Origin of the sequence: Microbacterium hydrocarbonoxydans (genome assembly GCF_023715885.1) — a bacterium.
Lineage (GTDB): Bacteria > Actinomycetota > Actinomycetes > Actinomycetales > Microbacteriaceae > Microbacterium > Microbacterium hydrocarbonoxydans_C.
Window position 1 is genome coordinate 338,145 of record NZ_JAMBOY010000003.1, and the last position, 110,159, is coordinate 448,303.

The 110,159-nt window shown below is 69.0% G+C and carries 112 protein-coding genes and 5 tRNA genes (2 of these 117 cut by a window edge); 59 read left to right on the forward strand and 58 right to left on the reverse strand.

Translation table 11 applies throughout. The features are described from left to right. The 7 genes from topA to M3195_RS10010 all read left to right on the forward strand — a co-directional run. On the forward strand, positions 1–2,710 hold the 3' portion of the coding sequence (topA, locus tag M3195_RS09980) for a type I DNA topoisomerase (protein ID WP_251587037.1). Its footprint begins 149 nt before the window's first position; 2,710 of the gene's 2,859 nt are visible here — the last part of the coding sequence; its start codon lies beyond the left edge, outside the window; its stop codon occupies positions 2,708–2,710. A 28-nt stretch (positions 2,711–2,738) separates the two neighbouring features. Then, on the forward strand, positions 2,739–3,368 hold the full coding sequence (gene tmk / locus M3195_RS09985; protein ID WP_251587038.1) for a dTMP kinase: 630 nt from the start codon (positions 2,739–2,741) through the stop codon (positions 3,366–3,368). A gap of 52 nt (positions 3,369–3,420) precedes the next feature. Beyond that, positions 3,421–4,578, forward strand: a complete 1,158-nt coding sequence (locus M3195_RS09990; protein ID WP_251587040.1) for a DNA polymerase III subunit delta' — start codon at positions 3,421–3,423, stop codon at positions 4,576–4,578. Then, complete coding sequence (locus tag M3195_RS09995) at positions 4,575–6,131, forward strand: alpha/beta hydrolase (protein WP_251587042.1); 1,557 nt, start codon at positions 4,575–4,577, stop codon at positions 6,129–6,131. The genes M3195_RS09990 and M3195_RS09995 overlap by 4 nt, the downstream gene beginning before the upstream one ends. Positions 6,132–6,201: 70 nt before the next feature. Continuing rightward, positions 6,202–6,277, forward strand: a tRNA-Thr gene (locus M3195_RS10000). A 78-nt stretch (positions 6,278–6,355) separates the two neighbouring features. After that, positions 6,356–6,937, forward strand: coding sequence for an isochorismatase family protein (locus tag M3195_RS10005; protein ID WP_251587044.1), 582 nt, complete (start codon positions 6,356–6,358; stop codon positions 6,935–6,937). After that, positions 6,934–7,464 carry a DUF1697 domain-containing protein gene (locus M3195_RS10010; protein ID WP_251587046.1) on the forward strand — a complete coding sequence of 177 codons (531 nt, stop codon included), beginning with the start codon at positions 6,934–6,936 and terminating at the stop codon, positions 7,462–7,464. The genes M3195_RS10005 and M3195_RS10010 overlap by 4 nt, the downstream gene beginning before the upstream one ends. A gap of 14 nt (positions 7,465–7,478) precedes the next feature. On the opposite strand, the gene M3195_RS10015 is transcribed toward M3195_RS10010, so the two are convergent. Then, on the reverse strand, positions 7,479–7,682 hold the full coding sequence (locus M3195_RS10015) for a hypothetical protein (protein ID WP_251587048.1): 204 nt from the start codon (positions 7,680–7,682) through the stop codon (positions 7,479–7,481). 25 nt (positions 7,683–7,707) lie between these two features. Here M3195_RS10015 and M3195_RS10020 point away from each other — a divergent pair, with 25 nt between their 5' ends. Further along, complete coding sequence (locus M3195_RS10020; protein ID WP_251587050.1) at positions 7,708–8,229, forward strand: CGNR zinc finger domain-containing protein; 522 nt, start codon at positions 7,708–7,710, stop codon at positions 8,227–8,229. Positions 8,230–8,259: 30 nt separating this feature from the next. Here the strand turns inward: M3195_RS10020 and M3195_RS10025 are convergent, their stop codons facing one another. From M3195_RS10025 to M3195_RS10040, 4 genes are all read right to left on the reverse strand, one after another. Next, positions 8,260–8,808, reverse strand: coding sequence for a type 1 glutamine amidotransferase domain-containing protein (locus tag M3195_RS10025; RefSeq protein WP_251587052.1), 549 nt, complete (start codon positions 8,806–8,808; stop codon positions 8,260–8,262). A gap of 105 nt (positions 8,809–8,913) precedes the next feature. Then, positions 8,914–9,237, reverse strand: coding sequence for a type II toxin-antitoxin system prevent-host-death family antitoxin (locus M3195_RS10030; RefSeq protein ID WP_251587055.1), 324 nt, complete (start codon positions 9,235–9,237; stop codon positions 8,914–8,916). A 52-nt stretch (positions 9,238–9,289) separates the two neighbouring features. Continuing rightward, positions 9,290–9,362, reverse strand: a tRNA-Lys gene (locus M3195_RS10035). Between the two features lie 129 nt (positions 9,363–9,491). After that, the gene (locus M3195_RS10040; protein ID WP_251587057.1) at positions 9,492–10,148 is read right to left on the reverse strand and encodes a fasciclin domain-containing protein; all 657 of its coding nucleotides are present in this window, start codon (positions 10,146–10,148) and stop codon (positions 9,492–9,494) included. Positions 10,149–10,357: 209 nt separating this feature from the next. Here M3195_RS10040 and sigK point away from each other — a divergent pair, with 209 nt between their 5' ends. The 4 genes from sigK to M3195_RS10060 all read left to right on the forward strand — a co-directional run bounded on the left by sigK (position 10,358) and on the right by M3195_RS10060 (position 13,533). After that, positions 10,358–10,957 (forward strand): ECF RNA polymerase sigma factor SigK, encoded by a 600-nt coding sequence (gene sigK, locus M3195_RS10045; RefSeq protein WP_179297570.1) that lies wholly within the window; start codon positions 10,358–10,360, stop codon positions 10,955–10,957. After that, positions 10,954–11,778: an anti-sigma factor gene (locus M3195_RS10050; protein WP_251587059.1), complete on the forward strand. Its 825-nt coding sequence runs from the start codon at positions 10,954–10,956 to the stop codon at positions 11,776–11,778. The genes sigK and M3195_RS10050 overlap by 4 nt, the downstream gene beginning before the upstream one ends. Before the next feature lie 26 nt (positions 11,779–11,804). Continuing rightward, a complete protein-coding gene (locus M3195_RS10055) occupies positions 11,805–12,434 on the forward strand; it encodes a DNA-directed RNA polymerase subunit beta (RefSeq protein WP_251587061.1) in 630 nt (209 codons plus the stop codon). 214 nt (positions 12,435–12,648) lie between these two features. After that, on the forward strand, positions 12,649–13,533 hold the full coding sequence (locus tag M3195_RS10060) for an aminodeoxychorismate lyase (RefSeq protein ID WP_251587063.1): 885 nt from the start codon (positions 12,649–12,651) through the stop codon (positions 13,531–13,533). A 90-nt stretch (positions 13,534–13,623) separates the two neighbouring features. Here M3195_RS10060 and M3195_RS10065 read toward each other — a convergent pair whose 3' ends face one another. The 8 genes from M3195_RS10065 to M3195_RS10100 all read right to left on the reverse strand — a co-directional run bounded on the left by M3195_RS10065 (position 13,624) and on the right by M3195_RS10100 (position 22,855). Continuing rightward, the gene (locus M3195_RS10065) at positions 13,624–14,463 is read right to left on the reverse strand and encodes a type IV toxin-antitoxin system AbiEi family antitoxin domain-containing protein (RefSeq protein WP_251587065.1); all 840 of its coding nucleotides are present in this window, start codon (positions 14,461–14,463) and stop codon (positions 13,624–13,626) included. Positions 14,464–14,673: 210 nt separating this feature from the next. Continuing rightward, positions 14,674–15,453 (reverse strand): phosphate ABC transporter ATP-binding protein PstB, encoded by a 780-nt coding sequence (pstB, locus tag M3195_RS10070; RefSeq protein WP_251587067.1) that lies wholly within the window; start codon positions 15,451–15,453, stop codon positions 14,674–14,676. A gap of 35 nt (positions 15,454–15,488) precedes the next feature. After that, complete coding sequence (gene pstA, locus M3195_RS10075) at positions 15,489–16,586, reverse strand: phosphate ABC transporter permease PstA (protein ID WP_251587069.1); 1,098 nt, start codon at positions 16,584–16,586, stop codon at positions 15,489–15,491. Position 16,587: 1 nt separating this feature from the next. Then, on the reverse strand, positions 16,588–17,553 hold the full coding sequence (gene pstC, locus M3195_RS10080; RefSeq protein WP_096714881.1) for a phosphate ABC transporter permease subunit PstC: 966 nt from the start codon (positions 17,551–17,553) through the stop codon (positions 16,588–16,590). 135 nt (positions 17,554–17,688) lie between these two features. Continuing rightward, a complete protein-coding gene (gene pstS / locus M3195_RS10085) occupies positions 17,689–18,789 on the reverse strand; it encodes a phosphate ABC transporter substrate-binding protein PstS (RefSeq protein ID WP_251587071.1) in 1,101 nt (366 codons plus the stop codon). A gap of 190 nt (positions 18,790–18,979) precedes the next feature. Beyond that, positions 18,980–19,957: an NUDIX hydrolase gene (locus M3195_RS10090; RefSeq protein ID WP_251587073.1), complete on the reverse strand. Its 978-nt coding sequence runs from the start codon at positions 19,955–19,957 to the stop codon at positions 18,980–18,982. Next, positions 19,954–22,119: an RNA degradosome polyphosphate kinase gene (locus M3195_RS10095; RefSeq protein ID WP_251587075.1), complete on the reverse strand. Its 2,166-nt coding sequence runs from the start codon at positions 22,117–22,119 to the stop codon at positions 19,954–19,956. The genes M3195_RS10090 and M3195_RS10095 overlap by 4 nt, the downstream gene beginning before the upstream one ends. Before the next feature lie 52 nt (positions 22,120–22,171). After that, on the reverse strand, positions 22,172–22,855 hold the full coding sequence (locus tag M3195_RS10100; RefSeq protein ID WP_251587077.1) for a winged helix-turn-helix transcriptional regulator: 684 nt from the start codon (positions 22,853–22,855) through the stop codon (positions 22,172–22,174). A gap of 72 nt (positions 22,856–22,927) precedes the next feature. Here M3195_RS10100 and M3195_RS10105 point away from each other — a divergent pair, with 72 nt between their 5' ends. The 3 genes from M3195_RS10105 (at position 22,928) to ygfZ (ending at position 25,100) form a co-directional block, all read left to right on the forward strand. Then, positions 22,928–23,215 carry a hypothetical protein gene (locus M3195_RS10105; RefSeq protein WP_251587078.1) on the forward strand — a complete coding sequence of 96 codons (288 nt, stop codon included), beginning with the start codon at positions 22,928–22,930 and terminating at the stop codon, positions 23,213–23,215. Positions 23,216–23,374: 159 nt separating this feature from the next. Continuing rightward, the gene (locus M3195_RS10110) at positions 23,375–23,977 is read left to right on the forward strand and encodes an FABP family protein (protein WP_251587080.1); all 603 of its coding nucleotides are present in this window, start codon (positions 23,375–23,377) and stop codon (positions 23,975–23,977) included. 1 nt (position 23,978) lies between these two features. Further along, positions 23,979–25,100 (forward strand): CAF17-like 4Fe-4S cluster assembly/insertion protein YgfZ, encoded by a 1,122-nt coding sequence (gene ygfZ, locus M3195_RS10115; RefSeq protein ID WP_251587082.1) that lies wholly within the window; start codon positions 23,979–23,981, stop codon positions 25,098–25,100. 4 nt (positions 25,101–25,104) lie between these two features. Here ygfZ and M3195_RS10120 read toward each other — a convergent pair whose 3' ends face one another. Next, entirely contained in the window at positions 25,105–25,929 is an 825-nt protein-coding gene (locus M3195_RS10120; protein WP_251587084.1) for a class I SAM-dependent methyltransferase, read from the reverse strand. A gap of 78 nt (positions 25,930–26,007) precedes the next feature. On the opposite strand from M3195_RS10120, the gene M3195_RS10125 reads away from it, so the two are divergent. Then, positions 26,008–26,757, forward strand: coding sequence for a phosphoglyceromutase (locus M3195_RS10125; RefSeq protein ID WP_251587086.1), 750 nt, complete (start codon positions 26,008–26,010; stop codon positions 26,755–26,757). Between the two features lie 67 nt (positions 26,758–26,824). On the opposite strand, the gene phoU is transcribed toward M3195_RS10125, so the two are convergent. Further along, positions 26,825–27,523: a phosphate signaling complex protein PhoU gene (gene phoU / locus M3195_RS10130; RefSeq protein ID WP_251587088.1), complete on the reverse strand. Its 699-nt coding sequence runs from the start codon at positions 27,521–27,523 to the stop codon at positions 26,825–26,827. A gap of 218 nt (positions 27,524–27,741) precedes the next feature. On the opposite strand from phoU, the gene M3195_RS10135 reads away from it, so the two are divergent. Then, a complete protein-coding gene (locus M3195_RS10135; RefSeq protein ID WP_251587090.1) occupies positions 27,742–28,959 on the forward strand; it encodes a sensor histidine kinase in 1,218 nt (405 codons plus the stop codon). Further along, positions 28,956–29,639, forward strand: coding sequence for a response regulator transcription factor (locus tag M3195_RS10140; protein ID WP_096714925.1), 684 nt, complete (start codon positions 28,956–28,958; stop codon positions 29,637–29,639). The genes M3195_RS10135 and M3195_RS10140 overlap by 4 nt, the downstream gene beginning before the upstream one ends. A 64-nt stretch (positions 29,640–29,703) precedes the next feature. Here M3195_RS10140 and M3195_RS10145 read toward each other — a convergent pair whose 3' ends face one another. Continuing rightward, positions 29,704–30,240: a DNA modification methylase gene (locus tag M3195_RS10145; protein WP_251587092.1), complete on the reverse strand. Its 537-nt coding sequence runs from the start codon at positions 30,238–30,240 to the stop codon at positions 29,704–29,706. A gap of 135 nt (positions 30,241–30,375) precedes the next feature. Here M3195_RS10145 and M3195_RS10150 point away from each other — a divergent pair, with 135 nt between their 5' ends. The 6 genes from M3195_RS10150 to M3195_RS10175 all read left to right on the forward strand — a co-directional run bounded on the left by M3195_RS10150 (position 30,376) and on the right by M3195_RS10175 (position 35,942). Then, positions 30,376–30,858, forward strand: coding sequence for a CarD family transcriptional regulator (locus tag M3195_RS10150; protein WP_050722636.1), 483 nt, complete (start codon positions 30,376–30,378; stop codon positions 30,856–30,858). Between the two features lie 69 nt (positions 30,859–30,927). Next, entirely contained in the window at positions 30,928–32,163 is a 1,236-nt protein-coding gene (ispD, locus tag M3195_RS10155) for a 2-C-methyl-D-erythritol 4-phosphate cytidylyltransferase (protein ID WP_251587094.1), read from the forward strand. Further along, the gene (locus tag M3195_RS10160; protein WP_251587096.1) at positions 32,160–32,753 is read left to right on the forward strand and encodes a short chain dehydrogenase; all 594 of its coding nucleotides are present in this window, start codon (positions 32,160–32,162) and stop codon (positions 32,751–32,753) included. The genes ispD and M3195_RS10160 overlap by 4 nt, the downstream gene beginning before the upstream one ends. A 134-nt stretch (positions 32,754–32,887) precedes the next feature. Next, on the forward strand, positions 32,888–34,291 hold the full coding sequence (cysS, locus tag M3195_RS10165; RefSeq protein ID WP_251587098.1) for a cysteine--tRNA ligase: 1,404 nt from the start codon (positions 32,888–32,890) through the stop codon (positions 34,289–34,291). Beyond that, positions 34,284–35,288 carry a 23S rRNA (guanosine(2251)-2'-O)-methyltransferase RlmB gene (gene rlmB / locus M3195_RS10170; RefSeq protein ID WP_251587100.1) on the forward strand — a complete coding sequence of 335 codons (1,005 nt, stop codon included), beginning with the start codon at positions 34,284–34,286 and terminating at the stop codon, positions 35,286–35,288. Before cysS ends, rlmB begins: the two co-directional genes overlap by 8 nt. A gap of 12 nt (positions 35,289–35,300) precedes the next feature. Then, positions 35,301–35,942: an NAD(P)-dependent oxidoreductase gene (locus tag M3195_RS10175; protein ID WP_251587102.1), complete on the forward strand. Its 642-nt coding sequence runs from the start codon at positions 35,301–35,303 to the stop codon at positions 35,940–35,942. A 12-nt stretch (positions 35,943–35,954) separates the two neighbouring features. Here M3195_RS10175 and M3195_RS10180 read toward each other — a convergent pair whose 3' ends face one another. Then, on the reverse strand, positions 35,955–37,256 hold the full coding sequence (locus tag M3195_RS10180; protein WP_251587104.1) for a DUF4032 domain-containing protein: 1,302 nt from the start codon (positions 37,254–37,256) through the stop codon (positions 35,955–35,957). 86 nt (positions 37,257–37,342) lie between these two features. Then, on the reverse strand, positions 37,343–38,446 hold the full coding sequence (locus tag M3195_RS10185) for an ABC transporter ATP-binding protein (RefSeq protein WP_096714933.1): 1,104 nt from the start codon (positions 38,444–38,446) through the stop codon (positions 37,343–37,345). A 231-nt stretch (positions 38,447–38,677) separates the two neighbouring features. Between M3195_RS10185 and M3195_RS10190 the strand changes: the two genes are divergently transcribed. From M3195_RS10190 to M3195_RS10205, 4 genes are all read left to right on the forward strand, one after another. Next, positions 38,678–39,628, forward strand: coding sequence for a DsbA family protein (locus M3195_RS10190; RefSeq protein WP_251587106.1), 951 nt, complete (start codon positions 38,678–38,680; stop codon positions 39,626–39,628). A 42-nt stretch (positions 39,629–39,670) separates the two neighbouring features. Then, positions 39,671–39,743, forward strand: a tRNA-Thr gene (locus M3195_RS10195). 385 nt (positions 39,744–40,128) lie between these two features. Further along, positions 40,129–41,178, forward strand: a complete 1,050-nt coding sequence (locus tag M3195_RS10200; RefSeq protein WP_251587108.1) for an acyltransferase family protein — start codon at positions 40,129–40,131, stop codon at positions 41,176–41,178. Between the two features lie 157 nt (positions 41,179–41,335). Next, positions 41,336–42,289: an aldo/keto reductase gene (locus tag M3195_RS10205; RefSeq protein WP_251587110.1), complete on the forward strand. Its 954-nt coding sequence runs from the start codon at positions 41,336–41,338 to the stop codon at positions 42,287–42,289. A 29-nt stretch (positions 42,290–42,318) separates the two neighbouring features. On the opposite strand, the gene M3195_RS10210 is transcribed toward M3195_RS10205, so the two are convergent. The 5 genes from M3195_RS10210 to M3195_RS10230 all read right to left on the reverse strand — a co-directional run bounded on the left by M3195_RS10210 (position 42,319) and on the right by M3195_RS10230 (position 46,773). Next, the gene (locus M3195_RS10210) at positions 42,319–43,029 is read right to left on the reverse strand and encodes a response regulator transcription factor (protein WP_251587112.1); all 711 of its coding nucleotides are present in this window, start codon (positions 43,027–43,029) and stop codon (positions 42,319–42,321) included. After that, positions 43,026–44,291 carry a sensor histidine kinase gene (locus M3195_RS10215; protein WP_251587114.1) on the reverse strand — a complete coding sequence of 422 codons (1,266 nt, stop codon included), beginning with the start codon at positions 44,289–44,291 and terminating at the stop codon, positions 43,026–43,028. The genes M3195_RS10210 and M3195_RS10215 overlap by 4 nt, the downstream gene beginning before the upstream one ends. A gap of 25 nt (positions 44,292–44,316) precedes the next feature. Next, positions 44,317–45,126, reverse strand: a complete 810-nt coding sequence (locus M3195_RS10220; protein WP_251587116.1) for an ABC transporter permease — start codon at positions 45,124–45,126, stop codon at positions 44,317–44,319. Further along, on the reverse strand, positions 45,123–46,034 hold the full coding sequence (locus M3195_RS10225; RefSeq protein WP_251587118.1) for an ABC transporter ATP-binding protein: 912 nt from the start codon (positions 46,032–46,034) through the stop codon (positions 45,123–45,125). The genes M3195_RS10220 and M3195_RS10225 overlap by 4 nt, the downstream gene beginning before the upstream one ends. 112 nt (positions 46,035–46,146) lie before the next feature. Further along, the gene (locus tag M3195_RS10230) at positions 46,147–46,773 is read right to left on the reverse strand and encodes an SOS response-associated peptidase family protein (protein ID WP_251587120.1); all 627 of its coding nucleotides are present in this window, start codon (positions 46,771–46,773) and stop codon (positions 46,147–46,149) included. A gap of 69 nt (positions 46,774–46,842) precedes the next feature. Here M3195_RS10230 and M3195_RS10235 point away from each other — a divergent pair, with 69 nt between their 5' ends. After that, positions 46,843–47,781 (forward strand): DMT family transporter, encoded by a 939-nt coding sequence (locus M3195_RS10235; RefSeq protein WP_251587122.1) that lies wholly within the window; start codon positions 46,843–46,845, stop codon positions 47,779–47,781. Here the strand turns inward: M3195_RS10235 and M3195_RS10240 are convergent, their stop codons facing one another. Both M3195_RS10240 and msrB read right to left on the reverse strand, forming a co-directional pair. Next, the gene (locus M3195_RS10240) at positions 47,782–48,348 is read right to left on the reverse strand and encodes a nitroreductase family protein (RefSeq protein ID WP_251587124.1); all 567 of its coding nucleotides are present in this window, start codon (positions 48,346–48,348) and stop codon (positions 47,782–47,784) included. Beyond that, the gene (msrB, locus tag M3195_RS10245; protein WP_251587126.1) at positions 48,345–48,749 is read right to left on the reverse strand and encodes a peptide-methionine (R)-S-oxide reductase MsrB; all 405 of its coding nucleotides are present in this window, start codon (positions 48,747–48,749) and stop codon (positions 48,345–48,347) included. The genes M3195_RS10240 and msrB overlap by 4 nt, the downstream gene beginning before the upstream one ends. 66 nt (positions 48,750–48,815) lie before the next feature. Between msrB and M3195_RS10250 the strand changes: the two genes are divergently transcribed. The 4 genes from M3195_RS10250 (at position 48,816) to groL (ending at position 52,451) form a co-directional block, all read left to right on the forward strand. After that, positions 48,816–49,793 (forward strand): DUF2332 domain-containing protein, encoded by a 978-nt coding sequence (locus tag M3195_RS10250; protein ID WP_251587128.1) that lies wholly within the window; start codon positions 48,816–48,818, stop codon positions 49,791–49,793. Positions 49,794–49,817: 24 nt separating this feature from the next. Further along, on the forward strand, positions 49,818–50,075 hold the full coding sequence (locus M3195_RS10255; protein WP_251587130.1) for a DUF3263 domain-containing protein: 258 nt from the start codon (positions 49,818–49,820) through the stop codon (positions 50,073–50,075). Positions 50,076–50,144: 69 nt separating this feature from the next. Further along, entirely contained in the window at positions 50,145–50,720 is a 576-nt protein-coding gene (locus tag M3195_RS10260; protein ID WP_308211579.1) for a LytR C-terminal domain-containing protein, read from the forward strand. 111 nt (positions 50,721–50,831) lie between these two features. Continuing rightward, entirely contained in the window at positions 50,832–52,451 is a 1,620-nt protein-coding gene (gene groL / locus M3195_RS10265; protein ID WP_096714946.1) for a chaperonin GroEL, read from the forward strand. 63 nt (positions 52,452–52,514) lie between these two features. On the opposite strand, the gene M3195_RS10270 is transcribed toward groL, so the two are convergent. From M3195_RS10270 to M3195_RS10295, 6 genes are all read right to left on the reverse strand, one after another. Continuing rightward, on the reverse strand, positions 52,515–52,802 hold the full coding sequence (locus tag M3195_RS10270) for a WXG100 family type VII secretion target (protein WP_251587132.1): 288 nt from the start codon (positions 52,800–52,802) through the stop codon (positions 52,515–52,517). 121 nt (positions 52,803–52,923) lie between these two features. Continuing rightward, positions 52,924–54,627 (reverse strand): sensor histidine kinase, encoded by a 1,704-nt coding sequence (locus M3195_RS10275; protein ID WP_251587134.1) that lies wholly within the window; start codon positions 54,625–54,627, stop codon positions 52,924–52,926. Between the two features lie 51 nt (positions 54,628–54,678). Beyond that, positions 54,679–55,365, reverse strand: a complete 687-nt coding sequence (locus M3195_RS10280) for a response regulator transcription factor (RefSeq protein ID WP_096714949.1) — start codon at positions 55,363–55,365, stop codon at positions 54,679–54,681. Between the two features lie 56 nt (positions 55,366–55,421). Next, complete coding sequence (locus M3195_RS10285) at positions 55,422–57,062, reverse strand: DNA repair helicase XPB (protein ID WP_251587136.1); 1,641 nt, start codon at positions 57,060–57,062, stop codon at positions 55,422–55,424. 11 nt (positions 57,063–57,073) lie between these two features. Then, on the reverse strand, positions 57,074–58,783 hold the full coding sequence (locus tag M3195_RS10290; RefSeq protein WP_251587138.1) for a helicase-associated domain-containing protein: 1,710 nt from the start codon (positions 58,781–58,783) through the stop codon (positions 57,074–57,076). A gap of 10 nt (positions 58,784–58,793) precedes the next feature. Then, entirely contained in the window at positions 58,794–59,069 is a 276-nt protein-coding gene (locus M3195_RS10295) for a multidrug ABC transporter ATPase (protein ID WP_096714952.1), read from the reverse strand. A 156-nt stretch (positions 59,070–59,225) separates the two neighbouring features. On the opposite strand from M3195_RS10295, the gene M3195_RS10300 reads away from it, so the two are divergent. Continuing rightward, the gene (locus tag M3195_RS10300; RefSeq protein WP_251587140.1) at positions 59,226–59,606 is read left to right on the forward strand and encodes a cold-shock protein; all 381 of its coding nucleotides are present in this window, start codon (positions 59,226–59,228) and stop codon (positions 59,604–59,606) included. Next, complete coding sequence (locus tag M3195_RS10305) at positions 59,590–60,273, forward strand: DUF3027 domain-containing protein (RefSeq protein WP_251587142.1); 684 nt, start codon at positions 59,590–59,592, stop codon at positions 60,271–60,273. The genes M3195_RS10300 and M3195_RS10305 overlap by 17 nt, the downstream gene beginning before the upstream one ends. A gap of 66 nt (positions 60,274–60,339) precedes the next feature. Here M3195_RS10305 and serC read toward each other — a convergent pair whose 3' ends face one another. Continuing rightward, entirely contained in the window at positions 60,340–61,452 is a 1,113-nt protein-coding gene (gene serC / locus M3195_RS10310; RefSeq protein WP_251587144.1) for a phosphoserine transaminase, read from the reverse strand. A 99-nt stretch (positions 61,453–61,551) separates the two neighbouring features. Between serC and M3195_RS10315 the strand changes: the two genes are divergently transcribed. The 4 genes from M3195_RS10315 to M3195_RS10330 all read left to right on the forward strand — a co-directional run bounded on the left by M3195_RS10315 (position 61,552) and on the right by M3195_RS10330 (position 64,260). Next, on the forward strand, positions 61,552–62,253 hold the full coding sequence (locus M3195_RS10315; RefSeq protein WP_251587146.1) for a metal-dependent transcriptional regulator: 702 nt from the start codon (positions 61,552–61,554) through the stop codon (positions 62,251–62,253). Between the two features lie 205 nt (positions 62,254–62,458). Further along, positions 62,459–63,328: a M23 family metallopeptidase gene (locus tag M3195_RS10320; protein ID WP_251587148.1), complete on the forward strand. Its 870-nt coding sequence runs from the start codon at positions 62,459–62,461 to the stop codon at positions 63,326–63,328. A 325-nt stretch (positions 63,329–63,653) separates the two neighbouring features. Beyond that, positions 63,654–64,151 carry an HNH endonuclease gene (locus M3195_RS10325; RefSeq protein WP_251587150.1) on the forward strand — a complete coding sequence of 166 codons (498 nt, stop codon included), beginning with the start codon at positions 63,654–63,656 and terminating at the stop codon, positions 64,149–64,151. A gap of 35 nt (positions 64,152–64,186) precedes the next feature. After that, positions 64,187–64,260: transfer RNA gene (locus M3195_RS10330), tRNA-Arg, on the forward strand. Positions 64,261–64,273: 13 nt separating this feature from the next. Here M3195_RS10330 and M3195_RS10335 read toward each other — a convergent pair. From M3195_RS10335 to idi, 8 genes are read right to left on the reverse strand one after another with little or no spacing between them, the layout of a single operon-like run. Next, positions 64,274–66,484, reverse strand: coding sequence for an MMPL family transporter (locus M3195_RS10335; protein ID WP_251587152.1), 2,211 nt, complete (start codon positions 66,482–66,484; stop codon positions 64,274–64,276). A 43-nt stretch (positions 66,485–66,527) separates the two neighbouring features. Then, the gene (locus M3195_RS10340; RefSeq protein ID WP_251587154.1) at positions 66,528–67,406 is read right to left on the reverse strand and encodes a prenyltransferase; all 879 of its coding nucleotides are present in this window, start codon (positions 67,404–67,406) and stop codon (positions 66,528–66,530) included. Then, complete coding sequence (locus M3195_RS10345; protein ID WP_251587156.1) at positions 67,403–67,747, reverse strand: lycopene cyclase domain-containing protein; 345 nt, start codon at positions 67,745–67,747, stop codon at positions 67,403–67,405. Before M3195_RS10345 ends, M3195_RS10340 begins: the two co-directional genes overlap by 4 nt. After that, the gene (locus tag M3195_RS10350) at positions 67,744–68,088 is read right to left on the reverse strand and encodes a lycopene cyclase domain-containing protein (RefSeq protein ID WP_251587158.1); all 345 of its coding nucleotides are present in this window, start codon (positions 68,086–68,088) and stop codon (positions 67,744–67,746) included. The genes M3195_RS10345 and M3195_RS10350 overlap by 4 nt, the downstream gene beginning before the upstream one ends. Beyond that, positions 68,088–69,683 carry a phytoene desaturase family protein gene (crtI, locus tag M3195_RS10355; protein WP_251587160.1) on the reverse strand — a complete coding sequence of 532 codons (1,596 nt, stop codon included), beginning with the start codon at positions 69,681–69,683 and terminating at the stop codon, positions 68,088–68,090. The genes M3195_RS10350 and crtI overlap by 1 nt, the downstream gene beginning before the upstream one ends. Next, positions 69,680–70,585 carry a phytoene/squalene synthase family protein gene (locus M3195_RS10360; protein ID WP_251587162.1) on the reverse strand — a complete coding sequence of 302 codons (906 nt, stop codon included), beginning with the start codon at positions 70,583–70,585 and terminating at the stop codon, positions 69,680–69,682. Before M3195_RS10360 ends, crtI begins: the two co-directional genes overlap by 4 nt. Then, positions 70,582–71,667: a polyprenyl synthetase family protein gene (locus M3195_RS10365; protein WP_251587164.1), complete on the reverse strand. Its 1,086-nt coding sequence runs from the start codon at positions 71,665–71,667 to the stop codon at positions 70,582–70,584. The genes M3195_RS10360 and M3195_RS10365 overlap by 4 nt, the downstream gene beginning before the upstream one ends. Further along, positions 71,664–72,185 (reverse strand): isopentenyl-diphosphate Delta-isomerase, encoded by a 522-nt coding sequence (gene idi, locus M3195_RS10370; protein WP_251587195.1) that lies wholly within the window; start codon positions 72,183–72,185, stop codon positions 71,664–71,666. The genes M3195_RS10365 and idi overlap by 4 nt, the downstream gene beginning before the upstream one ends. A 77-nt stretch (positions 72,186–72,262) precedes the next feature. Here idi and M3195_RS10375 point away from each other — a divergent pair, with 77 nt between their 5' ends. Further along, positions 72,263–72,904, forward strand: a complete 642-nt coding sequence (locus M3195_RS10375) for a MarR family winged helix-turn-helix transcriptional regulator (protein ID WP_251587204.1) — start codon at positions 72,263–72,265, stop codon at positions 72,902–72,904. Between the two features lie 3 nt (positions 72,905–72,907). Here the strand turns inward: M3195_RS10375 and M3195_RS10380 are convergent, their stop codons facing one another. Both M3195_RS10380 and M3195_RS10385 read right to left on the reverse strand, forming a co-directional pair. After that, complete coding sequence (locus M3195_RS10380) at positions 72,908–73,255, reverse strand: histone-like nucleoid-structuring protein Lsr2 (protein ID WP_251587206.1); 348 nt, start codon at positions 73,253–73,255, stop codon at positions 72,908–72,910. 90 nt (positions 73,256–73,345) lie between these two features. Further along, positions 73,346–74,203 (reverse strand): LuxR C-terminal-related transcriptional regulator, encoded by an 858-nt coding sequence (locus tag M3195_RS10385; protein ID WP_251587208.1) that lies wholly within the window; start codon positions 74,201–74,203, stop codon positions 73,346–73,348. Positions 74,204–74,312: 109 nt separating this feature from the next. On the opposite strand from M3195_RS10385, the gene M3195_RS10390 reads away from it, so the two are divergent. Beyond that, positions 74,313–74,660, forward strand: coding sequence for a DUF485 domain-containing protein (locus tag M3195_RS10390; RefSeq protein ID WP_251587210.1), 348 nt, complete (start codon positions 74,313–74,315; stop codon positions 74,658–74,660). Next, a complete protein-coding gene (locus M3195_RS10395) occupies positions 74,657–76,294 on the forward strand; it encodes a solute symporter family protein (RefSeq protein WP_251587212.1) in 1,638 nt (545 codons plus the stop codon). Before M3195_RS10390 ends, M3195_RS10395 begins: the two co-directional genes overlap by 4 nt. A gap of 102 nt (positions 76,295–76,396) precedes the next feature. Here M3195_RS10395 and M3195_RS10400 read toward each other — a convergent pair whose 3' ends face one another. Beyond that, complete coding sequence (locus tag M3195_RS10400; RefSeq protein ID WP_251587214.1) at positions 76,397–76,912, reverse strand: methylated-DNA--[protein]-cysteine S-methyltransferase; 516 nt, start codon at positions 76,910–76,912, stop codon at positions 76,397–76,399. 219 nt (positions 76,913–77,131) lie between these two features. Here M3195_RS10400 and M3195_RS10405 point away from each other — a divergent pair, with 219 nt between their 5' ends. Then, positions 77,132–80,827 carry an AAA family ATPase gene (locus tag M3195_RS10405; protein ID WP_374209318.1) on the forward strand — a complete coding sequence of 1,232 codons (3,696 nt, stop codon included), beginning with the start codon at positions 77,132–77,134 and terminating at the stop codon, positions 80,825–80,827. After that, the gene (locus M3195_RS10410) at positions 80,820–81,032 is read left to right on the forward strand and encodes a hypothetical protein (protein WP_251587216.1); all 213 of its coding nucleotides are present in this window, start codon (positions 80,820–80,822) and stop codon (positions 81,030–81,032) included. The genes M3195_RS10405 and M3195_RS10410 overlap by 8 nt, the downstream gene beginning before the upstream one ends. Positions 81,033–81,057: 25 nt before the next feature. Here M3195_RS10410 and mscL read toward each other — a convergent pair whose 3' ends face one another. From mscL to M3195_RS10425, 3 genes are read right to left on the reverse strand one after another with little or no spacing between them, the layout of a single operon-like run. Continuing rightward, positions 81,058–81,483 carry a large conductance mechanosensitive channel protein MscL gene (gene mscL / locus M3195_RS10415; RefSeq protein WP_251587224.1) on the reverse strand — a complete coding sequence of 142 codons (426 nt, stop codon included), beginning with the start codon at positions 81,481–81,483 and terminating at the stop codon, positions 81,058–81,060. 24 nt (positions 81,484–81,507) lie between these two features. Beyond that, entirely contained in the window at positions 81,508–81,780 is a 273-nt protein-coding gene (locus tag M3195_RS10420; RefSeq protein ID WP_251587226.1) for an FmdB family zinc ribbon protein, read from the reverse strand. Between the two features lie 15 nt (positions 81,781–81,795). Beyond that, positions 81,796–82,392: a 5-formyltetrahydrofolate cyclo-ligase gene (locus tag M3195_RS10425; protein WP_251587235.1), complete on the reverse strand. Its 597-nt coding sequence runs from the start codon at positions 82,390–82,392 to the stop codon at positions 81,796–81,798. Between the two features lie 41 nt (positions 82,393–82,433). Here M3195_RS10425 and galU point away from each other — a divergent pair, with 41 nt between their 5' ends. From galU to M3195_RS10445, 4 genes are all read left to right on the forward strand, one after another. Beyond that, on the forward strand, positions 82,434–83,321 hold the full coding sequence (galU, locus tag M3195_RS10430) for a UTP--glucose-1-phosphate uridylyltransferase GalU (protein ID WP_251587236.1): 888 nt from the start codon (positions 82,434–82,436) through the stop codon (positions 83,319–83,321). A 46-nt stretch (positions 83,322–83,367) separates the two neighbouring features. After that, complete coding sequence (locus M3195_RS10435) at positions 83,368–83,979, forward strand: GNAT family N-acetyltransferase (RefSeq protein WP_251587582.1); 612 nt, start codon at positions 83,368–83,370, stop codon at positions 83,977–83,979. Positions 83,980–84,060: 81 nt separating this feature from the next. Next, positions 84,061–84,930 carry a hypothetical protein gene (locus tag M3195_RS10440; RefSeq protein ID WP_251587237.1) on the forward strand — a complete coding sequence of 290 codons (870 nt, stop codon included), beginning with the start codon at positions 84,061–84,063 and terminating at the stop codon, positions 84,928–84,930. Positions 84,931–84,982: 52 nt separating this feature from the next. After that, positions 84,983–85,055: transfer RNA gene (locus M3195_RS10445), tRNA-Ala, on the forward strand. A 61-nt stretch (positions 85,056–85,116) separates the two neighbouring features. Here M3195_RS10445 and M3195_RS10450 read toward each other — a convergent pair. Together M3195_RS10450 and M3195_RS10455 are read right to left on the reverse strand one after the other, a co-directional pair. Next, the gene (locus M3195_RS10450) at positions 85,117–86,031 is read right to left on the reverse strand and encodes an arginase family protein (RefSeq protein ID WP_251587238.1); all 915 of its coding nucleotides are present in this window, start codon (positions 86,029–86,031) and stop codon (positions 85,117–85,119) included. 11 nt (positions 86,032–86,042) lie between these two features. Then, positions 86,043–87,320, reverse strand: a complete 1,278-nt coding sequence (locus M3195_RS10455) for a DUF445 domain-containing protein (protein ID WP_251587239.1) — start codon at positions 87,318–87,320, stop codon at positions 86,043–86,045. A 91-nt stretch (positions 87,321–87,411) separates the two neighbouring features. Here M3195_RS10455 and M3195_RS10460 point away from each other — a divergent pair, with 91 nt between their 5' ends. Further along, the gene (locus tag M3195_RS10460) at positions 87,412–87,684 is read left to right on the forward strand and encodes a metal-sensitive transcriptional regulator (protein WP_096713861.1); all 273 of its coding nucleotides are present in this window, start codon (positions 87,412–87,414) and stop codon (positions 87,682–87,684) included. A 22-nt stretch (positions 87,685–87,706) separates the two neighbouring features. Here the strand turns inward: M3195_RS10460 and M3195_RS10465 are convergent, their stop codons facing one another. Then, positions 87,707–89,254, reverse strand: a complete 1,548-nt coding sequence (locus M3195_RS10465) for an amino acid permease (protein ID WP_251587241.1) — start codon at positions 89,252–89,254, stop codon at positions 87,707–87,709. Positions 89,255–89,410: 156 nt separating this feature from the next. On the opposite strand from M3195_RS10465, the gene M3195_RS10470 reads away from it, so the two are divergent. From M3195_RS10470 to M3195_RS10490, 5 genes are read left to right on the forward strand one after another with little or no spacing between them, the layout of a single operon-like run. Then, positions 89,411–90,766 (forward strand): glutamine synthetase family protein, encoded by a 1,356-nt coding sequence (locus M3195_RS10470; RefSeq protein ID WP_251587242.1) that lies wholly within the window; start codon positions 89,411–89,413, stop codon positions 90,764–90,766. After that, entirely contained in the window at positions 90,747–91,499 is a 753-nt protein-coding gene (locus tag M3195_RS10475; RefSeq protein ID WP_251587243.1) for a gamma-glutamyl-gamma-aminobutyrate hydrolase family protein, read from the forward strand. Before M3195_RS10470 ends, M3195_RS10475 begins: the two co-directional genes overlap by 20 nt. Further along, complete coding sequence (locus M3195_RS10480) at positions 91,496–92,854, forward strand: aldehyde dehydrogenase family protein (RefSeq protein ID WP_251587244.1); 1,359 nt, start codon at positions 91,496–91,498, stop codon at positions 92,852–92,854. Before M3195_RS10475 ends, M3195_RS10480 begins: the two co-directional genes overlap by 4 nt. 43 nt (positions 92,855–92,897) lie before the next feature. Then, positions 92,898–93,677, forward strand: a complete 780-nt coding sequence (locus tag M3195_RS10485) for a 3-oxoacyl-ACP reductase (RefSeq protein ID WP_251587245.1) — start codon at positions 92,898–92,900, stop codon at positions 93,675–93,677. 33 nt (positions 93,678–93,710) lie between these two features. Next, positions 93,711–94,439: a FadR/GntR family transcriptional regulator gene (locus M3195_RS10490; protein WP_251587246.1), complete on the forward strand. Its 729-nt coding sequence runs from the start codon at positions 93,711–93,713 to the stop codon at positions 94,437–94,439. On the opposite strand, the gene M3195_RS10495 is transcribed toward M3195_RS10490, so the two are convergent. Both M3195_RS10495 and M3195_RS10500 read right to left on the reverse strand, forming a co-directional pair. Next, the gene (locus M3195_RS10495; RefSeq protein ID WP_251587247.1) at positions 94,436–95,824 is read right to left on the reverse strand and encodes an aspartate aminotransferase family protein; all 1,389 of its coding nucleotides are present in this window, start codon (positions 95,822–95,824) and stop codon (positions 94,436–94,438) included. The genes M3195_RS10490 and M3195_RS10495 overlap by 4 nt on opposite strands. 20 nt (positions 95,825–95,844) lie before the next feature. Continuing rightward, positions 95,845–97,329, reverse strand: coding sequence for a CoA-acylating methylmalonate-semialdehyde dehydrogenase (locus M3195_RS10500; protein ID WP_251587249.1), 1,485 nt, complete (start codon positions 97,327–97,329; stop codon positions 95,845–95,847). Between the two features lie 166 nt (positions 97,330–97,495). Between M3195_RS10500 and M3195_RS10505 the strand changes: the two genes are divergently transcribed. After that, positions 97,496–98,968: a PucR family transcriptional regulator gene (locus M3195_RS10505; RefSeq protein ID WP_251587250.1), complete on the forward strand. Its 1,473-nt coding sequence runs from the start codon at positions 97,496–97,498 to the stop codon at positions 98,966–98,968. A 10-nt stretch (positions 98,969–98,978) separates the two neighbouring features. Here M3195_RS10505 and M3195_RS10510 read toward each other — a convergent pair whose 3' ends face one another. The 6 genes from M3195_RS10510 to M3195_RS10535 all read right to left on the reverse strand — a co-directional run bounded on the left by M3195_RS10510 (position 98,979) and on the right by M3195_RS10535 (position 105,029). Continuing rightward, positions 98,979–100,373 (reverse strand): aspartate aminotransferase family protein, encoded by a 1,395-nt coding sequence (locus M3195_RS10510; protein WP_251587251.1) that lies wholly within the window; start codon positions 100,371–100,373, stop codon positions 98,979–98,981. Then, the gene (locus M3195_RS10515; RefSeq protein WP_251587253.1) at positions 100,370–100,837 is read right to left on the reverse strand and encodes an Lrp/AsnC family transcriptional regulator; all 468 of its coding nucleotides are present in this window, start codon (positions 100,835–100,837) and stop codon (positions 100,370–100,372) included. The genes M3195_RS10510 and M3195_RS10515 overlap by 4 nt, the downstream gene beginning before the upstream one ends. A gap of 86 nt (positions 100,838–100,923) precedes the next feature. Next, positions 100,924–102,084, reverse strand: a complete 1,161-nt coding sequence (locus M3195_RS10520) for an acyl-CoA dehydrogenase family protein (RefSeq protein WP_251587254.1) — start codon at positions 102,082–102,084, stop codon at positions 100,924–100,926. Continuing rightward, the gene (locus M3195_RS10525; protein WP_251587255.1) at positions 102,081–102,839 is read right to left on the reverse strand and encodes an alpha/beta fold hydrolase; all 759 of its coding nucleotides are present in this window, start codon (positions 102,837–102,839) and stop codon (positions 102,081–102,083) included. Before M3195_RS10525 ends, M3195_RS10520 begins: the two co-directional genes overlap by 4 nt. A gap of 55 nt (positions 102,840–102,894) precedes the next feature. After that, complete coding sequence (locus tag M3195_RS10530; protein ID WP_251587256.1) at positions 102,895–103,824, reverse strand: sugar kinase; 930 nt, start codon at positions 103,822–103,824, stop codon at positions 102,895–102,897. Further along, on the reverse strand, positions 103,821–105,029 hold the full coding sequence (locus M3195_RS10535) for an MFS transporter (protein WP_251587258.1): 1,209 nt from the start codon (positions 105,027–105,029) through the stop codon (positions 103,821–103,823). The genes M3195_RS10530 and M3195_RS10535 overlap by 4 nt, the downstream gene beginning before the upstream one ends. Before the next feature lie 390 nt (positions 105,030–105,419). Between M3195_RS10535 and nrdH the strand changes: the two genes are divergently transcribed. From nrdH to nrdF, 4 genes are read left to right on the forward strand one after another with little or no spacing between them, the layout of a single operon-like run. Then, the gene (gene nrdH, locus M3195_RS10540) at positions 105,420–105,653 is read left to right on the forward strand and encodes a glutaredoxin-like protein NrdH (RefSeq protein WP_067118559.1); all 234 of its coding nucleotides are present in this window, start codon (positions 105,420–105,422) and stop codon (positions 105,651–105,653) included. Positions 105,654–105,659: 6 nt separating this feature from the next. Further along, positions 105,660–106,121, forward strand: a complete 462-nt coding sequence (gene nrdI, locus M3195_RS10545) for a class Ib ribonucleoside-diphosphate reductase assembly flavoprotein NrdI (RefSeq protein WP_251587260.1) — start codon at positions 105,660–105,662, stop codon at positions 106,119–106,121. Further along, entirely contained in the window at positions 106,118–108,262 is a 2,145-nt protein-coding gene (gene nrdE, locus M3195_RS10550) for a class 1b ribonucleoside-diphosphate reductase subunit alpha (protein ID WP_308211580.1), read from the forward strand. The genes nrdI and nrdE overlap by 4 nt, the downstream gene beginning before the upstream one ends. Before the next feature lie 33 nt (positions 108,263–108,295). Next, complete coding sequence (gene nrdF, locus M3195_RS10555; RefSeq protein WP_251587263.1) at positions 108,296–109,276, forward strand: class 1b ribonucleoside-diphosphate reductase subunit beta; 981 nt, start codon at positions 108,296–108,298, stop codon at positions 109,274–109,276. A gap of 59 nt (positions 109,277–109,335) precedes the next feature. Here the strand turns inward: nrdF and M3195_RS10560 are convergent, their stop codons facing one another. Then, a protein-coding gene (locus M3195_RS10560) for an NAD(P)/FAD-dependent oxidoreductase (protein ID WP_251587265.1) crosses the window boundary here: on the reverse strand, positions 109,336–110,159 show its 3' portion. 445 nt of this gene lie beyond the right edge of the window; only the last 824 of its 1,269 coding nucleotides appear in the window; the start codon falls outside the window, past its right edge; its stop codon occupies positions 109,336–109,338.

Consider the following 110,159-nt stretch of genomic DNA (forward strand, 5'->3'; position numbering starts at 1 on the left):
GCAGGCGTACGGGAAGTACTCGATCGACGTCGACAACGACTTCGACCCGTACTACGTCGTCTCCGACCGCAAGACCAAGACGGTAGCCGAGCTCAAGCGCGCGCTGAAGACCGCCGACGAGCTCCTGCTCGCCACTGATGAGGACCGCGAGGGCGAGGCCATCGCGTGGCACCTGCTCGAGACCCTCAAGCCCAAGGTGCCGGTCAAGCGCATGGTGTTCCACGAGATCACGAAGGATGCGATCCAGGCCGCCGTCGGCAACACCCGCGAACTCGACACCGACCTCGTCGATGCGCAGGAGACGCGCCGCATCCTCGACCGCCTGTACGGGTGGGACGTCTCTCCGGTGCTCTGGTACAAGGTCAAGACGGGGCTCTCCGCCGGCCGCGTGCAGTCCGCCGCCACCCGGATGATCGTCGAGCGCGAGCGCGAGCGTATGGCCTTCGTCTCCGCCGATTACTGGGATGTCGAGGCGCTCGCGTCGACGACCTCCGGGTTCCGAGTCCGACTCGTCCGCGTCGACGGCGGCCAGCTCGCCAGGGGCACCGACTTCGACGACGCCGGAAAGCTCAAGAAGGCCGTCGTCGTCCTCGACGAGAAGAGGGCGGCATCGCTCGCACTCGCGGTCGACGCCACGGGCGTCGGCACCGTCTCCAAGGTCGAGGCGAAGCCCGGTACCCGCAGCCCCTACGCGCCGTTCACCACCTCCACCATGCAGCAGGAGGCGGGGCGCAAGCTCTCGATGAGCGCGAAGCAGGCGATGAGCGTCGCCCAGCGTCTCTACGAGAAGGGGTACATCACCTATATGCGCACCGACTCCACGGCGCTGAGCACCCAGGCGGTGCAGGCGGCCAGGAGTCAGGCGGTCGCGCTCTACGGCGACAGTGCCGTGCCTCTCAAGCCGCGCGTGTACAAGTCGAAGAGCAAGAACGCTCAGGAGGCTCACGAGGCCATCCGCCCCTCCGGCGAGACCTTCCGCACGCCCTCGTCGGTGTCGTCGGAACTCGACCGCGAGGAGTTCCGCCTCTACGACCTCATCTGGAAGCGCACCGTCGCGAGCCAGATGGCGGACGCGAAGTACGAGACCACGACCGTCACGGTCGCGGTCGACACGTCGTCGACATCCGGGGCCGACGCGCAGAACATCGAGTTCACGGCATCGGGCACCGTGTACACCTTCAAGGGCTTCCTCGAGGCGTACGAAGAAGGTCGTGACGAGAAGCGGAACTCGCAGGATACGTCCGACGAGCAGTCGCTGCCCGTCGTCGCGGTCGGCGACGAGCTGCGGATGTCGGATGCGGAGGCCAAGGGACACCGCACGACGCCGAAGCCCCGCTACACCGAGGCCTCGCTCGTGAAGGCACTCGAGGAGCACGGCATCGGGCGTCCCTCGACGTTCGCGAGCATCATCGGCACTGTGATCGACCGAGGCTACGCGACGAAGCGCGGTCAAGCGCTCGTGCCGACCTGGCTCGCGTTCAGCGTCGTGCGACTGCTCGAAGAGCACTTCGCCGACCTCATCGACTACGACTTCACGGCGGCCCTGGAAGACGACCTCGACGCGATCGCGCGCGGCGAGCAGAAGCGCGTCGAGTGGCTGCGCTCCTTCTACTACGGCTCCGACCAGCAGGTCGGCCTGCGTCAGGTCGTCGACAACCTCGGGGAGATCGACGCCCGCGCACTCAACTCGACGCGCATCACCGACACGGCGACGCTCCGGTTCGGCAAGTACGGTCCCTACCTCGAGGTGGTCGACCCCGCCGCACCCGACGAGAAGCCGCGCATCGTCAACGTGCCGGAGGACCTCGCCCCTGACGAGCTCACGGCGGAGAAGGCGCAGGAGCTCATCGACGCCCCCGTCGCGGGCGACCGCGTACTCGGCGTCAACCCCGAGAACGGCAAGGTCATCGTCGTCAAGGACGGTCGATTCGGACCCTACGTGCAGGAGAACGACCCGGTGTCCGATGACGCGGATGTCGACGAGTCCACCGGCGAGGTCGTCGAGAAGCCGAAGCCCAAGCGGGGAACGAAGAAGGAAGCCGCGCCCAAGCCGCGCACCGGTTCGCTCTTCCGCTCGATGTCGGTCGATACGATCGACCTCGACACGGCGCTCCAGCTGCTGAGCCTGCCGCGTGTGGTCGGCACCGATCCCGAATCCGGCGATGAGATCACGGCGCAGAACGGCCGCTACGGTCCGTATCTCAAGAAGGGCACCGATTCGCGCTCGCTCGAGAGCGAATCGCAGATCTTCGACGTCACGCTCGACCAGGCGCTCGAGATCTACAAGCAGCCCAAGTACGGCGCCGGAGCCCGCCGAGCGTCGAGCGCACTGGCGGAGTTCGAGGCCGATCCCGTGAGCGGCAAGCCGATCCGTATCCGGGACGGCCGGTTCGGCGCGTACGTCACCGACGGCGAGACGAACGTCACCATCCCGCGTGGGCAGAAGCCCGAGGACATCACGTTCGAGATCGCGGTGCAGATGCTCGCCGACAAGCGAGCCAAGGGCCCGGCGCCGAAGCGCGGCGCACGCGGTGCCGCAGCGAAGAAGGCCCCGGCGGCGAAGAAGGCGCCCGCCAAGAAGCCTGCGGTGAAGAAGCCCGCGACCAAGAAACCGCAGACGGATGCCGAGAAGGCAGCCGCTCGCTCGGCGGCGGCCAAGAAGGCCGCGGCGACCCGTGCGGCGAACGCCGCGAAGAAGCGCTCCGAGTGAGCGGACCGATCGAAGTGAGGGTCGGTTCGTGACCTCGGAGCGCGGGGTCTGGATCACGCTCGAGGGCGGGGATGGCTCCGGCAAGACCACGCAGGCCAACCTGCTCGCCGAGTGGCTGACCGGTACGGGTCGCGCGGTCGTCCGCACCCGTGAGCCGGGAGGGTCCGAGGTCGGTCAGCTCATCCGCGACATCGTGCTGCACCACCGGGGCGACATCGCTCCGCGGGCCGAGGCCCTTCTCTATGCCGCAGATCGTGCGCATCATGTGTCGACGGTCGTCCGCCCTGCCCTGGCGCGCGGCGAGATCGTGCTCCAGGATCGCTATCTCGACTCGTCGGTCGCCTACCAGGGCGCGGGCCGCGTGCTCGACGCCACCGAGATCAGGGACCTCTCGCTGTGGGCGGCGGAGGGTGCGCTCCCCGACCTGACGATCCTCCTCGACCTCGACCCCGACGCGGCGCGGCGGAGGCTCGACTCCGCCGACAAGCCGTTCGATCGCCTCGAAGCGGAGAAGGGCGAGTTCCACCGCCGGGTGCGCGACGCGTTCCTCGCACTGGCGTCCGACGAACCCGACAGATTCCTCGTGCTCGACGCCGCCGAGGCCCCGGAACGGATCGCCGACCGCATCCGTGCCAGTGTGCAAGGGCTCCTGGACTGAAGACCAGGATCCGACGCCCTCGGACGTCGGTGCCGCCGATTAGGCTGAGTGCATGCCCCAGACCGTACCTCCGCCCTTTCCCTGGGCCGACGTCTGGGGGCAGGACGCGGCGGTCGAGACCCTCCGCGCCGCGGCATCCGATCCCGCTGCGCTCTCGCACGCCTGGCTGATCACGGGCCCGCCCGGCTCCGGCCGCTCCACGCTCGCTTACGCGTTCGCCGCCGCGCTGATTGCCGATCGGCCGGACGACGAGGCCACGATGCGGCAGGTCCTCGCCGGTACGCACCCCGACGTCACCGCGCTGCGTACCGACAAGGTCATCATCACCATCGCGGAGGCGAGGTCGCTCGTCGAGCGCTCGTACTTCGCGCCGTCAGCCGGCCGCTACCGCGTGATCGTCGTCGAGGATGCCGATCGCATGGTCGAGCGCACTTCCAACGTGCTGCTCAAAGCGCTCGAAGAGCCCCCGGAGCAGACGGTCTGGGTGCTCTGCGCGCCGAGCGAGGCCGACCTCTTGCCGACGATCCGATCGCGCGTCCGGTCGCTCCGCCTCCGCGAACCAGATGTCGCAGACGTGGCGCGCCTGATCACTCTTCGCACCGGCGTCGACGCGGCCGTCGCCGAGCAGGCTGCCCGCCACGCACAGCGGCACATCGGTATGGCTCAGCGACTCGCCACCGACGACGCGGCGCGTCGCCGTCGCGACGAGACGCTGCGCTCGGTGATCGGTGTCCGCGGCGTCAACGACGCGGTCGAGGTGGCCGGGCGCATCATCCAGGCGGCGACCGACGACGCGAAGGCGCTCACAGCCGAACGCGACGCCGCCGAGAGGGCAGCGCTCCTGCGCACCGTCGGCATCGCCGAGGGGCAGGCCGTGCCGCCTGCCCTGCGGTCGCAGATCTCGGCGCTGGAAGACGAGCAGAAGAAGCGCGCCACCCGCAGCCTGCGCGACGGGATCGACCGCGTGCTCACCGACCTGCAGTCGCTCTTCCGCGACGTCGTCATGCTGCAGTTCGGGCGCGACGACGAGCTGATCAACAGCGAACTCCGCGACGAGCTCGCCGCGCTCGCGTCCGCGTGGCCCGAGACACGTACCCTTGTCGTACTTGACCACCTTGCCGAGACCCGCCAGTCGCTGGAGCGCAACGTCGCACCGCTGCTCGCCCTGGAGAGCTTGCTCGTGACCGTCACGAGCGGGAGGACACCGTGACCGACCGACAGACTTCCCGCTTCCGCCGCGTCCTCGCGACCGTCGCCGGCCTCGCCGCGGCATCCGTCGCGCTCTCCGGCTGTCTCTATGCCATGATCCCCGAAGGGGCGGAACCCAAGCCCTCCGTCACCAACGAACCCGACACCGAGGGCGTCAGCGAAGACCTCATGCCGTTCTACGGGCAGACCCTCACGTGGACCGAGTGCGGCATCGGCTTCGATTGCACCGACGTCACTGCGCCGCTCGACTGGGAGAATCCCGCCGAGGGCGAGATCACGCTCTCGGTCGTCCGGCACCAGGCGACCGGAACCGCGAAGGGCTCGCTGCTCACGAACCCCGGCGGTCCGGGCGCCAGTGGCGTCGACCTCATCCGCGACAGCCTCGACTTCGCGGTCGGCGCCGATCTCATCGAGAACTTCGACGTGATCGGGTTCGACCCGCGAGGCGTCGGCCAGTCGACGGCCGTGACCTGCTTCGACGCCGCAGGCATGGACGAGTACCTGTACTCGATCCCCTCCGCTCCGCGCGGCAGCGCCGAGTGGGAGGCCGAGTTGCTGGCGGCGCACAAGGAGTTCGCCGACGCGTGCGAGGCGAACAGCGGCGGCATCCTCCCGTTCATCACCACGATCAACGCCGCGCGCGACATGGATCTGATCCGTGCGGTCCTGGGCGACAAGCAGCTGAACTACCTCGGGTTCTCCTATGGCACGTTCCTCGGCGCCACCTACGCGAACCTCTACCCCGAGAAGGCCGGCCGCCTCGTGCTCGACGGCGCGATCGATCCGTCGGTGTCCGGACTCGACGTCGGTGCCACGCAGGCTCTCGGCTTCGAATCAGCGCTGCGCGCGTACATGCAGGACTGCATCGATTCGGGCGAGTGCCCCTTCAACGGCTCTGTCGACGAGGCGATGGCCGACCTCGGCGCGCTGCTCGCGAGCGTCGACGCGGTACCGCTCGAGAACGGCGACGGGCGGATGCTGGGAGCCGATGCCCTCATGACCGCGATCATCGCCGCTCTGTATTCTCAGGACAGCTGGACGTATCTCACGCAGGCGTTCGACGAGGCGCTGCAGGGCGATCCTTCGACGGCCTTCCTGCTTGCGGACTTCTACAACGGTCGGGAGAACGGCAGCTACATCGACAACTCCTCGGAGGCGTTCCGCGCATACAACTGCATGGACTACCCCGTCGAGGACGACCCGGCCGCGGAGGCCGCGACGTCCGCCAAGATCGCCGAGGGCGCCCCGACCATCGCGCCGTACTGGGACGGCCCCGACTCGTGCCAGGTGTGGCCGTACCCGCCCACCGGGACTCGTGGAGAGATCACTGCGGACGGTGCAGGACCGATCCTCGTGATCGGCACGACGAATGACCCCGCCACGCCGTACGAGTGGTCGGAGTCGCTCGCCGACCAGCTGTCCGAGGGCGTCCTGATCACACGAGTGGGCGAGGGGCACACCGGATACAACAAGGGCAACGCGTGCGTCGACGGCGCTGTCGAGGCCTTCCTGCTCGACGACACCGTGCCCGAAGACGGTCTGCGCTGCGAGTGATCGCGATGGCGCGCGCGGATTCGATCTCGATTCGCGGTGCGCGTCCGGAACGGGTAATATCGATGATCGCGCCGCTTTAGCTCAGTCGGCAGAGCATTTCACTCGTAATGAAAAGGTCGTCAGTTCGATTCTGACAAGCGGCTCCACCAGGCCCCGTGATGCGAAGAACATCACGGGGCCTTCTGGTTCCCCCGTGCGGAGTCACTCGGGCGTACGCTCGGAGCATGGGTAGAGCGCTCCTCATCGTCGACGTGCAGAACGATTTCACCGAGGGCGGTGCGCTGGCCGTCGCAGGTGGGGATGCCGTGGCATCCGCCGTCTCCGGCTACCTCGACGCTCACGCCGGCGACTACGAGGTCATCATCGCGTCGCGGGACTGGCACGACGCAGAGGGCGACAACGGCGGGCACTTCCACCGCGAACCCGACTTCGTCGACTCCTGGCCCGTTCATTGCGTCGCCGGCACGGAGGGTGCCGCGTACGACCCCCTGCTCGATACGGACGCCGTCACCCATCACGTGCACAAGGGCCAGGGCATCCCCGCCTACTCGATGTTCGAGGGGCGCACCGAGAAGGGTGAGACCGTCGGCGCCATTCTGAAGGAAGCGGGCGTGATGGAAGCCGACGTCGTCGGAATCGCCACAGATCACTGCGTCCGCGCATCGGCGCTCGATGCGATCGCTCATGGCGTGCGGGTGCGGATCCTCACCGACCTCATCGCCGGTGTCGCCCCTGAGTCGAGCCGGTCCGCGCTGGACGAGCTGGCGCATGCGGGCGCCGTGCTCGCCGAAAGCGGCGACGCATGACCCGCAGCGTCCTGCTGCTGCGCGCCGTGAACGTCGGCGGCCGGGCCAAGGTGCCGATGGCTCGGCTTCGCGAGGTGCTGACGCCGGAACTGGGCGACGACGTCTCGACCTACATCGCTAGTGGCAACGTCATCTGCGAGACGCCGTCGGCCGCGGAAGCGGTGTGTGCACGCGTGCGCGCCATCATCGGCGAGGAGTTCGACGTCGACACCCCGGTGATCCACCGCACCCACCGCGAGCTCGCCGCGGCTGCGTCGACGCATCCGTTCCCGGACGCGTCGGAGAAGATGCTGCACGCGATGTTCCTCGAGGGCGACGCGAGCGACGGGGCCGAGGCGGCGTTGACGGAGCGGCTCGTGCCGGGGGAGCGCATCGCGCTCGTGGGGCGCGAACTGTGGATCGACTACGGCGAGGGCGGGGTGCAGAACACGCGTCTCACGAAGGCCGTGCTCGACCGGGGGCTGGGGGTCGCCGGCACGGCGCGGAACCTGCGCACGGTCCGCACGCTCGTGGAGCTGACCGCCTGATCTCGCGCGCTGCCTCAGCGCGCGTCGAGTTCGGCGCTCAGGGCTGCGGGGGGCATGGCCGGAAGAGCCTGGAGGTCGACGCGGCGGGTTCCGCAGTCACCGCATCGGACGTAGAGCACGACGCCTTCGCTGGTCGCGTGGCGCGACTCGATGAGCCATGCGTGCTCGTGTGCCGCAGAAGTGGGATGGGGTACCGGGAGGGTGTGCAGCGAGGTCATGCATCCAGCGTGATGTAATGGCCTTATGCATCTCAACCCTTACGGCGAGTACGCGGTGCTGCTGGCCGCCTCGCTCGCGAACGATTGGCCCGCTGATCGCGCAGCCATCGAGGTGCGGACGCTGTCGATGGGAATGACCATGGTCTTCCCGCCGGCGCCCGACGACCACGAGCGTGTGCGCGACGTGATCGACGACTGGCTGGAGGTCGTCGACCAGTCCGACCCGGGGGAGCGGGCCCGACTCCTGAACGACCAGATGGCCGAAGCCGCCGCCTATCCTCGCCTCACGAATCACAGCGGCGAGGGCTGGCACCTGCACTACCGCGACGACGTGCCGTCGCTGCCGTTCGTCCTCCGAGGCATCATCACCGTCGGCACGTCTCTGCACCTGGTGACCCGGGGGATGGATCGCCTCGGTCGATGCGAGGCCTCACCGTGCACCAACGTGGTCGTCGACATCACCCGCAACGGCCGGCAGCGGTTCTGCTCGGTCCGCTGCGCGAACAGAGCGGCGGTCCGGCGTCATCGCGCTCGATCGAGCGCGTGACCCCGGACCGCCGATTCGCAGAAGGGGAGATCAGGCCGTCTGGCCGGCGTGCTTGCCCTCGGCCACCTCTTCGACGAGCTTCGCGTTGAACGCGGGCAGGTCGTCGGGGGTGCGACTGGAGACGAGGCCGCTGTCCACCACGACCTCCTCGTCAACCCACGTCGCGCCGGCGTTGCGGAGATCGGTGGCCAGGCTCGGGTAGCTCGTGAGCGTGCGGCCGTCGACCACGCCGGCCTCGATGAGGATCCAGGCACCGTGGCAGATGACGGCGACGGGCTTGTGCTGCTCGAAGAACGAGCGCGCGAGGGCGATCGACGGCTTGTCGAGACGCAGGTGATCCGCGTTCACGACGCCGCCGGGCAGGACCAGTGCGTCGAACTCGTCGGCCTTCGCGGCATCCGCCGTCAGGTCCACGTGCTGCACGTGCCCGTTCTTGCCTGTGATCTGCTGGCCATCGGGAGCGATGAGGGTCGCGCTTGCACCCTCGGCCTGCACGGCCTCCCACGGGCTGGTCAGCTCGCTGTCCTCGAATCCATCGGTCGCGAGGAATGCCACGCGGCTGTCGGTCAGAGTCGCCATGATGCGTCCTTTCGTGGAGGTCTGGGTTCCCGGGTCGGGAACTCTTCGAGCCTCTCGCGAAGGGTGCGACACGAGGAAGGGGGTGGCCGGATGCCGGAGCGGGTGCTAACGCGGGTCTCGCGCGCCCGGCGAAAGCACGCGCAGACCGGCGCGGGTGGCGGCGTCGGCGAGTTCTCGGTCGTAGGTGATCATCTCCTGGACTCCCAGTCGGAGCGCGACTGCGGGGTGGATCGCGTCCTGAGAGCGCAGCGGCGCCAGCGTCCCCGCAGCCTCGGCGAGCAGTTCGTCGAGCACGGACGGCCGGATCGGCACCAACCGTGCCACGGGGCGCCCGTGATTCGTGACGGTCAGCTCTTCGCCGGCTTCGACGCGCCGCAGCACCTCTGAGCTGCTGTTGCGCATCTCGCGCTGACTGATGACCGCCGACATGTGGCACAGCGTAGCTCTCTGCCCTGCGGCACACAGCGTACCGATGTGAGGGTGGGCCCCGTGGGGCTCGAACCCACGACCCGCGGATTAAAAGTCCGATGCTCTGCCAACTGAGCTAGAGGCCCGTTCTCCCAGTCTAGGGGCGCGAAGAAGGGGCCGCCGACGATTCGCATCGTCGACGGCCCCTGGATCATCTCACCGCCCTCCCCCCGGTGGCGAGACGGTCACCGAGAGTGCTCCTCGGTATGACGGGATCACATCGGGGGCATCAGCACCGAGTCGATGAGGTACACCGTGGCGTTGGCGGTCTGGACGCCACCGCAGATGACCGCAGCGGAGTCGTTGACCATGATGTCGTCGCCGCTGCCGGTGACGGTGAGGTCAGCGCCCTGCACGGTGGTGTGCGTGCCATCGATGTCGGACGGCGCGATCTGACCGGGGACCACGTGGTACGTGAGGATCGAGCTCAGGGTCGCACTGTCGGTCTTGAGCGACTCGATCGTAGCCGGGTCGATCTTCGCGAACGCGTCGTCCACCGGAGCGAAGACGGTGAACTCGTCACCGTTCAGCGTGTCGACGAGGTTGACGTCAGGGTTGAGCTGACCGCTCACGGCCTGGACGAGGGTCTTCAGAAGGGGGTTGTTCGACGCAGCCGTCGCGACCGGGTCCTTCGACATGCCCTCGACGGAACCGGCGCCGTCCGGAACCTGCTCGGCGTAGGCGGCGCAACCCGGGCCGACGAGGTCCATCGCCGGGTCCATCGTCTCGGGCGCCGTGGTCTCCGACGACTCGGGCGCCGACGACTCCATGGGCTCCTCGGACGACGAGCCGCCCGCACAACCGGCGAGCACGAACGCGCTTGCCAGACCGAGGGTGATCGCTGCGGTGATCTTCTTCTTGGTGCTGAACATCTCGAGCTCCTTCAAGAACGGTGCCACGGCCTCTCCGTGGCGTTGACTGCTGTTCGGAACCCCTCGGAGATCGGATGGGAAAAAGTTCGGACGGATCTCGAGCATCGCTCTTCCAATCCGTTTCGCCCCGGGGTCACGAACCTGTCACGAGTGGTTCTTTTCCCTCACGTTCCGGTGACGGATGCGCGGGAAAGGCAGGAGGATGCGGCATGCTTGTACAGATGGTCATCGACGGGATGGACGTACCCGAGGACGGTACGGCGAGAGATGCCGTCGCCGACCTCCTCATACGCATCGGCGAGGGCGACGAGCGAGCTCTGGCGGAGCTGTACGACTCCCTCTCCTCTCGCGTGTTCGGTCTGATCCTCCGCGTGCTGGTGAACCGGTCGCAGAGCGAGGAGGTCCTCCAGGAGGTCTTCCTCGAGATCTGGCAATCCGCTACCCGGTTCGCTCCGAACAAGGGGCAGGGAAGAACCTGGGTCATGACGATCGCGCACCGCCGTGCGGTCGACCGGGTCCGAGCATCGCAGTCCAGCGCGGACCGGGATGTGAAGGCCGGATACAGGGATATCGGGGTCGCGCACGACAGCGTCGCGGAACGGGTCGAACTGGGCATCGAGGGCGAGAAGGTCAGGAACGCGCTCGCAGGTCTTCCCGAGGCGCAGCGCGAAGCGCTCGTCCTCGCCTACTTCGGCGGATACAGTCAGAACGAAGTCGCGGTGCTCCTCGGAGCCCCGCTGGGGACCATCAAGACACGGATGCGGGACGGGCTCAGCCGTCTGCGCACAGCCATGGGGGTGACAGCATGAACGAGAACGAATTCGCAGAGCTCGCGGCGGGCGCCGCGCTCGGCGCGCTGTCGCCCGACGACCAGCAGCGCTACCACGCGGCGCTGGTCGCGAATCCGGAATGGCAGAAGATCGCCGATGCGGATGCCGCGGTCGCGGCGTTGCTCGCGGAGGGCGTGGCTCCGGTCGCGCCGCCGGCCGACCTCCGCTCGTCGCTGCTCGCCCGGATCGCGACCACGCCCCAGAACGGCGAGGTGTTCGTCGAACCGGCGGCTGCCACCGGCTCCGCCCGCGAAGCCGACTCCGAGGAGGGCGATGATCCGGCGTCCACCGAGTCGAGCCACCGCCCCGCCCTCGGGGGTGAGACGGGTGTCAAGGCGCCGGCACGACGTCTGCGCGTCCTCTTCGCTCTCGCCGCCTGCCTCGCCCTGCTCGTCGGAGTCGGGGTCGGCACGGTCGCGCTCAACGACTACCTGAATCGCCCGGCGAGTGTCGTCGCGCTCCAGGAGATCCAGTCCGCCGACGACGCGCAGCAGGCCAGCGTCGAACTGGCCGACGGCGGAACGGCCACGGCGCATTGGTCGGCCTCGGTCGGCGAGGCCGTGCTCGTGGCGGACGGGATCGCCACCCTGCCCGACGACCAGGACTACGAGCTCTGGTTCGTTCGCGGGGACCAGCCGATCTCCGCGGGCGTGTTCGAGGCCGAGGACGGTGAGGCCACCGCCCTGCTGTCGGGTGAGATGCACGAGGGCGACGTGATCGCGGTCACGGTCGAGCAGGCGGGCGGCTCGCCGGATGGATCGCCGACGACCGACCCGGTCATCGCGATCCCGACCGCCTGACCCCGCGTCGCGCGTACCCTGGAGTGATGTCCGAGCAGCACTCCCGCCCCGTACGTCGTCCGAGCAGCGCCTTCGACAACATCATCGGTCGTCACGATCCCGCCGAGGAGACGCGGGCCGCGCACGCCACGGCATCCGCTCTCCTGACGCGGGTCCGCGCCGACGAGAGCGGAGTGAGCGCGGACCGCCTGGTGGCGTTCACCGACGAGCACGGCATCGACGAGATCGCCGAGCTGTGGTCGAAAGCCCCGTCGCGAACGCTCCCCGGCGCGCTGTGGCGTCTGTATCTGCTTCAGCTCGCGATCCACTCCGATCCGCAGACCGCTGCGCTGCTCTACGAGCGGGGGAGGGTGGAGCTGCCGTCGGCGGACGCCGTCATCGCCGGCGCTCCGGTACCGGCCAACCCCGACGAGCTCGTCGTGCTGATCGACACGATCCTGCGCGGGGCGTTCCGCGGCGACTTCGCCGTGGCCCTCGATCGCGCTGCCGCGTTCTGCCGCGTGCAGTCGTCCGGTGCGACTCACACCGCCGACGACTATGAGATGACCGAACCGGCCAGGGCGAGCGAGCTGACCACCCGGGCGCTCCGCCTCAGCAGCTACGCGCAGGATCTCTCCGCGTGCGCCGTGTTGTGGCGTCACGGGACACTCGCCTGATCGTCGGCGTCGCGTCGCCGTCGCGTCCGCGCCGTCACCGCGCGCGGAAAGCGCCGTCGTCGGGTCAGGACATGAGAAGACCGGGCCGCAAGAACGCCTCTCGGCGGAAGGCCGCTCGCAGCGGCGAAAATTGGAGCCCGGGGTTATGCGGCCCGGCCTGTACCAGTGTAACGCGATGCGGCGGCTGGTATTCCCAGGGTCGTAGGCTCTGAGCATGGCTCAGCGATTCGCTCTCATGATCGACCCGGCAGAGGTCGATGCCGACCGCACCGACTTCGCCGACACCTTCACGAAGGTCGACGCCGCCGCCCCCGCTCTGAGCGTGGGCGAGCTCAGCACTCAGCGGGGCGACGGGGTGTTCGAGTCGATCGGGGTCGTCGGCAGACACGCACAGGAGGTGATCCCGCATCTCGAGCGCCTGGCGCACTCAGCGCGCCTGTGTGACCTGCCGCTGCCCAACCAGGCGCAGTGGCGTCAGGCCATCGAGGTGGCCGCTGCCGGCTGCGGGGAGGGCGAGTACGTCATCAAGCTCATCCTCAGCCGCGGGGTCGAGCACGGTCCGACGCCCACCGCTTGGGTGACCGTCGCTCCGGCATCCGATTTCTCCGACGTCCGTGAGAACGGCGTGCGCGTCGTCACGCTCGACCGCGGCTACGACCTGGACGTCGCGCAGCGAGCGCCCTGGCTGCTGCTCGGCGCGAAGACGCTGTCGTACGCCGTGAACATGGCGGCGCTGCGCGAGGCCCGCCGCCGCGGCGCCGACGATGCGATCTTCCTCTCGCGGGACGGCTACGTGCTGGAGGCGCCGACAGCGTCGCTGATCCTGCGCCGCGGCGGCCGGTTCGTCACGCCCGCGCCGAACGGCGGCATCCTTCACGGCACGACTCAGCTGAGCGTGTACGAGCACCTCAACGCCCGCGGGTTCGCGCCCGAGTACGACCGCATCCCGGCATCCGATCTGACCTCCGTCGACGCGGCGTGGCTCGTGTCGAGTGTCCGGCTGGCCGCGCCCATCACGGCCATCGACGACGTCGAGATCCCGGTCGATCGCTCGCTCACGACCGAGCTGAACGAGTACCTGCTGTCACCCCGCGACTGACGCCACGTCGGAAAACGAAGACCCGCGACCTGTTGGGCGGCGTGTCGCCCGGTGGCACGCCGGCGGTGCTCCGGCGTCTCTCCGCTTCCCTCAGCGGAGGCCGTGCCGGATCATGGCACCGAGGATCGCTCGCTCCACCGTCGGCCAGTCGTGCACGACCATCGCGTAGGTGAATCGCAGGGTCTCGAAGCCGAGAGCGGATGCCGCGGCGTCACGCCGCAGGTCCTTGCTGCGTGCTGCAGGCTCGCCGTGGTTCTCGGCTCCGTCGGCCTCGATGATCAGTCGGCCGCCGATCACGAGATCGACCTCGCCGACGCCGTCGATGCGTACTTGCGTGCGCACGTCGATGCCTAGCCGGTGGAGGCGAAGCCGGATGAGCGATTCCAGGCCGCTGTCGGCGTCGCCTCTGGCGAAGGCCACGAGCCAGCGCATGTCCGCCGGTAACCGGCTGCACAGTCGTCCGATGTCCTTCGGTGAGAGCAGCGACCGACGCAGGGCCGATTCGAGCGCGGCGAAGAACGTGTCCTCGTCGGCGCAGGAAGCGATCTGCAGCAGGACGACCAGGACCGGTGGCGGCCTGCCTACGTCGACGTGACCGGCATCCCAGTGCATCCGGCATCCCTCGCAGCCTCCACGCGGTGTGCCCACAGTGCCCATCCACACGTGGTGCTCCGGAGGCGTTCGCAGAATCCACAGTCCCAGGAGGAGGCCCGCCTCGCAGCATCCGACGGTGCCGCCGTGCTCTGCCGAGTGCAGCAGTGCGTCCGGCGTATCGGGCAGCGCGTACACCCCTTGGCGCGGACGCAGTATCTCTCCCGCTCGCACCGCGCGTGTGAGCTCGGCCTCCGGCACTCCGCGGAGCCGCAGCTCGCGCGTCCGCGCCATCCGTCCGAGGGAGCGCAGCGCGGCATCGGCGCGGATGAATGACATGCGCGCATACTCGCGGAGCCGCGGGGTCCGGATCCGTCGTGCGCCGCAAATGCGCCATCCGATGTGCGGAACCGTCTTAGCCCTGCACCCGTTCAGGAGGGGAGAGGCGGGGAATCGCAGAGCGGATACGCCTCGGCCGGCGTGTCCGCGAGAGACACGCCGGCCGAGGGGTGAAACGCCTGGTTTTTCCCGGAGGTGGGAGACCGATGCTCAGCCGAAGCGGCCCGAGACGTAGTCCTCGGTGGCCTGCACCGACGGCGTCGTGAAGATCGTCGATGTGTCGTCGTACTCGATGAGCTTGCCGGGCTTGCCGGTGCCGGCGATGTTGAAGAACGCCGTCTTGTCGGAGACGCGGCTGGCCTGCTGCATGTTGTGCGTGACGATGACGACCGTGTACTCCTGCTTGATCTCGGCGATGAGCTCCTCGATCGCGAAGGTCGAGATCGGGTCGAGCGCCGAGCAGGGCTCGTCCATGAGGATCACGTCAGGGGAGACGGCGATCGCGCGAGCGATGCACAGACGCTGCTGCTGACCGCCCGAGAGACCGGAGCCCGGCTTGTCGAGACGATCCTTGACCTCGTTCCAGAGGTTCGCGCCCCGCAGCGACTTCTCGACGAGGGCATCCTGGTCGCTCTTCGCCATACGCGAGTTGTTCAGCTTCACGCCTGCGAGCACGTTCTCCTTGATGGACATCGTCGGGAACGGGTTCGGACGCTGGAAGACCATGCCGACCTGACGGCGCACGAGCACCGGGTCGACACTGGCGCCGTAGAGGTTCTTGCCGTCGATCAGCACCTCGCCCTCGACGCGCGCGCCGGGGATGACCTCGTGCATGCGGTTCAGAGTGCGCAGGAATGTGGACTTGCCGCAGCCGGACGGGCCGATGAAGGCCGTCACGGTGTTGGGCTTGATGTCGATGTTGACGCCCTCGACGGCGAGGAAGTCGCCGTAGTAGACGTTGAGGTCGTTGACTTCGATGCTCTTGGACACGAGTGATCCTTCTTGTTCAGTCGGGTGGGGGCGGCTCAGCGGCCGGCTGTCTTCGGGGCGAACACCTTGGCGATGATCCGCGCCAGCAGGTTCAGCACCATCACGATGAGGATGAGGGTCAGGGCGGAGGCCCACGCGCGCTCCAGGTACGCGTCGACGGGGATGCCGGGGTACTTCGCCTGCATGTACGAGAACACCGGCAGGGTGGCCATCTGCCCGCTGAACATGTTCGTGTTCATCCCCTGCACGATGCCGACCGTGAGCAGCAGCGGAGCGGTCTCGCCGATGACCCGGGAGATCGCGAGCATGATCGAGGTCGTGATTCCGGCGATCGCCGTCGGCAGCACGACCTTGAGGATCGTCAGCCACTTCGGCACGCCCAGCGCGTACGCCGCTTCGCGAAGCTCGTTCGGGACGATGCGCAGCAGCTCCTCGGAGCCTCGCACGACAACCGGGATCATGAGCACCGAGAGCGCGAGCGAACCCATGATGCCCATGCGGGTTCCCGGACCGACGAGGAGGGCGAAGACGGAGTAGATGAACAGACCGGCGACGATCGACGGGATTCCGGTCATGACGTCGACGAGGAACGTGATGCCTCGGGCGAGCTTGCGGCCTTCGCCGTACTCGACGAGGTAGATCGAGGTCATCAGCCCGATCGGCACCGAGATGATCGTGGCGCCGAGGGTGATGAGCAGGGTGCCCCAGATGGCGTGCACGGCGCCACCGCCCTCGCCGACGATGTTGCGCATCGAGAAGCTGAAGAACTCGCCGTCGAAGCGTGCGAGGCCGTTCACGACGACCGTGTAGAGCAGCGAGACCAGCGGCAGGAGCGCGACCACGAAGGCGCCGGAGACCAGAGCCGTCATGAGACGGTCGACGGCGTGACGACGGCTCTCGACCACGGACGAGACCACGAAGATCAGCACCATGTAGAGCAGCAGGCCGACGACGAGGGTCAGGGCGATGTTGAAGTCTGCGGGGTCGCCGCCGGCGTTCATGAACGCGAAGATCGTTCCCGACACGACGAAGGCCACGAGAAGCAGAGCCCACGGCATCCACTTGGCGAGGTGGCCGGCGGAGGTCGTGTGCGTGGTCGCCGCGACCGGGGTGGGGGTCATGGTGGCGGTCATGTCAGTTGGCTCCCGAGAACTCGGCGCGGCGCGAGACGATCCAGCGGGCGATGAAGTTGACGACGAAGGTGACGATGAACAGGATCAGGCCGGCCGCGATCAGGGTGTTGACGCCCTCGTCGTGCGCCTCGGGGAAGCGCAGGGCGATGATGGCGGGGATCGTCGTCGGGTTCTCCGGGTTGATCAGGTTGAAGGTGATGATGCCGAGCGGCGAGAGCACGAGCGTCACGGCCATCGTCTCGCCGAGGGCCCGGCCGAGGCCGAGCATGGCGCCCGAGACCATGCCGCTGCGGGCGAAGGGCAGCACGGCCATGCGAACCATCTCCCAGCGCGTCGCCCCGAGTGCCAGGGCGGCCTCCTCGTGGAGCTTCGGCGTCTGCAGGAAGACCTCGCGGCAGATCGCCGTCATGATCGGCAGGATCATGACCGCGAGGACCAGGGATGCCGTGAGGATCGTCTTGCCGGTGCCGGAGGGCGTGCCGCTGAAGAGCGGGATCCAGCCGAGGTTCTCGTTCAGCCACTTGTAGAAGGGCACGAGCATCGGCGCGAACGTCAGGGCGCCCCAGAGGCCGAAGACGACCGAGGGCACCGCGGCCAGCAGGTCGATGATGTAGCCCAGCACGCCCGCGAGACGGCGCGGCGCGTAGTGCGAGATGAACAGCGCGATGCCGATGGCGATCGGCGCGGCGATGATGAGCGCGATGAGGCTCGCCCAGAGTGTGCCGAAGACGAACGGCCATACCCAGGACAGGAAGGACTGTCCCTCGAGGATGTGGTTGTTCGAGGTGTCGGGCGACAGGGCCGGGATCGCCTGCACGATGAGGAAGATCGCGACGGCGGCGAGGGTGATGAGGATCACGATGCCTGCCCCGAGCGCGGTGCCGGAGAAGACGAGGTCGCCCCGTCGGCGCAGGGCGGTGCGCGACCCGGGTGAACGGGTCTCTTGGCCCGTTGTGGTGGTGGTCATCTGAGCGGCTCCACGGTGTGCTCTGAGGGGCTGTCGGGTGTTCTCATGCGGGTGCCCCCGGGTGTCGGTCGAGGTCCTGTCGACCGACACCCGGGGGCGCCGGGACCGGAGCTCAGCGCCTGGCTGAGCTCACGATCACTCGGTGACGATCGCGTCGATCGCGGTGTTGATCTGCTCGCGGAGGCTGTCCGAGATCGGCGCGCTGCCTGCGGCCTCGGCTGCGGCATCCTGACCCTCGGCCGAGGCGACGTACTCGAAGTACGCCTTGACGAGGCCGGCGGTCTCGGCGTCGTCGTACTCGACGCAGCCGATCAGGTACGAGACGAGCGCGATCGGGTACGAGCCGGCCGGAGCGGCTGCCGGGTCGACCGCGTACGCGAGGTCGTGGTCGGAGCGACCCTCCTCGAGCGGGGACGCCTCGACGAGGGCGGCGGCGGCCTCGGCGGAGTACGCGACGTACTCGCCCTCGACCTCGACGGCGACCTGGCCGAGCTCCGAGGTGCGCGAGGCGTCGGCGAAGCCGATGTAGCCCGAGCCGTTGGTGATCGCGTCGACGACGCCCGAGGTGCCGTCTCCGGCCTCACCGGTCGACAGCGGCCACTCGTCGCTGGCCTCGTAGGTCCAGACGTCCGGGGCGACGGCGCTGAGGTACTTGGTGAAGGTCTCCTGGGTGCCCGACGCGTCGGCGCGGTGGACCGGCACGATGGCCTGGTCGGGAAGCTCGACACCCTCGTTCTGGTCGGCGATGGCCGGGTCGTTCCACTTGGTGATGGTGCCCGCGAAGATGCCGGCGAGCGTCTTGCCGTCGAGGTTCAGCTCGTCGATGCCTTCGAGGTTGAAGGCGACGGCGACGGGCGAGATGTAGACGGGGATCTCGACGATCTCGTCGGAGGCGCAGGAGCCGAAGCCGCCCGCGGCGAGCTCGTCGGCGTTGAACGCGCGGTCCGAGCCGATGAAGTTCGAGGAGCCCGCGATGAAGTTCTCGCGACCGGTGCCCGAGCCCGTCGCGGTGTAGTTGACGGTCACGTCGGGGTTGGCCGTCTGGAAGGCGGCGACCCAGGACTGCTGCGCAGCCTCCTGCGAGGACGCGCCGGTGGCGTCGAGGCTGCCCGAGAGGGTGGAGTCGCTGGGGGCGTCGGACGACCCGCCGCTGGGCTCGTTCGCGGCACAGCCGGCGAGCGCGAGAGCGGCGACGGCGCCGATGGCGCCGATACGTGCGATTCGGGAGATCTTCACTGTGGATCCTTCGATCATGGATGGGTGGGGCCCGGTGCAGGGCACACAGTGACGCTAGGTGCGGCGGTTAACGAGACTCGACCGCGCAGGTGAACGGAAGGTGAACGACCGACGACTCTCTGGAGACGATCCCCGTGATCATGCGGAGAATCCGGGCGCCCGTTCTCCGCGGCCGGTCGGGCGATCGGCGTCAGACCTTCGGGCTGTGCGTCTCGATCGCGATGACCCCGGACCCGGGGTTCGACGACGACAGGTGCACGACCGAGAACGCTCCCGGCTCGAGGTCGGCGGCGCTGCTGACGTACGAGCCCTGGATGGTGCCGGTCGCCAAGGCGATCTCGGAGAGGATGCCCGGCAGTACCGGCCCATGACTGCACACGACCGCGGGCTTACCCGAGCGCACGCGTCGACCGACGACGGATCTCAGGTCGTCGGTGCCGTCCTCCCAGGCGTCCTGGCTGATCTTCGCGGTCTTCACGGACTTGCGATCGAGGGATTTCGCGAGGGGCCTCACGGTCTGCACGCAGCGCACCGCGTCGCTCGTCACGATGCGCCGCACCCCGAACGCTCGTAGCGGGCCGACGATCGAGTCGGCCTGGCGGCGCCCCCGCTCCGTGAGCGGGCGAGCCGCGTCCGCGCCATCCCATTCCGACCGGTGCAGCGCCTTGGCGTGCCGGAGCGCGATCACCGGGAAGGTCCGCAGGACACCGTCGTCCACGAGCTTCGCGAAGAAGTCGATGATCTCGTGATCGACCGGGTAGCTGAGCCGGGCGCGCGCCTTCTTCAGCGGCACCCACTCGAGCGCGGCGATCTCCTTGTTCGGCACGAACGTCGATTCGCGGATCGCGCGATCGGTGGCCTCGGCCGCCCAGTAATGCACGACCTTCTGCTTGCTCGACGGGAGGTGGTAGCGGCTCACCCCGACGGGCACGCCGAGCGAGACGCGGATCCCGGTCTCCTCGTGCACCTCGCGCACAGCGGTCTCGGCGAGCATCTCGCCAGGATCGACCTTGCCCTTGGGCAGGGTCACGTCGCGGTACTTCGTGCGGTGGATCAGCAGGATGTGCAGCTTGTCGTCGACGAGACGCCACACGACGGCGCCGGCCGCGTACACGGCCTTGTCCGTCCACTTCGAACGGGTCGCCTGCGCCGTGGGCTGCGGAGTCATCGCGCCGCCCGTGCGCGCCGGCGTCGCTGGATGGAACCCATCGTCTTATCCTGCAGGTCGACGAGCGGCTTGCCGTCGGCATCCTCGGCGTGGCGCGTCCACACCCCCTCCGGCCCGAGGTGCCACGACGATGTGCCGGGAGCCAGAGCGAGATCGAAGAACGCCAGCAGCTCCTTCATGTGATTCGCGTCGGTCACGCGCACGAGCGCCTCGACGCGTCGGTCGAGATTGCGGTGCATCATGTCGGCGCTGCCGATGTACACCTGCGGGTCGCCGTCGTTGTCGAACGCGAAGATGCGGGAGTGCTCCAGGTACCGACCCAGGATGCTGCGGACGGTGATGTTCTCGCTCACGCCCTCGAGGTCGGTGCGCAGGCTGCAGATGCCACGCACCCACACGTCGACCTTCACGCCGGCGGCGCTCGCACGGTAGAGGGCGTCGATGATCTCCTCGTCGACCATCGAGTTGACCTTGATCCGGATGTGCGCCGGCTTCCCCGCCTCGGCATGCTTGCGTTCCGCGTCGATCAGGCGGACGAGGCCCTTTCGCAGGTGAAGCGGCGCGACGAGCAGCCGTTTGAACTTCTTCTCGATCGCATAGCCGCTCAACTCGTTGAACAGACGCGTGAGGTCCTTGCCGACCTGGGCGTCGGCCGTGAAGAGTCCGAAGTCCTCGTAGATGCGACTGGTCTTCGGGTTGTAGTTGCCCGTGCCGATGTGGGAGTAGTGGCGCAGCACGCCGTCCTCCTCGCGGATCACGAGCGCGAGCTTGCAGTGGGTCTTCAGTCCGACGAGCCCGTACACGACGTGCACGCCCGCCTTCTCGAGCTTGCGAGCCCAGACGATGTTGTTCGCCTCATCGAACCGCGCCTTGACCTCGACGAGCGCGAGCACCTGCTTTCCGGCCTCCGCCGCGTCGATCAGCGCCTGGACGATCGGGCTGTCGCCCGACGTCCGATACAGGGTCTGCTTGATGGCGAGCACGTGCGGATCGCGTGCCGCCTGCTCGAGGAAGGCGACGACGCTGGTCGTGAAGGACTCGTAGGGGTGATGCACCAGTACGTCGGACTTGCGGATCGCTTTGAAGATGTCGGCTCGCGTCTCGTTTCCGCCCGGCTGGAACGCCACCGGTGTCGTCGGCAGGTGCGGCGGGTAGCGCAGGTCCGGACGGTCGATGCGCGACAGATCGAACAGCCCGCGCAGGTCGAGCGGTCCGGGGAGGCGATAGACCTCCTGGTCGGTGATGTCGAGCTCGCGGGCGAGCAGGTCCATCGTGACCTCGTCCATGTCATCCGTGATCTCGAGGCGGATGGGCGGGCCGAACCGTCGGCGCAGCAGCTCCGCTTCGAGCGCCTGGATGAGGTTCTCGCTCTCGTCCTCCTCGATCTCGACGTCTTCGTTGCGGGTCAGTCGGAACGCGTGGTGGTCGAGCACCTCCATGCCGGGGAACAGGTCTCCGAGATGATTCGCGATGAGCTCCTCCAGGCGCAGGAACCGCTTGATCTCGCCACTCCCGGGGACCTCCACGAAGCGCGGCAGCATCGGCGGCACCTTCAGACGCGCGAACTCCTGCCGGCCGGTGCGGGCGTTGCGGATGCGGATGGCGAGGTTCAGCGACAGTCCCGAGATATAGGGGAACGGGTGCGCCGGGTCGACCGCGAGCGGCATCAGCACCGGGAAGACCTGCGCGCCGAAGTACTCCGAGAGCGCCTCGCGCTCGGTGTCGGTCAGGTCGGACCACTCGGTGATCTCGATGCCGGCGTCAGCCAGAGCCGGGCGAACGAGGGAGGTCCAGGCGTCGGCATGGCGCAGCTGCAGGGCGTGGGCCTCGCGGGAGATGTCGGCGAGGGCATCGACGGGGGAGCGGCCGATGTTCGTCGGTACGGCGAGACCGGTGACGATGCGTCGCTTCAGCCCGGCGACGCGCACCATGAAGAACTCGTCGAGGTTGCTCGCGAAGATGGCGAGGAAGTTCGCGCGCTCGAGCTCCGGCAGACTCGGGTCCTCCGCGAGCTCCAGCACCCGCTGGTTGAACGCGAGCCAGCTCAGCTCACGGTCGAGGTACCGGTGGTCCGGCAGCTGGGAGTCGGGTGCCTCGATGGCATCGAAGTCGTCGTCTTCGGCATCTCCGAGGCCGGCATCGGCGAGGGCGGGATCGATCATGGGGTACATCTAAGCACCGCGAGGTGTCGCGCGTGTGAACGGGCCCGCGTGCTCAGCGGGTCGCGGGGACGGTCTCGTCGTCGTACACGTTGAAGCGGTAGCCCACGTTGCGCACCGTGCCGATGATCTGCTCCTGATCGCCGAGCTTGGCGCGGAGGCGCCGCACGTGCACGTCGACCGTTCGCGTGCCGCCGAAGTAGTCGTACCCCCACACCTCGCTGAGCAGCTGCTCACGGGTGAACACCCGCGACGGGTGCGTGGCGAGGAAGTGCAGGAGCTGGAACTCCTTGTAGGTGAGATCGAGGGGTCGGCCGTGCAGCTTGGCCGAATAGGACTGCTCATCGATCGAGACACCCGATGCCTGCACGCGGCTGGGTTCGGCGACCTCGTCTCGCCGAGCGAGCGCGAGGCGCACCCGCGCATCGGTCTCGGCCGGCCCGGCGGTGGCGAGCATCACGTCGTCGATGCCCCAGTCGCCGGACAGCGCGCTCATGCCGCCCTCGGTGACGACGAGCAGAAGAGGGGCGTCCTGTCCGGCGGCGCGCAGCAGGCGGCACAGGGACTTGGCACCGACGAGGTCCTGGCGGCCGTCGACGATCACGACGTCGTAGTCGGGAGCGCTCACGAGCTGCGCCGGCTCGGCTGCGATCTGCCGCACGCGGTGGCTGAGCAGTTCCAGGGCGGGAAGCACCTGCTCCGCAGTCGGAGCATTGGTCAACACCAGCACCTGGGCCACACGCACTCCTTCCAGACGGCGGGGTACGCCGTGGGGCCATGATACCGGGCGTGGATGGGTGAGAATGGAGTCATGACGGAACCTGCGCTCGCACCGAGGAACGCGTTCGTCGGCGTGCTCGTGGTCTGGGCGGTCGCCTTCGCAGCGTCGATCTCCATCGGCATCCTGGTCCCGGAGGAGTGGCGGGTACCGTGGCTCGTCGTCGCCTTCGGCGGCGTCGTGCTGCTGTCGTTCGCCGTCCAGCTCGGGTACGGACGCACGCAGGGGTACATCCTGCGGGTCGCCGGCGGGGTTCTCGGCGCGCTCCTCGTGATGGGCGTGATCTCGGTCGGGTTCGGCCTCGCAGCCCTCGTCTCCTGATCGCGCGACACCAGCGCGCGCGGAGGGTAGTGTGGAGGTCATGGACCTCATGGCTCTCGAACTCTTCTACATCGGCCTGCTGGGCCTTGCGAGCCTCGCGATCGTCTTCGTCTCGGTCGTCGTGCTGCGCAACCTCTTCCGCGGCCAGCGCTGAGCGCGATGCTCGAGCTGCCCGTCGACCTCCCCGCAGATCTCGCACCCCTCGCATGGCTGATCGGCGTCTGGGAGGGTACCGGGGTCATCGACTACCCGGTCGGTGACGAGCGGCTGCAGGGCGAGTTCACGCATCGCGTGAGCTTCAGCCACGACGGCGGACCCTTCCTCAATTACGCCGCGACCGCCACCTTCACCGGCGACGATCATGCGGCGTCGGTCCCGCTCGTCGCCGAGTCCGGATTCTGGCGGCTCAGCCGACCCGCGACCGACGCGGACGCGGGTCCAGGCCTGCTCCCGCCGCGCGACGACGCGGTGGCACGAGGCGTCGACGACGTGGAGGCGTTGCGCGCAGCCTCCGGTGGCTTCCCTCTCGAGGTCTCGATCGCGCACGCCGACGGGATGCTCGAGCTGTACCTGGGCGAGATCAACGGCCCGCGCATCGACATCGGCACGGATGCCGTCGTCCGCGCAGCGGGCGCCAAGGACTACGCCGGAGCGTCGCGCATGTACGGCCTCGTCGACGGTCACCTGCTCTGGGCGTGGGACATCGCGGCTCTCGGCACCCCGCTGCGTTCGCACGCCTCCGCGCGACTGGCGAGGGTCTGACGTGTCCGGATTCGCCGACATCGCAGGTTCCGTTGCGGGTGACGCGGGTATCGCGCACTTCGGCGACGCCTTCCGCGAGCAGCGCCGTCTCGCCGCCGGCGGTGCGATCGTGCCGCTCGACGATCGAACCGTCATCGAGGTCGGCGGCCCCGAGCGACTGAGCTGGCTCGACTCGATCACCTCTCAGGCGCTCAGACGGCTGTCGCCGGGGGAGAGCACCGAGCTTCTCGTCCTCGATCCGCAGGGTCGGGTCGAGCACGCTGCAGGGGTCGTCGACGACGGCGTCTCGACGTGGCTCATCGCCGATGCCGGAGACGCCGACGCGCTCGCGACCTGGCTGCAGCGCATGAAGTTCCGCGCCCAGGCGACCGTCGAGGTGCGGCAGGATCTCGCGCTGCTCGGAGTCGTCGACGGCGGAGCCGCCGCGCAGCGCGTGCTCTCCGTCGCATCCCGCCCGGCCGGCATCCCGCTGCTGTGGGTCGACCCGTGGCAGTCGGTGAGCACGGGCGGGCACCAGTACTCCGAGGTCCCCCGCCATCCGGGTGCGGATCTGGCCTGGCGCGTCGCGATCGTGACACGCGAGGACGCCGAGACGCTCGCCGCCACCCTGCAGCCCGACGAGGTCGCCGGACTCCTCGCAGCCGAGGCGCTGCGCGTCGCGGCGTGGCGACCGCGGTGGTCGGCGGAGGTCGACGAGCGCTCGCTGCCGCACGAATCCGATTGGATCCGCACCGCCGTCCACCTCAACAAGGGCTGCTACCGCGGTCAGGAGACCGTGGCGAAGGTGCACAACCTCGGCCACCCCCCGCGTCGACTCGCGGCCCTGCACCTCGACGGCAGCGACGCCGTGCTCCCCGCTGCGGGAGACCCGGTCTTCGTCGGGGACGACGAGGTCGGGCACATCACCTCCGTCGCCCGCCATCACGAGGACGGCCCGATCGCCCTCGCGATCCTCTCCCGCCGCGCACCGGTCGGCGACCTCGTCGTGCGCACCGCGGGCGGTGACATCGCGGCGGCGCAACAGGTCATCGTCCCTGCGGATGCCGGTGCGACCGCCGACATCCCGCGCTTGACCCGCCTGTCACGCCGGCCCAGCGCCCCGGATCCGCGCAACGCCGGCTGAGAGATCAGTCCTGCGGCGCGATCGCCGCCCACGGCACGGTCAGCTCGCCCAGCCGCCATCGCGACCTGCCGCCCTCGACCGGCCATCCGCGCGCGCGCAGCGCCGCCACCGCGGCGAGGAACCGCTGGGTCGCACCGAACGTCGAGAGGGCAGCCGCGCGGTCCCATTCCCCGTCCAGGTCGACGAGCAGCCGGTGCACCCGTTCACCGGGGACGTTCCGGTGGATGAGCGCCTTCGGCAGCCTTTCGGCCACGATGCCGGGGTGCTCGAGCTCCGACAGCCGGAGCGAGATCGTGAACCGGAGCGGCGTGCCGGTCGCATCCACGTCGACCCAGCTCGCGATGCGCCCGATCTCGTCACAGGTGCCCTCCACGAGCACGCCGGACGGAGCGAGGCGGGAGGCCATCGTGCTCCATGCATCCGGGACGTCGGACTCGTCGTACTGCCGCAGCACGTTCATGGCCCGGATGACGGATGCCGTGCGACCGCCGGGCAGCGGCACCTCGAACCCGCCGCGTCCGAACGACACCCGCAGGTCGGCGGGGAAGGGCGTGCGGCCCGCGCGTACCTCCGCGAGCTGCGCCTCGGCCGTCGTGACGCGCTCGGGGTCGAGCTCGAGGCCGCGCACCTCGGCGTCGGGCCTGACGTGTCGCAGGCGTGCGGCGAGCTCGAAAGCCGTGACGCCGCTCGCCCCGAAGCCGAGGTCCACCACCAGCGGATCGGCCGCCCGCCGGAGGGCCGCGCTCGCCGCGATCCAGCGGTCGATGCGCCGCAGTCGGTTGGTCCCCGTTGTGCCGCGCGTGGGCCGGCCGAGGGGAGAGGACGCCATATCCCCATCCTCCCAGTGCGGGCGAGGACGTTCGACTCCTGCCGTCATCGCGAGACCCCGCGCCGATAAACTGGCGGCATGACTGCGACGCGCACCCTGATCCTGCTCCGCCACGGCCGGAGCGAGTGGAACGAACTGAACCTCTTCACCGGCTGGGTGGACGTCCGCCTCAACGAGCAGGGCAGGAACGAGGCCCGTCGTGGCGGGGAGCTGCTCGCCGAGTCCGGCATCCTCCCCGACGTGCTGCACACCTCGCTGCTCAGCCGCGCGATCCAGACGGCGAACATCGCGCTCGACGCCGCCGACCGGCTGTGGATCCCCGTCGCCCGCTCCTGGCGTCTCAACGAGCGCCACTACGGAGCTCTGCAGGGCAAGGACAAGGCGCAGACGCTTGAGGAGTTCGGCCCCGAGCAGTTCCAGCTGTGGCGCCGTTCGTTCGACGTGCCGCCGCCCGTGCTCGACGACGAGAGCGAGTTCAGCCAGGTGAACGACCCGCGATACGCCGGTATCGACGGCGAGGTGCCCCGCACCGAGTCCCTCAAGCTCGTGATCGACCGTCTGCTGCCCTACTGGGAAGGAGCGATCGTCCCCGACCTCGAGGCGGGCAAGACGGTGCTCGTCACGGCCCACGGCAACTCGCTGCGCGGTCTCGTGAAGCACCTCGAGGGCATCAGCGACGCCGACATCGCCGAGCTCAACATCCCCACCGGCATCCCGCTGGTCTACGAGCTCGACGAGAACAACGTGCCCACCGGTCCCGGCCGGTACCTCGACCCCGAGGCCGCAGCCGCCGGCGCAGCCGCGGTCGCCGCGCAGGGCAAGAAGTAACCCCACACGCGGGAACGACGAAGGGGGCGGATGCTGTCACAGCATCCGCCCCCTTCGCCGTGCCTGGTCAGGCGTGCCCGAGCTGCTCCTGCTGCTCGACCGCGATCGCGATGTCCGCCTCCTGCACCTGCCAGTCGCCGGTCGCGAGGTACACGACCTTCTTGGCGACCGCGACGGCGTGGTCCGCGAAGCGCTCGTGGTAACGGCTGGCGAGGGTGGCGTCGACGGTCGCCGTCGCTTCGCCCTTCCAGTTGTCGCTGAGCACCTTTTCGAAGACGCTGGCGTGCAGCTCGTCGATGTCGTCGTCGGTGTTGCGGATCGTGTCGGCGAGACGGAGGTCCTGCGTGCGCAGCAGCTCGGTGAGCGTGCGGGAGATCTCGACGTCGAGCTCGCCCATCTTGGTGAACGTGCCCTTCAGACCGCGCGGGATCGCGCGCTCGGGGAAGCGGAGGCGAGCGAGCTGGGCGATGTGCTCGGACATGTCGCCCATGCGCTCGAGCGACGCGCTCACGCGCAGGGCGAAGACGACGATGCGCAGGTCGCGGGCGACCGGCTGCTGACGGGCGAGGATCTCGATGGCCTGCTCGTCGAGGGCGACGGCCAGCTCGTCGATCTTGGCGTCGTCGGCGATCACCTCCTCGGCGAGGGCGACGTCGCTCGTGGCGAAGGCACGCGTGGCCTTGTCGATCGAGACCGTGACGAGGTCGGCGATCTCCACGAGGCGGGACTGCAGGTCCTCGAGGGACTGGTGGAAGACTTCGCGCATGGGAGGCGCAACCTTTCATTCGGGTCTCGGCTGAGGTGCCAGCGCGAGACGGCTGGGTCGTTCGCGCATGAGAGGACCGCGCTCCCGCACAGGCCCGAGGCGATTGTCCGCCCCGAAGGTTAACGAACGGTGCCCAGCACGTGAATAGTAGTTCTCGTGACGGCTCAGGGGCGGGCGAACCCGCCGATCGGCAGGTGAACGCACTCTACGCTGGTGACATGACCCTGCCGCAGATCGCGCTGTTCGCGCTGTTCGTCGGTCTGGCGATGGGCGTCGGGCTCTCGCTGGTCGTCGCATGGGCGTACCGCACGAGGGCGCGCATCGAGAGCGAGACGTCACTCGTCGTTCCGGAGGGCGCCACCGCGGTGCTGGGCAGCATGGACGACGCCGCCTGCGTCGTCGACACCTCGGGGCTCGTGCTGGCCGCGTCGAAGCCGGCCGCGCGCTTCGGCATCGAGGTCGGGGCGCCCCTGGAGAATCCGGAGCTCCGCCAGCTCGTGCGCAGCGTGCGCGCGGACGGGGCGTCGGCCACCGAGTCGCTGAGGCTGACGCGCGGCGGTCTGAGCCTCGATCCGCGGCTCGTCTCCGCGCGAGCCAGCGCCATCAGCCCGCGTATGTCGCTGCTCGTGATCCGCGATGTCACCGAGCAGGAGCGCCTCGACCAGATGCGCCGCGACTTCGTCGCGAACACGAGCCATGAGCTGAAGACTCCGGTGGGCGCCGTCACCCTGCTCGCCGAGGCGATCGAGTCGGCATCGGACGATCCCGCGCAGGTGCGTCACTTCGCCAGTCGGATCTCGGCCGAGGCGGCGCGCCTCGGCCAGCTCACCGGGCGCATCATGAGCCTCTCCCGTCTCCAGGCCGACGACGCGCTCTCCGACGCGCGGCCGGTGTCGATCGACGAGGTGCTCGCATCGGCGATCGAGGCGCACGTCGTACAGGCCGATTCGGGCGGCGTCGAGATCGCCCGCGGCGGCGACCGAGGGGTGTGGGTGCGTGGCGACTCGCAGATCCTCATCGAGGCCTTCGGGAACCTCATCGCCAACGCGATCGCCTACTCGCCGCGCGGTTCACGTGTGGGCGTCGGCGTGAAGGCGGACGGCGAGGTCGTCGAGATCGCCGTCTCCGACCAGGGCATCGGCATCGCCGAGGCCGACCGTGAGCGGATCTTCGAGCGGTTCTACCGCGCCGATGAGGCGCGATCGCGCCGCACGGGCGGCACCGGCCTCGGGCTGTCGATCGTCAAGCACGCGACGCAGCGACACGGTGGCGAGGTGCTGCTGTGGTCGAGACCCGGCCGGGGATCGACCTTCACCATCAGGCTTCCCATGATCGATGCCCCTTCGGGACTGGATCAGGGCAGGAAGAGCAAGAAGAAGCGCGAGCGCAAGGCTGTCAAGGCCGCTGCCCGCGTCCGGAACGGAGAGAACGAATGACCCGCATCCTTCTCGTCGAAGACGAACCCGACCTCGCCGACCCGCTCGCGTACCTGCTGCGCCGCGAGGGCTACGAGGTGGAGATCGCCGAGGACGGACCAGGCGCCCTCACGGCCTTCCGCGAGCGCGGGGCCGATGTCGTGCTGCTCGACCTCATGCTGCCGGGGATGCCGGGCACCGAGGTGTGCCGTCAGATCCGCTCGACCTCTGCGGTGCCGATCATCATGCTCACGGCCAAGGACTCCGAGGTCGACATCGTGGTAGGTCTCGAGCTCGGCGCCGACGACTACATCACGAAGCCGTACTCGTCGAGGGAGCTGCTCGCCCGCATGCGCGCGGTGCTTCGTCGGGTCGTGCAGGCCGAGAGCGAGCTCGACGAGCGCGTGCTCGAGGGCGGCCGTGTCAGCCTCGACATCGACCGTCACACCGTCTCGGTCGCCGGACAGCAGATCAACATGCCGCTCAAGGAGTTCGAGCTGCTCGAGGTGCTCATGCGCAACTCCGGGCGTGTGCTGACTCGCGGGCAGTTGATCGACCGCGTCTGGGGGAGCGACTACTTCGGCGACACCAAGACGCTCGACGTCCACATCAAGCGCATCCGTTCGCGCATCGAGGAGAACCCGGGCGAGCCCGTCATGCTCGTCACCGTGCGCGGTCTCGGCTACCGTTTCGAAGGCTGAGCGGCGCAAAGCGAGAGGCCGGCACCCCGCGGGGTGCCGGCCTCTCGGACGTTCAGGGGACGACTCACTCCTCGGGAGCGGGTGCGGCCGTGTCGCTCGGGGTCGGAGTCGGTGACGGCGTGCTCGAGGCCGTCTCAGGCGCGAGGTCGGCGTAGTACGGGAGCGTGCCGTCGAGTACGGGCACCTCGGTCTTGGTGCCGGCGCCGTCGCCCGACTGGAAGTGCACCTCGACCGTCGCGCCGGGCTTGGCGTCGAGGCCGACGATGCGCAGCGGGTCCTCGTCCTTCGAGCCGAAGCTGATCGTCTTGCCCGCGGGCACGGTGACAGTGAAGGGATCGATGCCGGCGATCGTGATCGTCAGGGTCGCCTTGTCCGAGGTCGGGTTGACGACCGCGCCGACGAAGTTGCCCACGGTGCCCTCCTCGTTCGCCACGATGAACGCGTTGCGGACGTCGAGCGGGCCGTCCGAGTCGGAGACGTTCACGCCGTCGGAGGCGGAGTACTCGATCTTCGTCGACTGCGGCGTGATGAACGTGCAGCCGGTCGCGCCGAGCAGAACGAGGGCGCTGATGGCGGCAGACGCGACAAGGCGCGATTTCACGGGTCCTCCTGAGGTCCGGCGGGATATCCGCATCCATTCTATGCGTATGCGGAGAGGCCGCCGTGGACCAGGGAGCGCGAACCTTAGCGCATATCCCCTGTGGTATCCTTGAGGTTGCCGAAAGGACACGTTTTTATGCTTTTTGAGGTTGGCGAGACCGTCGTCTATCCGCACCATGGCGCTGCGACCATCATCGAGGTCAAGGAGCGCATCATCAAGGGCGAGACGAAGAAGTACCTGAAGCTCAACGTCACCCAGGGGGACCTCATCATCGAGGTGCCCGCTGAGAACGTCGATCTCGTGGGAGTTCGCGATGTGATCGGCAAGGAGGGCCTCGACCACGTGTTCGAGGTCCTGCGCGCGCCGTTCACGGAGGAGCCGACCAACTGGTCGCGCCGCTACAAGGCGAACCTCGAGAAGCTCGCTTCGGGTGATGTCATCAAGGTGAGCGAGGTCGTGCGCGACCTGTGGCGCCGCGATCAGGATCGCGGCCTGTCGGCCGGAGAGAAGCGGATGCTGGCCAAGGCCCGGCAGATCCTCATCTCCGAGCTCGCGCTGGCCGAGAAGATCGACGAGGACAAGGCGGGCGCATTGCTCGACGAGGTCCTCGCCTCCTGACGCACTTCGACGGAAGGCGGATGCTTCGGCATCCGCCTTCCGTCGTTTCGCGCCGGTAACGTGAAGGGCGTGACCCTGATACCTGTCCCGGACACCGCGATCATCGTCGTGGCCGCCGGCTCCGGCACCCGCCTCGACGGCGGTGCTCCCAAGGCGTTCGTCGGGATCGACGCGCACTCGATCCTGCGCCATGCGCTCGACGGAGTCTTCGCCTCGGCCCCCGCTCAGGTCGTGGTCGTCGCGCCTGCGGGATTCGAGGGCGACGCCGAGGCCGAACTGCGCGTAGCCGCGGGAGACCGCTCCGACCTCGGCCGCGTCGTCACGGGGGGCGGCACCCGCCAGCAGTCGGTCGCCGCCGGACTCGCGGCGCTGTGGGGCGACGTGCGGACCGTGCTCGTGCACGACGCGGCTCGCGCTCTGACTCCGCCCGAGGTCATCGACGCGGTGCGCGATGCCGTCGACGCCGAGACCGGCGTCCTGCCGACGCTCCCGGTCGTCGACACCCTCAAGCGCGTGGACGGAGATGCCGTGGTCGGGCCGATCGACCGCTCCGAGCTCGCCGCCGCGCAGACGCCGCAGGGCTTCCCGCGCGCGCTCCTCGAGAGCGCCTATGAGCGGGCGCTCGACGAGGGCGTCGAGTACACAGACGATGCCGCGCTCTTCGCGGCGGCCGGCCACCCGGTACGGCATATCACGGGGTCCCCGCGGGCGTTCAAGATCACCACCCCGGCCGACCTCGAGCGCACGCGGCATCTGCTCGCCGAGAGGACGGTGGCGACAGGTGCGACCACGGATTCCCCGCCCCCTCCGGTGTCGCGCGTCGGCATCGGCACCGACGTCCATGCGTTCGGCGGCGACGGGAGCCTCTGGCTCGCCGGACTCGAGTGGCCCGATGAGCAGCCGCTCTCCGGCCACAGCGACGGGGACGCCGTCGCGCACGCCATCGTCGATGCCCTCCTCGGAGCGGCCGGACTCGGCGACATCGGCGAGCACTTCGGCACGGCTCATCCGGAGTACGCCGGCGCCCACGCCGCCGTCTTCCTCGCGCGGACGCGCGAGCTGTTGGCCGACGCCGGCTTCGCGATCGGCAACGTCTCGGCGCAACTCCAGGGCAACCGCCCGCGTTTCAGTGCCCGCCGCATCGAGGCCGAAGGAGCTCTCTCTGCCGCTCTCGGCGGCGCTCCCGTGTCGATCACGGCCACGACCACCGACGGGCTCGGATTCACCGGACGCGGCGAAGGCATCTCGGTCACCGCGATCGCCATGATCCACAGCGACGGCCGTCAGGCCGAGAAGGAGTCATGATGAAGGTCCTCGTCATCGGAGCACACGGAGCGGTCGGCCGCACCGTCCTCGCCGCCCTCGACGGCCACGACATCGTCGAGGCGTCGCGCAGCGGCGACCGCCCGGTCGACGCGACAGACCCGGCATCCATCGAGCGCCTGTTCGCCGAGGTCGGCGACGTGGATGCGGTGGTCGTCGCGCTCGGGAGCGTTCCGTTCCGCCCGCTCGCCGAGCTGAGCAGGGACGACTACGAGTCGGCTTTCCGCAGCAAGGTGCTCGCCCAGCTCGACGTGGTTCGGATCGGCACGCCCTTCGTCCGCGACGGCGGGTCCTTCACCCTGACCTCCGGCATCCTCGCCAGGGAGCCCATCGCGACGGGCGCCGCCGCATCGCTCGTCAACGGCGCGCTCGAATCCTTCGTCCTCGCCGCCGCGACCGAGCTGCCGAGGGGGATCCGCATCAACGCGGTCAGCCCGTCGGTGCTCGAGGACGCCCCGTCGTACCACTCGTCGTTCCCCGGTTTCGTCCCCGTCTCGTCGTATCGGGTCGGGCAGGCCTTCGCGAAGAGCGTGCTCGGGGTGCAGACCGGACAGGTGCTCGCCGTCGATTGAACGCGCAGCCCGTTTGGCGGACCGCGTCCCGATCCGCGGACGGTTTGCCCCACTCCGTCAGCGAAACGGGACGCCGTCCGCGAATCGGGTCGAGCTCCCGGGTTCGCGATTCGCCCGCCCGGTAGGCTTGTCCGGTGACTCTGCGCCTCTACGACACCCGCGAACAGCGGCTGCGTGATTTCGTGCCTCTCGATCCCGAGAACATCACGATGTACGTGTGCGGACCCACCGTGCAGTCGGGACCCCACATCGGGCACGTCCGCGCTGCCCTCAGCTTCGACCTCCTGCGTCGCTGGCTCGAGCTCCGACACGGCCGCGTCACGTTCGTGCGCAATGTCACCGACATCGACGACAAGGTGCTCGCGAATGCGACGGGTGCCGAGCCCTGGTGGGCGCTGGCGTATCGGATGGAGCAGGAGTTCAGCCGGGCGTACGCCGCGATCGGCATCCTGTCGCCGACGTATGAGCCGCGGGCGACGGCCTCCGTGCCGCAGATGCAGGAGTTGATCGCCAGCCTCATCGAGCGCGGCCATGCCTACCCGGCTCCGGACGGATCCGGTGACGTCTACTTCGACGTGCGCTCGTGGCCGACCTACGGCGAGCTCACGAATCAGTCGGCCGACGCGATGGAGGCCGCGGAGGACGCGGACCCCAGAGGCAAGCGAGCGCCCCAGGACTTCGCGCTGTGGAAGGGCGCCAAGTTGGACGAGCCGGCGGATGCCGTCTGGCAGTCGCCCTGGGGCGCGGGCCGACCCGGCTGGCACATCGAGTGCTCGGCCATGTCGCGCCGCTACCTCGGAGACTCGTTCGACATCCACGGCGGGGGTCTGGACCTCCGATTCCCGCACCATGAGAACGAACTGGCGCAGTCGACCGCGGCCGGTCTCGGCTTCGCGAACTACTGGGTGCACAACGGACTCGTGACCGTCGGCGGCCAGAAGATGTCGAAGTCGCTCGGGAACTTCACCCTCGCCGCCGACGTGATGAAGGACCACGATCCGCTCGTCGTGCGATACGCGCTCGCCGCGGCCCACTACCGCTCGAGCCTCGACCTCACCGAGTCGTCGTGGAGCGAGGCGGAGGCCGCTCTCGGCCGGATCGGTGCCTTCGTGCAGCGGGTCGGCCGGATCGCGGGCGGCGGCATCGGGTACATGGTCGCGCAGAGCATCCCGGCGGCGTTCACCGAGGCGATGGATGACGACCTCGGCGTCCCGCAGGCGCTCGCGGTGCTGCACGAGACCGTGCGGGCCGGCAACTCCGCGCTCGACTCCGGAGACACGGATGCCGCACTCGGCGCCGCTCGCGAGGTGCTCGCGATGACCTCGGTGCTGGGGCTCGTGCCGTCGACGGCGTCGACGGCGTCCACCGCGCACGCGACAGCGCTCGACGCGCTCGTGCAGGAGATGATCACGCAGCGCGCGCAGGCCCGCGCTGACAAGGACTGGGCGGCGGCGGATCGCATCCGTGACGCGATCGCCGCCGCAGGAATCACGCTGGAGGACACTCCGGCCGGAACTCATTGGAGTATCGATGGCTAAGCCAGGCAACCCCTCAGCGGGCAAGGGCAAGAAGAAGGGCCCGACCAAGGGCTCCGGCGGTAAAGGCCGCAGCTCTCTCGAAGGACGCGGACCGACTCCGAAGGCGGAGGACCGCGCGTGGCACCCGGCAGGCAAGCGCAAGGCTGCGGCCGAGCGCTACGCCGCCGCCGGGGGACGAGGCAAGCCCGGCGGGCGCCAGGCCTCCGGCGGCAACCCCAACCGTTCGTCGCGCGTCAAGGACAACACGACCGACACCGAGACCGTCACCGGTCGCAACTCCGTGCTCGAGGCGCTGCGGGCGAAGATCCCGGCGACGGCGTTCTACATCGCTCAGCGTGTCGAGATGGACGACCGCGTCAAAGAGATGCTGTCGATCGCCACGAACCGCGGCATCCCGGTTCTCGAGGTCACGCGTCAGGAGCTCGACCGCATGGCCGGCTTCGACGGCGTGCACCAGGGCGTCGCTATCAAGGTCCCACCGTACGAGTACGCGCACCCCCAGGATCTCCTGGAGCAGGTCATCGACAAGGGCGAGGTTCCGCTCTTCGTGGCGCTCGACGGCATCACCGACCCGCGGAACCTGGGCGCGATCATCCGTTCGACCGGCGCTTTCGGCGGTCATGGCATCATCCTGCCGCAGCGCCGCTCGGCCGGCGTGAACTCTGCGGCGTGGAAGACGAGTGCCGGCGCGGCCGCGCGCGTGCCCGTGGCCCTCGCCTCGAACCTCACGACGCAACTCAAGGAGTTCAAGAAGCAGGGCGTGTTCGTGCTCGGCCTCGACGGAGACGGCGATGTGCTTCTACCCGACCTGCAGCTCGCCGACCGCCCGGTCGTGATCGTCACGGGGTCCGAGGGCAAGGGCCTGTCGCGCCTGGTCGCCGAGACCTGCGATCAGATCGTCTCGATCCCGATCTCGGCGGTGACCGAGTCGCTCAACGCCGGCATCGCGACCTCGGTCGCGCTCTACCAGGTCTCCACCATCCGCAACGCCCAGTAGGGGAGAAGCACCATGGCCCGCATCGTCGTCCTCGGAGGAACCGGCTACGCCGGCACGCACATCGTGACGGAGGCGGTGAGCCGCGGGCATGACGTCATCGCGATCTCCCGCTCCGCGCCGTCCGACCCGGTCGACGGTGCGTCGTACGTGCAGGGGTCGGCGCTCGACGCCGCCTCGCTCGCCAACGCGTTCGACGGAGCGGATGCCGTCGTGTCGGCGCTCTCGCCGCGCGGCGACATGACCGACCGGGTGCTCGAGGCACTGCGCAACGTCATCGCCGAACTCGCCGACACGTCGACCCGCCTCGGGGTCGTCGGCGGCGCTGGTGGCAGCCTCGTCGCGCCGGGAGGGCCCCGTCTGTTCGACCTCGACTTCCCCGAGGAGTACAAGCACGAGGCTCAGGTCGGCATCGACTCGCTCGCGCTGCTGGAATCGTCGGATGCCGAGCTCGACTGGTTCTTCATCCACCCGGCCGAGGTCTTCGGGCCCTGGGCCGAGGGCGAGCGCACCGGTCGCTACCGTGACGGCGGAGACGTACTCGTGCGGGATGCCGAAGGGCAGTCGTTCATCTCGGGCGCCGACTTCGCGGTCGCGGTCGTCGACGAGATCGAGCAGGGCAACCACCACCGCGAGCGGTTCACGGTCGGCTACTGATCGGGGCGCGCCTCAGACCAGGTCGCGCCAGTCGATCTCGTCGTCGTCGGCGACGGCGGTCGACCCCGTTACGACCGGCAGGCTCATGGTCTCGGTCGGCGGGCCCATGATCGTCGCCTCGTCGCGGCGGTGGCGGAGCACGTCGTTGATGTAGCTCGTGAGCACCTCGGCGAGCGGCACCGAGCGGCCCTGTGCCTGCGACAGGTACCACCGATGCTCGAGCACCTGGTGGAAGACCTCGGCCGGCTCGAGCTTGGCGCGCAGCTCGTAGGGGATCGCGCGCACCACGGGCTCGAACACCCTGGTGAGCCATTCGTGGGCGTACATCTCCTCGTCCGACCACTGCTTCGTCGAGCGGGCGCGGAACTCGTCGAGGTCGTTCAGCAGCCGCCTCGCCTGGTTCTCCTCGACGTCGAGACCCGTGAGGCGGATCAGGCGGCGCTGGTGGTGTCCGGCATCCACGACCTTCGGCTGGATCTCCACGACGGTCCCGTCGGGGGTCGTCGACATCGACATCTCGTCGATGTCGAAGCCCAGCGCGTTGAGCCGCTCCACGCGTTCGGTGATCCGCCAGGTCTCGTCAGCGGAGAACGACTCCTGCGCGGTCAGCTCGGCCCACAGCGACCGGTACGACGACACGATGCCGTCCGCGATCGCGACGGCATCCACTCCTCGTTCGAGCCGTCCGCCCGCCGCGAGATCCATGATCTCGCCGGCGATGTTCGTGCGGGCGAGATCGAGATCGTAGGCCCGTTGCCCGTCGGTGAGCCCCTCCTCGTGCAGCTCGCCGGTCTCGGCGTCGACGAGGTAGGCGGCGAAGGCTCCGGCATCCCGCCGGAAGAGGGTGTTCGACAGCGACACGTCGCCCCAGTAGAAGCCGACGTTGTGCAGCCGCACGAGCAGCACGGCCAGGGCGTCGACGAGGCGGTTGGCCGTGTCGGGTCGGAGCACCCGGGTGAACAGGGCGCGGTAGGGCATCGAGAAGCGCAGATGAGAGGTCACGAGTGCCGCGGGGAGGGGGTCGCCCGAAACATCGCTGCGGCCCGCGATCGCGGCGACGCGGCTCACACAGGGCACATCGAGGCGGGCGAGGTTGCCGAGCATTTCGTACTCGCGGCGCGCCATCTCCTCGGTCGTCTCCTTGACCGCGACGACCTTGCCGGAGAGGTCGGCGAACCGCACGAGGTGACGCGAGAGCCCCTTCGGGAGCGAGACGATGTGCTCCGAGGGCCACGCGCCGAGGGGAGTCGACCACGGAAGCGCGAGGAGCCCCGGATCGACCGAGCTCGCGGTGATGCGCAGGGCCTGCGGCATGGCTCTCCTGTCGAAGCGGTGGAGGTGCGGGAAAAGGAAGCGGCGCGGGCGACCGAAGTCAGCCCGCGCCGCGTCAGCGGTTCCGATCAGGCGGAGACGACCGGCTTGTCGTTCAGGCGGTCGCCCGTCTCGAGGTCGAAGGCGTGCACGTGGCCGGGGTTGGCGGCCAGGGTCACGGTCTCGCCCGCGTTCGGGTGGTTGCGGCCGTCGACACGCGCGACGAGGTCGGTGCGCTTGCCGTTGATGTCGGTGTGGCCGTAGAGGTAGCCGTCGGCGCCGAGCTCCTCGACGAGGTCGACGACGACCGAGAGGCCCCTGCCGTCGGCCGGACCGACCGTGATGTCCTCGGGGCGCACACCCACGGTGACCTGCGAGCCCGTCGCGCGGCCGACCGTGTCGCGATCGAGCGGGACGACCTCGGTGCCGAACTGCACACCGCCGTCGGCCAGGTCGGCCGAGAACAGGTTCATGGCGGGCGAGCCGATGAAGCCGGCGACGAACACGTTGTTCGGCTTCTCGTACAGGTCGCGCGGCGAGCCGACCTGCTGGAGCAGGCCGTCCTTCAGCACGGCGATGCGGTCACCCATGGTCAGAGCCTCGGTCTGGTCGTGGGTGACGTAGACCGTGGTGACGCCGAGGCGGCGCTGCAGCGACGCGATCTGCGTACGCGTCTGCACGCGCAGCTTGGCGTCGAGGTTCGACAGCGGCTCGTCCATGAGGAACACCTGGGGCTGACGCACGATCGCGCGACCCATGGCGACACGCTGACGCTGACCACCCGAGAGGGCCTTGGGCTTGCGGGTCAGGTACTGCTCGAGGTCGAGGAGCTTCGCAGCCTCGAGCACGCGGGACGCCCGCTCCTCCTTGCCGACACCGGCGATCTTGAGCGCGAAGCCCATGTTCTCGGCGACGGTCATGTGCGGGTACAGCGCGTAGTTCTGGAACACCATCGCGATGTCGCGGTCCTTCGGCGGCACGTCGGTGACGTCGCGGTCACCGATGAGGATGCGTCCGGCGTTGACCTCTTCGAGGCCCGCGAGCATGCGGAGGGAGGTGGACTTACCGCAACCGGAGGGGCCGACCAGGACGAGGAACTCTCCGTCTCCGACCTCGAGGTTGAGCTTGTCGACGGCCGGGCGGGTGCCGCCCGGGTAGAGGCGCGTGGCCTCGTCGAAAGTCACAGATGCCATTGTGTTTCTCCTTCACCGGCAGGTACGTGCCGGACGATCCGTAGTGATAGAGCGGCGGTTCGACCCGCCGTGACCCCTCATCGGGTCGGGATCAGTATGTCAGAATCCGGGGCGTCTGGGTATTTCTCAGCCTGGCTGGTTAACATCAATCTCGGCTGCGCACCCGCGGCGATCGCCTCCCGAACGGCGATCGGGGCCACCCCGCCCCTCCCAGGACTGTCAAGAGGAACGATGTCGAGCGACGAGACGCCGAACGTCCCCACATCTCGCACTTCACGCGAGGCCGTGCGGGAGAAGGCACAGAAGGTGCACGCCCAGCAGTCGAGGGCGCGCATCATGCGACGGATCATCATCGGCGCCATCGCCGTGGTCGCCGTCGGAGCGATCGGCACCGCGGTGACCCTGGCCGTGTCGGCCCAGATCTCGAAGCCGCAGCTCTCCCCGGGCGGTATGGACAACGACGGCATCCTCGTCTCCGACGTCAGCGCGACCGCGGTGGCCGACGAAGTCCCCGCGACGCCCAGCCCGGATGCGACGGATGCCGGTGCCGCGGCGACACCCACACCTCAGCCCACGACGTCGAGCTCGGTCGACATCCACGTCTACGTCGACTACCTGTCGCCCGACGCGGGCGAGTTCGAGCGCGCCAACGCCCGTCAGCTCGTGAACTGGATCACCGAGGGTGCAGCGACGGTGACGTACCACCCGGTCGCGCTGCTGACGGCGAGCTCGAACGGCACCAAGTACTCGCTGCGCGCGGCGGGCGCTGCCGCCTGCGTCGCGACGCATTCGCCGGCGCAGTTCTACGCCTTCAACCACGATCTGCTCGAGGACCAGCCCGAGGTGAACACCGACGGCTACTCCGACTCGGAGCTCGCCGACATCGCCGGTGCCGTCGGCTCGGACAGCATCAAGTCGGTCCGTTCGTGCATCGAGGATCAGGACTACGTCACCTGGGCCAAGGAGGCCACCTCTCGGGCGCTCGAGGGTCCGCTCGTCGGATCCGACGACCTCGTGCTGTCGTCCGCGCCGATGATCGTCGTGAACGGCGAGGCCTACGTCGGCGCCCTCGACGATCCCGTCGAGTTCTCGCAGTTCGTGCTGACCGTGTCGAACGACGCCTCGCAGGAGGCCGCGACGTCGTCGCCGACTCCGACGCCCACCCCGACCGCGACCCCGTAGTTCGTTCGCAGACGCCGCCTCTCGCTAAGCTGAGTGGCGTCCGCCGACTTGGCGCAATTGGTAGCGCACCGTACTTGTAATACGGGGGTTACGGGTTCGAGTCCCGTAGTCGGCTCCGAACACGAAGGCCCGCATCCCCTTGAAACGACTAGGGATGCGGGCCTTCTGGCGTGCAAAGGGGAAGCCCTGCCCACGTCTGGCCTTGCTGGGTTCCTTCGCCCGGCTGCGAGCGGATCGGCGACGGTACCGGGGCTTTCGTCAACAGGGCGGCGCACACGATGGCCGGCGTCGTTCTCGGTATGGTCGTGATCCCGGATGCCGAGAGCCCTGCTGCGACGTTGCCTCGTCAACGGGGCCCGCCATGGGCGTGTGGTCGGACGTCGTCGTTCAGAGGACGGGTAGTCGCTGCGCCGCTCCGGCTACACCATCAGGGATATCCTGGCTTCGGTCGGGGCGCGGCCCTTTGCAATTAACGCCCCTCCACCTGGCAAGATGTCCGAGTGTCTTCCCTCGATGTCCGCTCGAACAGCTTCGGGCTCCTACGCCTGACGTTCGCGCTGCTCGTCATCGTCTCCCACACCTGGCCGCTCGGGGGCTTCGGCAACGACCCGGGCCGGCTCGACAACAATCTCGGCATCTTCGCCGTCGAGGGATTCTTCGCCCTCTCCGGTTTCCTGATCACCATGAGCGGGTCGCGCCTTTCCGTCGGGCGATTCCTCTGGCACCGCGTCCTGCGGATCTTCCCCGGCTACTGGGTATCCCTCGTCATCGTCGCGCTCGCGCTCGCCCCCATCGTCTGGCGCACGATGCGCGGGCTCACCGAGTATCCCTTCGCCTCGCCGCCTCCGAGCGGCTTCATCTTCTCCAACGCTCTGCTCTTTCAAAATCAGATCATCATCGGGGACACTCTTACCGGGATTCCCGCGGCGCTCATTTGGAACGGGCCGCTGTACACGCTGCCGATGGAGTTTGCGTGCTACCTGCTCATCGCGATCCTCATGGCCGGGCGTGTGCTCACCGCTCGGATGGTCGCAGCGCTCGCCGCGGCCGCTTGGGTATGGGTGCAGGTCGCTCAGATCGGCGCCCTCGGCGTCTACGATGATCGTCAGGCGAAGTTCACGCTCTGCTTCCTCGTCGGCTCCCTCATCTACTTCCTGCGCGATCGTCTTCTGGCGGGCACGCGCTGGCTCCCACCCGTCGCGCTCGTCGTACTGGTCGGCACGTACCTCACATGGGGATTTCACCAGCTTGGTCTCGTCGCCTGGGCATTCCTCGTGCTCTGGGTCGCATACCACTTGCCGTTCAAGCACGTGGGCCGCACACGCGATTTCTCCTATGGGATCTACATCTACGGGTGGCCTGTGCAGCAGATGGCTGCCTACTTCGGGGCCACCCAGCTTGGCATCCTGCCCTACATGCTCATCTGCATCTCTGGCACTCTTATCCTTGCCGTCGGCAGCTGGTACCTCATCGAGTCGCCGGCGCTGCGCTGGAAGGACCGCGACCCTCTCGGCTGGTTCCGACGGCAACCAGCCAACGTGACGTCGTGATCCCGCGGGAGTCGGCCATACAGGCCGACGGTTGCGCGACCAGCCGGTCGGTGCCGTTCTCGCCACACCGGGCCCGAGTGGTCTGGCGTGCCTGCGCGGCGCGACATCCCGCGTCACACGCGAAATACCCCGCGCACCGGTCTGGTTGTCTCGAAGTATGACTCGCATCGGAAACAGTGATCTGACCGTCTTCCCGCTCTCTCTCGGCGGCAACGTGTTCGGCTGGACCGCCGACCGCGACGCATCCTTCGCCGTTCTCGACGCCTTCGTCGACGGGGGAGGCGATTTCATCGACACCGCCGATTCCTACAGCGCCTGGGTGCCGGGAAACTCGGGCGGTGAGAGCGAGACGATCATCGGCGAGTGGCTCGCCTCCCGGAAGCCGGACGGCATGGTCGTCGCCACGAAGGTGAGCCAGCACCCGGACTTCACGGGTCTGGCGGGGCCGAACGTCCGCGCCGCGGCGGAGGCGTCGCTCCAGCGCCTCGGCGTCGACGCGCTCGACCTCTACTACGCGCACTTCGACGACGCCGACACTCCGCTCGAGGAGACTGTCGAGGCGTTCGGCCGCCTCGTGGCCGACGGTCTCGTGCGGAACATCGCGGTGTCGAATTACTCGGCCGAGCGCATCCGCGAGTGGATCGACATCTCCGACCGCCTCGGCGTCCCTCGTCCGGTCGCCGTGCAGCCGCACTACAACCTCGTGCATCGCAACGACGTCGAGGAGACGATCATCCCGGTGGCGGAGGAGTTCGGACTCGGCCTCGTGCCGTACTACTCGCTCGCCAGCGGCTTCCTCACGGGCAAGTACCGGTCGACGGATGCCGCCGGCCAGTCGTCGCCGCGCGCCGGCGGCGCCGCGAAGTACGCGACCGAAGCGGGACTGCGCATCATCGACGCGCTCGAGGAGATCGGGCACGCTCACGGGGCGTCGATCGCCGCGACCTCTCTGGCCTGGCTGCGCGCTCAGCCGACGGTCGCCGCACCGATCGCCAGCGCACGCACCGTCGAGCAGGTCCCTGACCTGCTCGACGGTGGCCGACTCGAACTCACCGACGACGAGATCGCCACGCTCAACCGTGTCTCGGAGTGGACGCCGTCGGCATCCTGAGCATGCTCGATCTCTGACGCGTCGGCGCCTCAGCGCGCCGACGCGTCAGTGGTCCCGGGCAGCGAATCGTCGCCGGCGAGACCCAGCCGGTGCGCGAGGATCACGGCGTGGATGCGATCCCGAGCCTCGAGCTTCGACAGCACGCGCCCGACATGGGTCTTCACCGTGGATTCACTCACGAACAGAGCGCGGGCGATCTCGGCGTTCGTGAGGCCCCGTGCCATCTGCAGGAACACGTCGCGCTCCCGTTCGGTCAGCGACGTCGTGGGGTCTTCGACGGGTGCAGGAGCGGCTGTCGGCACGGCGTCGAGCTGCGGACTCACGTGCTCGAGCAGTCTTCGCGTGACGCTCGGCGCCAGCGCGGCATCGCCGCGGTGCACGGCTCGTACGGCGGCGATCATCTCGTGGCGGTGGGCGTCTTTGAGGAGGAAGCCGCTCGCGCCCGCCCGGATCGCTCCGAAGGCGTACTCGTCGAGATCGAACGTCGTGAGCACCAGCACACGGCTCCCCGGGTGCTCGCGCACGATCGCCTCGGTCGCGGCGATCCCGTCGAGTCCCGGCATTCGGATGTCCATCAGCACGAGGTCCGGATGCAGGGCCGCGGTCTGAGCGATCGCGGCGCGACCGTCGCCGGCCTCGCCGACCACCACCATGTCGGCTTCCGCTTCCAGGACCATGCGGAAGCCGAGGCGGATGAGTTCCTGATCGTCGACGAGCAGGATCGAGATCGTGTCGGTCATGACGGCTCCTCCGGGGCGGGTTCGAGGGGATCGGGGGCGTGGTCGACGGGCAGTCTGGCGCGCAGCATCCAGCGTCCTCCCGCTGCGGGCTCGGAGACGAAGGTGCCTTTCACGTGCGCGGCGCGTTCGGCGAGGCCGCGGAGCCCGAAGCCGGCGGTGCCGACGGCTCCCGACGCCCCGTCGTTGACGATCTCGACGACGACGCTCCCCGGAGCGTGGATGATGCGCGCGGAGATCGAGCTCGCTGACGGCGCGTGACGCATGGCGTTCGTGACGCCCTCCTGCACGATTCGCCCGACGGCGTGCGCGACGGCGGGCGGCAGATCAGCGGTGCCCGACTCCGTCAGCGTGACGGGGAAGCCGGCGCGCTGCGCCACGGCGACCGTCTCGCGTGGATCGATCGGGGCGGCGGGCGCGAGGGGAGCGGTCGCCTCCGCGTCGCGGAGTACGCCCAGCATGGCGCGCATCTCGGTGAGGGCGGCGCGCGCCGTCGTCGCCGCGGCGGTGGATGCGGCCGCGGCCTGATTCCGGTCGGTCGTGGCCGCGGCGCCCTCGGAGAGGGCGACGATCACGGTGAGCGAATGGGACACGATGTCGTGCATCTCCCGTGCGATGCGCGCCCGCTCGGACGCAGCGGCGAGCTGCGCCTGCTGATCGCGTTCGACGAGGAGCTGCCGGGACCGGTCGATCACCGCGGCGATGTACCGTTTGCGACCACCGACGTTCACTCCGATGAGGGTGCCGATCAGACCGAAGATGAGGATGGTCAACCCGGTGTTGAGTCCGATCTGCATCTCGACGACCCCGGAGAGCACGAGCGGCAGGGCGACGGCGATGATCGCGGCGAGCGCGATGCCGAAGCCCGTCCACGCGACGCGCGACGACCGGTAGACCGCGAGCGAGTAGCACGCGACGAGCATCAGCGGTGTGCCGGCGGGTTGCTCTGCGAAGAGAAGGAGCGCCTCGACGGCGGCAGAGGCGACGAAAGGGACGAGAGGCGCGATCCGTCGCCACATCAGGGAGACGCACGCGGCGATGATCGCGATCGGCGCCACGACCGCGAAGGCGAGCGCGAGCGGGCCCTCAGCCGCGCGATCGAAAGGGGCGGCGGGCAGCAAAGAGAGGGCGAGGCAGACGAGGGTGATCAGAACATCGGCGACGACGGGGTGTCGCGCCCAGAATCGGCGGAGGACCCCCGGAGGACGCGGCAGCCGCAGCTCCTCCTCCTCGCGGAGGGAGCTGCGGCTGCGCGTGCTGGTCACCGGGGAACTCTACGCGGCCGTGCGATCACGCGTCGCGGGTGCGCAGCACGACCCACGCGGCGAGCAGGCCGGCGACGGTCCACGCCCCGAGCGTCAGGTAGGCGACGGGCTCGTCGAGTGCGGCGCCCTCGGGCAGGATCGCGCTCTGCGCCGCGGCGACCGGGAGGTACGCGGATGCATCGATGACCCATGCCCAGGCTTCGCCCGCCATGGTGAAGAAGGTCGCCACGATCGGGAGGACGAAGAGCAGCCCGACGGTCGCCGCGATCGCGCCGGCTCCGGAACGGAGCAGGAAGCCGAAGGCGACGCCGATGAGAGCGAACACGGCCATCGCCAGCGACGAGACGAGGATCGGCAGGATCGACAGGGACGGGTCGCTCCAGTCGATGCTCTGGTGGCGCGACGAGACGATCGCGGAGACGGCCAGGGCAGCGGCCGAGAAGACGACGACCGAGCTCACGAACAGGAACAGCGCGACGACGAGGGCCTTGGCGAGCAGAGCCGATCCGCGACGGGGGTTGGCCGTCAGGGTCGAGCGGATCATGCCTGTCGAGTACTCGCCGGTCACGGAGATGGCCCCCAGGATGCCGGCGAGCAGCATCGTGAACTGGATCGGCATGACGACGGCCTGGATCGGCTCGAAACCGGGTGCGTCGATCGCCTGAGCGATGAGGACGGCGATGCCCACCGTGAGAACAGCGGTGATCGCGATCGACCACCAGGTGGAGCGGAGTGTGGCGAGCTTGATCCACTCGCCGCGCACTTCCCGGAGGAACGACAGTCGGTGGCCCGTGTCGACGCGCTGTCGCGTGAGGGCGGGAGCCTGCGTGGTCATGAGATCTCCTTGGTCCGGTACTCGACCGCGTCGCCGGTCAGGGCGAGGTACGCGTCTTCAAGGGAGCCGGTGGTGGGCGTGAGTTCGTGGAGCGGGATGCCGCGGTCCGCGGCCAGGTCGCCGATGCGCGATGCGGGCAGGCCCACGATGTCGAGGAGGTCGGGCGCGGCGCTGACGATCTCGACGTCGGGTGCCGCCACGGCCGCGGCGAGGTCGGCGGCGCGCGGCGTGCGGACCCGGACGGTGTTGCGGGTCCAGGCGCGTACGAGCTCGTCGAGCGGAGCATCGGCGAGCACGTGGCCGCGACCCATCACGATCACGTGGTCGGCCGTCTGCGCCATCTCGCTCATGAGGTGACTGGAGAGCAGCACCGTGCGACCCTCCGAGGCGGCGTGCCGGACGAACTGGCGCACCCAGCGCACGCCCTCGGGGTCGAGTCCGTTGACCGGCTCGTCGAGGATCAGCGTGTGCGGGTCACCGAGCAGTGCCGAGGCGATTCCGAGGCGCTGGCCCATGCCGAGCGAGAACTTCCCGGCGCGCTTGCGGGCGACCGAGCCGATGCCGGCGAGGTCGATGACCTCATCCACCCGCGAGGCGGGGATGCCGTGGGTCGCCGCCATGGCCCGCAGGTGGTTGCGTGCGGTACGGCCCGTGTGCACGGCCTTGGCATCGAGCAGCACGCCGACCTCGGTGAGTGGCGCGCGCAGCTTGCGGTACTCCCGTCCTGCGACGGTCGCGGTGCCCGAGGTCGGACGGTCGAGTCCCACGATGAGTCGCATCGTGGTGGACTTGCCGGCGCCGTTGGGTCCGAGGAATCCGGTGACCGTGCCCGGCTTGACCGTGAATGACACGTCCTGGACGGCTGTCTTGTCTCCGAACCTCTTCGTGAGGCCCTCTGCTGTGATCATGCCTTCGACGCTACGGCCGAAGGGTGCTCCACCGCGTCCTCCTGTGGTACCGGAACGCGTCGCGCCGTCCTCCGGATCCGTAGCACCGGAGGACGATCCGGTCGAGGGGCGGTCAGCCGCGCGGACGAGCCGTCACCCGAGCGGATACTTCCTCCGATGCGGCGATCGCCTCATCGATGATCTCTCTCGTCGGCTCGGCGGTCAGCCAGTCATGGCTCAGTGATGCGGGGATCAGCAGCGGCATCCGGTCGTGGACGTCGGCGAGTCGGTCGGGAGCGGGGCGCATGACGATCGAGTAGCAGGTGAACCAGGTGCCGTCCGTGGTGCGACCGCGTTGCGTCACCGCAGCCATGCCGAACAGCGCGCCGTCGTCGACGAGGAACTCGTGCCATACGCGCTCGGGCTTCTTCATCTCGTACCAGCTCGTCGCCGGAACCAGAGCGCGGGTCTTCAACCCGCCGGGGCGATCCTGGAGGCGTTCGGACCGCGTGTTGATCGACGGGAACTTCGAGGGCTCCCCTCCGACGAGAAAGCCCCACCACGCGGGCTCGAGGGTCGGTGCCGTGTCGGGCTGCACCACGATCGGGTTGAGGTTGCGGAGGTTCTTGCCCGTGGGGCGCACCGTCTCGTTCGCGTTCTCCTGCGCCCACCCGCGGAGGCCGTCGAGCACTGCCTCGTCGGCGGCCTCGAGGAGCTCCGCATCGGTGAACCGGGGGTCAAGTCCGTAGCTCGCGCACATGCCGCCAGCGTACGCCGAACCACCGACACCGGCGCGGGACGCGATCCGACGCTCGGGTAGGGTCGACGGGTGACACCCGACCGCCGCCTGCCCGCCCCTGTCGCGCTCGGCGGAGCAGTCGCCATCGGCGTCATGACCGCTGTGCAGGCGCGCATCAACGGCGTCCTCGGCGTCAAGGTCGACAACGGCATCGTCGCGGGACTCCTCTCGTTCTCGGTCGGCCTCGGGGCGCTCATCGTCGCGATCGTCTGCATCCCCTCCGCGCGTCGGGGCGTGGGGCGGCTGCGCGACGGCATCCGACACCGCACGATTCCGTTCTGGATGCTGCTGGGCGGCGCCTGCGGCGCCCTCACCGTCTCGACGCAGGGGGTGACGGCCGGGATCCTCGGCGTCTCGCTCTTCACGGTCGGCGTGGTGGCGGGGCAGACTCTCCACGGTCTCGTCCTCGACCGGATCGGCTTCGGACCGGCCGGCGTGGTCGCTGTCACACCGGGGCGCGTGCTCGGCGGAGCGCTGGCGCTCGCCGCGGTGGGCATCTCGCTCAGCGGAGACGTGCTCGCGACCGCACCGCTGTGGATGCTGCTGCTTCCCTTCGCCGCCGGCGTCGGCATCGCCTGGCAGGCGGCGACGAACGGACGCCTCGCGCAGCGGGTGGGGTCGCCGCTCATCGCGACGTTCATGAGCTTCGTCGCGGGCACGGTCGCCCTGCTCCTGGCGGCGGCCGTGAGCATCGCGATCCGCGGTCTTCCGGTCGCGCCGCCTGCCGAGCCCTGGCTGTACCTCGGCGGGTTGCTCGGCTTCGCCTACATCCTGCTCGGCGCCTTCATCGTCGCGCACACGGGCGTGCTGCTGATGGGTCTCGGGTCCGTGCTCGGTCAGCTCGCGGCGTCCGTCGTGATCGATCTCGTCTGGCCCGCAGCCGCCGGGCCTGCGCTGTGGCAGATCGTCGGGATGGTCGTCGTGGCGGTCGGGTCCGTGGTGGTCGCGCTGCCGCGCCGCCGCCGCTGATTACTTGTTCTCGTCGCGCTTCTTCGGTTTGGGCTTCGGCATGCGGGTGACGAGCTTGCGTGCCTCGACGGCTTTGCGCCGGCCCGGCTTCTTGCCCACCGGCTTGCCGCCGACGTACAGCCAGCCGAGCAGCTCCTCGTTCTTGTCGAGGCCGTGCGCCTTCGCGACGGCCTTGGTGCGGGTGTAGTGCCCGGTGCGCCAGATGACGCCCCAGCCCGCCTCGTCGAGCAGCAGGCTCAGCACGTGCGCGACCCCGGATGCGACGGCCTCCTGCTCCCAGCGCGGCACCTTGTCGCTCTTGCGATAGCTGGCGACCACGGCGATCAGCAGCGGCGCACGCAACGGCTTCGTCGACGGCGACGAGTCGCCCTGCGCCTTCGCGATCGCGGCACCCAGAGCCTCGCGGTCGTCTCCGCGCATCTCGATGAGACGCCACGGGCGCAGCGACGAGTGGTCGGCGACGCGACCGGCGGCAGCCACGAGGTGCAGCAGCTCCTCACGGGACGGCGCCTCGGCGGTGACCTTCGACCACGACTGACGCGAGCGGACGGCCTCGAGCGCGCTCACGACTCGTCGGGGGTGAAGTTCAGTGCGATCGAGTTCATGCAGTAGCGGTCGCCGGTCGGCGTGCCGAACCCGTCGGGGAACACGTGGCCGAGGTGCGAACCGCAGGTCGCACAGCGCACCTCGGTGCGGACCATGCCGAGGCTCGTGTCCTCGATCAGCTCGACCGCATCGGGGCGGACGGACTCGTAGAAGCTCGGCCAGCCGCATCCGGAGTCGAACTTCGTGCCGCTCTTGAACAGCTCGGCACCGCAGGCGCCGCAGGTGTACAGGCCGGAACGGCTCTCGTCGAGCAACTCGCCGGTCCAGGCGCGTTCGGTCGCGGCTTCACGCAGCACGGCGTACTGGTCGGCGCCCAGCTCTTCGCGCCACTCGTCTTCGGTCTTGTCCACGCTGTACGACATCGGTCCTCCTGAGGGTCTTACCCATTCTCTCGTGTCCGGTGGGAGTCGGCGCGGCAGAATGGTCATATGACGGATGCCGTGCAGCTGCGCTACGCGCGGTTCGCCGCAGAGGAGGCGCCGGGGCGCAGCGAGGTGTACGCCGAGTGGGCCGCGGGGGTGGCGGGCGACCCGCTGATCGCCGACATCATCTCCAGGATTCCGGAGACCCGACGGCAGCCGCCGCTCGTCTTCGCGGTCACCCGGATGCTCGGTGCAGGCACCGGCCCGTTCGACACGTGGCGCGCCTTCGTGTTGGCGCGCGCCGACGAGATCGTGGCGGAGTGCACGGGCCGGCGGCTGCAGACGAACGAGCCGCTGCGTCTCGCCGCGCTGCTTCCCGTGCTCTCCGAGATCGACGGCCCCGTCGCGCTGCTCGAGATCGGCGCATCCGCCGGGCTCTGTCTGTATCCCGACCGCTACTCGTACCGCTTCGTGGACGAGGCAGGTCGGGTGCGCGCTGCGCTCGACCCCGCAGACGGCCCGTCGACCGTCCTGCTGGAGAGCCGCGTCGACGGCGAGCTCCCCGAGCTCCGGCTGCCGCGCGTCGTGTGGCGCGGAGGGGTCGACCTCGCCCCGCTCGACGCCCGCGACGCCGGCGACCGGCGCTGGCTGCGCTCGCTCGTCTGGCCGGGGGAGGAGGGGCGGGAGGAGCGTGTCGAGGCCGCGCTCGACATCGCCTCCGCCGATCCGCCGGTGATGCTGCAGGGCGACGCCCTCGAACGCCTCGACGAGCTCGTGCGGGCCGCGCCCTCCGACGCGACGCTCGTGATCACGACTCCCGGAGTGCTGGTGCACATCCCGCGTGCGACGCGGACGGCGCTCGTCGACCGCATCCGCGCCCTGTCCGCTCGCTGGGTGACGATCGACCCGCCCACCCTGCTCGACGTGTGGGAGCCGCCCGTCGCGGGAGACGAATGGCGAGGCTTCGTCGTGGCCCTCGACGGCCGGGTGCGAGCAGCAGCCGATCCACTCGGACGATGGTGGGAGTGGCGCGCAGGTGAGTGAGGCGACCCGACGTAGTCTGAGCGCATGCGCGGAGAGCTCTCGGAACGGGATCGTCTGATCCTCGCTCTCGAGACCGCGTGGCCGCGGCACGGCGGGGCGAAGGAAGAGGTCATCCGCGCGCAGTTGGGCATGAGCGCGGCGCGGTACTACCAGCTCCTCGGCCGGCTGATCGATTCCGAGGAAGCACTGGAGTTCGACCCCCTGCTGGTCGGCCGACTGCGCCGCATCCGCGATCGTCGCGCCTTCCAGCGCTCCGCCCGCACACCCGGGTTCGTCGGCTGATCACGCCCGCGCCACGCGCTGAGCGGCCGCCGACGCGGATACACAGCGCGGTGCCGTTAGCATCGAGGGGTGTCTAAGCCGAACCGCGATCGATTCGACGACGTTCCCCGCACCTCCGGACGTGTGGGTGCGCATCGCGCCGAAGCGCCGGGGATGAACGGCTGGATCGTCCTCCTGTGGTCTTTCGTCGCCGCCCTCGTGCTCATCATCGGTGGCATCTTCGGCTCGCTCGTCGTGATGGGGCGCATCAGTCTCTTCCCCGATGCGGTGCCGACCGCGACGCCCACGCCCGAGGAGACCGGCGTCGTCGACACCACTTACTCGGTGCTCATCCTCAACGCGACGGCCGACGAGGGGTTGGACGATCAGATGCGCGACACGCTCATCAACAACGGATGGTCGGCCGACGTCGTGTTCGCGAGCGACAGCACCAGTCAGGACTTCTCCACGACGACCGTGTACTACGTGGCCGATGAGGACGAGCTGGCCGCGATCGGGCTCGCCGGAGTCATCGGCGGAGCCGATGTGCAGCAGAGCGACTTCTACGCGGACATGAACGACACGGACCAGAAGCAGCTCACGGTCGTGATCGGTCTCGACCGGTCCTCGAACCCGCCCGCGGCCACCGAGTCGCCGGCTCCTTAGTCCCTCCACGGCGGCTTGCACTCGATGGGGTCGAGTGCCAGAATGGCGTTAGCACTCTCTCACTCTGAGTGCTAAACCCAACGTCTACGTCCAGGAGGGACGACAAAACTCATGGCAAAGATCATCGCTTTCGATGAGGAGGCCCGCCGCGGCCTCGAGCGCGGCCTCAACATCCTCGCCGACGCCGTCAAGGTGACGCTCGGCCCGCGCGGTCGCAACGTCGTGCTCGAGAAGAAGTGGGGTGCCCCCACGATCACGAACGACGGTGTGTCGATCGCCAAGGAGATCGAGCTGGACGACCCGTACGAGAAGATCGGCGCGGAGCTCGTCAAGGAGGTCGCCAAGAAGACCGACGACGTCGCCGGTGACGGCACCACCACCGCGACCGTCCTCGCCCAGGCGCTCGTCCGCGAGGGTCTGCGCAACGTCGCGGCCGGTTCCGACCCCATCTCGCTCAAGCGCGGCATCGAGAAGGCCGTCACGGCCATCACCGAGGAGCTGCTCGCCAGCGCCAAGGAGATCGACTCCAAGGAGCAGATCGCGGCGACCGCATCGATCTCGGCCGCTGACCCCGCCATCGGCGAGCTCATCGCCGAGGCGATCGACAAGGTCGGCAAGGAAGGCGTCGTCACGGTCGAGGAGTCGCAGACCTTCGGCACCGAGCTCGAGCTCACCGAGGGCATGCGCTTCGACAAGGGCTACCTGAACCCGTACTTCGTCACGGACCCGGAGCGCCAGGAGGCTGTCTTCGAGGACCCGTACATCCTCATCGCGAACCAGAAGATCTCGAACATCAAGGACCTTCTGCCCATCGTCGACAAGGTGATCCAGGACGGCAAGGAGCTCGTCATCATCGCCGAGGACGTCGAGGGCGAGGCTCTCGCGACCCTCGTGCTCAACAAGCTCAAGGGCATCTTCAAGTCGGTCGCCGTCAAGGCCCCCGGCTTCGGCGACCGTCGCAAGGCGCAGCTGCAGGACATCGCGATCCTCACGGGCGGCCAGGTCATCACCGAAGAGGTGGGTCTGAAGCTCGAGAACGCCACGCTGGACCTGCTCGGCCGTGCGCGCAAGGTCATCGTCACCAAGGACGAGACCACGATCGTCGAGGGCGCCGGTGAGGCCGACCAGATCGAGGGTCGCGTCACGCAGATCCGTCGTGAGATCGAGAACACCGACAGCGACTACGACCGTGAGAAGCTGCAGGAGCGCCTCGCGAAGCTCGCCGGCGGCGTCGCCGTCATCAAGGCGGGTGCCGCGACCGAGGTCGAGCTCAAGGAGCGCAAGCACCGTATCGAGGACGCCGTCCGCAACGCGAAGGCGGCCGTCGAGGAGGGCATCGTCCCCGGTGGTGGCGTCGCGCTCATCCAGTCGGGCACCAAGGCCCTCGACGCCCTCACGCTCTCGGGCGACGAGGCGACCGGCGCGAACATCGTCCGCGTCGCGATCGAGGCTCCGCTCAAGCAGATCGCGCTGAACGCCGGTCTCGAGCCCGGTGTCGTCGCGAACAAGGTGTCCGAGCTCCCCGCGGGCCAGGGCCTGAACGCTGCGAGCGGTGAGTACGGCGACATGTTCGCACAGGGCATCATCGACCCGGCCAAGGTGACCCGCTCGGCTCTGCAGAACGCGGCGTCGATCGCCGGTCTGTTCCTGACGACCGAGGCCGTCGTGGCCGACAAGCCCGAGAAGGCGGCGGCTCCGGCCGGCGACCCGACGGGTGGCATGGACTTCTGATCCGGAAGCGCTGAAGAGAAGACGCCCCGACCTCACGGTCGGGGCGTCTTTTCGTGCGCCCGGTCAGCGGAACAGGCTCGCCGAGAACTGATCGGCCTCGGCGTACTGGGTGGCGGCGCTGCCCAGAGAATGGCCGATCGATTCGAGCGTCTGCTCGAGGTTCAGCTGACCCCCGCGCCACTGCTCCACGCAGGACTGGAAGGCGTTCGACGCATTCCCGACCCACGAGGACTGCAGCTGGGCGAGCTGGCTCATGAGTGTTGCGGCCTCGACGTGCAGGCGCTCCATGGTGGCGAGCGCGGCCGTGTGGGCCGCACCCACGGCCTCGGTGTCGACGGTGATGACGGACATGGAATCTCCTCTCGATGGGGTTCCGACGATAGGAGCGCGACGCGCGCGGCATCCGGTGTCACGGTCCGCTCGGACCCGTGCTGTGCACAACCCGCCGGTGCCCGCCGCGGTGGAGAAGCGGTCAGAGGGTGAGCGGGTCGATCGGCTGGGTGTCCTCGAGGAGATGGGCGGGGGTGGCCCGCGACGGCGCCAGGGGCAGCGTGATCGTGAAGGAGGCTCCTCCGCCCGGCGTCTCGGTGACGGCCACACTGCCGCGGAGCGCCTTCATGATGGACGCGACGATCGCGAGTCCGAGGCCGGATCCGCCGGTCTCGCGCGCACGCGAGGTGTCGGCTCGCCAGAAGCGCTCGAAGATCTGATCGCGGATCTGCGGCGGGATGCCCTCGCCGTGATCGACGATCGAGATGCTGCCCGTTCCGCGGACGCGATCGGCGTCGACGACGATCTCCAGCGGGCTGTCGGCAGGCGAGAACCGCCGCGCGTTGCCGAGGAGGTTCGTGACGACCTGGCGCACCTTGTTCTCCTCGCCCAGCACGATCGGCGGAGTGCGGACGGGCACGTCGGTGGCCTCCGTGAAGTCGATGCCCGTGACCTCGGGACCGGAAGGGGTGCGCGGCCGTCGACGCAGGCGTCCGAGTGTCGCACGAGAGAGCGCGCCGCGCGGCGTCGGAGGCTGCCGATCAGCGGGAACCGGCGTCGAGCGCGTGGTGACGTCGATGAGCGGGGCGTCGACCGTGCGATCGATGACCGTCACGGTTCGACCCGGGGCGGCGGCCCGGAGATCCAGAGCCGCATCGCGCGCGATGGGACGCAGATCGAGTGCCTCGATCTCGGGCTCGCGCTCCTCGTCGAGGCGGGCGAGTGCGAGGAGATCTTCGACCAGCACGCCCATGCGGATCGCCTCCTTCTCGATGCGCTCCATGGCGCGGGCTGTGTCCTCCTCGCCCTTGATCGCACCCATGCGGTAGAGCTCGGCGTAGCCCCGAACGCTCACCAGGGGAGTTCGCAGCTCGTGGCTGGCATCGCCGATGAAGCGCCGCATGTGCTGCACCGTGCGGTCGCGCTGGGCGAGAGACCCGTCGACGCGGTCGAGCATCGTGTTGATCGCCGTGTTGAGACGCCCGACCTCAGTGGTCGGCTCAAGGTCGGTCAGACGCTGGCTGAAGTCGCCCTTCGCGATGGACATGGCGGTCGACTCGACCTGGCCCAGGCGACGGAAGGTCAGCGTCACGAGTCCTCGCGTGAGGAGCGCCGCGATGAGGATCGTCACGAGCGCGACGGTGATGTAGATGCCGAAGAACTGGCTGATGATGCGGTCGGCGTAGTCGACGGGCATCGCCACCATCTGGATCCGCAGTGCGCCGTCGCCGTCACCCGGCAGCAGTGCCACTGCGGCGCGGAAGTCGTCGCCCTTCGTGCCGGCGAGGGGGAACACGCCGTCGCCGGCGTTCTGTGCATCCAGCAGCGTGTAGGTCGAGGGGAACAGCGGCTTCTCGCCGTTCGCGGAGTTGCCAGTCGAGGTCTGCAGCACCCCTGCACCGTCGTAGATCGCCACGAAGAAGTCCCTGGGCGATTCACGAGGGGTGTAGACGGTCTCACCGCCTTCGATCGACATGTCGAAGTAGCGCGGCGCGAGGTCCGCCGAGACCAAGGTGGGCAACTGCGAATCGATGTTGTTCACGAGCGAGTTGCGCAGGATGGGCACGGTCCCGATACCGGCGAGCAGGAGGCCGAGCGCGAGCACGGCGACGGTGACGCCCGTGACCTTCGCGCGCAGGCTGATGGCCCGCCACCAGCGGGTGACCGCGTCAGGCTTGTGCGCCATGCGGCCCTCCCTCCGGTCGTCGTGCGTGCGGCGTCAGCGCTCCGTCGACGACTACTTGCCGACCTTCAGCATGTAGCCGAAGCCGCGCTTGGTCTGGATGACCGACTCTTCGGTGTGGGGGTCGATCTTGCGGCGAAGGTAGGAGATGTAGCTCTCGACGATGCCGGCGTCGCCGTTGAAGTCGTACTCCCAGACGTGATCGAGGATCTGCGCCTTGGAGAGCACCCGGTTCGGGTTGAGCATGAGGTAGCGCAGCAGCTTGAACTCGGTCGGGGAGAGCTCGATCGGCTCCTTGCCGACGTGCACGTCGTGCGTGTCCTGATCCATCGAGAGTTCGCCGGCGCGGATGATCGACTCCTCGTCGGCCTGCATGGTGCGGCGCAGGATCGCCTGCGCACGGGCGACGATCTCGTCGAGGCTGAAGGGCTTGGTGACGTAGTCGTCGCCGCCGGCGTTGAGTCCCTCGATCTTGTCGTCGGTGCCGTCCTTCGCCGTGAGGAAGAGGATGGGTGCCGTGAAGCCGGCGCCGCGCAGCCGCTTGGTGACGCTGAAGCCGTTCATGTCGGGCAGCATGACGTCGAGGATGATGAGGTCCGGTTCCTCTTCGAGGACCGCCGAGATCGTGGCGGCGCCGTTGGCCACCGTCTTCACCTGGAAACCGGCGAAGCTCAGACCCGTGGAGAGCAGGTCGCGGATGTTCGGCTCGTCGTCGACGACCAGGATGCGCGCATCAGTCATGTCCCCATTATGGTGACTTCGGCCATGCGGATGCTGACTATCCGTCGGAGCGGCGGTCACGCCGCGATCGCGTCAGCATCCATGATCGTGTAGCTGTAGCCCTGCTCGGCGAGGAAGCGCTGGCGGTTCTGCGCGTAGTCCTGATCGATCGTGTCGCGGGCGACGAGCGTGTAGAAGCTCGCGGTGTGACCGGACTGCTTCGGGCGGAGCAGTCGGCCCAGTCGCTGCGCCTCCTCCTGTCGTGACCCGAAGGACCCGGAGACCTGGATCGCCACGGACGCCTCGGGGAGGTCGATCGAGAAGTTGGCGACCTTCGATACGACGAGCAGATGGATCTCTCCTTCGCGGAACTGGCGATACAGCTCCTCGCGCTCGTCGACGGGCGTGGCGCCCGTGATCTGTGGGGCGTTCAGCGCCTCGGACAGCGTGTCGAGCTGGTCGAGGTACTGGCCGATCACGAGGATCTGCTCGTCGGGGTGCTTGGCGATCAGCTCGCGCACGGCCTCGATCTTCGCGGGCGCGGATGCGGCGAGCCGATACCGCTCGTCATCGGTCGCGGCGGCGTACTCGAGCCGGTCGCTCGGCGGCAGGTCGACACGGACCTCGTAGCAGACGGCGGGGGAGATGAAGCCCTGCGCCTCGATCTGCTTCCACGGAGCGTCGAACCGCTTGGGGCCGATCAGGCTGAACACGTCGCCCTCGCGGCCGTCCTCGCGCACGAGGGTCGCGGTCAGGCCGATGCGGCGTCGCGCCTGCAGGTCCGCGGTGAGCTTGAACACCGGGGCGGGGAGCAGGTGCACCTCGTCGTACACGATGAGTCCCCAGTCGAGGGCGTCGAGCAGGGCGAGGTGAGCGTACTGGCCTTTCCGCTTGGCGGTGAGGATCTGGTACGTCGCGATCGTGACCGGCTTGACCTCCTTGGCCTGGCCGGAGTACTCGCCGATCTCCTCGGGGGTGAGGCTCGTGCGCTTGAGGAGCTCGTCGCGCCACTGGCGTGCCGACACCGTGTTGGTCACGAGGATCAGCGTGGTGGTCTTCGTCGCGGCCATGGCCCCGGCGCCGACGATGGTCTTCCCGGCGCCGCAGGGCAGCACGACCACGCCCGATCCGTCCTTCGAGAAGGCGTCGACGGCATCCTGCTGGTACGGCCGGATCTGCCAGGTGCCCTCATCCAGTTCGATCTCGTGCGGGGTGCCTGGCGTGTATCCGGCGAGGTCCTCGGCCGGCCAGCCGATCTTCAGCAGCTCCTGCTTGATCTGGCCGCGTGCCCACGCATCGACGACATAGGTGTCGGGGCTCGGGTGACCGATCAGCAGCGGCTGGACGCGCTTGTTGTTCGCGACCTGGGCGAGCACCGCGGGGTCGGTCGAGCGGAGGATCAGCGTGCCCTCGTCGTCGCGTTCGATCACGAGGCGGCCGTAGCGGTTCACGGTCTCGCGCAGGTCGACGGCGACGGACGGCGGGACCGGGAAGCGCGACCACCGGTCGAGAGTCCCGAGCATGTCTTCTGCGCTGTGTCCGGCGGCGCGCGCGTTCCAGAGTCCGAGACGGGTGATCCGGTAGGTGTGGATGTGCTCGGGAGCACGCTCGAGTTCGGCGAAGATCGCCAGCTCGTGGCGGGCGCTCTCGGCATCGGCGTGAGCGACCTCGAGGAGCACGGTGCGATCGCTCTGGACGATCAGGGGGCCATCAGACATAGCTGTCCAGTTTACTGGGCGATGACGGTCGCGGCGCGGATGCTCGACACCGGCAGCGTGCGCTCGACATCCGCCGCCTTGTCGCGTCCGCGCAGGCGTCCACCGCCGAGTCCGGTGGCCTCGAGCAGGAGCTCACGCGTGCTGCCGTCCGGCATCCCCACGGTCACCCGGAGCACGGCCTTCGCGCGCACGGCCGCCTCGAGCTCGCGGTCGAGCCAGGCGGCATCGGCATCCGGCCCCTGGTGCGAGCGGAGCGCCGCGATGAGCGACGTGTAGTCGTTCGAGCCCGCTTCCGGCGTCGTGACCGGTGCGTGCCGTTCACCGGTGAGCACGGTGCCGTCCTCGTCGACGAGGGTCGCGGGGTACCGCGCATCCGTGAGCGCCCAGTACACCGTGTCGCGGCCGACGCGCGTGGTGAGGGAGCCGACGTGCTTCGTGAGCGACAGGGGGCGGAGCGTCTGGTCGACCGCGATCGCATCGACGAGGTGGGGGTCGGCGCTCTCGATCCGGGTGCGGCCGGTCTCGGCATCCGTCGACACGCGAACGAGACCGTGACGCTGCGCCGTCTGCGCGATCAGGTAGCGCAGGGGCTGAGGGATGCCGGTGAGCGACACGGTCTCGAGGAAGCGGACGAGTGACTCCTCGCTCTCCCCGGCGACGAGGGCTCGCGCGACGGACTCCGGTGTGAAGCGGTACGTCGATGCCTGCGCGGCGGACTCGCGCGCTGCGACCGTGCGCAGCCGCACGTCGAGGGCGGGGGCCAACGGTCCGGGTGAGATCGCGCTGAGGTCGTTCTGGAGGAAGATCCGGTCGACCTCAGCGGGCAGCAGCGCAGTGAGGGAGGCCGGGTCGGGATCGCGACCGTCGCGCAGGGGAGCCGCCCAGGCGGGCTCGGTCCCGTCGTCGGCGACGAGACCGAGCAGTCGAGCCTGCTCGGTCAGTGCGGCGCTGCGCTCGGGCCAGGCGGAGTCCCACGGATGGGCCTGCGGCCAGTCGGCAAGTGGGATCCACCCACCCCGCCCAGACCGGATACCGCGGGGGAGCGCATCGCGGAAGCCACGGGCGAGCTCGCTCCATCGCTCGGACACCGAGGAACGCAGCCACTGGTCGGCGATGTCGGTGGCATGCAGGCGTCGGTCGCCGACCGCGACGAGCCCTGCGCTCGAGGCGATCGCCAGGAGGTGGTCCACAGACTCCGTCGCGACGCCGGAGTCGGCCAGGTGTCGCCTCTCGCCGGCGCTGAGGGTGCCGCCCGCGAGCAGCGCGAACGACCTGTCCTTCGCTGCGAGCAGCAGGTCGGCGATCGTGGCGACCGTGGTGAAGGCACGCTCGGCCGCGTGCGCTGCGGCGCGGTCGTCCGCCTGTCCCTGATGGTGTGACGACGACGGGGCGAGCGCGGGGCGGTCGGAGACCGCCGTCGCGACGGGAGGCGGCAGTTCTCCGTCGGGGCGCACCAGGGCGAGACGCTCGAGGGTGCGGCGGTCGTCGGAGTTGTCGGCGCGCTCCCCGGCCGCCATCCGTTGCAGTGTCCGGGCCTCGCCGAGCGTGAGACGGGGGAGGACTCGCGCGAGCGACGCCGGTTCGAGGAGCGCCTCGGCGGCGTCGAAGAAGTCCTGCCATCCGACGTCGGGGCGCACGTCGCGCTCGGAGAACAGCTCGCTCAGGTCGGCATCGCTCAGCGCGGCCAGATGTTCGGCCAACGGTCGGGCGTGCGTGCTCATGCCTGGTGCCTCAGGGTCGCGATCCCGCGCGACCCTTCCGGATGAAGCTCATCACCAGCAGCACGACGATCATGACGAACGCGGCCGGCAGGCCCCAGTAAGGGATCGCGGCGATCACAGGCCATGCGCCGGAGCCGAAGTCCTCCTGCCGCATGCCGACCGCGGTGCCGATGATGATCGCGAAGAAACAGACGATGGATGCCGCCGCGAGCCCCAGCGCGGTGAAGGCGAGGATGCGGTCGACTCGACGCACCGGCACGTCGGGTTCGGGACTCTGACTGCTCATCCCGCTCAGCCTAGTCGCTGAGCGGGGACACGGCCTCGCGTGTCGCCGTCGCATTCCGACGGTCTCCCCGCGCGTGAACCGACGCACCGGTAGGCTGGAGGCGGCCGCATCCTGCGCGGTCGTCCAGCTCCACACCGACTCAGCGAGGTTTCTCCCATGCCCACCGGCAAGGTCAGGTTCTACGACGAAGACAAGGGTTTCGGCTTCATCGCCACCGATGATGGCCAGGACGTCTTCCTGCACGCCTCCGCGATGCCCGCCGGCACGGTCGTCAAGGCCGGCGCGCGCGTCGAGTTCGGTGTCGCCGACGGGAAGCGCGGTCTGCAGGCGCTGTCGGTTCGCGTCCTCGAGGCCCCGCCCAGCCTCGCCAAGGCCAAGCGCAAGCCCGCAGACGACATGGCGATCATCATCGAAGATCTCGTGAAGCTCCTCGACGGCATCGGCGGCGATCTGCGTCGCGGCCGTTATCCGTCGTCCGGTCATGGCCGCAAGATCGCGGCGGTCCTCCGCAAGGTTGCCGATGACCTCGAAGCCTGACGCCGACGAGCGCCTGCTCGACGCGCACGACCTCGCGCTCGCCGCGCTGCGAGAGATCACGCCTGAGTCGACGATCGGACCAGCAGCCGGGTACCTCGTCGAGGATGACGGGTCGGTCTCGTTGCGCTTCGAGAACCGGCTGGCCGGATATCCCGGCTGGTACTGGACCGTGACCGTCGCACGCGTCGACGACGAGGAGCCGACGGTGCTCGAGACGGAGTTGCTGCCCGGTGACGGCGCGCTCCTGGCACCCGAGTGGGTGCCGTGGGCCGAGCGTCTGGCCGAGTACCGTGCCCACCAGGCCGAGCTCGCCGAGCAGGCCGCGGCTGCGGCCGCCGAGCAGAACGACGCCGACGCGAACGCCGAGGGCGATGCGGAGGACGATGACCTCGACGACGTTGACGAGGATGAGGACGAAGACCTCGAGGACGACTCCGAAGAGGACGACCTCGAGGATGACGAAGACGACGATCTCGATGACGACGAGCTGACCAGTGAGCCGCGGCCCGTGCATGGCGGCGACCTCGATGGCGTCGACATCGACGAGCTGGACGACTCGGAGGAGTCCGCGGACGACACCGAGGACGACTCCGACGACGATGCTCTCGACGAGGACGACTCCGACGACGATGCTCTCGACGAGGACGACTCCGACGACGAGGAATGATCCCCCGCTGTCATGACGAAGGGGACCGCGCGGATCGCGCGGTCCCCTTCGTCATGCGTGGCGTGCTCAGGCGCCCTGACGCTCGAGCACGTAGTCGAGTGCGCGGGTCAGCTGCCGCACGTCGTCCGGCTCGATCGACACGAAGGTCGCCACGCGGAGCTGGTTGCGGCCGAGCTTGCGGTACGGCTCGGTGTCGACGATGCCGTTGGCGCGCAGCGTCTTGGCGATAGCGGCCGCATCGATCGACTCGTCGAAGTCGATCGTGACGACGACCGGGGAACGGTCGGCCGCGGCCGTCACGAAGGGAGTCGCCACATCGGATGCCGCGGCCCAGTCGTACAGGATGCCGGACGACTCGGCCGTGCGCGCTCCGGCCCACGACAGACCGCCGTTGTCGAGGATCCATCCGAGCTGGCTGTCGAGCAGATGCAGTGTCGTCAGCGCCGGCGTGTTCAGCGTCTGGTTCAGGCGCGAGTTGTCGACGGCGTTCTTCAGGCTGAGGAACTCCGGGATGTAGCGGCCGGAGCCGGCGATCCGCTCGATCCGGTCGATGGCTGCGGGCGAGACCGCGGCGAACCACAGGCCGCCGTCCGAACCGAGGTTCTTCTGCGGGGCGAAGTAGTAGACGTCGGCCTGAGCGGCGTCGAAGTCGATCCCTCCTGCCGCGCTCGTGGCGTCGATGACGGTGAGAGCGCCGTCGGCGGCGACGCGGGTGATCGGGGCGGAGACGCCGGTCGAGGTCTCGTTGTGCGGCCACGCATAGACGTCGACGCCGTCGACGATCTCGGCGACCGTGCTGGATCCGGGCTCAGCCTTGCGCACGTCGGGTGCATCGAGCCAGGGAGCACCGGCTGCAGCGGCGAACTTGCCGCCGAACTCGCCGAACACGAGGTTCTGGCTGCGTCGCTCGATGAGGCCGAAGGCTGCGGCATCCCAGAATGCGGTGGATCCGCCGTTGCCGACAATGATCTCGTACCCCTCGGGCAGCCGGAAGAGCGCTGCGAGGCGCTCGCGCACGCTGCCGACGAGGTTCTTCACCGGTGCCTGCCGGTGGGAGGTGCCGAGCAGCGTGGGACCGGCGGCGAGGAGCGCGTCGAGCTGCTCGCTCCGCACCTTCGAGGGGCCGCATCCGAAGCGGCCGTCGGCGGGCAGGAGGTCACGGGGAATCTCGATCGGCATGCGTCGAGTCTAGAGCGTGGCCTCCCGTGCGACCTCCCGCGTGACGCCCCGATGTCGATGCGGGAATGTAGGCTTGCCTAAGAAGACCCGGAGGGCCACATGACCGACCTGATCGACACCACGGAGATGTATCTCCGCACCATCCTCGAGCTGGAGGAGGAGAACATCGTGCCGCTGCGCGCGCGCATCTCGGAGCGCCTCGGGCATTCGGGTCCGACGGTCTCGCAGACGGTCGGGCGCATGGAGCGCGACGGTCTCGTCGTCGTGTCGGAGGATCGCACCCTGGAGCTCACCGAGTCGGGGCGCCGGAAGGCGGTCGACGTCATGCGCAAGCACCGTCTGGCTGAGCGCCTGCTCTCGGACGTGATCGGCCTCGACTGGGCGTTCGTGCACGACGAGGCCTGCCGCTGGGAACACGTCATGAGCGAGCAGGTCGAGCGTCGCCTCGTCGAGCTCCTCGGACACCCCACCGAGTCGCCGTACGGCAACCCGATCCCCGGGCTCGACCAGCTCGGCGACGCCCCCGCACGGACGTTCGACGAGGGCGTCATCGGGCTGGTGCAGAAGCTCAACGCGGCCGGCGCCCCGATCGAGGGAACGGTCCGTCGTCTCGCCGAGCCGGCCCAGGTCGACCCGGAGTTGCTCGAGCAGCTCCGCGACGCGGGGGTCGTGCCCGGCGCGAAGGGCGACTACCGCTTCAACGAGGGCTATGTGCTGATTCAGATGGAGGGCAAGGACGAGGGGCTCGAGCTCCCCGTCGAGCTCGCCTCGCACATCTTCCTTGTCGGAGAGCCCGCCTGAATCGCTCCTGACCGGGACTTCTCCTGCTCCCCGACGATTGCCAGGTTGGCAGGGTGACAGGATCGTTATCTTCCGGTAACCTCGGTGAAGTCGTCGGCGAAGAAGCCCGCTGACGATACCCGAGAGGATTCGCCTTCCAGGCTCGTCGTCCTCCCGGTAGGAACGCACAAAGTACCCGAAGCTACATTCGTGCCACGAGAGCAGAGTGCCGACGAGCCAGCGCTACCCGAGCGTGCAGGCGCAGGAGGATTCCGTTTTGGTCAAAGACATCCAGTCCGCGAACACACCTGAAGATCGACCCCTCGCCCGTCGCACGACCGCACGGGTCAGCGCGCGGACCGTGGTGAAGCCGCTGCGATCCGTCGCCATCTTCGGAGCAGTGGGCGCCCTGGTCGCCGCTGTCGCGCTCCCCGCCTACGCGGCGTCGAAGCCGGCCGAGAGCGCCGCGACCGTGCAGCAGATGGCCGCCGTCGACGCGCAGTCGCTCGTCGTCGCGTCGCAGGCGACATCGGCGCCTCTTGACCGCGGTACGTTCACCGCCACCACTCCCGACGAGATCGAGAAGAAGAAGGCGGAGGAGGCCGCAGCGGCCCGCGCCGCCGCCGCCGCATCGACGGCCTCCGCCTCGACCGGCGGTCGCACGTTCGACATCGGCGCCTACGCGCTCGTCTCGCCCGGCTCGGGCGAGGTCCGCTACCCGCTCCCGCAGGGCTCGTACAGCGTCAGCCGCACGGTCGGCGGCGCACACAACGGCGCCGACATGCTCGCACCGCAGGGAACCCCGATCTACGCCGCCGCCGCTGGCGTCGTGCGCCAGTCGGCCGAGAGCATCGGCGGGTACGGCGTCGCCGTCATGATCGACAGCGTCGTGGGCGGTCAGCGCGTGCAGACGACCTACGGTCACATGACGTACGGATCCCGTCAGGTCCAGGCCGGCGAGAGCGTGGCCGCGGGTCAGCTCATCGGCTTCGTCGGAAGCACCGGACGCTCGACCGCCAACCACCTCCACTTCGAGGTGTGGGTCAACGGCGGTCTTCTCGAGCCCATCGCCTGGCTCGCCGCGAACGCGGGCTGAGGCGTCCCAGCTCATCGCATCACCGGACACGCCTCCGATCGTTCACCCGGAGTTGGGCCGCACCCCCTCGTCGATGGGTTAGCCTGAACCCGTTGTCGCACAGGCGGGAGAAGCTGATGGACCGAATACCGAGCATCCGCACCATGGATGCCCTCGGTCGTCATGTCCTCCAGCATCGGCCGCAGGGACGCCACGGTGCTGCCGTGCGCAGAAGGCGCTGTCACTAGACAGCGCCTTTTTTCGTCCCTGCGAACGCTCGCGTCGGCGCGACCTCGTGTGAGTCGAGAGTGCCGGGAAGCCGTCCCGGCGGATCGAGAGGATGCTGATGCGCACACTGGTACTGAACGCGGGATACGAGCCCCTGGCCATCGTGTCGTTCAAGAGAGCACTGGTCCTGGTCATGAACGACAAGGCCACCGTGATCGAGCACGTCGAGGACGATCCCGTCTGGGGCAGCCACGGCGTCTACGACCGACCGGCCGTCATCATCCTGTCGAGATACGTGCGGGTGCCGTCGAGTCGCCGGGTACCCGTGACCCGGCGCGGAGTGCTGCGGCGCGACAACCATCGTTGCGGGTACTGCGGCAAGGCAGCCTCGACGATCGATCATGTGCTGCCTCGCTCGCGGGGCGGAGCCGACTCCTGGGAGAACCTCGTCGCGTGCTGCCTGCGCTGTAACAACGTCAAGAGCGACCGCACGCCGCAGGAGATGCGCTGGGAGCTGCGGATCACTCCGCGTCCGCCGCACGGCACCGCGTGGACGGTGCGCGGGAGTGAGCGAAGCGACCCGCGCTGGGAGCCCTACCTGGCGCTGGCGGCGTGAGGGGCGCGAGGTCGTTCCCGTAGACTGGTGTCCACGCCTTCGTAGCTCAGCAGGATAGAGCAGCCCTCTCCTAAAGGGCAGGTCGCTGGTTCGAATCCAGTCGAGGGCACTCTCTCCTGTCGTCAGGGACGGTCGCGTCGCCAGAGCTTCGACGGCCACCAGATCACGCGTCCGAGATCGTAGGCGAGCGCCGGCACGAGCAGCGAGCGCACGACGAACGTGTCGAGCAGCACGCCGAACGCGACGATGAACGCCAGCTGCACGAGGAACAGGATCGGGATCACCGACAGCGCCGCGAAGGTCGCAGCGAGCACCAGTCCGGCGGACGTGATGACTCCGCCGGTTATCGACAGCCCGCGGAGCACGCCCTCGCGCGTGCCGTGCGCCAGCGACTCCTCCCGTACGCGCGTCATGAGGAAGATGTTGTAGTCGATGCCGAGCGCGACGAGGAACACGAAGCCGTACAGCGGCACGGCGGGATCGGCACCCGGGAAGTCGAAGAGCCCGTTGAACATCAGCGCCGAGACGCCCATCGCCGTTCCGAACGACAGCACAGTGGTGATGATCAGGAGCACCGGGGCGAGGATCGACCGCAGCAGCAGCATGAGGATCAGCATGATCACGATGAGGATCACCGGGATGATCAGGTTCCGGTCGTGGATGGACGCGTCGTTCGTGTCGACTGCGGTGGCGGTGACGCCTCCCACGAGCGCGTCGAGCTCGTGCAACGACGAGCGGAGGTCGCGCACGGTAGCGCCCGCGGCATCCGAGTCCGCGGCATCCGTCAGCGTCCCCTGCAGCAGCACCCTCCCGTCGACGACGGTCGGCGCCGGCGCAGGGGTACCCGGCGGTCCGACCGCCGCGATCCCGTCGGCGGTCACGGGCGCCGAGCCGCTGGGCGAATCGGCGGCAACGACAGAGACGCCGTCGATGCCGTCGTCGGCGAGCAGCACGTCGGCGGCGTCCTGGAGACGATCCTCGTCCACCACGACGGAGACCGGGCTGCCGGAGCCGCCCGGGAAGTGCTCGCCGAGCGCGACCTGACCGTCGCGCGCCTCCGACGCTCCGAGCACGAGATCGGACTGCGCAACCCCCGAGGCATTCAGCTGGAGGACGCCGGAAGCTCCGGCCAGCAGTACGACGGTCGTGACGATCCAGATCACCCGCGGTCGCTTGGTGATGAGCCCGGCCAGACGCGCCCACAGGCCGGTGGTGCGCATGCCGTGCTCCTCCGCGACCACCTCCGGCTCGAATCGCGGACGACGTGGCCAGAACACCGCGCGCCCGAACAGCAGCAGGAGCGCCGGGAGAAGCGTCAGGGCCGCGAGCATCGCGAACACGATGCCGATCGCCGCGACGGGACCGAGGGTGCTGTTGGACTTGAGGTCGCTGAGCAGCAGGCAGAGCAGCCCGGCGATCACCGTGCCGCCGGAGGCGACGATCGGTTCGACGGAGCCCTTCCAGGCGGCGAGAAGGGCCGAGCCCTTGTCCTGCGCCACGCGGAGCTCTTCCCGGAACCGTGCGACGAAGAGGAGGGCGTAGTCGGTGGCCGCGCCGATCACGAGGATGAACAGGATGCCCTGGGTCTGCCCGCTGAGCAGCAGCACTTCGAACTTCGCGAGCCACCAGACGACCAGCAGAGCGACGCAGAGGGCGAACAGGCTCGTCGACAGGACCACGATCGGCAGCAGCAGCGATCGGTACACGAGCACGAGGATCACGAGCACCGCGAGGAGTGCGACGCCGAGCAGCAATCCGTCGATGCCGGCGAAGCCCGCGACGAGGTCGGCGCTGAAACCGGCGGGGCCCGTGATGTAGACGGTCACGCCGTCCGGGGCGGCCGAGCGGAGCTCGTCGCCGAGGGCGGACACGGCGTCGGCGAGCTCGGCCTCTCCGTCGATCGGGATGAAGGCCTGCATCGCCGCGCCGTCGTCGGAGGGGAGGGGCGGGGATACCTCCTCGCCGACGCCCTCGACCGACGGAGCGTCGGCCACGGCATCCGCGATCGCATCGAGCTGAGACGCGGACAGTTCGCCGTCGCCGACGAAGACCGCGACGGCGGGGATGGCATCGCTGTCGTTGAACTCGCCGAGCAATTGCTGCACCCGGGTCGCGTCGGAGGACTCAGGCAGGTAGCTCGTCTGGTCGTTCGACGACACCTCGTCGACCTTGCCGAACAGGGGGCCGCCGAGTCCCGCACCCACCAGCCAGACGAGGATCAGGGCGACGGGGATCAGGACGCGTGCCCAGGAGTGCCGCCTCGCTCGCTCCCGCCGCGGCGGCGCCTTCCGGTCCGTGGCGATCGGGGCGGGGGCTAGCTCAGGATCGGACATCGGTTTCCTTTCGGGAGGAACTCGGTGGACGTGAGGTATCGGATCAGGAGACCCAGGCCAGGATGAGGATCATCGTCGCCAGGAAGCCCGCGATGTAGTTGAGGGCGATGAATCGGCGCCAGGCGCGGTTCGTTCCGGCGGACGTCTCGTCGGTCACCGACCACCAGGGAGCCGCGTTCACGATGTAGGGCACCGCGAGCACGGCGGCGAGCGGACCGGGCCACGCGGTGAACAGCATTGCGATGCCGGCGAGTGCCCACAGCAGGATCGCGAGGCGGACGGTCGATCGCGCACCGATGACCGTCGCGATGGAACCGATGCCGCCCTCGCGGTCGGGAGCGATGTCCTGCACCGCGCCGAAGGCGTGCGCCGCCATGCCCCACAGGAAGAACCCGACCAGCACGATCACCAACGTCGGCGTCACGGAGGCCTCGGCGATGGCGAGTCCGACGATCGCCGGCGTCACGAAGTGCAGGCTCGACGTCGTGGAGTCGAGGAACGGGCGCTCCTTGAACCGCAGACCGGGTGCGGAGTACGCGATAACGGCGAAGACGCTCACGATGAGCCAGATCCAGGACGCCGGGTTGCCGATGGCGAAGAGGTAGACGAGGAAGGGGACGTTGGTGACCGCGGCGGCCCACAGCGTCGCCCGGTGGATGCGAGGGGAGAGCAGCGCTCCCTCGATCCCGCCCTTGCGCGGATTCGCGAGGTCGGAGGCGTAGTCGAACACGTCGTTGATCCCGTACATCGCGAGGTTGTACGGGACGAGGAAGTACAGCGTGCCGAGGATCAGCGTGAGGTCGATCTCGCGGGTGGTCAGCAGATAGGCGGCCGCGAAGGGGAACGCCGTGTTGATCCAACTGACGGGCCGGGACGACAGCACGATCTGGCGCAGGTCGCTCCCGAGCGTCGCGGCGGTCATGCGTCAGCCTCCCTGCCGCCCTCGGCGCGGCCGCTGTGCCGGCGAGCCCGCAGGAAGGCCCAGAGAGCCGGCAGCAGCACCGCGCCCGCCACCGGGTAGGCGAAGTCCTCGAGCGGGGCGAGTCCGATGTGCACCCCGAGCAGATGGTCGGGGGAGTAGTGGAAGAGCCCGCTCGCGATCATGATGCTGTCGAACACCGCGGTGAGCGCGATCAGGGCGAGCGCGGCGATCGCCAGAGCGGCCGCGCGCGGACGCCGCGCGCGAGGCGTGAGAGACACGAGGACGACGGCGGCGACCGCGGCCGCGCCGAGGAACCAGGCCGCGAGCTGCAGGTAGGTCATGACGCCCGCTGCTCTCGCCGGCGTCGTCGGAGGGCGCCGAGCACGCGCGCGGCGCCGGTGTAGAGGATCATCGTGCAGATGACGAGGAAGGCCAGGAAGACGGGCTCCTCGATCGGCAGCTCGGGAGCGAGCACGATCCCCGTGGCGATCGAACCCTCGCCGCGGAAGAAGATGCCCTCGGCGATACCCGCGACGTCCCAGACGAGGAAGAACACGAGACCGACGACCGTGACGACGGACGCCGATAGCGCGTCCCTCCAGAAGAACAGCCGGAACCGTCGATCGAGCAGGAGCATGCAGCCGAGCGATACGAGCAGGCTCGCGAGGTAGACGATGCCCATCACACGGCGTCCCCGACGGGCGCGGCGGAGGGCAGCGGAAGCGGTCCGCCGGAGTGATCGCCGCGGATGCGCTTCAACACGATCTCGGCGCTGATGAGGCACATGGGCACGCCGACGCCCGGTGCCGTCGTGCCGCCCGCGTAGTAGAGGCCCGAGACCTTGCGCGAGACGTTCTGGGCGCGGAACATCGCGCTCTGCGAGAGGATGTGAGCCGGACCCAGCATTCCTCCGCGCCACGAGTTGTAGTCGTCGCGGAAGTCCGCGGGCCCCTTCGTCTCGCGCACGACGATGCGGTCGCGCAGGTCGGGGATGCCGGCCCACGTCGAGATGAGCTCGATCGCCTCGTCGGCGGCACGCTCGATCGCCGGCGAGCCCGCTCCGTCGGAGCCGCCGCCGCCGAGGTCGACGTCGGCGGGGACGGGGACGAGCACGAACAGGTTCTCGTGACCCTCCGGGGCGACGCTGTCGTCGCTCGCGCTCGGCCGGCACACGTAGGTCGACGCCGGAGAGGGGATCGCGGGGCTGTCGCCGAAGATCGCGTCGAAGTTCGCGTCCCAATCGTCGGTGAAGAACAGCGAGTGGTGAGGGAGCTGCGGGAGCTCGCCGCGGACGCCCAGCATCACGAGCACCGCTCCGGGCCCGCTCGTGCGGTGCCGCCACCAGTTCTCCGGGTACGTGCGGAGCTCTGGGGGAAGCAGGACGTTCTCGGTGTGGTGCAGGTCGGCTGCCGACACGACGATGTCCGCGTCGGCGACACGGGCGGCGCCGTCGGCATCCCGCCACTCGACGCCCGTGGCGGCGGTGGTGCCGGAGCGTCGCTCGGTGCGAATCGCCGTGACGTCGGCATCCGTGACGATCGTCACCCCCGCCTGCTCGGCCAGCTCGGCGATGCGTTCGACGACCCGCCAGAATCCGCCCTGCGGGTAGCTCACGCCCTCGTCGAGGTCGAGCGCGCTCATGAGGTGATACATCGCCGGCGCGCTGCGCGGGTCGGTGCCGAGGAAGACGGCCGGGTATCCGAGCAGCTGACGCAGGACCGGATCCCGGAATCGCCGAGCGGCGAAGGACTCCAGACGGGTGCCGAGCAGAGTCGCGAGACGGGGCCCTGCGCCCAGGACCTCTTTCGTGGCGAGAGTGCTCCACTTCGTGAACGGGTTGTACAGGAAGTACCGCTCGGCCATGTCACGCGCGTGGTGCGCGGAGTCGAGATAGTCGTCCAGGCGAGCGGCGGAACCCTGCTCGCGCGCCTCGAACAGCATCGCGACCTCTGCGCGGCCTCTGGGAACGGTTATCGGCGCGGAGGGGCCGTCGGCACTCGGCGCCCGGAACACCCGGTAGCCGGGGTCGAGCGGCGTGAGGTCGAGCTGCTCCTGCGTCGAGGAACCCATCATCGCGAAGAAATGGTCGAACACCTCGGGCATCAGGTACCAGGAGGGTCCGGAATCGAATCGGAATCCGTCGCGCTCGATGGTGCCGGCTCGGCCGCCGATGCGGGAGTTCTTCTCGAAGACGGTCACCTCGTGTCCATCGCGGGCGAGCAGTCCGGCCGCCGCGAGACCGGCGACTCCGCCGCCAATGACGGCGACGCGGCTCATCGGTCACGCTCCAGCGCAGTGACGGCGACGGCCCGAGCGGCGAGCAGCGCCTTGATCGGGTCGGGAACCCGCACCCGGCGCTCGTACAGCTGCGCGGCGGGCGTCCTGGCCACTCGCCGCATCAGCGCCTCGAACAGCGCGAGCGCGCTGCGGACGGCTGCGCGGGCGTCCTTGGGGAGCAGGGGGATCGAACGACGGGCGTCGTCGAGCTGAGCGGTCACGGTTCGTACCCATTCGTCGCGGTCGGAATCGGTGAGGCGCCCGGAGTCGCCGAGGTATCCGCGCTGCAGGCGATCGGTGTCGTCGGCGAGGTCGCGCAGGAAGTTGACGTTCTGGAAGGCGGCGCCCAGCTGCCTGGCGCCGTGCGTGAGCACCGCGAGCTCCTCCTCGGTGCGCGACTCGTCACGGAGGAAGACGCGCAAGCACATGAGTCCGACGACCTCGGCTGAGCCGTACACATAGCGTTCGTGGGCGTCCGCGTCGTACGCGGCGAAGGCGCTCGCGCTCGCGATGTCGGCGGCCATGGAGTCGAAGAACGGCTGCGTCAGGTCCTCCCCGATCCCGCACTCGCGCGCGGTCCTGGCGAACGCGTGCAGGATCAGGTCAGTGCTGTAGCCGACGGTCATCGAGCGGTGCGTCGCCGCGACATACGACGCGAGAGCCTCAGTCTGCGCCGAGGCGTCCAGACCGGCCTGTGCGGCGACGCCGTCGACGATCTCGTCGGCGATACGCACCATAGCGTAGATGTTCCGCACATGCTGACGGTGACGCGCTCCGAGCAGCTTCGTCGCCAGACCGAAGGAGGTCGAGTAGGTGCGGATGACCTCGGTGGATGCGGTGTCGGCAGCGCGGCTGAAGCGTCCGAGGCTCTCGTCCCCGTCCGCGCTCGGGATCGAGGTCATGCGCGGCGGCCCTCCAGGCGGGAGACCGTGGACAGGATCGTGTGCGCGGCATCCGTGCCGATCTCGCCCGTGAGCTGCGCGTCGGCGAGGAGGGTGTGCACGGCGTCGAGCTGATCGCCGACCAGGTCGGTGACGAAGGCCTCTGCCCCGCAGGTGCGCAGCAGGTCGCGGAGTTCCTCGGCGTCCCCGAGGCTCAGGTCGGCAGAGCCGAAGCGCGGGGCGATGTCGGCCCAGGAGCCCGTCGAGCGCGCATAGGCGATGATCGCGGTCTCCTTGCCTTCGCGCAGGTCGGAGTACGCATCCTTACCGTGGGACCGATGGTCGCCGAACACGCACAGCAGGTCGTCCTGCAGCTGGTAGGCGAGCCCGATGTGTCGGCCGATGCTCGTCAGCGTCCGCTCGGCGGACGTGGAGGACCCCGCGAGCAGCGCGGCCGCGCGAAGCGGGAGCGAGAACGAGTAGGTGGCGGTCTTGTACACGCTCATGCTGAGGATCGTCGTGAGGTCGGGCGCGATGATCCCATGGCTGAGCGCGACGTCCGTGTGCTCACCCGCCACGGTCTCGACGATCGTCTCCTCGACGAGGTCGAGCAAGCGTGCGCGCACGTCTGCGGAGACGTCGGCGCGTGCGAAACCCATGACTGCGGCGGTGAGGAGCAGGTCTCCCATGAGGATGGCGCTCGACCGCGCCCAGTGCAGCGCACCCTCCTCTGTGGCGGCCGGTGTGCCGGCCGCCAGGGTGCCGATCAGGTTCGGCCGCTTCCGTCGCGTGAGATCCCCGTCGATGACGTCGTCGTGCAGGAGGAACGCGTAATGGAGCAGCTCGATGTGCGCCGCGACCTCGACGGCCGCCGGAGTCAGAGTCGATGGATCGCCGAGGGTGAGAGCGCGATGGATGTCGAGCAGCAGTCGCGGGCGGACGAGTTTGCCGCCCAGGGAGTGGTCGGCCGCAGCGCGCCACAGGGCGGCGAACTCCGACCCGTACGTCTCCGCGGCTGCGCTGTGGTGGACGAACCGCTGACGCAGGGCTTCCTCGATGCGAGTGCCCATGTCTTCGTGGATCGCCGCGGACGTCATCGTCATACCGCCCCTCGCTCGCGCATGAGGGGCAGCTGCTCGACGAGCCACGGACTGAACGCGAAGGGGGCTGCGGCCACGGCGGATGCGAACTCGGCAGCGTCGACCCATGCCCACTCCGAGACCTCATCGGGGTCGGGGGAGAGGAGCCCGTCGGCGACAGCGACATGAACCGGGCAGATCTCGTTCTCGACGATGCCGCTCGCATCGACCGCGCGGTAGCGGTACTCGGGAACGACCACGGAGATGTGGGAGATGCGCAGGCCGAGCTCCTGCTGCGCTCGCCGCGTCACCGCGTCCTGCATGCTCTCATCGGGTCGGGGATGCCCGCAGAAGCTGTTCGTCCAGACGCCGGGCCAGGTGCGCTTGGACAGGGCGCGACGGGTGACGAGCAGGCGCCCGTCGCCGTCGATCACGTAGCAGGAGAACGCGAGATGGAGCGGAGTGTCGGTGGTATGCACCGCCTCTTTGGCCAGCACTCCGATGGCGATGCCGTCGGGGGAGAGGAGGGTGACCTCGTCCATCTGGGAAACCTCCTCGATTTCGCTAGCTTAGCTAATAATCAACATAACATGATTCCAATGGTGTGTAGCATGATGGCATGAACGAGCGATCCGCCGCCAGCCCCGTCGAGGGTGCCGTGTCGGACGCGCGCGACGCAACCGGCTTCTCCTCAGACGGACTCGCGCATGCCGCGATCTACGACGTGGAGGCCAGTGACCCGCGAAGCTCGCTCATCGACCGCAGCGGAGTCGCACCGGAGGACCTCCGACAGATCGCGGCGCTCATGGGAGCGATCGGCGAACTCAGGGATGCCGAGCAGAAGCTGTCTCTCGCGTCGCGCCGGTACATGCGCCTCAATGACACCGACATGCGGGCGCTGCACTATCTGATCGTGTGCGCGAACAAGGGCGTGACTGCGACTCCTGGAGGCATCGCGACGCATCTCGGGATCTCGACCGCGTCGACGACGAAGCTGCTCGACCGACTCGAGCGCGGTGGCCACATCCGTCGCGCACCGCACCCCACCGATCGGCGTGCACTCGCGATCACGATCAGCCCGGAGACCCGTCAGGCGGCGATGGATACCGTGGGCGCGCAACAGGCCAAGCGGTTCTATTCGGCCGCCCGATTGACGCGCGAGGAGCGCGATGTCGTGATCCGCTTCCTCGCCGACATGACTCAGGAGATCACGCTCCGGGATGAGCCATGGGCGCAAACCGGAGACGTGGTCTCCGACTGAGTCTCAGTGCGCGGCGTTGTACGCCTCGATGACGGGGGCCGGAATACGACCGCGCTCCGAGAGGCTGTAGCCGTTGTCGTTCGCCCAGGCGCGGATGGCCGCGACCTCGGGATTCCTCGTGGCCCGCTTGCGTGAGCCCGTCGAACGCGAGGAGGAGGAGCCGCCGCCTGCGCGGCGACCCGCGGAGATGTACGGCTCGAATGCTGCGCGCAATTCCTTCGCGTGATCGTCATTCAGATCGATCTCGTAAGCCGTGCCGTTCAGCGAGAAATGCACGGTCTCGCCTTCGCCCGCCTCCAGGACGGTGCCGTCGATGTCGTCGACCAGTTGGTGCACAATTCTCTTCGCCATGGAAAAGACGATACCGGGCGCGGCGCAATGAGGACAACGCGGATTACGCAGCTGACGATGATTCGGTCGAAAAGCGCCCGCGGGTCGTCGTCAGGGCAGCAACCCGAAACGGCGCGCTTTCGCCACAGCGGCATGACGCGTCGATGCGTCGAGTTTCGACATGGCTGTGCCGAGATACGCCTTGACCGTTCCCTCTCGCAGACCCAATTGCAGAGCGATCTCCGCATTCGTTGCGCCGAGAGCCGCGCAGGCCAGGACATCGGTCTCGCGGCGGGAGAGATGCACGGTCGGAACGGGGGCGGTCGCGGTCGTCACCGAGTCGCCCGCCAGCGCCACCAATCGATGCTCCACCTGGGCGATCCTCTCGCGAAGGCCGGGGTCGTCGACGGCGGCGGCGATGCTGCGCAGTTCCGCGAAGCTCTCCCGCAGCTCCTCGCGCTGCGGAGTGGCGACGGAGTCGGCGGTCGGGTCGACGGCGCGCAGACGACGAGCCACCTCGTCGCGGATGCGCAGCTCGTCCGCCACGGATTGCGCGACCTGCATGGCGGGAGCCGTCGTGACCCCGCCCTCCGGCGTGCGATCCCAGGCTCCGGCGTACAGCACACCGCGCGGTCGCCCGCTCACGACGATGGGCAGCGCGAGCAGCGTACGAAGGCCTTCGCCGAGGACGAAGACGTCATAGTCGTGGGTGATCTGCTGCGATGAGCCGTAGTCGTTGGTCATGCGCGGCCGCAGCTCGATCATCGCCCGTCCGCCGAGGCCCCGTTCGGGCCGGACGCGAAGTCCATCGAGACTGTGGGTGCGATTCCCGACGATGCTCGTGACGCTCACCACGCCCTCGTCGATCAGACCGCCGAAGGCCACGGGGAATCGGGTGCGCTGAGCGAGCTCGCGCACCGCGCGGGCGACGAGCTCGGTCTCGGACTCCATGCCGGTGGGAGCGCTCACGACTACCTACTTTCGGGGGTGACGGCGCCGTTCCCCGTTTCGTAGCGTCGACCCTACCACTCGCCCGGCACCCCCGTGCGAGCCGACGAACATGTGGCAAGGAGGCCCCATGAGCGACCACACAACGGCCGATTCGGCGGGAGCGATCGATTACATCGCCGTCGAGCAGTCCTCTCGATTCCGCACTCTCAAACGGACGCAGCGATCATTCATCTTCCCGCTCGCGGCGTTCTTCCTCATCTGGTACTTCGTGTACGTCCTGCTCGCGGCATTCGCCACGGAATTCATGGCGCAGCGCGTCTGGGGAGATATCACGGTCGGGCTCCTGTTCGGGCTCGGTCAGTTCGTGACGACCTTCGCCATCACGATGGGCTACGTCGCATTCGCGAATAGAAGGCTCGACCCGATCGCCAGCGAGATCCGCGGGGATCTCGAGAATGCGCAGGGTGAGGCGTGAGCGCCGTGCACGCGGCGAGCGAATCACTCGCCGTCGAGAGCAACCCGATCCTGAACATCTCGATCTTCGTCGCATTCGTCGCCGTGACGCTCTTCATCGTCATCCGGGCGAGCCGCAACAACAAGACGGCCGCGGACTATTACGCCGCTGGACGTTCTTTCACCGGGCCGCAGAACGGATTCGCGATCGCGGGCGACTATCTCTCCGCCGCGTCATTCCTGGGCATCTGCGGAGCCATCGCGATCAACGGATACGACGGCTTCCTGTATTCGATCGGATTCCTCGTCGCATGGCTGGTGGCGCTGCTGCTCGTGGCGGAGCTGATGCGCAACACCGGGAAGTTCACGATGGCCGACGTGCTGTCGTTCCGATTGAAGCAGCGCCCCGTTCGCATGGCTGCGGCGATCACGACGCTGGCGGTGTGCTTCTTCTATCTGCTCGCGCAGATGGCAGGGGCGGGCGGCCTGGTCTCGCTTCTGCTCGGCATCGACGGGCGGGTCGGCCAGTCCGTCGTGATCGCCGTCGTCGGGGTGCTGATGATCGTCTACGTGCTCATCGGCGGCATGAAGGGCACGACCTGGGTTCAGATCGTTAAGGCCTTCCTGCTGATCGGCGGGGCGCTCGCCATGACGATCTGGGTGCTCGCGATCAACGGCTTCAACCTCAACACGCTCCTGGAGGCGGCCGTCGCGAACTCCGACAAGGGAGAGGCGATCCTCGGGCCGGGACTGCAGTACGGCGCGAATCCCTGGGACTTCCTCTCGCTGGGCATGGCGCTCGTGCTCGGCACGGCCGGTCTCCCGCATGTTCTCATGCGCTTCTACACCGTGCCGACGGCGAAGGAGGCCCGCCGTTCGGTCGTGTGGGCGATCTGGCTCATCGGCGGCTTCTACCTGCTGACCCTCGTGCTGGGCTACGGCGCCGGAGCGCTGGTGGGCGCGGACGTCATCGCCGCCGCCCCCGGCGGACCGAATTCCGCGGCACCCCTGCTCGCCCTGTACCTCGGCGGGCCTGTGCTGCTCGGCTTCATCTCGGCCGTGGCGTTCGCCACGATCCTGGCCGTGGTGGCCGGACTCACCATCACGGCGGCTGCGTCCTTCGCGCATGACATCTATGCGAACGTCATCCAGAAGGGGAAGAAGGATGCCGCGGGTAAGGCCGTCGAACCGGATCCGAACGGCGAGGTGCGCGTCGCCCGCCGCACGGTGGTCGTGATCGGCATCCTCGCGATCGTCGGCGGCATCGGCGCGCAGGGGCAGAACATCGCCTTCCTCGTCGCCCTCGCCTTCGCGGTCGCGGCCTCGGCCAACCTGCCGACGATCCTGTTCTCGCTGTTCTGGCGTCGCTTCACCACTCGCGGTGCCGTGTGGAGCATGTACGGCGGTCTGGGAGCGGCCATCATCCTCATCGTGCTGTCGCCGGTCTTCTCGGGGTCGCCGACCTCGATGATCCCCGGCATCGACATCGTGCTGTGGCCGATGAACAACCCGGGCATCGTGTCGATCCCGCTCGGCTTCTTCCTCGGCTGGCTCGGCACCGTGACGAGCAGGACGAAGGAATCGCCACAGCTCGCCGCCGAGATGGAGGTGCGCTCCCTCACGGGCTTCGGAGCAGAGAAGGCGGTGGACCACTGACCGAGTCTCCGCCCTGACCGATCGCTCGTCGATCGACGCCGGCGCTCGCGTGGACCCCGGCGGCCTACACGCCGGGGTCCACGCCGTCTTGCCGGAGCGCGGTCACCTCTGGGACTCGAGGTCGAGCAGGTACCGCTTGCGCTCCGGGTGCGCGCCGTACTGGCCCGGTGTTCCGTCCGCCCGGACGACCCGGTGCACCGGGACGATGATCGAGAAAGGGGTGTGACGGCACGCCGTGCCTACGGCGCGCGCCGCCCCCCGGTGCCCCGCCAGAACCGCAACCTCGCCGTAGCTCAGGGTCTGTCCCCACTCGATCTCGCTGATCACCTGCAGAGCTGTCCGCGCGAAACCGGAGGTCAGGCGCCAGTCGAACGGCAGATGCTCATCGAAGCGCACCGGTACGCCGTCGAAGTAGTCGTCGAGCACGGAGACCAGATCGTCGGCGGCACCGGGGTCGGGTTCGGGGGTCGCCTGCAACTGGTGGGCCACGTTCTCGAGCAGCCACGGAACCGAAGGGTCGGCCGCTTCGGAGAGGTCGAAGCGCACGATCCCCTGATCCGAGAAGACCGCGAGGGCGTCGCCGAACGGCGTGGGGGCGAAGTCGTAGCGGAAGGTCATGGATCCATCCTGACGGCCCCGCCTTCGTCGCGGGGACGAGTTCGGCTCGCGCGATGGCTTCCGTGGATCGATCGCGGCATCGACCCTTCGTGCAGAAGGAGTCGGTGGGGCTTGCAGCCGCCCGAGCGGCCTGAAATGCCGTGAAACCCGCCAGGGATACCGCGGTCGCGCCGGGTCGCGCCTAATGTGTGAGTTGTGTGGCGACGAGAAGGCAAGGCTGTGGACGACGCAGCGAACGACGCCTCGGTGACCCTCGGCGAGCTGCACGACTCGGCATCCGGCGTGCAGGTCGCTCACGCCGCCGAAGCCGAGCGCACTCGGCTGCGGGCGGAGGCCGCCGATCTCGGCGGAGCATCGCCGCTCGTGACGTTCCGCGACACGGTCGAGTCCGGCATCGACATCTCCAAGGCCCATCCGGGCAGCCTCCCCCAGTTCATCACGGGCAAGTCGACGCTGCTCTCGAACCTCTTCCGCGACGAGGTCGGCCTCCGCACCGCACGACTCGCCGCTGAGCGGATCACCGCCAAGAACACCGAGCTGCGCACGGTGCGGGGCATCGAGGCCGTTCACCTCGCCGTCGGCGTCGCCGGATGGCGCATCGGGGGAGCGGACTTCGCCGCCCCCGTCCTCCTGAGGCCGCTCGCCATCCGCAGACACCACTCCGATTTCGAACTCAAGCTGCAGGGGTCGTTCGAGGTCAACCCGGAGCTCGTGCGCATCGCACGTGAGCACTTCGGGATCTCGATAGACGCCGCAGCCCTCGCCGCGCTCGCCTACGACGGCGGGATCTTCAAGCCGCAGCCCGTGATCGACAGCCTGCGCGGCATCACGCGTTCCATCGACACGTTCTCGGTCACACCGAGGCTCGTCGTCTCGACGTTCGCGGATGTCGGCGGCGCGATGTCCCGGGACGCGGTGAACCTCGACCACCTCGTCCTCAATGCGCTCGGAGGCCATGTCGGCGACCGCGAACAGGTCTCGGCGCGCCGCCCCGCACCTCACCACACGGGTCCGGATGACCGTGCGCCGGCCTCCGACAATCTGCTCCTCGACGCGGATGCCGAGCAGGAGGCAGTGCTGGCCCGCATCGCCGCCGGCCACTCGCTGACGGTCGCCACCCTGCCGGGAACCGGCGGCACTCAGACGGTCATCAATGCGCTCGGCGAGCTCGTGCGCAACGGCAGGCGCGTGCTCGTGGTGTCGGCCCGACGGTCGACGCTCGACGGCGTGCGACACCGCCTGTCCGGGATCGGATTGGACAGCCTGGCCGTCTCGCCCGCGAGCGTCCGTCGGGATCTCGTCCGCGCGATCGGTCGGAATGAGAAGGCCACTGCGCCGAAGGTCAGCGACGTCGACGATGCGCTCGTGCGGCTGCGCACGGTGCTGCGCGACTACCGGCGTGCGCTCACCGCGCCCGCCGTCGGCACCGACGCCTCGGTCCTCGACGCCACACGGCACCTGACGCGGCTGGCGTCGCTCCCGCATCCGCCATCCACGACAGCCCGGCTCAGTGCCGAGACGCTGCGGCGCCTCGCCGGCGATCGGTCGGCCGCGGCATCCGCCCTCGCACAGGCAGCGCGCCTGGGCGAGTTCCGCTTCGGTCCCGACGACTCTCCCTGGTACGGCGTCACCTTCACGAGCACCGAAGCCGCGCGGGCGGCGCACGAGCTCGCCGGGCGTCTGCACGCCGACAGCGTGCCCGCGCTTCTCGAGCGCGGCTACGCCCTGATCGCCCAGACGCACATGCGCCCGTTCTCGACCATCGACGAACTGGGCGAGTATCTGCGTCTCCTGCAGGGGATCCGGGACACTCTCGACCGGTTCAGCCCGACCGTCTTCGAGCGACCGCTGGGTGAGCTCATCCAGGCGCACGGATCGCGACGCGATTCCCCAGGCATGTCGGGCGCGAATCGCCGTCGTCTCCGCCGGCTCGCGAAGGAGTACGTGCGACCGGGTGTGCACATCACCGAGATGCACGAGGCCCTCCTCCGTATCCAAGCCCAGCGGACGCAGTGGCAGCGGTGCGTCGATGCCGGGGTCGCTCCGGAGATCCCCCTGGGGCTCGCCGAGGTGTACTCCTCCTGGCAGCGTGTCGCCGCAGAGCTGTCCGAGCTCGACGCCGCCCTGGGCCGTCGCGAGCCGCTCGCGTCGCTCCCGGTGGCGCGGTTGGTGCGAATGCTCGCGGGTCTCGCGGCGAAATCCGACGTGTTCGACAACCTCGTCGAGCGCGCACAGCTTCGGGATCGTCTCGCCGACCTCGGGCTGGAGCCGCTGCTGGCCGAACTCTCGGTGCGGCACGTGTCGGAAGCCCGCGTCGGCGACGAACTCGAGTTCGCGTGGTGGCAGTCGCTTCTCGAACGAGCGCTGCAGGACGACCGCTCGCTGCTCGGCGCGAACACCGCCGTCGTGGATCGTCTCGAGCGCGACTTCCGTCTCGTCGACGAGGCCCATGCTGCGATGGCAGGACCGCTGCTGGCGTGGCAGCTCGCGAACCAGTGGAAGATCGCCATCGTCGACGAGCCGCAGCAGTCGCAGCACCTGCGCAGCGCGCTGAAACAGGCGAGCTCGACCACCGCCGAGATCGTGAGTGCAGCGCCGACCCTCGTCGACGTGCTCGCGCCGGTGTGGATATCCTCGCCGTATCTGGTACCCGAGATCCCCGACTCCGTCGAGTTCGACACCGTGCTCCTCGTCGATGCGGCGGCCATCAACCTCGCGGAAGCCGCACCCGCCATCCGGCGCGCCCGCCAGGTCGTGGCGTTCGGCGACCCGGTGACGCAGCGGCCGACCCCGTTCCACATCGCGGTCGACCCGGACGTGACGTGGGAGGCGGAGGTGCCTTTCGACGCCGTCTCGGTGTTCGAGCGCCTGTCCGAGCTGCTTCCGGTGATGACGCTCACGCGCAGCTACCGCGCGGGCGGCGAGGATCTCGCCGAGCTGATCAACGACGCGTTCTACGGCGGCGAGATCGTGTCGTTGCCTTGGGCAGGTTCGTACCTCGGACGCGGCAGCCTGACCGTGGATTACGTCGAGGGCGGCACCGGCGCCCCCGATCCGATCTCGGGTGCGGTCGAGAGTCCAGATGCCGAGGTCGCCAGAGTGGTGACCCTCGTCGTCGAGCACGCCGTCCACCGCCCGGAGGAGTCGCTCATGGTCGTCACGGCCAGTCGGCGCCACGCCGAGCGAGTGCGTGCTGCCGTGACCTCGGCGTTCGCCGGGCGTTCCGACGTCGCCGACTTCGTCGGTCGCGACACCGCGGAGCCCTTCGCCGTCCTCGCGCTTGAGGAGTCCGTGGCGGAGAGCCGGGATCGGGTGATCCTGTCGCTCGGCTTCGGCCTGACCAAGCACGGCCGCGTCCTGAGTGACTTCGGCGATCTGTCGACCCCCGACGGCGAGAGGCTCCTGACCGTCGGCATGACCCGCGCTCGGCGATCCATGGTGATCGTGTCGTCGATCCGCCCGTCGGCGTTCGACGACGGGCGTCTGGAGTACGGCGCGGCGACGCTCATGTCGATCCTCGGCGGGCTCGCCTCGCGTGGACGAGACGCCCGCCTGGAGGACCTCGCCGATCCGCTGACCCTCGCTCTCGCGCGCGAGCTCCGTCGTCTCGGCGCGGCAGTCGACGTCGACTACCGCGGTCTGCTGCCCCTCGTCGCGCAGCACGGCGGCAAGGCCGTCGTGATCGAGTGCGATCCCGAGACCCGGGGCGAGTCGTTGCGCGAGACCCTGCGGCTGAGGCCCCATGTGCTCCGCCGACTCGGTTGGCACTACGTGCGCGTGCACGCGTTCGATCTCTACAGCGACCCGGTCACCGCGGCGACCCGTATCGCCGGAGTCCTCGGAATCTCGCCGTCGGCTCCGCGCGCCGAGGACGACACGCAGCCGATCGACACCGTCGACCCCCGAAATGGCTGAGGATCCCGAGCGGCGTGAGCAGGCCGAGCGGCGGCAGAGGGTCGTGCGGGTGCCGGGCAGCCGTCGCGCGCGCCTGACGCCCGTCGACGGATCGGATCCCGCCCCGGAGACTCCGGAGCGGCGGCAGTCACCGGCATCCGCCCCGCGGGGAACGAAGGGTCCGAACGATGATCGGATGCTCGGAGACGTGCCGCCGCACTATTGAGCGGCGCTCGGCCGCCCGATGCGGATCAATCGCGAGCGCTGCTGCGCGCGAGCAGGTCGCGGATCTCGATGAGCAGCTCGGTCTCGGTCGCCGCGGCCGGCTCCTCCTGCGGCTCCTCGGCCGGGGTGCCCTTGCGTGCCTCGACGTGCGCCTTGAACGTGTTCATGGGGAGGACGAAGACGAAGTAGACCACCGCGGCCACCGCGAGGAAGCTGATGATCGCCGAGATCAGGTCACCGAGCGGGAAGGTGACCTCGTTGCCGTAGATGTTGGTGACGGTGGGGCCGAACTCGCCGGCCGCATCGGCCTCGAAGAAGAGGGCGACGAGCGGGTTGATGAGGCTGTTCACGACGGCGGTGACGATCGCCGTGAACGCCGTGCCGATGACGACGGCGACGGCCAGGTCGATCACGTTTCCGCGGAGCAGGAAGTCCTTGAAGCCTTTGAGCATGAGAGTTCTCCGATCGGTCGTGCGTCAGGAGGAAGCCGGTGCCGCAGCGGGCGCCGCGGTCGTGCTCGATGACGACTCTGACTTCGATGATGCCGAAGCATCCTTCTTCGCTCCAGACCCGCCCCGCGAGTCGGTGCGATAGAAGCCGGATCCGTTGAACGTCACGCCGATCGATCCGTACTGCTTGCGCAGCTCGCCTCCGCACTCGGGGCAGACCGTCAGCGCGTCGTCGGAGAAGCTCTGCACGGCGTCGAAAGCGTGGCCGCAGGCGCGGCAGGCGTAGGCGTAGGTGGGCATGGCGGTCCTCGTCGGTCAGCGTCGCGTGGGCGACAGGAGAAGAGTCTGGGTCGGCGTCACGACGCCGTTCACCGGCTGGTCGTGCACCTCGCTCGGCAGGGAGTCGAGCACCTCGGAATCATAGATCACGGCGTAGACGGGTGGGCACTTCTCCATCGAGCCGATGGTCTTGTCGAAGTAGCCGCGACCCCACCCCATGCGCATGCCGGTACGGTCGACGGCGGCGGCGGGGATGATCATGAGATCGACGTCGTTGACGGCGATCGGGCCGAGGACCTCGCCCGTGGGTTCGGGCAGTCCGAACAGGCCCTCGGAGGTCTCGTCGTCGTCGCTCGCGACGGCCCAGTCAAGGAGTCCGTCCGCGCGAGTCACGGGGAGCAGCACGCGGATGCCACGGCGTACGGCCGCTTTCACGAAATCCCTGGTGCCCGGTTCGGTCGTCGTCGACAGGAAGCACGAGATGGATCCAGCGCCGAGTTCCTCGATCAGGTCGTCCAGTCGTTCGGCGATGGCGGATGCCGCGTTCTCGCGCTGCGCATCGCTCAGCAGCTGTCGCCGCTCGCGGAGTTCCGCGCGGAGTGCGCGCTTCTCGTGCTCGACGTCGTTCGCCATGCCTCAGAGTCTACGGCGAGGCGTCCCACTAGGCTGTGGGGATGGGCCACCAGAAGATCAAAGCCGTCATTCCCGCAGCCGGACTGGGAACACGATTCCTGCCGGCGACGAAGGCGATGCCGAAGGAGATGCTGCCGGTCGTCGACAAGCCCGCGATCCAGTACGTCGTCGAAGAGGCCGCGGCAGCGGGCATCGAAGACATCCTCGTCATCATCGGACGCAACAAGAACGCCATCTCGAACCACTTCGACTCCGTGCCGGAGCTCGAGGTGAAGCTCATGGAGAAGGGCGACACCGGGCGCCTCGAGCGCGTCATGAAGTCGAGCGACCTCGCCGACATCCACTTCGTTCGTCAGGGCGAGCCCAAGGGCCTCGGGCACGCCGTGCTCCGCGCGCGTACGCACGTCGGCGACAGTTCTTTCGCGGTTCTGCTCGGTGACGACCTCATGGATGAGCGCGACCCGCTGCTGACCGAGATGATCGCCGAACACGAGCGCACCGGTGCGGCCGTCGTCGCCCTCATGGAGGTCGATCCCTCCAGCATCCACATGTACGGCGCCGCCGCCGTCGAGGAGCTCGAGGGATCGGATGCCGTGCGCGTCACCGGTCTCGTCGAGAAGCCCGCTCAGGAGGACGCCCCGTCGAACCTCGCCATCATCGGCCGCTACGTGCTGCCCGCATCCGTGTTCGATGTGCTCGAGCGGACGGAGCCGGGCAAGGGCGGCGAGATCCAGCTGACCGACGCGCTGCAGGAACTCGCGACGGACCCCGACGGTCCGGGAGTCGCCGGCGTCATCTTCCGCGGTCGGCGCTACGACACGGGCGACCGCGTCGACTACATCAAGGCCATCGTCCAGCTCGCCTCCGACCGTGAAGACCTCGGTCCCGAGCTGCGCCCCTGGCTGAAGGACTTCGCGGAACGCCTCTAGGCGCGACGTGGGCGTCGGGGGCATTCTGATGGATCAGGCGACGGGGATGCGGCACGGCCCGGTCGAATTGCGCCTGGTACGGTCGCGGGACGCGCGGTCGCTGCAGCACGAACTGCTGTCGAACCGAGCCTGGTTGCAGCCGTGGGAGGCTACGGTGCCGCACGGCTCGGTGTCGTTCGACATGCGGCTCAGCATCCGTCGCCTCCTGCAGCAGTATCGCGACGGCGGAGGATATCCCTTCGTCATGGAGTACGACGGCGAGATCGCGGGCCAGCTCAACGTGTGGGGGGTCGCCCGGGGGTCATTGTGCTCGGCGACGATCGGCTACTGGGTGAGTGAGCGCTTCGCGGGTCGGGGGGTCACGCCGACGGCCGTCGCCCTGGCGACCGACGCCTGCTTCACCGAGTTCGGACTGCATCGCATGGAGATCTGCATCCGTCCGGAGAACGCGGCGAGCCTTCGCGTCGTGCAGAAGCTCGGTTTCCGCTACGAGGGGCTGCGTCGCCGGTACATCCACATCGACGGGGACTGGCGTGATCACTACGCCTTCGCACTCACGCGGGAGGACGTGCCGCAGGGTGTGCTCGCCAGATGGCTGAACGGCCAGGTGCCCGTGCACGCGGCTGACGTGCCGCCCACGGACCGCCTCTCCCTCTGAGCACGGATCACGGCGAATCCCCTCGCGACACGCGCCCTCACTGAGCCCCCGCGCGAACGGTGTTCCCGTACCGTTGTCGACATGGACGGGCCGGTGCTGAGCGGGGGAGTGATCGTGCTCGTCGCCGTGCTCCTGTGGCTGCTCTATCTGCTGCCCTCCTGGCGCGGACGCTTCCAGTACGACGCGGCCGAACGGAACGCCGTCCGTCTCAACCAGGCTCTGCGAGTGCTGGCCGAGACCAGTGAGACGCCGGGGGAGGTGCGCCTCGAGCTGAACGCGCGCACCGCGCTCGCTCAGCAGAAGCTCGCCAGGCGGCTTCAGTCGGAGAAGGAGGCGGCGGAGCTCGCCGTGCTCCGTGAGCAGCTCGCCGCCGCCAAGGCCGACCCCGTGGTGCGACAGGCCCGCGCGCGTCGGCGCGTGCGCATCGCCTCCTCGTCGCTCGTGCTTCTCGGACTCATCGCCACCGGCCTCGGGGTCTGGCAGCTCATCGCCGCTCAGGCACAGCTCCTGCTGTGGCTCGGCGGGGTGGCTGTCCTGATCGGTGCGGTGCTGCTGCAGCGCATGGCGTCGGTGGCCGGTCGTGCCGTCCGCCGAACGGCGCCCCAAGAAGTCGAGGTGCTCGAGCGCGTGTCGCCGCCCCTCCACGACCAAGGGCGCGCCACCTGGACGCCCCGTCAGCTGCCTGAGCCACTCGTGTCGGTCGCGGGTTCCCGTGCCCAGACGGCTCGAGCGGAGATGGACGCTCAGGAGGAGCGCCGCAAGGCCGCTCGCCTGGCGGAACTGCGTGAGCGTGCAGAGCGCATGGCGCCCGAGGCGCCCGTTCGTCTTCCCGCACCGCAGGGCGAGCGCGCGCCCGCTGCGGCGTCGCCGTACGCACGGATGGGCTTCGTCGACGATGCGGAGATCGAAGCGCACGTGCGGGAACTGCTCGCGAAGAGGGCTGCGGGGTGACCCCAGCGGACGCAGCCACCTCGTCGAGCGTGATAACGTAGTGAAGGTTCACGGGCCTATGGCGCAGTTGGTAGCGCGCCTCGTTCGCATCGAGGAGGTCAGGGGTTCGAATCCCCTTAGGTCCACCGTAAGAAGGTCCCCCGGGTCAGCCCGGGGGACCTTCGTCTTCACCGACGGCGGCGGCGCTCAGCGGGAGGCGAGTCCCGCGAGGAGTTCCAGCACGCAGAGCGCAGCGAGACGGACGGTCCGCCCGTCCTCGGCGTCGGCCGTCGCGTCGATCTCCGCGAGGTCCGCGCTCACGACACGGTCGTCGGCGGCGACCGCCCGTGTGAGGGCACGCAGCTCCCACGCGGCCAGTCCGCCGGGCACGCTCGCGGGACAGCCAGGGGCGACGGCACGATCGCAGACGTCGACGTCGATGTCGAGGTGAACGCGGGGCGCGCCGCCGGCCCCCGCGATCTCCAGAGCCTCGGCCACGACGTCGGCGGCGCCCCGGCGGCGCACCTCGTCGAGAGGGATGACGCGGATGCCCCACTCCGCCGCACGCCGCGCATACGCGGCGGAGTTCGCGAAGTCGGCGATGCCGATCTGCACGATCCTGGCGGGATCGATGCGCGCCGTGTCGACCGTCGCGCGCGCCGGCGTGTCTTCGACCAGGCGTCGAACGGGCGTGCCGTTCGAGACGCCGTCGCGCAGATCGAAGTGTGCATCGAACGTGATGAGGCCCGTGGCCCGCGAACCGAGAGCGACCGGGTAGGTCAGCGAGTTGTCACCGCCGAGAGCGATCACGAGTCGGGTGACCCCGGAGAGCTCCCGCACGCAGGCGATGGTCTCCGCTTCGCCCTCGTCGCCGTCGGGCTCGGCGATGTCGCCGGCATCCGCGATCCTCAGCGCCGCGTCGAGGTCGACGATCGGCGGTCCGAGCACGGTCGTGCCGTAGCGGGGGAGCGCCTCCCGGATCGCCGAGGGCGTCGCGTGCGCACCGGTCGGCGAGAGCGAGGTGCGCCATGTCGGAACGCCGAGCAGCACGGCATCCGCTTCGCCGTCGACGGCCGGCCACGAGCCGGCCCTGGGCCAGAGCGGATCGTGCGAGAGGGCCATGGCTGCTCCTGTCAGGCGCCCGGGATGAGCGCGTGCGCGATGGCGAAGATCGCAAGGCCCGCGAGGGCGCCGACGACCGTGCCGTTGAGACGGATGTACTGCAAGTCGCGACCGACCATCAGCTCGATCTTCTCGGTCGTCTCGGCGGGGTCCCAGCGCTCGACGGTGTCGGTGATGATCGACGCGATGTCGTGCCGGTAGCGGTCGACGAGGAACACGGCAGCGTCGGAGACCCATGTATCCACGCGACGCTGTAGCGCGGCATCCGTCGCCAGCCTCTCGCCGACCTCCTGCAGCGCCTGCACCGCGCGTCGGCGAAGACCGCTCTCGGGGTCGGCGAGCGAGGTGAGGAGCCCGTTCTTCGCCGTGTTCCACGCCTCGGCGGCCAGCGCCCCGACGCGGGGACTGTCGAACAGCGAGGCCTTGGCATTCTCGAGCTTCTCGCGGGTCGCCGGATCGTTCTGCAGATTCTCGGCGAGTCGGGCGAGGTATCCGTCGATGGCGACGCGCGCGGGGTGCTTCGGGTCGTCGCGCACGGCCCGGACGAACTTCACCGCCTCGTTGTAGGCGGTGTCGTCGACGAAGCGGTGCGCGAGCTTCGGAACCCACCCGGGCAGGCGGCGCGAGATGAGTCCGGAGAACGAGGCCGCGTTCGCGTCGAGCCACCGGCCGACCGTGTCGACGGCGAGGTCGACGGCCCCGTGGTGCGCGTCGGCCTCGACGATCTTCTCGAGCCAGGCGCCGGCGGGAGGGCCCCACTCGGGTGAGACGAGGTGCTCGCGGGCGAGGTCGGTGATGAGGTCGCGCACGTCGTCATCGCTCAGCGCGTTCAAGACGGCTGTCGCGATCGTGGCACCTTCCGCGCCGACGCGCTCGGCGTGCTGCGGCTCCCGCAGCCACTCGCCGGCGCGTCGTGCGATCGCGGTGGTCGACAGCTTCGCCCGCACGACCGATCCCTCGAGAAAGTTCGTCTCCACGAACTCGCCGAGCGTGCGGCCGATCTCGTTCTTGCGGCTCGGGATGATCGCGGTGTGCGGGATGGGGAGTCCGAGCGGCCGTCGGAACAGGGCAGTCACGGCGAACCAGTCCGCGAGCGCACCGACCATGCCGCCCTCGGCCGCGGCGCGCACGTAGCCGAGCCAGGGCTGGCGCTCCTGCAGCCAGAACGCGATCACGAACAGCACGGCCATGAAGATCAGCGCGCCGAGCGCAACGGCCTTCATCCGACGCAGCGCGAGGCGTCGTTCCTGATCGGCGGGAGAGAGCAGCGCCATCGGTGTTCGCGGCATGACGTCATCCTTTCACGAGCGGCAGCGCGAAGAGCGGTCCGGAACCCCTTCCAGGAGTGAGCAAGGTCGTCTGGGCGCGTACGCTCGAAGCGTGATCGAAGACATCAAGAAGCGCGCCCTGCACCGCACCAGCATCCTGGAGGGTCAGATGCGCGGCGTCGCGCGGATGATCGAGAACGAGGACTACTGCATGGACATCATCACGCAGTCGAGGGCGATCCAGCGGTCGCTCGAGTCGCTCAACCGTCTGCTGCTGGAGAACCACCTGCGCACGCACGTGACGCACATGTTCGAGGAGGGCGGCGACGAGCGCGACAAGGCCGTCGACGAGCTGCTGAAGGCGTTCGACTTCAGCAGCAAGTGACGGCCCCGGCGCGCCCCTCGATCTAGCGGCCCCCGCCGAACACCTCACCCTCCATCGCGTCGTAGCCCTCGGCCTGCGGATCGCCGTGCGAGCCGCCGGACAGCGCGTACTCCTCCTCGGGGGAGAGCACGAGCCGGTGCCGGAAGAACAGTCCGAAGCCCAGCAGGATCACCACGTACACGATCGCGATGGCGATGATCGCGGGGCCGAACGTCGGATTGAGCAGGAAACCGAGGAAGATCAGCGCCGCGATCACCAGCGCGATCGCCGCACCGGGTACGCCCCACGGGCTGCGGTACGGGCGGTCGACGTTCGGGTACTTGCGGCGCAGGATCATGAACGAGATCAGCTGCAGCGCGTAGGCGAGCACCGCGCCCCAGACCGCGATGTTGAGGACGATCGCTCCGGCGACGGTTCCCGCACCCTCCGCGTCGAGCGCGGCCAGCACGTCGAGCACGATGAGGGCGACGAAGCCGATCGCCGCGCCGACGACGAGCGCGACCCACGGGGTCTGACGCTTGCCGGTGAGCGAGAGGAAGCGCGGGTAGTAGCCGGCGCGGGAGAGCGAGTACATGTTGCGTCCGTAGGCGAACATGATGCCCTGCAGCGAGGCGAGCAGGCCGATCAGGGCGAACAGGGCGAGCACGGCGGCGAGCTGGTCGCCGACGATGGCGCGGAATCCGTCGAGCAGCGGCTCACCGGCCGTCCCGGTCGCCTCGGCGCCGATGACGCCCGTGTTGAGGAACAGCACCAACAGTCCGGTGACGATGAGCGTGCCGCGGGCCCAGAAGCCGGCCTTGGGGATGTCGCGGGTCGGGTTGTGCGACTCCTCGGCGGCGAGAGGGAGCTCCTCGATCCCGAGGAAGAACCACATCGCGAACGGGAGGGCGAAGAGGATCGGCAGCACGCCGTGCGGCAGGAACGTCGACTGCCCCTCGTCGGGCACGATGTCCCACAGCGCGTCCCAGCTGAAGGCCCCCGAGAACAGGGCCATCGCCGAGAAGACGAGGATGATGCCGATCGAGATCACCGAGACGACGATCGCGAACCTGAACGAGATCGCGGCGCCCGCGGAGTTCAGAGCGATGAACACGACGTAGAGGATGAGGTACCAGACCCACCCCGGCAGGACGAGGCCGAGCAGCTCGCTCGTGATGCCGTTCGCGTACGACGCCGAGAAGTAGACGATCACCGCCGTGGTCGCGACGTACTCGATGGTCTCGGCCGCTCCGGTGACCAGGCCGCCCCAGGGTCCCATGGCCGACCTGGCGAAGGAGTAGGCGCCGCCCGTGTGCGGCATCGCTGCCGCCATCTCGCCGATCGAGAAGATCATGCCGTAGTACATGATCACGAGGATCACGAAGGCGATCAGCATCCCGCCGAAGCCGGCGAAGTCGATGCCGAAGTTCCACCCCGAGAAGTCGCCCGAGATGACGGCGGCGACCGCGAGGCCCCACAGTCCCCAGACGCCGGCGGATCGCTTGAGGGTTCGCTTCTCGAAATACTCGCTTCCCGCCCGGGTATAGGTCGCCCCGGCGACCTTGCGGGACTCACTGCTCTGACCAGACATCCGCTCTCCGCTCGCTCGCGTGCAGGCACCGGGTGCGCCTTGCGGATGATTGTGACAGTCAATGGTGGTTTCGTCTACCTTTAGACGACGAGGTCATCTACTCTGAGGGCGAAGCCGATCGGCCGATCGCTTCACCGCAGGAGAACGGAGCGTGGGATGTCGGGCAATCTGAGCATCGACCAGCTGGACGCCGGCATCGCCGCCGGTGAGATCGACACGGTGATCGTCGCCTTCGCGGACGCGCAGGGCAGGCTCGTCGGCAAGCGCGTATCGGCGCGGCTGTTCCAGGAGGACATCCTTCACCACGGCGCCGAGGCCTGCGACTACCTCCTCTCGGTCGACGTCGACATGAACACGGTCGACGGCTATGCGATGTCGGGGTGGGACCGCGGCTACGGCGACATGGTGCTGCGACCGGATGCCGAGACGCTGCGCCGCATCCCCTGGCTCGACGGCACCGCGCTCGTGATGGCCGACCTGGTCTGGCAGAACGGCGAGCCCGTCGGGCCCTCTCCACGCGCGATCCTCGACCGGCAGCGCGACCGACTCGCCGAGCGCGGCTGGACCGCCTATTCCGGCACCGAGCTCGAGTTCATCGTGTTCGAGAACACCTACCGCGACGCCTGGGCCCGCAGGTACGACGGACTCACCCCGGCGACCGACTACAACGTCGACTACAACCTGCTCGCCTCGACGCGCATGGAGCCGCTGCTGCGCGACATCCGCAACAGCATGGACGGCGCGGGCATGTACTGCGAGGGCGTGAAGGGCGAGTGCAACCTCGGGCAGCAGGAGATCGCGTTCCGCTACGCCGAGGTGCGCGAGACGGCCGATCAGCATGCGATCTACAAGAACGGCGCCAAGGAGATCGCCGGCAAGCACGGCCAGGCGATCACCTTCATGGCGAAGTTCAACGAGCGCGAGGGCAACAGCTGCCATATCCACCTCTCACTCCGCGACGAGTCAGGCGCCCCGGTGATGGCGGGCGACGGCGAGCACGGCTTCAGCCCCGTCATGGAGCACTGGATCGCCGGCATCCTCGCCACGCTGCGCGAGTTCACGCTGCTGTACGCGCCGAACATCAACTCGTACAAGCGCTTCGCGAAGGGCAGCTTCGCGCCCACCGGCGTCGCCTGGGGCATCGACAACCGCACCTGCGCGCTGCGCGTGGTCGGACAGGGATCGGCGCTGCGCGTCGAGAACCGCGTCCCCGGCGGCGACGTGAACCCGTACCTGGGCATCTCGGCGATCATCGCCGGCGGACTGTACGGCATCGAGAACGAGCTGCCCCTGCCCGACCGCTTCACAGGCAACGCGTACGAGGATGCCGTCGACCACCTGCCGACCACGCTGCGCGAGGCCGCGCAGCTGTTCCGCGAATCGACCATCGCTCGCCAGGCGTTCGGCGATGACGTCGTCGAGCACTACCTGAACCAGGCGCGCATCGAGCTCGAAGCGTACGACGCCGCCGTCACCGACTGGGAGCGCATCCGTGGTTTCGAACGCCTCTGACCCGGCGCCCCTGATCGGCGTCACGACCTACCTCGAGCGCGCGCAGCAGGGCGTATGGGATGTGCGGGCAGCATTCCTGCCCGAGCAGTACCTCACCGGGGTGACCGACTCGGGCGGTATCGCGCTGCTCCTTCCTCCTCAGGACCCGGATGCCGCGGACGCGGCGATCGCCGGGATGGACGGCCTCGTCCTGTCCGGCGGAGCGGACGTGGCTCCCGAGCTGTACGGCGAGGAGCGGCATCCGCTCACCGACCCGGCACGGGTCGACCGCGACGCGTGGGAGCTGGCCCTGTTCCGGGCGGCGGAGCGCCGCCGCATCCCCGTCCTCGCGATCTGCCGCGGGCTGCAGCTCGTGAACGTCGCCCGCGGCGGCACGCTGCAGCAGCACCTGCCCGAGTCGCTGGGTACCGAGAAATACCGCATCGGCGGCGGAGTGTACGCCGAGAACGACGTCGAGGTGGCGGAGGACACGGCGTTCGCCGACATCATCCGCGAGAGCGACGTGCGGGTGCACAGCTACCACCACCAGGGCATCGACAGGCTCGGCGACGGGCTCGTCGCGGCCGCCCACTCCGACGACGGCCTCGTGCAGGCATTCGTCGACACCGACGGCGGCCATGTCGTCGGCGTGCAATGGCACCCAGAGGAGAACGCCGAGGACCGGCGCCTCTTCGCCGACCTCGTCTCGCAGGCGCGCGCGTTCGCCGCGCGCAGGAAGGAGAGCGCGCGATGAGCGCCTTCACCGTGATCGACCCATCGACCGGCTCCGCCATCCGCGAGGTGCCGCGCGCCGACGTGGGGGAGACGGATGCCGCGATCGCGCGCGCCGTCGCCGCGCAGCGCCGCTGGGCCGCGCTCCCGCCCGTCGCGCGGGCTGACGCGCTGCGCTCGTTCGCGCGGGCCGTCGAGGGCGCTGTCGAGGAGCTCGCGCAGCTGGAGGTGCGCAACTCCGGACACCCCATCGGGTCGGCCCGCTGGGAGGCCGCGCACGTCGCGCAGGTGCTCAACTACTACTCCGCCGACCCCGAGCGGTTATCCGGTCGACAGATTCCCGTCGCGGGCGGGCTCGACGTCACGTTCCACGACCCGTACGGCGTGGTCGGCGTGATCGTCCCGTGGAACTTCCCGATGACGATCGCCGCCTGGGCGTTCGCGCCGGCGCTCGCCGCCGGAAACGCCGTCGTGCTGAAGCCCGCAGAGCTGACCCCGCTGACCGCGATCCGTCTCGGTCAGCTCGCCCTCGAGTCCGGCCTGCCGGAGGGGCTGTTCGAGGTCGTGACGGGCTCGGGCTCGGTCGTCGGGCAGCGGCTGGTCGCGCACCCGGACGTGCGGAAGGTCGTCTTCACCGGGTCGACGGAGGTGGGCATCGACGTGGCCGCGGGATGCGCGCGGGCGCTCAAACCGGTGACGCTCGAATTGGGCGGCAAGAGCGCGAACATCGTGTTCGACGACGCCGACCTCGAGAAGGCCGCCGCGGCCGTGCCCGGTTCGGTGTTCGACAACGCCGGGCAGGACTGCTGTGCGCGCAGCCGTCTGCTCGTGCAGCGCTCGGTGTACGACCGCTTCCTCGAGCTGCTCGAACCGGCCGTCGCCGCCTGGCGGGTGGGCGATCCGTCGGACTCCGAGACCGACATGGGCCCGCTCATCTCCGCCGGTCACCGCGACACCGTGGCGTCGTTCCTCGACGGAGCGGACATCGCGTTCCGCGGCAGCGCTCCGCAGGGCGACGGGTTCTGGTTCGCGCCGGCCGTCGTGCTCGCCGACCCCGGCGACCGGATCGCACAGCAAGAGGTGTTCGGTCCCGTCGTCGCCGTGATGCCGTTCGACGACGAGGCCGACGCGATCCGCCTCGCGAACGACACGATCTACGGGCTCGCCGGCTCGCTGTGGACGCAGAACCTCGGGCGGGCCGTGCGGGTTTCGCGCGGCGTGCAGAGCGGAGTCCTCTCGGTGAACTCGCACTCGTCCGTGCGGTACGCCACCCCTTTCGGCGGCATGAAGGCGTCGGGCCTCGGCCGCGAACTCGGACCGGATGCCGCCGAGCACTTCACCGAGACGAAGAACGTGTTCTTCGCGACCGACGACTGACCGCGGCACCCGCCCCCGATCCATCCCAGCAACGGAGAGAGCAATGACCATCGACCTGACCCAGCGTCTCAAGGACCGCGTCGCCATCATCACCGGAGGTGCGAGCGGCATCGGCTTCGCCACCGCACGCCGCTTCGCCGAGGAGGGCGCGTTCGTCGTCATCGCCGACGTCGACCCCGCCACCGGCGAGAAGGCCGCGGCCGAGGTGGGCGGAGCCTTCCGCCCCGTCGACGTGGCCGACGAGGCGAAGGTGAACACCCTGTTCGACGGCGTCGCCGAGGAGTTCGGCCGCATCGACATCGCCTTCAACAACGCGGGCATCTCGCCCGCGGACGACGACTCGATCGAGACCACCGAGCTGCCGGCCTGGGACCGGGTGCAGGACGTGAACCTCAAGAGCGTCTACCTGTGCAGCCGCGCGGCGCTGCGGCACATGGTGCCGGCTGGACGCGGATCGATCATCAACACCGCGTCGTTCGTCGCGCTGCTCGGGTCGGCGACTTCGCAGATCAGCTACACGGCCTCGAAGGGCGGCGTGCTCGCGATGTCGCGCGAGCTCGGCGTGCAGTTCGCCCGGCAGGGCGTGCGGGTGAACGCCCTCTGCCCCGGCCCGGTGAACACACCGCTGCTGCAGGAGCTCTTCGCGAAGGACCCCGAGCGCGCGCAGCGTCGTCTCGTGCATGTGCCGATGGGACGCTTCGCCGAGCCGGAGGAGCTCGCGGCCGCGGTGGCGTTCCTCGCCTCCGACGACTCCTCGTTCATCACGGCCAGCGCCTTCGTCGTCGACGGCGGCATCACCAACGCCTACGTCACCCCGCTGTGAGTCCAGGCCATCGTGCTGTGACAGGGTGAGACCATGAGCGATCACGCCCCCGACGGCGATCTCGTCGAGGTCCGGCGAGCGGTGTATCGCCCGCTGCGGCGCGGCAACGCCCTCGAGGACGCGGTGTCGCGGCTCGTGCAGACCATCCGGCTCGGCGTCGTCGCTCCCGGCGAGTCGCTCCCCCCGGAGCGCGAGCTCGCGGCCTCCTTCGGCGTCAGCCGCGACACCGTGCGCGACGCCATCAGGGAGCTCGCCGACACCGGCTACCTGGTGCCGAAGCGCGGCCGGTACGGCGGCACCTTCGTCGCGGACCCGCTGCCGCACCCCTCGGATGCCGGCGCCGTGACGCCCGCCGAGATCGACGACGTCCTGGGCCTCCGACGGGTGCTCGAGACGGGCGCCGCCCGGGCCGCCGCGGGGCGCTCGCTCGACGCCGGCGTGCGCGCCGACCTCTGGGCCCGGCACGAGGCGGCGCTTCCCGCGGGGCCCGATGAGTACCGCCGCCTGGACACGCTGCTGCATCTCGCGATCGCCGAGGCCGCGGGCATTCCCTCCCTCGTGGCGCTGGTCGCCGAGAACCGCGCCTCGGTCAACGTCTGGCTCGACACCTTCCCGCTCATGCCTCGCAACATCCAGCACTCGGGGGAGCAGCACGAGCGCATCGTGTCGGCGATCCTCGCGGGCAGGCCGGATGCCGCCGAGGCGGCCATGAACGACCACCTCGCCGGCTCCGAGGCCCTGCTGCGCGGGTTCCTCGTCTAGCCCGCGGCGTGCTCGTCGGCGACCGAGAGTGCGTCGTCGAGCACGGCAAGGCCGCGGACGAGCTCGTCCTCGGTGATCACGAGCGGCGGCGCGACGTGCATGCGGTTGAAGTGCGTGAACGGCCAGACCCCCGCCTTCTTCGCCGCCGCCGCGAACGCCGCCATGGGAACAGCATCCGCCCCGGTGGCGTTGAACGGCACGAGCGGCTCGCGCGTCTCCTTGTCGCGCACGAGCTCGACGGCCCAGAAGAGCCCGCGGCCACGGATCTCGCCGACACTCGGGTGACTGTCGACCCACCCACGCAGAGTCGGCTCGACGATGCGCTCGCCGAGGTCGCGCACTCGTTCCAGGATGCCGTCGCGGCGGAACACCTCGAACGTCGCCACCCCGGCGGCGCACGCGAGCGGATGACCCGAGTACGTCAGTCCACCGGCGAACGGCGTCGTCTCGAACGCCTTCGTGATGCGCTCGGAGATCACGACGCCGCCGAGTGGCACGTAGCCGGAGTTGACGCCCTTCGCGAACGTGATGAGGTCGGGCTGCGCGTCGAACGCGTCGACGCCGAACCACTCGCCGAGGCGGCCGAACCCCACCATGACCTCGTCGGCGATGTACACGATGCCGTAGCGGTCGCACAGCTCACGCACGCCCTGCAGGTAGCCGGGCGGTGGCACGAGCACGCCGTTCGTGCCGACGACGGTCTCGATGATGATCGCCGCGATGGTGTTCGGGCCCTCGAGCTGGATCGTCTGCTCGAGGTGCGCGAGGGCGCGCTCGGACTCCTGCTCGAGCGTCTCGGAGTGGAAGGGCGAGCGGTACAGATACGGACCGAAGAACCGGACGGAGCCCGAGTCGACCGTGTCGTTCGCCCAGCGGCGGGGGTCGCCCGTGAGCGAGATCGCGGTCGACGTGGAACCGTGGTAGCTGCGGTACATCGACAGCACCTTGCGGCGTCCGGTCGTCTGCCGCGCCATCCGCACCGCGTACTCGTTCGCCTCGGCGCCGCCGTTGGTGAAGAACACCTTCTGGAAGCCCTCTGGCGCGACCTCGACGATGAGACGCGCGAGCTCGCCGCGCACGTCGTTCGCCATGGCGGGCTGGATCGTCGCGAGGCGACCGGCCTGCCGCTGGATCGCCGACACGAGATCCGGATGCTGGTGCCCGAGGTTGAGGTTCACCAGCTGGCTGGAGAAGTCGAGGTACGCGTTGCCGGCGTAGTCCCAGAAGGTCGACCCCTCACCGGCGGCGACGGGGAGCGGGTCGATGAGACCCTGCGCACTCCAGGAATGGAACACGTGGCCGCGGTCGTCGGCGCGCACCTGCGCCTCGGCATCGGGGGCCGGCATCTCGTGGGACGTGCCGTGACGGTCGGTGAAAGCAGTCATGATCTCTCTCCGTGGGCCGCTCAGTGGTTGCTCGGGAATCCGAGATCGATCTGCGACGGGGTGTGGTCGGGCCAGCGGGTCGTGACGACCTTCGAGCGCGTGTAGAAGTGCACAGACTCGGGTCCGTAGATGTGCGAGTCCCCGAACAGCGAGTCCTTCCAGCCGCCGAACGAATAGGCGCCGATCGGCACGGGGATCGGCACATTCACGCCGACCATGCCGACCTCGATGTCGAACTCGTACTGGCGGGCGGTGCCGCCGTCGCGCGTGAAGATCGCCGTGCCGTTGCCGTAGGCGTTCGCGTTGACGAGCTCGACCGCGTCGGCATAGGTCTCCACGCGGACGACGCCGAGGACGGGACCGAAGATCTCGTCGTCGTACGCCTTCATCCCTGGGGCCACGTGGTCGAGCAGGCTCACGCCGATGAAGAATCCGTCGGAGTCGAACCGCTTCTCGGTGCCGTCGACGACGACCGTGGCGCCCTCGGCGGCGGCACCGGTCACGTACGAGGCCACGCGGTCGCGGTGCTCGCGGGTGATGAGCGGTCCCATCTCGCTCGCGTCGTCGGTGCCCGCGCCGATCGTGAGGCCCTGGATGCGCGAGGCGATCGCGGCGACGAGGTCATCGGCCACGTCGCCGACGGCGACGAGCACCGACACGGCCATGCATCGCTCGCCAGCCGAGCCGTAGGCCGCGGAGACGGCGGCGTCGGCGGCGGCGTCGATGTCGGCATCCGGCATCACCACCATGTGGTTCTTCGCGCCGCCGAGGGCCTGGACTCGTTTGCCGTTCGCCGAGGCGCGCTGGTAGATCGAGCGGGCGATGGGCGTGGAGCCGACGAAGCTGACGGCGTTCACGCGCGGTGACTCGAGCAGGGCGTCGACGGCCTCCTTGTCGCCGTGCACGACGTTCAGCACGCCGTCGGGGAGGCCGGCCTCCTGGAACAGCTTGGCCAGCCAGACCGCGGCCGAGGGATCCTTCTCACTCGGCTTGAGGACGACGGTGTTGCCGCAGGCGATGGCCGAGGCGACCATCCACAGCGGCACCATCACGGGGAAGTTGAAGGGGGTGATGGCGGCGACCACTCCGACCGGCTGCTTGACCGAGTGCACGTCGACACCCCGGGCGACCTGCTCGCTGCGCTCACCCTTGAGGAGGTGCACGAGGCCGGCCGCGAACTCGACGTTCTCGATCCCGCGCGACACCTCGCCCGCGGCATCCGAGAGCACCTTGCCGTGCTCGGACGTGACGATCGCCGCGAGCTCGGGTGTGCGCTCCTTGAGCAGCTGGCGCAGGCGGAAGAACACGTCGGCACGCTTGATGAGGCTCGTCTCGCGCCATGCGGGAAGAGCGGCGGCTGCTGCGGCGATCGCCTGCTCGACCTCGGCCGTCGAGGCGAACGCGACGCGCTTGGTCACCTGCCCCGTGGCGGGGTCGAAGACCTCGCCCGATCGCGCCGCTTCCGCGGTCTCTGCTCCGTTGATGACGTGACGGACGATGTCCACGCTGCTCCTCGATGCTGGTGCGCGGGAGAATCGGACACTCTGACCGGCTCCCGCTACGCTGGTTCTCGTCCATGCTCACAGAGATCGGCGGGCGATACCGGTGTCAGAACGTCATGACTTCCCCGAGAATCGGACAGAGCGTCCGGCGGGCGCGGGATCCCTCACCGTGACCGATGTGCTGAACAGTCCTGCGCTGCAGCGCGGGGTGCCCGAGGTGATCGTCGGCGGTGCAGCGCTGGAGACTCCGGTGCGCTGGGTGCATGTCTCCGACAGCACGGGTGTCGCGCGCCTGCTCGACGGGGGCGAGCTGCTGCTCACGACGGGGGCCGCCTGGCCGGACGACGACCGGATGCTGCGCGAGTTCGCCGTGCGCCTGCACGAGGTGGGCCTCGCCGGGATCGTCCTCGAGCTCGGCGACCGACACCCCGAGGTCCCCGCGGCAGTGGCCGAGGTGTGCGCTAAGGAGGGGCTCGCGCTCGTGGCCCTCACCCGCGAGGTGAAGTTCGTCACGGTCACCGAAGCCGTGCACCACGCGCTCATCGCCGCGCAGACCGCCGCGCTGGAGGAGCGGCGCCACCTGCACGATCTCTTCACCGGGCTGAGCCTGCAGGGCGCCCCGGCCGACGTCGTCGTCGCCGAGACCGCGCGAGCGATCGGCGCCCCGGTCATGCTCGAGAATCTCGCAGGCGAGCTGATCGCGGGGGAGTACCTCGGGCGCCGGGTGTCCGAGGCCCTCCGCGGACGTGAAGGCGCCGATCGTGTGCCCGTGCAGGCGAGGGGGACGCGATGGGGCACGCTGCTCGCGCTCCCCGGCCCCGAGCCGGCGGCCGGTCGGCTCACGGTGCTCGAGCAGGGGGCGACGGCGCTCGCCTTCGGCTGCCTCGCCGACGGCGGAGATGTCGAATGGTCGTTGCTCGCCCAGCGCAGCGTGATCGATGACCTGCTCGGAGCCCGGTTCGCGGATGCCGACGACATCGCCGCTCGCCTCGGGGCCGGGGGATTCGAGCTGCCTGGGCGGCAATGCCACGGCATCGTCGTCGGGGGCTCCGACTCGATCGCGGGGCTCGCCTACCGCGCCAGGCAGGCGGGACTCGCGGTCGCCGCGGCCCGCGCCGGCGACCACGACGTCGCGCTGCTCTCGGCCCCGGCATCCCTGGCGCTCGACGACGCGACCCTGCTGCGCGTCGCGGGCCCCGGCCGCCCGGTGTTCGCGGGGCCGGTCGCCGATGACGTGCCCGGCCTGCTCTCCTCCCTCCGCGCCGCCCGCGATCTCGCCGACAGCGAGGGGTCCGCCGGTGGTGCCCGCGTGCGGCGGGTCGGCGACCGACCGCTCGAGCGACTCGTCGCGACCCTTCGCGACGATCGACGCCTGCACGAGCACAGCGAGCGGATGCTGTCGCCGCTGATCCGGCACGACGCAGAGCGTCGCGGCGACCTGCTCGACGTGCTGGCCGCGCTGCTCGCCCACCCGGGGAATCGTTCGGCCGCCGCTGCGGCGAGCCACCTCTCCCGGTCGGTGTTCTATCAGCGGCTCACGCTCATCGGCGATCTGCTGAACGCCGACCTCGAGGACGGCGAGACCTTGGCCGCCCTGCACCTCGCGCTGCTCGCACGGCGACGCACCGCGCCGCGGGGGTGAACGGCGCCCGCTAGAGCACTCTCTGGGCCTCCGTCAGCACACCGCGGAGGATCTGCCCGATCTCACGGAATTCCGCCGGGCCGATCGTCAGCGGCGGGGCGAGCTGGATCACGGGGTCTCCGCGGTCGTCGGCGCGGCAGTAGAGACCCGCCTCGAAGAGCGCTCCCGACAGGAAGCCGCGCAGCAGGCGCTCCGACTCGTCGTCGTCGAAGGTCTCCTTCGTCGCCTTGTCCTTCACGAGCTCGATGCCGAAGAAGTATCCGTCGCCGCGCACGTCGCCGACGAGCGGCAGATCCAAAAGCGTCTCGAGCTCGGCGCGGAACAGGGGCGAGTTCTCGCGCACGTGCGCGTTCAGTCCCTCCTCGTCGAAGATCGCGAGGTTCTCGAGCGCGACCGCGGCCGACACGGGGTGTCCGCCGAACGTGTAGCCGTGCGGGAACGAGAGGTCGCCGTGCGAGAAGGGCTCGTAGATCCGATCGCTGACGATCGTCGCGCCGATAGGGGAGTAGCCGCTGGTCATGCCCTTCGCGCAGGTGATCATGTCGGGCACGTATCCGAGCCCGGTGCAGGCGAACGTGTGCCCGAGACGGCCGAATGCGCAGATGACCTCGTCCGACACGAGCAGCACGTCGTATTTGTCGCAGATCTCGCGCACGCGGGCGAAGTATCCGGGAGGCGGTGGGAAGCACCCGCCGGAGTTCTGCACCGGTTCGAGGAAGACCACCGCGACGGTCTCCGGGCCCTCGAACAGGATCATCTCCTCGATGCGGTTCGCGGCCCACAGGCCGAACGCCTCGAGATCGTCGCCGGGTCCGCCCATCTCCGCCGCGCGGTAGAAGTTCGTGTTCGGCACGCGGAAGCCGCCGGGCGTGATCGGCTCGAACATGGCCTTCATGGCGGGGATGCCGGTGATCGCGAGCGCGCCCTGCGGAGTGCCGTGGTATGCGACCGCACGCGAGATGACCTTGTGCTTGGCCGGCTTGCCCTGCAGCTTCCAGTAGTGCTTGGCGAGCTTGAAGGCCGTCTCGACGGCCTCGCCGCCACCCGTCGAGAAGAAGACGCGATTGAGGTCGCCAGGCGCCTCGTCGGCGAGTCGGTCGGCGAGTTCGATCGCGGCCGGGTGCGCGTACGACCACAGCGGGAAGAACGAGAGTTCGGATGCCTGGGCGGCAGCGGCCTCGGCGAGACGGCGTCGACCGTGGCCGGCATTCACCACGAAGAGCCCTGCGAGCCCGTCGATGTACTCCTTGCCCTTCGCATCCCAGATGCGGTGCCCCTCGCCCCTGACGATGATCGGCACTCCCGACTTCTCCATCGTCGACTGACGGGTGAAGTGCATCCAGAGGTGGTCCTTCGCCATCGCCTGGAGTTCGGGCTCGGACGGGGTGGTGCGGGTGGTGCTCATCTGGTCCCCCAGTTGTAGAGCTGCTTCTGCAGCTTGGCATAGATGAAGGTCTCGGTCGACAGGACGCCGTCGATCGGGCGGATTCTGTCGTTGATCAGGGCGAGCAGGTCCTCGTCGTCCTCGCACACGACCTCGGCGAGGATGTCGAAGGCGCCGACCGTGATCACGACGTAGTCGATGGCCTCGATCGCCGCGATCTCCTCGGCGACGACGCGGGTGTCGCCGGAGACGCGGATGCCGATCATCGCCTGACGGCGGAAGCCGAGCTGCATCGGGTCCGTCACGGCGACGATCTGCATGACGCCGGCCTCCGTGAGACGCTGCACGCGCTGACGCACGGCGGCCTCGCTCAGTCCGACGGCGCGGCCGATGTCGGAGTACGAGCGGCGCCCGTCCTCCTGCAGCAGCTCGATGATCGTCTTGGACACATCATCGAGGGTGGGATGCTTTTTCGAGGACGGCATGATGCGATCCTCGCACTGAGATCCACTCTCGGCAACCGATTCCGCAGATCGGTGTCGCTCGGAGTGCGGATTCGCTCCGTCAGAGGTCAGGGCTCCAGGGGGCCGAGCCAGGCCGTCGCCGCGGTCGAGTGCGCGGATTCGGGGTCGGAGGGGTGGAAGGCCCCGGCGAGCACGTCTCGGTACAGACGCGAGAGCTCGTTGGCGGAGAAATACGACCCGCCGCCGGCGACGAGCATCGCCTGATCGACGACGAGCTTCGCCGTCGTGATGGCACGGTGCTTGAGGCCGGACAGGAGGGTGAACCAGCGGGCGCCGTGGTCGGCGCGCTCGTCGACGTCGCGGGCGAGTGCGGCGATCTGCGGGGGCAGCGCGTCGTAGGCGAGACCCATGTCGGCGACGCGCCAGCGGATATCGGGGTCCTGGCTGTACGAGGTTCCGGTGCGCTTCGACCGCCGCGTTCGCGCGGTCTGCACCGACAGGTCCAGCGCGCGGCGGGCGATCCCGGTGTAGACGGATGCGAGCAGGATCTCGAAGACCGAGAAGATGCCGAACACGATGGGGTCGGCGCTCGGTCCCGCGTCTATGCGGCGCACCACGTGCGCGGCATCCGCGATCGCGCCGTTCAGCCGGGTCGTCCTGCTCTGGGTGCCGCGCATGCCCAGGGTGTCCCAGTCGTCGCTCGTGACCACCGCGTCGCTGCGCTCGACGAACGCGAAGACGAGCTTCGGCGCATCCTCGCTCGTGGTGTCGAGACCGTGCAGGCCGAGCCGCGTCCACACCGGGGCGAGGGAGGTGAAGATCTTGGTGCCGGTGAACGCGTATCCGCCGTCTCCCGTCGGCACGGCATTCGTGTCGCTGCCGAAGAGTACGAGGTCGTTGCCGCCCTCGCTGATGCCGAAGGCGAAGACCTCACCGGCGACCGCGCCGTCCTGCACGAACTCGAGGCCGGGGACGCCGCGGTCGCTGAAGACCTTCGCGACCCCTGTCCAGACGAGGTGCATGTTGATCGCGAGGGCGGTCGCGGGCGCCGCGGTCGCGAGTCGCTGCTGCAGGATCGCGGCCTCGGCGAGCCCGAGGCCCGCGCCGCCGCGCTCGGCGGGGACCAGGATCGAGAGGTATCCCGCCTCGCGGAGCTCGTCGAGGTCCTGCTGCGGAAAGGTGTTGTCGCGATCATGCAGCGGTGCACGCTCTCGGATGCGGTCGAGCAGGTCGTCGGGCAGGAACGCCGACGGGTCGAATGCGCTCACGCGAGTGCCTCCTTCAGCTGACGGATCGCTTCCTCCGGCCTGTCGCGATGGAGCGAGTGCCCCGCGCCCTCGACGACCGACATCGTGATGAGGGGGTTCGCGGCGAGCACCGACCGCGCGACCTCGCCCGTGAAGATGCTGTACACGCCGGGGTCGGAACCGATCACATGGGTCGGCACGGTCAGGCGCGCGGCATCGGCCGTGACGTCCCACGGGGTGTTCTGCACGCTGGTCTGCTCGACGGCCCACGCGCTCGTGCGATGCACGGCGTCGACCTTGAGCTCCCAGTCCTGCGGATGCCAGTGCGGGTGCTCCTGCCGGACGAGCTCGATCCGGTTGTCGGCGAACGCGCGCTCCTGGCTCTTCCGCACGATCGCCGCGTCGCGGCCGCCGACGAGGATGGCCGGGTCGAGCAGCACGAGTCGCGCGGTCCACTCGGGAGAGGATGCCGCGGCGACCGTGCTCGCGGCGCCGCCGAGGGAGTGGCCGACGACGGCGTCCCATCGCCCGCCGTCCGCAGGCAGCGTCGAGACGAGATCCTCGCCGTAGGCCTGCACCGAGTAGTCGAGGGCGCGGGGCGCGTCGCCGTGCCCGCGCAGATCGATCGCCGTCGCGTGCCATCCGGCGGCGCCCAGAGCGTCGCCGAGGCGCCACATCAGCGCTCCCGACGAGCCGAGCCCGTGCACGAGGAGGACGCGGCGGGCGGAGGACGGATCGCCCCAGCAGAGACGGGGGAGGGTGAGCGGCGCGGCCATGCTCTCAGCCTACGGCCGCGGTCCGACAGCGGGACCGGTGCGTTCGCCCCGGCGATCAGGCGAGCGGCGGGAGGTCTCCGTGCGTCGTGAGCACGCGAGCGGCTGCGGCGTGTCCGGCCGACAGGCGCTGCGCGAGGTCTGCTCCCTCGAGCGTGGCCGCGAGGAACCCGGAGGCGAAGGCATCGCCCGCGCCGACCGGCTCGACGACCTCGACGCGCGGCGCGGGGACGAACACCGGCTCGTCGTCGCCGGAGAACGCGGTGGCCCCGACGTCGCCGTCCTTCACCACGAGCAGTCCGCAGTGCGGCAGATGCGCGCGGATGTCGGATGCGGTCGGGGTGCCCCAGATGCGCTCCGCCTCGTCGCGGCCGACGAACGCGATGTCCGCGGCGTCGGCGAGGCGGGCGAGGGTGTGGGCGGCATCCTGCTTGCTCCACAGGGCGCGGCGGTCGTTGACGTCGAACGAGACCACGGCCCCGGCCGCGCGGGCGTCGACGTACAGCTGATCGACCATGTCGCGGCACGTGGCGGACAGCGCCGGCGTGATGCCCGTCGTGTGCACGATGCGCACCCCGGAGAGAGACTCCGCGTCGAGGAAGCCCCGGCCCATGAGGGAGGCGGCTGATCCGCGGCGGTAGTAGTAGACCGACGACGATTCGATGCCGGGGTCTTTGAACATCACGCCGGTCGGGGCCGTCTCGTCGATCGTGGCCCACATGTCGACGCCGCGGCCGGAGAGCTCGGCGGAGATGCGCTCCCCGAACGGGTCGGCGCCGAGGCGAGACGCCCACGCGGCTCGGTGGCCCGCTGAGACGAGTCCCACGGCGACGTTGCCCTCGGCCCCGGCGATGCCGAACGCCGCGGTCTCGGTCTCGACGAGTGGCGCGCCGACGGCGGTGACGAGTCCCATGGACTCGCCCACGCAGACGACCTCGACGGGAGACGACGCGTCGTTCCGGTGCGGGGAGGGGTGTGCTGTGCTCATGAGGGTGTGACCGCCAGGGGTTCGGTGTCGGGATGGGGGCTCGCGTCGCGGTGACGCAGATCGGGGAAGGAGCGGACGAAGACGACGGAGACGATGAGCCCGACCGCGGCGAAGATCGTCGCGGCGAGGTAGGCGCCGCGGGGGTCGGTCGCGTCGACGAGGAAGCCGGCGACGGCGGATCCGGCGGCGGCCCCGATCAGCTGGCCGGTGCCTGTCCAGCCGAACGCCTCGGCGGTCTCGCTGAACTTGACGCTCGCCGAGGTGATCGCGAAGAGTACCGCCAGGGCGGGAGCGATCCCGATGCCGGCGACGATGAGCGTGCCGCCCAGCCAGAACACGTTGAGCGAGATCATCGTGAGGGCGAGGCCGACGGTCACGATCAGCAGGCGGCGGGCCATGGCCCAGGGGCCGATCGGGATGTGCCCGAAGGCGAGGCCGCCGGCCAGGCTGCCGACCGAGAACACCGCGAGGACGAGACCCGCAGCGAGGCTGCCGTGCTCGAACGTCGCGACCACGCCGACTTCGACGGCGGCACACGCGCCGATGAGCAGGAAGCCGACGACGGTGGCGAGGAGCACGGGCGGTTTCAGCACGACCTTCCCGAGGGCGTTACGGCTGCGGGGGATGCGCACCCGGCCGACCTCGGGGGAGAGGATGAACCAGGCCGCGCCGCCGACGAGGATGACCGCGACGAGCAGCAGGCCCTCCATGGTGCCGACCTGCGTCGAGACGAGGGTGATGACGACCGGTGCGAGGATCCAGATGATCTCCTGCAGAGAGGCGTCGAGGGAGAACAGCGGCGTGAGCTGCGACGAGTTCACGAGCTTGGGATAGATGGTGCGGACGGCGGCCTGGATGGGTGGGGTCGCGAGACCGGCGACCATTCCGAACGCCATGTAGCCGGGGACGGTGAGGGGGAGCAGGGCGAGTCCGAGCACGGCGATCACGCACACCGCGCTCGTGAGGGTGAGGACGCGACGCATGCCCCAGGCGCCCATCCAGCGGCTCGTGATGGGTCCGGCGACCGCCTGGCCGACACTCGTCGCGGCGAGCACCAGGCCCGCCGATCCGTACGACCCGGTCTGCTGCTCGACGTGCAGGAGGATCGCCAGCGAGGTCATGCCGCTGGGGAAGCGCGCGGTCAGCTGCGCCGCGATCATGCGCGCCACTCCGGGCGTGCGAAGAAGGTCCTGATATCCCGCCACCCGACAACGCTACCGGCACCGGGGCGACCCCCGTGCGGCGGTGGAGACGACGACACGCCGCGACACGCCGAACCGCGCTTTCCACAGAAAATCGGATGTCGGTGGTCGGCCGTATCGTGCCCCCTGTGGATGGATGACTCCCAGGGTCCTCCCAGCCGCGATTTCTCGCGGTTCGCGACGTCCGCGGGCGGCCCTCCGCCTGTGGAAGAAACGGTGGAGAACCTGTGTTGTACCGGTGGAGAGCGGTGGAAAACTACACGGATGTAACTACTACCCCTTGTGGTCGCTCTGAATGTCCGTCCCTATATGTAGTATTGAGTTCCCGGTGAGGGTCTACCGGACAAACGCCTGATCACCACAGGCCAGAGATTTGAGGGGAAGCCGAAAAAGATGTCGATCACGGTCTACACCAAGCCGTCCTGCGTCCAGTGCAACGCGACCTACCGCGCGCTCGACGCGAAGGGTATCGAGTACGAGATCCACGACCTGTCGGAAGACCCGGCGGCTCTGGAGCAGGTCAAGTCGCTCGGCTACATGCAGGCACCCGTCGTCGTCACCGACGAGGACCACTGGTCGGGCTTCCGTCCCGACAAGATCGACGAGCTCGCCTCGCGCCTGGCCTGACACACCATGAGCGCCGTCGCGACCGCTGCGCCGCTCCTGGTCTACTTCTCCAGCGTGTCGGGCAACACCGCGCGCTTCATCGAGAAGCTGGGTCTCCCCGCCCGGCGCATCCCTCTCCACCGGCAGGAGGAGGGCCTCGTCATCGACGAGCCCTTCGTGCTGGTCACTCCCACCTACGGTGGGGGTGAGGGGAGGGGCGTCGAGCGCGGAGCCGTTCCCAAGCAGGTGATCCGGTTCCTCAACGACGAACGCAACCGACGTCACATCCGCGGAGTCATCTCCGCAGGAAACACCAACTTCGGCGACGCCTTCTGCCTCGCCGGCGACATCATCAGCCGCAAGTGCCACGTGCCTCACTTGTACCGGCTAGAGATCTTCGGCACACAGGACGACGTTGATCGCGTGAGCGACGGATTGGAACGACGGTGGGTATCGCAGTGGAAGAGCATGCAGGACACGGCGCAGTGACGGAGACCGCGGCGTTCAAGGTGAACCCCGCGTACGAGGGGCTGGACTACCACGCCCTCAACGCGATGCTGAATCTGTACGACGCGAACGGGAAGATCCAGTTCGACGCCGACAAGCGGGCGGCGCGGGAGTACTTCCTCCAGCACGTCAACCAGAACACGGTCTTCTTCCACTCCCTCAAGGAGCGGCTCGACTACCTCGTCGAGAAGGAGTACTACGAGGGCTCCGTCATCGACAAGTACTCGTTCGACTTCATCCAGAAGCTCAACGACCTCGCCTACTCGAAGAAGTTCCGCTTCGAGACCTTCCTCGGCGCGTTCAAGTACTACACGAGCTACACGCTCAAGACGTTCGACGGCAAGCGCTACCTCGAGCGGTTCGAGGACCGCGTCGTGATGACGGCCCTCGGCCTGGCCGACGGCGACGAGAAGCTCGCCGTGAACCTCGTCGAGGAGATCATCTCCGGTCGCTTCCAGCCGGCCACCCCGACCTTCCTCAACGCGGGCAAGGCGCAGCGCGGTGAGCTGGTCAGCTGCTTCCTGCTGCGCATCGAGGACAACATGGAGTCGATCGCCCGCGGCATCAACTCCGCGCTGCAGCTGTCGAAGCGCGGCGGCGGCGTGGCGCTCCTGCTCTCGAACATCCGCGAGTCCGGCGCTCCGATCAAGCAGATCGAGAACCAGTCCTCCGGCATCATCCCCGTGATGAAGCTGCTCGAAGACAGCTTCAGCTACGCCAACCAGCTCGGCGCGCGTCAGGGCGCCGGTGCGGTCTACCTCAACGCCCACCACCCCGACATCATGCGCTTCCTCGACACCAAGCGCGAGAACGCCGACGAGAAGATCCGCATCAAGACGCTGTCGCTCGGCGTCGTGGTGCCCGACATCACGTTCGAGCTCGCGAAGAACGGCGAGGACATGTACCTCTTCTCGCCGTACGACGTCGAGAAGGTCTACGGTGTCCCGTTCGGCGACATCTCGGTCACCGAGAAGTACCGCGAGATGGTCGACGACCCGCGCATCAAGAAGACGAAGATCAACGCGCGCGAGTTCTTCCAGACCGTCGCCGAGATCCAGTTCGAGTCCGGCTACCCGTACGTCATGTTCGAGGACACGGTGAACAAGGCGAACCCGATCAAGGGTCGCATCAACATGTCGAACCTCTGCAGCGAGATCCTGCAGGTGAACACGCCGACGACGTACAACGACGACCTGTCGTACGACCAGATCGGCAAGGACATCTCTTGCAACCTCGGCTCGATGAACATCGCGCTGTCGATGGATGCCGACGACCTCGGCCAGACCGTCGAGACCGCGATCCGCGCGCTCACCGCAGTGAGCGACCAGAGTCACATCCGCTCGGTGCGCTCGATCGAGGACGGCAACGACCGCTCGCACGCGATCGGCCTCGGTCAGATGAACCTGCACGGCTACCTCGCCCGCGAGCACGTCTACTACGGCTCGGAGGAGGGTGTCGACTTCACGAACATCTACTTCTACACCGTGCTGTACCACGCGCTGCGTGCCTCGAACAACCTCGCGATCGAGCGTCAGCAGACGTTTGACGGCTTCGAGGACTCGACCTACGCGTCGGGCGAGTTCTTCGACAAGTACATCGACCAGGCGTGGGTGCCGGCGACCGAGAAGGTCAAGGAGCTCTTCGCGGGCAAGCACATCCCCACGCAGCAGGACTGGGTCGAGCTGAAGGAGAGCATCCAGAAGCACGGCATCTACAACCAGAACCTGCAGGCGGTGCCGCCGACCGGCTCGATCTCGTACATCAACAACTCGACGTCGTCGATCCACCCGATCGCGTCGAAGATCGAGATCCGCAAGGAAGGCAAGCTCGGCCGCGTGTACTACCCGGCGGCGTTCATGACGAACGACAACCTGGAGTACTACCAGGACGCGTACGAGATCGGCTACGAGAAGGTCATCGACACGTACGCCGCCGCCACGCAGCACGTCGACCAGGGCCTGTCGCTGACGCTGTTCTTCAAGGACACCGCCACCACGCGCGACATCAACAAGGCGCAGATCTACGCATGGCGCAAGGGCATCAAGACGATCTACTACATCCGTCTCCGTCAGCTGGCGCTCGAGGGCACCGACATGACCGAGTGCGTCTCCTGCATGCTCTGACCCGTCGACAGCGACCAGGAACAAGGAACGAACATGACCCCCCACCCCCCGCTCAAGCTCGTCGACAGCGTGCAGGCGATCAACTGGAACCGGATCCAGGACGACAAGGACCTCGAGGTCTGGAACCGTCTGGTGAACAACTTCTGGCTGCCCGAGAAGGTGCCGCTGTCGAACGACGTCCAGTCGTGGAACACGCTCACCCCTGACGAGCAGCTGCTCACGATGCGCGTCTTCACCGGTCTGACGCTGCTCGACACGATCCAGGGCACCGTCGGCGCCGTGTCGCTGATCCCCGACGCGATCACCCCGCACGAGGAGGCCGTCTACACGAACATCGCGTTCATGGAGTCGGTGCACGCGAAGAGCTACTCCTCGATCTTCTCGACGCTCGCGTCGACCAAGGAGATCGATGAGGCGTTCCGGTGGTCTACCGAGAACCCGAACCTTCAGAAGAAGGCTCAGATCATCATGGACTACTACCAGGGCGACGACCCGCTCAAGCGCAAGGTCGCCTCGACCCTGCTCGAGTCGTTCCTGTTCTACTCGGGCTTCTACCTGCCGATCTACTGGTCGTCGAAGGCGAAGCTGACGAACACGGCCGACCTGATCCGCCTCATCATCCGTGACGAGGCCGTGCACGGCTACTACATCGGCTACAAGTTCCAGCGCGGTCTCGAGACAGCGACGCAGCAGCGTCGCGATGAGCTCAAGGACTACACGTTCTCACTGCTCTACGAGCTGTACGACAACGAGGTGCAGTACACGCAGGACCTCTACGACGGCGTCGGCCTGACCGAGGATGTCAAGAAGTTCCTGCACTACAACGCCAACAAGGCGCTCATGAACCTCGGCTACGAGGCCATGTTCCCCTCGACCGTCACGAACGTGAACCCGGCGATCCTGTCGGCCCTCTCGCCGAACGCCGACGAGAACCACGACTTCTTCTCGGGGTCGGGCTCGTCGTACGTGATCGGCAAGGCGGAGGCCACGGAGGACGAGGACTGGGACTTCTGAGCAACGTCGTCCACTGAGGTGAAGGGCCGGATGCTGCCGCATCCGGCCCTTCGTCGTCCTCAAGGCCCGTTGACGTCCGGCGAGCTTCGTGCGTCACCGAGCACCGCCCGTGCGGCGCGCTCGCCGGAGGCGAGGGCGCCCTGGATCGACGCCGTGTCGCGGTGATCGCCGGCGAGGAAGATCCGCTCCGCGTGCCGCGGAGCCCGTGCAGGGCGCAGCGGCGCGGGCTGGGCCGGCAGGGCGTCAGCGATGTCGTCCCGCCGCAGCAGATCCCAGGCAGTCACGTCGGCGCCCCAGATCTCTCCGAGGTGACGGCGCACCTCGCTCTCCTCCGCCGCTTCACCGTCGCGAGGCAAGAGGCACGTCGCGGCGACGAGGTGCCGCCCGGCCGGTGCGTACGACGGCACCGTGTGCGTCATCACGACGGTGTTCACGACCGGTCCCCGCCGCCGACCATCGATCGTGAGCAGCGCCGAGCGCGTCGGCGGCTCTTCGGTGGCGAACCACCATGTCTGGAGGCCGTTCGTCGCCGGTCGCTGCAGGCCGGTGAGACCGGCCACGGCATCCGCCCCGACAGCGATGACGACGCGGGCTGCACGCACGGTGTCGCCGCCCTCGATGCCCACCTCGACGCCGTCACCGGACGCCGTCATCCTCTCGGCGCGGGTCTGGAGACGGATCTCGGCACCGGCGGTTCGTGCGCGCGCGGCGAGCTGCTCTGGCACGGCGGCGATCCCCTGGGCGGGGAGTCCGGGCCGCCCGAACGCGAAGTAGCTCGCGAGCAGTCGGACGAACGCGTTCGACGTCGCGCCGCGGTCCTCCGCCAGCACTCCGGCGAGGAACGGCTCGAGCACGGCAGTGCGCAGTGGGCCGCGCAGTCCCG

Excerpts from the sequence above, each read along its gene's own strand:
- M3195_RS10340 (WP_251587154.1), bottom strand. The coding sequence starts at position 67,406 with ATGACCGCCGCGACGCTCGGGAGCGACCTGCGCCAGATCGTGCTGTCG.
- M3195_RS10285 (WP_251587136.1), bottom strand. The coding sequence starts at position 57,062 with ATGTCTGATGGCCCCCTGATCGTCCAGAGCGATCGCACCGTGCTCCTC.
- M3195_RS10135 (WP_251587090.1), top strand. The coding sequence starts at position 27,742 with ATGACCCTGCCGCAGATCGCGCTGTTCGCGCTGTTCGTCGGTCTGGCG.
- M3195_RS10325 (WP_251587150.1), top strand. The coding sequence starts at position 63,654 with ATGCGCACACTGGTACTGAACGCGGGATACGAGCCCCTGGCCATCGTG.
- M3195_RS10210 (WP_251587112.1), bottom strand. The coding sequence starts at position 43,029 with ATGACCGACACGATCTCGATCCTGCTCGTCGACGATCAGGAACTCATC.
- M3195_RS10065 (WP_251587065.1), bottom strand. The coding sequence starts at position 14,463 with ATGTCATTCATCCGCGCCGATGCCGCGCTGCGCTCCCTCGGACGGATG.
- M3195_RS10255 (WP_251587130.1), top strand. The coding sequence starts at position 49,818 with ATGCGCGGAGAGCTCTCGGAACGGGATCGTCTGATCCTCGCTCTCGAG.
- M3195_RS10525 (WP_251587255.1), bottom strand. The coding sequence starts at position 102,839 with ATGGCCGCGCCGCTCACCCTCCCCCGTCTCTGCTGGGGCGATCCGTCC.
- M3195_RS10380 (WP_251587206.1), bottom strand. The coding sequence starts at position 73,255 with ATGGCGAAGAGAATTGTGCACCAACTGGTCGACGACATCGACGGCACC.
- M3195_RS10095 (WP_251587075.1), bottom strand. The coding sequence starts at position 22,119 with ATGATCGATCCCGCCCTCGCCGATGCCGGCCTCGGAGATGCCGAAGAC.
- M3195_RS10315 (WP_251587146.1), top strand. The coding sequence starts at position 61,552 with ATGACCGACCTGATCGACACCACGGAGATGTATCTCCGCACCATCCTC.
- nrdF (WP_251587263.1), top strand. The coding sequence starts at position 108,296 with ATGACCCCCCACCCCCCGCTCAAGCTCGTCGACAGCGTGCAGGCGATC.
- M3195_RS10425 (WP_251587235.1), bottom strand. The coding sequence starts at position 82,392 with ATGGCGAACGACGTCGAGCACGAGAAGCGCGCACTCCGCGCGGAACTC.
- M3195_RS10420 (WP_251587226.1), bottom strand. The coding sequence starts at position 81,780 with ATGCCCACCTACGCCTACGCCTGCCGCGCCTGCGGCCACGCTTTCGAC.
- M3195_RS10090 (WP_251587073.1), bottom strand. The coding sequence starts at position 19,957 with ATGACTCCGCAGCCCACGGCGCAGGCGACCCGTTCGAAGTGGACGGAC.
- sigK (WP_179297570.1), top strand. The coding sequence starts at position 10,358 with ATGCTTGTACAGATGGTCATCGACGGGATGGACGTACCCGAGGACGGT.
- M3195_RS10510 (WP_251587251.1), bottom strand. The coding sequence starts at position 100,373 with ATGAGCACCACCCGCACCACCCCGTCCGAGCCCGAACTCCAGGCGATG.
- M3195_RS10390 (WP_251587210.1), top strand. The coding sequence starts at position 74,313 with ATGAGCGACCACACAACGGCCGATTCGGCGGGAGCGATCGATTACATC.
- M3195_RS10220 (WP_251587116.1), bottom strand. The coding sequence starts at position 45,126 with ATGACCACGCAGGCTCCCGCCCTCACGCGACAGCGCGTCGACACGGGC.
- M3195_RS10290 (WP_251587138.1), bottom strand. The coding sequence starts at position 58,783 with ATGAGCACGCACGCCCGACCGTTGGCCGAACATCTGGCCGCGCTGAGC.
- M3195_RS10230 (WP_251587120.1), bottom strand. The coding sequence starts at position 46,773 with ATGTGCGCGAGCTACGGACTTGACCCCCGGTTCACCGATGCGGAGCTC.
- M3195_RS10175 (WP_251587102.1), top strand. The coding sequence starts at position 35,301 with ATGGCCCGCATCGTCGTCCTCGGAGGAACCGGCTACGCCGGCACGCAC.
- M3195_RS10005 (WP_251587044.1), top strand. The coding sequence starts at position 6,356 with ATGGGTAGAGCGCTCCTCATCGTCGACGTGCAGAACGATTTCACCGAG.
- idi (WP_251587195.1), bottom strand. The coding sequence starts at position 72,185 with ATGGACGAGGTCACCCTCCTCTCCCCCGACGGCATCGCCATCGGAGTG.
- M3195_RS10465 (WP_251587241.1), bottom strand. The coding sequence starts at position 89,254 with ATGTCTGGTCAGAGCAGTGAGTCCCGCAAGGTCGCCGGGGCGACCTAT.
- M3195_RS10060 (WP_251587063.1), top strand. The coding sequence starts at position 12,649 with ATGGCTCAGCGATTCGCTCTCATGATCGACCCGGCAGAGGTCGATGCC.
- crtI (WP_251587160.1), bottom strand. The coding sequence starts at position 69,683 with ATGAGCCGCGTCGCCGTCATTGGCGGCGGAGTCGCCGGTCTCGCGGCG.
- M3195_RS10040 (WP_251587057.1), bottom strand. The coding sequence starts at position 10,148 with ATGTTCAGCACCAAGAAGAAGATCACCGCAGCGATCACCCTCGGTCTG.
- M3195_RS10295 (WP_096714952.1), bottom strand. The coding sequence starts at position 59,069 with ATGAGCAGTCAGAGTCCCGAACCCGACGTGCCGGTGCGTCGAGTCGAC.
- M3195_RS10435 (WP_251587582.1), top strand. The coding sequence starts at position 83,368 with ATGCGGCACGGCCCGGTCGAATTGCGCCTGGTACGGTCGCGGGACGCG.
- nrdI (WP_251587260.1), top strand. The coding sequence starts at position 105,660 with ATGAGCGCCGTCGCGACCGCTGCGCCGCTCCTGGTCTACTTCTCCAGC.
- M3195_RS10375 (WP_251587204.1), top strand. The coding sequence starts at position 72,263 with ATGAACGAGCGATCCGCCGCCAGCCCCGTCGAGGGTGCCGTGTCGGAC.
- M3195_RS10495 (WP_251587247.1), bottom strand. The coding sequence starts at position 95,824 with ATGACTGCTTTCACCGACCGTCACGGCACGTCCCACGAGATGCCGGCC.
- M3195_RS10485 (WP_251587245.1), top strand. The coding sequence starts at position 92,898 with ATGACCATCGACCTGACCCAGCGTCTCAAGGACCGCGTCGCCATCATC.
- M3195_RS10300 (WP_251587140.1), top strand. The coding sequence starts at position 59,226 with ATGCCCACCGGCAAGGTCAGGTTCTACGACGAAGACAAGGGTTTCGGC.
- M3195_RS10140 (WP_096714925.1), top strand. The coding sequence starts at position 28,956 with ATGACCCGCATCCTTCTCGTCGAAGACGAACCCGACCTCGCCGACCCG.
- groL (WP_096714946.1), top strand. The coding sequence starts at position 50,832 with ATGGCAAAGATCATCGCTTTCGATGAGGAGGCCCGCCGCGGCCTCGAG.
- M3195_RS10120 (WP_251587084.1), bottom strand. The coding sequence starts at position 25,929 with ATGGCGTCCTCTCCCCTCGGCCGGCCCACGCGCGGCACAACGGGGACC.
- M3195_RS10270 (WP_251587132.1), bottom strand. The coding sequence starts at position 52,802 with ATGTCCGTCATCACCGTCGACACCGAGGCCGTGGGTGCGGCCCACACG.
- phoU (WP_251587088.1), bottom strand. The coding sequence starts at position 27,523 with ATGCGCGAAGTCTTCCACCAGTCCCTCGAGGACCTGCAGTCCCGCCTC.
- M3195_RS10105 (WP_251587078.1), top strand. The coding sequence starts at position 22,928 with ATGACGGAACCTGCGCTCGCACCGAGGAACGCGTTCGTCGGCGTGCTC.
- M3195_RS10345 (WP_251587156.1), bottom strand. The coding sequence starts at position 67,747 with ATGACCTACCTGCAGCTCGCGGCCTGGTTCCTCGGCGCGGCCGCGGTC.
- M3195_RS10455 (WP_251587239.1), bottom strand. The coding sequence starts at position 87,320 with ATGCCGCGAACACCGATGGCGCTGCTCTCTCCCGCCGATCAGGAACGA.
- M3195_RS10410 (WP_251587216.1), top strand. The coding sequence starts at position 80,820 with ATGGCTGAGGATCCCGAGCGGCGTGAGCAGGCCGAGCGGCGGCAGAGG.
- M3195_RS10190 (WP_251587106.1), top strand. The coding sequence starts at position 38,678 with ATGTCGAGCGACGAGACGCCGAACGTCCCCACATCTCGCACTTCACGC.
- msrB (WP_251587126.1), bottom strand. The coding sequence starts at position 48,749 with ATGTCGTACAGCGTGGACAAGACCGAAGACGAGTGGCGCGAAGAGCTG.
- M3195_RS10150 (WP_050722636.1), top strand. The coding sequence starts at position 30,376 with ATGCTTTTTGAGGTTGGCGAGACCGTCGTCTATCCGCACCATGGCGCT.
- M3195_RS10160 (WP_251587096.1), top strand. The coding sequence starts at position 32,160 with ATGATGAAGGTCCTCGTCATCGGAGCACACGGAGCGGTCGGCCGCACC.
- M3195_RS10050 (WP_251587059.1), top strand. The coding sequence starts at position 10,954 with ATGAACGAGAACGAATTCGCAGAGCTCGCGGCGGGCGCCGCGCTCGGC.
- M3195_RS10515 (WP_251587253.1), bottom strand. The coding sequence starts at position 100,837 with ATGCCGTCCTCGAAAAAGCATCCCACCCTCGATGATGTGTCCAAGACG.
- M3195_RS10365 (WP_251587164.1), bottom strand. The coding sequence starts at position 71,667 with ATGACGATGACGTCCGCGGCGATCCACGAAGACATGGGCACTCGCATC.
- M3195_RS10020 (WP_251587050.1), top strand. The coding sequence starts at position 7,708 with ATGCATCTCAACCCTTACGGCGAGTACGCGGTGCTGCTGGCCGCCTCG.
- M3195_RS10360 (WP_251587162.1), bottom strand. The coding sequence starts at position 70,585 with ATGACCTCGATCCCGAGCGCGGACGGGGACGAGAGCCTCGGACGCTTC.
- M3195_RS10010 (WP_251587046.1), top strand. The coding sequence starts at position 6,934 with ATGACCCGCAGCGTCCTGCTGCTGCGCGCCGTGAACGTCGGCGGCCGG.
- M3195_RS10400 (WP_251587214.1), bottom strand. The coding sequence starts at position 76,912 with ATGACCTTCCGCTACGACTTCGCCCCCACGCCGTTCGGCGACGCCCTC.
- M3195_RS10470 (WP_251587242.1), top strand. The coding sequence starts at position 89,411 with ATGTCGGGCAATCTGAGCATCGACCAGCTGGACGCCGGCATCGCCGCC.
- M3195_RS10275 (WP_251587134.1), bottom strand. The coding sequence starts at position 54,627 with ATGGCGCACAAGCCTGACGCGGTCACCCGCTGGTGGCGGGCCATCAGC.
- M3195_RS10125 (WP_251587086.1), top strand. The coding sequence starts at position 26,008 with ATGACTGCGACGCGCACCCTGATCCTGCTCCGCCACGGCCGGAGCGAG.
- serC (WP_251587144.1), bottom strand. The coding sequence starts at position 61,452 with ATGCCGATCGAGATTCCCCGTGACCTCCTGCCCGCCGACGGCCGCTTC.
- M3195_RS10530 (WP_251587256.1), bottom strand. The coding sequence starts at position 103,824 with ATGAGCACAGCACACCCCTCCCCGCACCGGAACGACGCGTCGTCTCCC.
- M3195_RS10480 (WP_251587244.1), top strand. The coding sequence starts at position 91,496 with ATGAGCGCCTTCACCGTGATCGACCCATCGACCGGCTCCGCCATCCGC.
- M3195_RS10180 (WP_251587104.1), bottom strand. The coding sequence starts at position 37,256 with ATGCCGCAGGCCCTGCGCATCACCGCGAGCTCGGTCGATCCGGGGCTC.
- pstA (WP_251587069.1), bottom strand. The coding sequence starts at position 16,586 with ATGACCGCCACCATGACCCCCACCCCGGTCGCGGCGACCACGCACACG.
- M3195_RS10450 (WP_251587238.1), bottom strand. The coding sequence starts at position 86,031 with ATGGCCCTCTCGCACGATCCGCTCTGGCCCAGGGCCGGCTCGTGGCCG.
- M3195_RS09990 (WP_251587040.1), top strand. The coding sequence starts at position 3,421 with ATGCCCCAGACCGTACCTCCGCCCTTTCCCTGGGCCGACGTCTGGGGG.
- M3195_RS10110 (WP_251587080.1), top strand. The coding sequence starts at position 23,375 with ATGCTCGAGCTGCCCGTCGACCTCCCCGCAGATCTCGCACCCCTCGCA.
- M3195_RS10030 (WP_251587055.1), bottom strand. The coding sequence starts at position 9,237 with ATGTCGGCGGTCATCAGTCAGCGCGAGATGCGCAACAGCAGCTCAGAG.
- mscL (WP_251587224.1), bottom strand. The coding sequence starts at position 81,483 with ATGCTCAAAGGCTTCAAGGACTTCCTGCTCCGCGGAAACGTGATCGAC.
- M3195_RS10015 (WP_251587048.1), bottom strand. The coding sequence starts at position 7,682 with ATGACCTCGCTGCACACCCTCCCGGTACCCCATCCCACTTCTGCGGCA.
- pstC (WP_096714881.1), bottom strand. The coding sequence starts at position 17,553 with ATGACCACCACCACAACGGGCCAAGAGACCCGTTCACCCGGGTCGCGC.
- M3195_RS10185 (WP_096714933.1), bottom strand. The coding sequence starts at position 38,446 with ATGGCATCTGTGACTTTCGACGAGGCCACGCGCCTCTACCCGGGCGGC.
- M3195_RS10490 (WP_251587246.1), top strand. The coding sequence starts at position 93,711 with ATGAGCGATCACGCCCCCGACGGCGATCTCGTCGAGGTCCGGCGAGCG.
- M3195_RS10350 (WP_251587158.1), bottom strand. The coding sequence starts at position 68,088 with ATGGGCATCGTCTACCTCGCGAGCCTGCTCGTATCGCTCGGCTGCATG.
- M3195_RS10055 (WP_251587061.1), top strand. The coding sequence starts at position 11,805 with ATGTCCGAGCAGCACTCCCGCCCCGTACGTCGTCCGAGCAGCGCCTTC.
- M3195_RS10205 (WP_251587110.1), top strand. The coding sequence starts at position 41,336 with ATGACTCGCATCGGAAACAGTGATCTGACCGTCTTCCCGCTCTCTCTC.
- M3195_RS10250 (WP_251587128.1), top strand. The coding sequence starts at position 48,816 with ATGACGGATGCCGTGCAGCTGCGCTACGCGCGGTTCGCCGCAGAGGAG.
- M3195_RS10025 (WP_251587052.1), bottom strand. The coding sequence starts at position 8,808 with ATGGCGACTCTGACCGACAGCCGCGTGGCATTCCTCGCGACCGATGGA.
- rlmB (WP_251587100.1), top strand. The coding sequence starts at position 34,284 with ATGGCTAAGCCAGGCAACCCCTCAGCGGGCAAGGGCAAGAAGAAGGGC.
- M3195_RS10440 (WP_251587237.1), top strand. The coding sequence starts at position 84,061 with ATGGACGGGCCGGTGCTGAGCGGGGGAGTGATCGTGCTCGTCGCCGTG.
- M3195_RS10335 (WP_251587152.1), bottom strand. The coding sequence starts at position 66,484 with ATGTCCGATCCTGAGCTAGCCCCCGCCCCGATCGCCACGGACCGGAAG.
- galU (WP_251587236.1), top strand. The coding sequence starts at position 82,434 with ATGGGCCACCAGAAGATCAAAGCCGTCATTCCCGCAGCCGGACTGGGA.
- nrdH (WP_067118559.1), top strand. The coding sequence starts at position 105,420 with ATGTCGATCACGGTCTACACCAAGCCGTCCTGCGTCCAGTGCAACGCG.
- M3195_RS10225 (WP_251587118.1), bottom strand. The coding sequence starts at position 46,034 with ATGATCACAGCAGAGGGCCTCACGAAGAGGTTCGGAGACAAGACAGCC.
- M3195_RS10280 (WP_096714949.1), bottom strand. The coding sequence starts at position 55,365 with ATGACTGATGCGCGCATCCTGGTCGTCGACGACGAGCCGAACATCCGC.
- M3195_RS10305 (WP_251587142.1), top strand. The coding sequence starts at position 59,590 with ATGACCTCGAAGCCTGACGCCGACGAGCGCCTGCTCGACGCGCACGAC.